The following is a 114,828-nucleotide window of genomic DNA, read 5'->3' as shown; positions in this document are numbered from 1 at the left end:
AGGCGAGGATGGCGCATTGATCCGATTCCATCAGGAAACCGAACCGTTCGGGACGGTTATCGTACGATTTGGCGGAAAATTCGCCAAGAAGGGAGTAAGAACGAGGCACCAAAAACAAGCCGTCTTCTTTGTTGTTGAATTGTACATAAGTTTGTCCGCAAACGGCGGCCAAAAAGAGAGCGCTTCCCATATCGGGTCCTATCCCGCGCAAATAGTCATTTCCAGCTATCAAAAGCCATCCCTCCGCTCCATCGCACCTAAGTACAGCGCACTGATGTATTACCTTATGTACAGGGAGAGCGATAGGTACCTGCGGAGGCGCAAAAAAACTCCCAAAGGCAGCGGCATGTTAAGCTTACATGCGCTTTCTTTGGGAGCGGCTAGGAAGTTCCTTTTCCGTTTGTTGCTCATTGTCATTGCTTGCTTGTTTGGTGCTGCTCATTCTTTTGTTTCTGGAGCCTCGCCGTTTGGAACGGCCTTCAGACTCGTTTGGTTCGAGTATAAATAGCGGACCGCTGCGTTTATTCAAAAGATCGCCCGTCCAGCCTTTTTTCCAGAGCCAAATATAGATGCCGATTGTAATAAGGATGATCCCTGTCATCATGGCGGCAAAGCCCCATGGCAGATCACGGAAAGGCAAGCGGTCGAAGTTGCTGCCCATTAACGTTCCGGCGATCGTAGCCGGCAAAAACAAGACGGTAAAAATCGTCAGCGTCTTCATAATATCATTGCCTCTAAAACTGGAAATGGCATCGTCCATCGAAATAAGCGTATCGATTTCTAAAGCGTAGTGCTTGAGCAGAGTATCGATCCTCTCCAACTTATGGGAAATTCGGACAAAAGCGTCCTTATCGTTCAATTCTTCCCCAAACGCCTCTTTGGCCGCTCCATGCACTTCTCTGACCGGTATAAACAAATGGCTCCAATGGAGCAAGTCGTATCTTCTTTCAAAAATGACATCCAGCAAGCCGGTTGTATTTTGGTTGCGCATCGTTTTCTCCAGCTCTCCGAGCCTTCTTTCAAACCCGTCCAGTCCGGCGTGGAACGTTTCTAAGATGACGCTGATCATAATAAAAAACGCTTCTGGCGCAATGGAGCATTCGTTATATTTCAAGCTGTGAGACCCTGATTGCAGGCGCAGCGGAATCCGCATATCGTCATGCATCGAAACGAGTCGTTTGCGCGACAGCCAAAAATGAAAGGGCTGAACGTCGGATTGCTCCTCCGTTACTTGAAGCATCAGAGTACCGCAAAGGATTGTACCTTCACCCGGAAGATCGTCTACAGATATATGGTTTGTTCTTCGTGCAACGGATTCGTCAATCCAGAGGGCGCATTCTGGAAACTGGTGTTTCAACTCGGCAATTTGCGCTTCCGTCTGTTCTTGCTCCTCCGTTAGCTTCGGCTTCACCAAAGTGTTGCGCTGAACCGTTTCTATTTCGTCATGCCGCGCAGATTCTTTCCTGCTGGGCAAAGGTTTGTCTGCCAGAGGCCTGTAGTGGGCTAATTGGACGACATGCCACTCCCAATCTGCGGGATAACGAAGCATTCGGTGAATCATCGTTTGATTGCCCTCCTCCGCTCGTTCCCATATCTACTCCACATCATATACCGAACGCTGCCGCCCGCACAACCTATCGCTTCTGTTTTAGGGATTTGTGCCAAAACCTCCCATCTTTCGACATCCGTTTTTTAAGGGTCTCCTTTGGGCATACCAATCACAAGGGTTTTTGAATCTGCTCATAAGGAGGGGATGAAATGGCTAAAAAAATTGGTGTGTTCAGCGACCAGCAAAGTGCTATTCGTGCGATAGAGGAGCTGGAGCAAGCGGGGTTTACGCCAGGTGAAATGAAAATATTAGCGAAGGACACGGACCATTCCAGACGAATTGAGGCGGAAACCGATACCCATGTGGACGAAATCCGAGAGCTGGCGGAAACGACCAGACGCTTAAATGACGGGGGACCATCCGGCTATGCCATGATAGCGGGATATGACGCGCCTCCTATTGCCGGCGGATATGGGATGCAAGCTTATGGGGGAGCGCCGTTTGGCGGATCGGCTTATTCGCTTGCAGCTCCATTTTCGGTGTGGAATGACGGGTATGAAGGGGCTTATCAAGCTTTGGGTTTGGATACAAAAGAAACGGAGCTATGTTCCAAAGCAGTGGAGAGCGGATCGATTGTACTCATTGCGGAATCGGATGAAAGCCAATCCGTTTTGGAAAAGGACGGCGGCCCGGATTTATCCAAGCTTGGCGTGGCGGAAGCAGTCTTTCGCAGATGCGGTGCTGCACGAATAGCAAATGGCAGCTGATTAAGCTGAGCAAGAAACAGTCCATCAGACAGAATGGGGAGTACATGTGACGACCAGGAAGAAAAAGTGGGATTTAGCGGCGCTTGCCTCCATTCCCCTCATTATGACACTTGCCAATTCCATGCTTATTCCGATTCTTCCTTTAATGCAAGAAAAGCTGAATATTTCTCCCATTCAGTCCAGCTTGATTATTACGGTTTATGCAGGGATCTCCATCCTGTTTATCCCGATTGCCGGGTTTTGCTCCGATAAATACGGCCGCAAGCTTGTCATCTTGATCGGGCTTTCGATCGCAGCCATCGGCGGCCTAATCTCCGGTCTTGGAGCATGGCTGCTTCAGCATCATCAAGCGTATTATGTCATTTTGGCCGGAAGGTTTGTGCAGGGCATCGGCGCTGCCGGCGCTTTTCCAATCGTATTGCCTCTAGTCGGGGACATGTTCAAAAGCGAGGAAGAGGTCAGCAGCGGACTTGGCATGATTGAAACGTCGAATACGTTCGGGAAAGTGATCAGTCCTATTTTGGGCTCGGCGCTTGCGATGCTTATATGGTTTTTGCCGCTTGCGGTCATCCCTGCTTTCTCGCTTATTTCCATACTAGCAGTCAAGTTTTTAGTGGAGGCACCGAAGCAAAAACAAAGCGACATCGGCATTCGTGAGTTTGTACAGTCCATAAAAACGATATTAGGCAAAAACCGCTGGCTGTACGCTATTTTTATCATCGGCGGAGTATTGATGTTTGTCATGTTTGGCTTTCTTTATTATTTGTCTTCTGTACTTGAGAAACAATACGGGATTGATGGAATATGGAAGGGACTGCTGCTCGCCATTCCGCTATGCGCAATATGTTTGGCGTCCTTTTTGGCCGGAAAGATGGTTGGCGAAAATAAAACGAAAATGAAATGGTTTACCGTTTTTGGCATTGCTCTTTTGACGGCTGCGATGCTGGTTTGCGGGCTTATAAATACAAAAGGGATCGTTTTTTTGATCGCGATCACATTTGCCGGCGGCGTCGGCATCGGAAGCGCACTGCCAAGTCTAGACGCGCTTATTACGGAAGGCGTGGAAAAAAAACAGCGCGGCACGATTACTTCCGTCTACAGCAGCATGCGCTTTATCGGCGTAGCAGGCGGACCGCTTACCGCTTCTGCGCTTCTTAAGCACGAAGGATGGCTGTTTGGACTTTTTGCGGGCATGGCTTTCTGCTGCTCTGTTATTGCGTTGTTTGGCATTAAGCCTGGGAAAAAGAAGGCGGCTTAAATTTAGAGAAGAAGCAAGGCAAGAAGCCGCCTTTTAACCTTGGAGCAACAAGATGACGGCTTAGGCCGGATGGAAGGAAGGTTTTTTATGAAACTGAAAATCGGGTGGAGGGGTCTGCCTTGCTTGGTGTGCGCCTTCGTTTTGTTGACTGGTTTTGGGGCGCCGATCAAACATGATCGTGCTTACTACGAAGCGCGCGAAGAAATTGTTTGGGAAGTGCCGATGGACGAAAAACTGATTGCCCTTACTTTCGACGATGGGCCTAACGCCAAAACTACTCCGCAAATATTGGATTTGCTGAAGGAGTATGAGGCCAAATCAACGTTTTTTGTAGTGGGCAATCGTCTGGAACGCTTTGCAGATATTGTGAAGAGAGAGGCCGATGAAGGGCATGAAGTAGCGAACCATACATACAACCATAAGTTTTTTACGGGAAATGTAAGTAGGGGAGTCATCGCTAACGAAATTGTCCATACGAAAGAAAAGATTATGGCGATCACGGGGAAGGACTGTCCATGGTTCCGTCCGCCGGGGGGCATTTTTAACGACACCGTCGTTGAGTCAGCGCGGCAAAACGGCTATACGATCGTGCTTTGGTCGTGGCATCAGGATACGAAGGATTGGAGAAGTCCAGGGGTGCAGGCTATTGCGAACAAAGTGCTCCGGAACGCAAGAAACGGGGATATCGTGCTGCTGCACGACAATATTCAAGGCTCCACTCAAACCGTGGAGGCATTGCGGATTATTTTGCCGGAGCTCAAAAAAAGAGGCTATCGTATTGTGACGGTATCCGAGTTGATGGAGCATAAAAAAATAAGAGGCATAAAGCCGTTGATTAAAGAGCAAAGCGATCAGGAGTAGTGCGGATGGTTTGGCGGCGTGGTTTGCGGTGGAGTCTGCGGAAATGTGTGATTGAAGAGAAGTAGTGGCGCCAGAAACAACTAGAGGTGCGAATACGGGAGTTTGAAGAGATGTAGTGTTGCCAGAAACAACTAAAGTTGTGGAAACGGGTGTTTGGTGAGAGTTAGTGGTATCAGAAACAACTAAAGTTGCAGGAAAAGCTGCTTGTGAGAAAAAGTCAAAGGCGATGCGGATTACATTTCCCCATCGCCTTTTTGCAATTTAAATAGACAACCATTATAAGTATACTTCCAGCTGAATTAGCCTATATTAGCCCTCACTCCGCCTACCTGCGAGATGCGGTTCATTCCGTTTCAACTTCCCCGGATGCCGATGAACGAGAGCGGGTGCGGGGATTTGTCCCGAATCATATCCCGAATAATATGAGCGCCAATCGTGCTGTATACAGTTCCGTTGCCGCCGTAGCCGAGGCTATAAAAGACACCTGGTGTAAGTGGGTCTTCCCCTATAAATGGGAGGTTGTCCTGCGATTCGCCAAAGGTGGCGTTCCATTCGTATTCTGCCTCGGCGGTCAAATCAGGGAACAAGGCGTGCAGCTTCTCCATGAGCTGCCCGGTTTTGCGAGCAAGCTTCTTTTCGCTGTGGATCGGCTGCTCGATTTCTTCATCCAGTCCGCCCACTACGACACGCCCATCAATGGTGGTACGCAAATAAAGGTACGGTCTCGCCGTCTCCCAGAGCAAAAAGTTTTGGTGCCACTGGCCCAGCGACGGCTGCACTCCGGTTACAAGGGCATAGGAGCGGTTTAAACTCGCCTTCACCAGCTTACCTCGCAGTTCTTCCGGCTCGTATCCAACCGCATATACCACATAGTCGGCATCGATTTGGAATCCGTTGCTTGTCACAAGCCGGTGGGTTCCGTCCGCCCTTTTTTCATGCGCGGTCACGTCTGTGTTTTCGTATGCGCGGAGTCCGGCGCGTATGGCTGCATCCGCCAGCCCGGAAACAAATTGATATGGGTTTACTTCCGCATCGCCATGCGTCACGATGGCGCCGGGCTTGCGGAACGGGAAATGGGCGGCGATATCGTCCGGGCTCCAATACTCCACGTCAAGGCCGCAGGCAAGCAGCGCCTCGAATTCTTTTTTCAGCTTTGGCAAATCCTGTTCCGTAGACGCATAATAAAGGCTGCTCCTTCTGCGAAACCCTACATCTTCCGGCAAGGTTGAAGCCACCAAAGCCAGTTGATCCACCGCTTCCTTGCACCTTCTATAAAAGCGTTCCGCAGCATCGCGGCCGATCTGACCGATCAAGTCGACCAGCATCACGTCGTTGCAAAATTGCAGCAAACCCGTATTGGCGGAAGTGCTGCCGCCTGCAATGTCGCCCCGTTCAATCAGGAGGGTATCAAGACCGGCCGTCACAAAAGTATGGGCGCACATGACTCCCGACATTCCTCCGCCTACAACGGCTATTTTCGCGGCAGTATGCTCTTCCAAAGCGGTAAACGAATTTGCTTTTGCTCTTGTTGTTGGCCAGTAGAGCCGTCCGGTATGCAATTCTTTCATTTGATCCAATCACCCCTAAGAGTAGTATGCCCATTCTTTCAAGTTTTGGATGAGTCTTCGAGTCTTTGCTTCCGGTAGGCGGTCGGAGATTGTCCATGCTGTTTTCGAAATTGCTTTGAAAAATAAAGGGCGTCCTGTATGCCGACCGAAGCGGCAATTTGCTCCACCGTAAGCTCGGGCTTCTCCCGCAAGAGCAGCTTGGCTCTGTCTAATCGAAGCCGCAGCAAAAAGGATACGGGAGAGAGGCCCGTCTTTTTTTTGAATATACGCGATAAATAAGCGCGGTTGTAGCCTAGCGACTCCGCCATCCCCTCAATGGAAACGGGGTGTGTATATTGGGAGGACAGGTAATGCGCCGCTTTTTGGTAAAGCTGCTCATCTTGGCGGTCATCGCGACTCGATTCGCGGCGGCGGTCTTGACTGGCGCTTGCGCCATAAATCGCCATCAATAGTTGCAAATAACCCGACGCTTGCAGGGAGGCAACAGTGTCCCCCTTACGGAGTGCTTGGTAAATGGCTCGATAAAGCGCTGACGCCTTTCGAAAATCTTTTAAAGCCGCCACTTGTTTGTCTATGGGAAGGAAGCCGCCTAACTCGACAAGCCGCAACGCTCCTGTTCCTTTGAAAGCCACCCATCTGTAGCGCCAAGGCTCGGAGCAATCCGACTCGTAGCTGATAAGCTGACCCGGCTGAATGAGGAACGTTTGACCTGCGGCAAGCTCGTATGGGACTCCATCAAGAATAAAGGAGCCTTTTCCAGAAAGCACAAGATGCATGAGGTAAAACTCATACACTTTAGGCCCGAGCCGATGACCGGCGGTGGTTTGGCTTTCTCCGCAAAACAAAACATGACTAGAAGATGACGATTCGACTTGATAGGTCTCGTGATTCGAAGCGACGGTGTACGTTTCCACTTCCATGCGGCAACTCTCTCCTTCCGGGAGGATAGATCGGTCACATTACATTTCCACAACATAATACCATGACGACCTAAGATGAGAAAAGTCACATAAATCCATACGGCGGACATTTTCGGCCATTTCGTTTGCATCCTCAATCCTCTATACTGAAAGTACGATTACTTTAGTGTATATGGACCAACTGCTCTTATATCATTCCTGAAGGAACGTGATCGCAAATGGCAAACATCGATGCATTGAAGAGAACATTTTTGGAATTGTACGGCGGCGATTCGGAAGCGGAAATTGCGGTATTCCATGCGCCCGGCCGGGTCAATTTGATCGGGGAGCATACCGACTATAACGGCGGATATGTTTTTCCTGCCGCTCTCGAATTCGGCACTACCTTGCTCATTCGGGCAAGAGAAGACAGAGGTTTCGGACTTGCATCCACAAACTTTCCGGCTTCCGCTGTCCTTTCTATAGATTCAGTCGCCTATTCGGCCCAGGACGATTGGATGAATTACCCAAAAGGTGTGTTGAACGAGCTTCTTGAGCAAGGAATCGTTCTGGCGAGCGGCTACGACTTGCTATATTGCGGAGAAATCCCCAATGGCGCAGGTTTATCTTCTTCCGCTTCCATCGAGGTCGTAACGGCTTACGCTTTGCTTTCCCTTGAAGGCTTGCCGGTAGATCCCGTCAAAATTGCGCTTTTGTCGCAAAAGGCGGAGAATGAATTCAACGGGGTCAAATGCGGCATTATGGACCAGTTCGCCGTCGCAAACGGGAAGCGGGAGCACGCTATTTTGCTCATGTGCGACACGTTGGAGTATGAACTGGTGCCATTTCAGGCAAAAGGCTACAAGCTCGTTATCGGCAATACGAACAAACGCCGCGGGCTTGTGGATTCCAAATACAATGAGCGCCGGATGGAGTGCGAGCGGGCAGTCGCAGACCTGCGCGCCGCTTATCCGGAGCTGGAGCTGCTCGGCCAATTGAGCCTAGAGAGCTTTAACGCTTCCAAAGCGTTGATTAAAGACGATACGGCAAGACGAAGAGCCCAGCATGTGCTGGAGGAAATCGACAGAGTCATGCAAGCTGTAAAGGCGCTTAAAGGGAATGATTTGCCGAAATTCGGAGAGTTGATGAACGCCTCCCACGATTCGCTCAGACATTTGTATGAAGTGACGGGAGACGAACTGGATGCCATGGTCAATGCCGCGAGAGAAGTAGAGGGCGTGCTTGGCTCCCGCATGACGGGGGCGGGTTTTGGCGGCTGCACCGTTTCTCTTGTCCGCGACGATTGCGTGGAGCCATTTTGCAAGACGGTTGGGGAGCGGTACAAGGAAGCGACGGGCCTCGAAGCCGATTTTTACGTTTGTCATATAGGGAACGGGGTTGAACGGTTGGCTTAAAATGAAATACGGACTTTCTCTAAAAAAAGGAGATGGGACTATTGGCAGTTTTGGTTACGGGAGGCGCGGGATATATCGGATCTCATACGGTAGCGGCGCTTTTGGAAAAAGGGGAAGACATTGTAGTCGTCGATAATTTGCAGCAAGGACACCGAGCTGCTTTGCTGGGCGGCAAGCTATATGCTGGGGATTTGCGGGACGCCGCTTTTATGGATACGGTCTTTCAGGAAAACAGCATCGATGCGGTCGTCCATTTTGCCGCGCATTCGCTTGTGGGCGAAAGTATGAAGGACCCTGGAAAGTATTATCACAACAACGTTTACGGCACCTTATGCCTGCTGCAAAAAATGAAGGAATACAACGTTTTAAAGCTTGTATTCTCTTCAACGGCGGCGACCTACGGCGAGCCTGAGAACATTCCTATCCGGGAAGAGGACCGGACAAGTCCGACCAATACGTATGGCGAGACGAAGCTTGCGATGGAAAAAATGATTCGCTGGTTCGAATCCGCTTGCGGCCTCCGCTCCATATCGCTCCGTTATTTCAATGCGGCAGGCGCGCATGAGAGCGGAAAGATTGGCGAGCATCACGAGCCCGAAACTCATTTGATTCCGATCGTGCTGGAGACTGCGCTTGGAAAACGTGCGCATATTTCTATATTCGGAGACGATTACAATACGCCGGATGGAACCTGCATCCGCGATTACATTCACGTTAGCGATTTGGCGGATGCGCATGTGCTGGCGGTAGAGCGGCTTCGCAGCGGAGCCGGCAGCTCGGTTTACAATTTAGGCAATGGGCAAGGATTTTCCGTCAAGGAAGTGATTGATATTGCCCGTTCCGTAACGGGCAAGGAAATTGCGGCCAAGATGGAGCCGCGCCGGGCGGGAGACCCTGCTGTGCTTGTCGCTTCATCTGCGAAGGCACGCGAGGAGCTGGGCTGGAGTCCGAGCCGCAGCAACCTGGAAGAGATCATCAAGAGCGCCTGGGCATGGCATTCCGGCCACCCGAACGGCTACGACAACTAGAGGCGTTAGGCGCGAGAGGGAGGAGCCGTTACGAATGAAGTCAAACTACCCGGAGGCACCGGCCGCTGCCGAAGCTCTGCTGACCATTGAACGATTGCTACAATTTGCGCTCCAGAGACGGTTATTGCACCGTTTGGACGTATCCGCCGCAAGAAACGGCCTGCTGGATTTGTTTTGTTTCGCACAACCCTTTGCGGGAAGCGTCCCGGATGAACGGCTGGACAGTCCTGTCCCTCTGCTGGAGCTGCTGCTCGACTATGGATATTCAATATCGATTATCGAAAGTCAAACGGTGACGCAGCGCGATTTGCTCGATGCCCGTATAATGGGCTTCCTTATGCCGAGGCCTTCGGAGGTCGCGGCCGCCTTTCAAAAAACGGCGGAGAGAGATGGGATTAAGGCGGCGACAGACGACTTTTACCGGCTCAGCATCGATTGCAATTACATTCGCATGGACCGCATTGCCAAAAACCCTCATTGGCCCCATGCTACGCCATATGGAAGCTTAGAGATCACTGTCAATTTATCCAAGCCGGAGAAAGATCCGAAAGAAATCGCCCGCTTGCGGACGCTGGCGCCATCAAGCTATCCAAGCTGTCTGCTTTGTGCGGACAACGTCGGCTATGCGGGGCGCGAAGACCATCCTGCCAGACAAAATTTAAGAATGATTCCTCTTCGGCTGCAGGACGAGGAGTGGCAATTTCAATATTCGCCTTATGTTTACTACAACGAGCATAGCATCGTATTAAAAGGCGCCCATGAGCCGATGGCACTAACGCATCAAACCTTTGCCAGGCTGCTAGATTTTGTAGATCAGTTTCCGCACTATTTTATTGGGTCCAACGCGGATTTGCCTATTGTAGGCGGCTCCATTCTTAGCCATGATCACTTCCAGGCTGGACGCCATCCGTTTCCGATGGAATCCGCGCCGCTGGATGCGGTGTTTATGGACGAATCAAAACCCGGCATCCGATTTGGCATTGTACGCTGGCCGATGTCGGTACTGCGTCTGAACGGGATGTCAAAAGAGGGCGTGCTGGACGCGGCCTGCCGTATTCTCGATTGCTGGAAGGAATACAGCGATGAGGGAGCGGATGTTTTGGCGTATACGGAACAACCGGCTGGCGAGCGGATTCCGCACAATACCGTGACTCCTATTGCCAGAATGAAGAAGAACGGAGAATACGAGCTGGATTTGGTTCTCCGCAATAATCGAACGAGCGAGCGTCACCCGGATGGCATTTTCCACCCGCATGCGCATCTTCATCACATCAAGAAAGAAAACATCGGCTTAATTGAGGTGATGGGCCTCGCTGTATTGCCTGGCCGGCTGAAAGCGGAGCTGGAGCAGCTCGAGTTATATTTGACCGGGCAATCGTCTGAAGGCGCAGAATCGCTGTGCGACCCCGCTCATCCCTTGCATAAGCATGCGGAATGGGTGAAGAGGCTCTTGGACCGTTATGGCGCTTTAAACACGCTGACGGAAGCGGAGTCCATCTTGCGGGCTGAAACGGGAGAAAAGTTTATGGAAGCCCTAATGGATGCTGGCGTATTCAAACGAAACGGAAGCGGAATGGCCTCATTTGTTTCCTTTTTGAATTCAATTGGTCTGAAATTGGTCTGAAATAGAGAAGGGCGCGGAGCCTTCCCAAATGGTCTTGTGAACATTCGGGAAGGTTCTTTATTGTATTCCGATTAATATTATGGTATTTTTTATATAATAAATATTGTTTTTAGAATTATTATTTTGCTAATTGAAGCAAGAAAGTTATGGAGGGATATTAATGCCGGAGAAAATGCTGCCGCTCGACGAGTTTTTGCAGCTCACCACGGACGAGCAGGTAGAGAAGCTGAAGAGATGGAAGATGGACTACACGCTTAAGGATATTAGAGAAGCTTGGAATTTTAAGCATTCCGCTCAGTACTATATGCTGCTCAAGAAGCTTCGCATCTATGAGCGCGTCGTCAATAAATCGGACAAGTTCTACCCTGTGCAAGAGCATCTGCAGCAGCGCGCCGGTATGCTTGAGGATCGCGGCTGGAGAGGGGCGGGCTCCTATTCGTCCAAGCTTCCTTCCGACGGCTTCGACTATCATTTGAACACGACATTAAGCGGACCGGAGCTGGCCGACAAGCTGGAGCGACTGGCCCATTTCCTTAAGGGAGAGAAGAAGGCGATCTCCATCAAGCTTTCTATCGAAGCGCTTGAGCCTGAAGGCGATACGGCTTCAGAAACGGCTGAATAAATATAGTTTTCCATTGGAGAAAGAACCGAAATCGGCCTATGTCGATTTCGGTTCTTTTTTTGTCGAAAAATGAAAATAAATGGTGGTTTTTGGCAATTAAATGCTTATAATTTTTGAATTTTTAATTTATTTTTTTTGATTTTTTCGAAGTTTTCCTAGCTCGGAAACGAGTGCCTCAACCTCGCTAATGCTGAATTTGTCTTTGGATTCGACTACCTCATATATATCTCTTAAATCTTCGTACTGGTCAATGTCGAAATTAGTCGCTTGCATAGCGGCCCCCGAAGCCATTCTCAGCTTCGTTTTGATCGCCTCGATCATATACTCAACGTTTTCTTGCGTGTGGTTTTGCAAATCCATTCCGGATTCCCCTTTCGTCTGGCTCCTGCTTCCGCCATTGTACCATGCTGGGAAGGGCAAGGCCACAAATTGAAGCGGGGATTGAAATTGGGTACAATAGGCCGTAGAGGGCGAGTGACGGACGGTTTGCGAAAATGTTGATGCGCTCTCTAGCGGACAACCCGGGGAAAGTGGGAGAGAGTTGAATAAGAAACAGGAATGGATGAGCGGGCGTGCGGGAGACGCCGTGACCGGGACGGAGTGGAACGGTCAAGCGGAGCTGTCCGCATTTTTTGCAGTGATTGCACAGAATCAGCCCGATAAGGAGAAAATACTGTTCATCTGTATTGGCAGCGACAGATCGACGGGAGACTCATTTGGCCCAATCGTCGGAACGCTGCTGAAAAGGCAAGGATGGAGCCGGGTAATCGGGACGCTGGAGGAGCCGTGCGACGCGTATAAAGTGGAGGCGGCCGCTCGGGAGGCGGCAAGCTTGGGAACGGAAGAAGGATTAACGGTCGTGGCGATTGACGCTGGCCTCGGCAAACCGCAGCTTGTTGGAGGCTTCGTGGCGAAAGAGGGTCCCTTGCAGCCCGGTGCGGCCACTGGCAGAAGGCTGCCCCCTGTTGGAAATTACAGCATCGCGGGTATTGTAAATATAAACGGCCCCAAAGCGTATTGGATGCTCCAAACGACTTCGCTGCATCATGTCATGCGAATGGCTGACAAAGTAGCGGCAGCTGTAGGGGCGGCATGGCCGCCGCAAGAGGAGAGCTCCAATGGGAATGAGCGGGCGGAATTATTTGAGGAGGCGAAATGAAATGGAAACGAATAAAGAACAAAGCGCACGTTCTTTGGCACAAGAGGAAATTACGCTGAGCAGCGGCGTGAAGCTGGCTTATTACGACTCCAAAGAAGCACATGGTTTGGACACGGCTTTGGTGCTATTGCATGGTTATTGCGGCAGCTCCGCTTATTGGGAAAAGGTAGTGGACGAACTGTCGAGCACAATAAGAATTATTGCACCGGACGCCCGCGGACACGGACTTAGCGCGGCGCCTTCCGACGAAATCTATACGATGGAGAGTTTTGCGGGCGATTTGGAAGGATTGCTGGCTGAAATAGGAATCAAGCAAGCGATTGTGCTCGGCCATTCGCTGGGAGGATATATCGCATTGGCGTTTGCGGATAAGCACCCGGATAAGCTGTCCGCGTTCGGCCTTGTTCATTCCACACCGCTTGCGGACAGCGATACAGCGAAAGAAAATCGGGACAAAGCGGTTGCAGCGCTGGAAACCGGCGGTGTATCCGTCTTTGTAGACGGCCTTATTCCTAAGCTGTTTGCTCCCAGCCGGATCGAAGGAATGAAGCCGGAAGTGGACCGGTGCAAGGAAATCGGGTATGGCACCTCTCTTCATGGAGCTGTCGCAACGGCTAAAGGAATGAAAGCAAGAGCGGACCGCAGCGTCGTCATTCATCAAACGAAGCTCCCCGTTCTGCTGGTGGCCGGGTCTCAAGACGGCGTTATCCCGCCTGGCAGCACCTTTTCGGCAATAGGGGCGGATACAAGAAAGGTCGAGCTTGAAGAAGCCGGACATATGAGCATGATGGAATGTTCCGCACAGCTTGCGGAGGAACTGGCGTCCTTCGTTCGCTCGATTTAAAGCTCAGGTCTGCAGGGAGACTAGGGGAGGCGTCGCGGTTGTTTCAACGGGATTATTTTATGAGACTCGTCAGCCAGATGACGGAAGCGCTGGGGCAAATTATGGGTTTGCGCAAAGAAATGAAACAGCAAGAGGCGCTTTTTGTGATCGACGAGCTTTTGGATAAGCACTTTCGTTTAAGCAGCAAGCTCATTCGCAATTTATCGGACAAAGATTTAATTAAAGTGATGACGACAAACGGATTGGTCGATACGGATCAGCTTGCGGCCATTGCAGTGCTTATGAAGCAAGAGGCTATCTTGCACGGCGAGTTGGGCAGAGAGTCGGAATGGCATGCTCTGTCCGTTCGTTCGCTGCGCTTGTTTATTAGGCTGTCGCTTATGGATGCGGAACCGAACATTGTGGAGCCTCGCTCGCAAATTGCGGAGCTTTTGGAACAGCTGGGCGCATACGAACTGCCTGTGCCGGCCAAAAAGCTGCTGATGGAATGGCATGAAGCGCAAGGAAGATACGATTTAACGGAAAATGTTATGTTTGAGCTGCTGGAAGCGGATGAAATGGACTCTTCCGAGGCGATGAATACATATAACCGACTGCTGGCGCAGAGCGATGAGGAGCTGGCGGCAGGCGGTCTTCCGAGAGATGAGATTCGAGAAGGCATGCATCAGCTCATCGGGCTGAATAAGGAACTAGAGGAGTGACAGGTTCGCAATGGTTGAACAATGGCAGCAGGATATACGTACGTGGATTCGGGAAGGCGAGCTTCATCAGGCCACGCTAAGTCAGCCTCGGACCAAAGGAGGCGAGCTGGCGCCCAAAACGGTTATACGCCCGGTTGCGCTGAAGGACGGGCTGCATTACCAGTTCGAGTCGCATTTTGCAGGCAAGGCGTATCATTTGAATTTGAAAGCCGAGGAAGCGGCCGATCGGCTCTTGGACTTGCTGGCGGACGGCTATCGCCAAGCGCTGGTCAAAACTTCGGATGCCGACGTTCAGCTGCTGCTCGGAAAAAAAGGCAAAGCAACCGTTAGGACGCAAGCGGTCAGCAGCAGGACGAAGGGAACCGTACAGGAACATAATCGGCAGAAGCAAAGAATATTGGAGGAAGGGAAACCGGCGCCTTTCCTTGTAGAGCTTGGCATTATGTCTCCCGAAGGCAAAGTGTATGCAAAAAAGCAGGATAAATATCGTCAAATCAATCGTTTTCTTGAGATGGTGAATGACGTGTTGGATGCTTTGCCAAGGGACCGCGAAATTAAAATTGTCGATTTCGGCTGCGGTAAATCTTATTTGACATTCGCATTGTATCATTTGCTGGCGGTCGAGCTTGGACGAAATATTTCTGTGATCGGACTGGATTTGAAAAAGGATGTCATTGCCTTTTGCTCGGATCTCGCCCAAAAGCTAGAGTTTGACAAGCTAACCTTTTTGGTCGGCGATATCGGGGAATATGAGGCGCTGGATGGAGCGGACATGGTTGTCACTTTGCATGCCTGCGACACGGCGACCGATGCGGCTCTGGCGAAAGCGGTTGGCTGGGGAGCGTCTGTCATTATGTCGGTGCCTTGCTGCCAGCACGAACTGTTCCGGCAAGTCGAGAGCGCGGAGCTTACTCCTATTCTTTCGCAAGGGCTGCTTAAGGAACGGTTTGCCGCTTTGGCTACGGATGCGGCAAGGGGGCATTTGCTTGAGGTAATTGGGTATAAGGTGCAGATGCTGGAATTTGTCGATCCCGAGCATACTCCGAAAAACCTGCTGATTAGGGCTGTAGCTTCTCCGCACAAAGAACTATCCTTATCCAAATGGGAGCAATACGAAACGTTCAGAAACTTTCTTCATCTATCTCCCGCACTGGAGAGAATGATGGCAGGCCGCTTGCCCGAACGGCATTAGACTGTAAAAGTTTCTGGGAAATAGCCAATTGTCGATAGGATTAACATTTGCTACAATGGAAGAAGATGGCTACCAAATGAATGGGTGAACCGTAGTGGAATGGATGATTTGGCTTGATTTTAGTATGTTTTTGGTGCTTATGGGCTTATTTATATACGTGTTTTCTTCCAGCTCCGTAACGGTTCTGCACCGAATCTATCTTTTCTTGCATGTCGTCTTTATGATGTGGCCGCTTTTCCAATTCGCCTCTCAGACGACATCGACGCTGTCCTACAGGCTGTTTTACCTATCCGCTTCTTATGTAGGACTTTCGTTGGTGGGAGTGGGTTGGTTTTCATTTATTTTATATCTTACGGGGCAATACTATGTGATTCGCAAGAGTCGCCTACTTTTTCTATCGATACCGGCACTAGTGTCGGTTATTGTCGTTATATGGAATCCGAAAGGCATGTTTCTGCATATTGATGTAACTCTTTCGGCTTTGAAGCAACTCCAACATGGCCCGCTGTATTGGGTGATGATTGTACAGCTCGTCGCTTATTTGTCTATTTCCGTTATTATTTTGTTATACAAGCTTGGAAGGCGAGACGATTCGGCCAGACAGCGGAAGATGGTGCGGACCGCCCTGAACGGGGTATTTATGCTTTCGTTTTTTGCGGTCGTCGATTTTTTGGTCAACGTCCAGTACATCCATTATATTGATCGTTACATTCCTTTAATTTCGATAGGCATGGCGGTTACGGCCGTTTATATCGTTCATGCAATCAGCCGCAACAAAGTATTTGATATTATTCAAATCGTACAAAAGGATATTATGAATACGATGTCCATGGGTATTATCGTCATGGACGAGAATGACATGATCATTGAAGTCAACAAGGTGATCAAACCTATTCTTCGAATCCGAATTGGCGATTTTTTTAATGCGAAGGCGCTTGCATCCCAATTTAAAGGGGATACGGAGAGGCAATTTCTCGCCTTCTTCGAAGCGCAGCGGCTCCGGCCTATGGAGAGGCTGGAAGTGGAGCTGACGATTGAGCTGCAAATTGTCCGCCACGTCATTGTTCAGTCGGCTCCTATCCTGAATCAGAAAAAAAAGATTGTGGGCAGAGTGCTGACGTTTCAGGATGTTACGGAGCTGCGCATGCTAGTAGAGGAAACCAATACGCAAAACGAACTGCTGCATGAGAGAAACCGCGAGCTGCTCGCCATGCAGGACGAGCTGTATCAGGCGAACAAAAAGCTGGAGCATATGGCCATTACGGACGGGCTTACGGGCTGCTTCAACAGAAGGTATTTGCTTCAGCAGCTTGAAGGAGAAGTTCTGTCCAATCTCAGATACGGCATTCCGTTTTCTATTTTTATATTTGATCTGGATTATTTCAAAAAAATTAACGACCGCTTCGGTCATCTGACCGGAGACGAGGTGCTGTGCAGCACGGTGGATGCGGTGCGGAGCGTGCTCCGTTTGACGGATGTGCTGGCTCGCTTCGGAGGCGAGGAATTCACCGTTTATTTGCCGCATACGGGCCGGGAGCAGGCGGATCGAGTTGCGGAGCAAGTGAAAAGCGCCGTTGAGCAAAATAAAGTGCCTACCGGCATTGGCGATGCCGCGGTCGCGGTTACGATCAGTATGGGCGTCATTTCAATCGAGCCGCATGGCCCGGAAGAGCTGGAAAATCCGAAGGCGTTTCTGCGCGAGCTTATGGCGCAGGCGGACGCCGCTTTGTATGAAGCGAAATACAATGGCCGCAACCAAATTGTGAAACGAAAGCTCGCCTAAAGTTCGGCGGATTACCTGCTGCTTACATGGCAAGAACGGACGGACTCTGATAAAATAGGTATATCTGACCATACGGTGTAAGTTTTGTTTAAAGGCGGGAACAGTCTAATGAGAAAAGTGCAGCTTGGGATGGTCAAGCCCGGAGATCGGGTTGCAAAGCCCATTTTTCAAGAAAACGGAAACGTGCTGCTTGGCGAAGGGGTAGAGCTGAGCGAGCGTTATATTGCCAGGCTTGGAAACTTAGGGATCGACTTTTTGTTTATTGAAGACGGAACAACGACCGATATTATCCCCGAGGACAGCATTCGAGACGAGACCCGAAAAGAAGCGGTCAATACGATTTATAAAACGATGAATTCCTTCCGAGACGAGACAATCACGAAAGGAAGGACGATCGCACCCGATATGGGCCGCAACTTTCGCGCGGTTTTCGGCAGCATTATGCAGGACTTGGCGACTAGACCCAATATGCTGGTCAACCTGACAAGCATCCACTCCATGGACGCTTATTTGTTCCAGCATTCGTTTAACGTAGCGGTATTGTCCGGCATTATGGGCATTGCAAAAGGCTTTAACCGCAACCAACTGGAAGAGCTCGGCATTGGCGCCTTGCTGTTTGATATCGGCATGACGAAGCTGCCGCCCAAGCTGCTTACGCATACCGGGCGGTATTCAAATGATGATTTGGAGCTGCTGCGCACGCACCCTAAGGAAGGGTTCGATATTTTGCGCAAATATCATGATATTTCCATTGTATCTGCCCATTGCGCGCTTCAGCATCACGAACGTTTCAACGGGATGGGCTACCCGCGCGGCCTCAAAAAGGATGAAATCCATATGTACGCCCAAATTGTCGGCTTAGCCGATACTTACGATGCTCTGGTTTCTCCAAGGCCTCATCGCAAGCGTTATACGACAAGCGAAGCCGTCGAATTTCTGTTTGCGGCGGGGGGCACCTTTTTCGATTTGGAATTGATCAAGCTGTTTTGCAGCCATATTTCGGTCTATCCTGTTTCTACGACGCTGCTGCTTAGTACGGGACAGGTTGTTGTCGTCTCGGAAAACAACGAGCTGGCCGTGCATCGCCCTCGCGTTCGCGTCATCAAGGAAGCAGACGGCACCACGCCTAAATCTCCTTACGAGATCGAGCTGAAAAATGAGCTTCATATTACGATTGTAAAAGAATTGTAGCTAGCTCATAGGAAGCAAGCCTCTTCCCTTCCCGTCCGAAGACGAGAAGGGAAGAGGCTTGCTTTTTGAGTGCGGGCGAGTTTGGCTTTGAATATGGATAGGTTTACGGTAAAATGAAATGAAATAAAGCTCACGGAAGACGATGGGGGAGAGGCGACCATTGGATGAATTTGCACGCATTCGTCATTGGACGGCTGGTCGGCAAAGCCTGGACCTGCTTAGGACGCGCGGCGTCGATTACGGCATCGGAGACGATGCGGCTGTGCTCGACATTGCTGCGGCAGCAGACGGTATCTCGGGAGAAAAAAGGCTCCTTGTAGCGATGGATACGATGGTGGAGTCCGTCCACTTTGCCGAGGTTACGATGCGAGACGATGATATTGGATATAAGGCGCTGGCCGCCAATGTTAGCGATATTGCGGCGATGGGTGGGGTGCCACTTGCGGCTTTTGTATCGGTCAGCGTGCCCCAGTCCTACAGTGCGGATCGGATGCGGAAAGTGTATGACGGCCTGTACTCCTGCGCAGAACGGTATAGTATTGCTGTTGCTGGCGGAGATACGACATCGTCGCCGGGACCGCTCGTTATTTCCGTTACGCTGACGGGGACAGTGGAGGCCGGCAAGGAGCTTCTACGTTCAGGGGCCAGACCCGGAGACGCCGTTTTTCTGACGGGGCCGATCGGCTTGTCGGGGGCGGGGCTTCACTTTTTGCAGGCTAAGACTGCGAATTCCGGCGTGGTGGACGATGCAGAAAACGAAGCTTACCGCTCCATGATTGCGGCGCACCGAACTCCGCGCCCTTCGGTTGCGGCGGGAAGGCTGCTGTTGCAATCGGGAGCCTGCACTTCGTTGAACGACGTTAGCGACGGCCTTGCCAGCGAAGCGTGGGAAATTGCGGAAGCGTCTGGACTTAGGCTAGTGTTAAGCGAGGGGCTGTTGCCGAAAAGCGGCAGTTTAAGCGCATACGCATCTATCGCTAGGAAGGACCCTTTGGAATGGATGCTGTATGGCGGAGAAGACTATGTGCTGCTTGGCACCATTGCTTCACAAGCTTTGGAAGTCATTAAGGCTGCTTTTTCTGAACGCGGGCTGCCGTTCTATGTTATCGGGAAAACGGAAGACGGCGAGCCGGACGTACAACTGGAGCGTTTGTCGGAAAACTGGTCAGGCGGCGGCTCGGTCGACAGGAAAGAATTAAACTGGGCCAATGGGGCGACGAACAGAATTTCTTTGCAGAAGCGAGGATACAATCATTTTGGAAAATGAACGGGTGAAGGATATGAAACAACAATCGGGGCTGGCGAATATTCGGATTGAAAGTTTGCGGGATACGGCTAGGCTAGCAGAGAAGTTGGCACGGCTGGCAAAGCCGGGTACGGTCATCGCTTTGGACGGAGACCTCGGCGCCGGCAAAACGGCTTTTTCGCAGTCGTTCGCAGCGGCAATTGGCGTGCAAGGAGTGGTCAACAGCCCTACTTTTACGATAATTAAAGAATATCAAGGGGAGCAGCTTCCCTTTTACCATATGGATGTGTACCGGCTCTCGGCTGATGAAGCCGACGAACTGGGGCTGGACGATTATTTTTACGGTTCGGGCGTTACGGTGGTGGAATGGGCGAGTCTCATTACGGAGCTGCTGCCTCCTCATCGGCTGGAGCTTTATATTGAGCATTTGGGCGGAGAGGCGCGGCTTATTCGAATGAAGGGGCTCGGCGAGCCATACGTTCACTGGTGCGAAGGATGGGACAGAATGGGAGCGACGGAACATGAATAAAAAGAATGACAAAACGATTATCGCCCTCGATACGTCGACTGCGGCAATGGCGGGAGCCGTTATGAAAGGGAGCGAGCTGCTGGCTGAAGTTCAATCGCTTGCGGAACGCAATCATTCCGTACATGTCATTACGCATCTCCAAAGCATGATGCAAGCAGCCGGCATTTCCCGAGATGGACTGGACGCGATTGCGGTAGGCAACGGACCGGGTTCATATACAGGGATGAGAATTGCCGTGACGGCGGCAAAGACGCTTGCTTGGGTATGGAACAAACCTCTGATTGGAGTATCTAGCCTAGAGGCGATCGCATTTGGCGCTTGGAGAGAGCAGGCGGAAGCTCGGGAAGCTTTAGCCCATGGCATTTATTGGGTGCTGCCGATTATGGATGCCCGGAGAGGACAAGTGTATAGTGCAGGTTTTACCGCTGCCGCTGGAGACTCCACCGGTTGGAGCAGACTGCAGGAGGACGGCGTTCGAATGATGGCGGATTGGGTGGACGAGCTGTTGCAGCGCGCCAAAGAGCAGGGTGAGGAGAAGCGTCCTGTTCTGGTGCTGACGGGAGACCTGTCGCTGCATGAAGGATCCGCAGTTAGATTGCAAGAAGAAGCCCGCCTGGCGGGCATTGAAGTGAGACTGTATCCTCATGCGATACAAGGGCGGGCTGTAGCGGAGCTTGGACAACAGCGGCATGCGGCGGGCCTTGTGGAAAATACGCATACCTTTGCTCCGAATTATACGCAGGTGACGGAAGCCGAAGCGAAGCTGAAGGCGAAGCAGGCTGCCGAGAGCGGGAGCCAGGGATGAGCGAAGCTGCTAACGAGATCGTGTTTCGCCCTATGGTCAAAGAGGATATTCCTTATATTATCGCTATCGAGCAAGAAGCGTTTACGAGTCCTTGGTCGGAAGAAGCGTTCCATAATGAGCTGAACAACAATATGTTTGCCCGTTATTATGTCATGGAAGGCAACGGCGAGCTGCTGGGCTACGGCGGGATGTGGATCATTATGGACGAAGCCCATATTACGAATATCGCTATACGTGCCGACGCTAGGGGCAAGGGACTTGGCAATCGGCTGCTTGAGCAGCTTCAGCATAAAGCCCTTCACTTTGGGGCGGCCAAAATGACGCTGGAAGTTCGGGCATCCAACACGATTGCCCAAAGTCTGTACCTGAAATACGGATTTGAGCCATCCGGCATTCGTCCTCGCTATTATTCCGACAATGAAGAGGATGCGCTCATTATGTGGGCTGAATTGAACGTTGGTTCACAGAAGACGGGAGAGAACCGCAATTGAATTTATACGAAAATAATGATCAGGAAAACCGATCTTTTGACGATGCGCTTATCCTCGCAATCGAGACTAGCTGCGATGAAACATCCGCTTCAGTCGTCAGAGGCGGCAAACATATTTTGTCCAACGTCGTGTCGAGCCAGATCGACATTCATGAACGTTTCGGCGGAGTGGTGCCGGAAATTGCTTCGCGCAAACATGTGGAGACGATCACGCTTATTATCGAGCAAGCCGTTCGTGAATCCGGGCACCGTCTGGAAGATTTGACGGCGATTGCGGTTACCGAAGGTCCGGGCCTTGTAGGCGCGCTGCTTGTAGGAATTGTTGCAGCCAAAAGCTTGGCGCTCGCTCTCGATATCCCGCTTATCGGCACGCATCATATCGCGGGCCATATCTATGCCAACGAGCTGGTTCACGAGCTGGAATATCCATGTATGGCGCTTGTTGTATCCGGCGGGCATACGGAGCTTGTGCTGCTGGAGGAGGAGGGCCGATTCCGCGTCATTGGACGGACAAGGGATGATGCGGTGGGAGAAGCGTACGACAAAGTGGCGCGCGCTTTGCATTTGCCTTATCCGGGGGGGCCACATATTGACAAGCTTGCAGCTCAGGCTGAGCAGGCGATCGTTTTGCCAAGGGCGTGGCTCGAAGCAGGAAGCTACGATTTCAGTTTCAGCGGGCTAAAGTCGGCAGTGCTCGCCGTCATCAATCAGACGCGCATGAAGGGACTGGAGCTTGACGAAGCCGCGCTTGCTCGAGGATTTCAAGAGTCTGTCATTGAGGTTTTGGTCGAAAAGGCCATTAGGGCGGTGGACGAATACGGTGCGAAGCAGTTGCTTCTGTGCGGAGGAGTTGCCGCTAACCGGGGCCTGAGGGCGGAGCTTTCCTCTCGCTGCGAGAAGGAGAAGGTTGCGCTGCTTATTCCTCCGTTGTCGCTATGTACAGACAATGCGGCGATGATTGGCGCAGCGGCTCATTTGAAGCTGAAGCGCGCCCAGTTCAGCGAGCTGGACATGAAGGGAGATCCCGGCTTGCAACTGGAGCTTTGGTCTTGCTAGGAAACTGTTTTTGAAAAAATGGGAATCGCAATTGACAGATAATTGCTTAAGGCATATAATAAGCAACAATACTTCAACCTCATATGGAACAAACGCATAGAACAGGAACAGTAGAACCGATCGGGGATCGCCTGAAGCATGGCCGGGAATGAAATTTCCGCCTTGGCAAGGCGCAGAGAGCTGCGGGATGGTGCAACGCAGCCGAAGATGGGAACGAAGCTCGCCTGGGAGCGGAGCGATGGAAGCATGCTGCTTTATAAGCCGTTATTCGGCTGACGAAGCGCTGTTACATGGCTACGGTTAACCTCCGTGAAGAGGTTCATAAGGAACGGCATCCGGAGCCGTACTTATGGTAAAGGTGGGCAAGCCGATTCGTTTGTGCAATGAACGTGAGGCTGTCAACAAGGGTGGTACCGCGCGGGTCATAATAGCCTGTCGTCTCTTGAATATAGAGACGACAGGCTTTTTTTTGTTGATACGAAGTAGCAGTTATGGATATGGCGGGACAAATACAGTGCTGACAAAAGCTGAATAGAATGAAAACGCTGGGAACAGGAGCAAGTAGAGCTTAAGCCGGATTAACGAGGCAGACCCTCAGTCGCAGTTGCGGCTGAAATGGGCGCATGCCATACGTTCAGAGAGCTGCGGGATGGTGCGACGCAGTCGAAGCGGAAGTTCGAAACTCGCCTGGGAGCGGAGCTTCAGGAAAGCCGGATTCATCGATGGACGATGAATGCGGGCGTACGTTGCTACGGTTAGCCGCCGTCATCGGGCCTTAAGCGGATTTCGCTGAACAGCGGGAAAGGGTCCTTTTGCGGCTGCCCCGGCTGGGCGAAATCAAGTAGAGTGGTACCACGGCATAGCGCAAGCTTGTCGTCTCTTCATAGAGACGGCAAGCTTTTTTTATTTTACCTATAACAAATTTTAGGAGGGCATTCGCCATGACAACCGAAATGAAAAAAATTCAAATTTTTGATACAACGCTAAGAGACGGGGAACAATCGCCGGGAGCCTCCATCGCTCCGGAGAAAAAAATTGTAATTGCCCGCCAACTGGCGAAGCTAGGCATCGATGTAATTGAGCCAGGTTTTCCAGTGTCCAGTCCGGGAGAGTTTGCCGCGGTTCAGCAAATATCAAGAGAGCTTCAAGGAGTGGAGATTGCCGGTTTCGCCCGAGCGGTCAAAGCGGATATCGACGCAGCGGTGAAAGCTACACAGGACGCGGCAAAGAGACGTCTGCACCTGTTCATCTCCTCCTCAGACATTCATTTGAATCATCAGCTTCGAAAATCGCGGGACGAAGTGATTCAAATTGCACGTCAGATGGTAGCGTACGGCAAGCAGTTTGTCGATGAAATTGAATTTTCGGCGATGGATTCCACACGTTCAGGACGGGAATTTGTTATTCAATTGGTGGAGGCTGTTATATCCGAAGGGGCAACGATTATTAATTTGCCGGATACGCTTGGGTACGCGATGCCAAATGAAATAACGGACATTTTCCATGCGGTCCGCAAAGAGGCGAGGGGCGGAGATACGGTTCGCTATAGCGCGCACTGCCATAACGATCTTGGAATGGCGGTAGCCAACAGTTTGGCGGCGATCAACGCCGGAGCGACTCAGATTGAAGTTACGGTAAATGGAATTGGGGAGAGGGCGGGCAATTGTTCGCTGGAAGAGCTGGTCATGGCGATTGAAACGAGAAAAGACGCCCTGATGGCGGAGACGAATATTTCGATTAGCGAAATTTATGAAACATCACGGCTGGTCAGCCGGACGATGAATTTTCCAATTGCGTACAATAAGCCGATTGTCGGCCGCAACGCTTTTCAGCACGAATCGGGCATTCATCAAGACGGCCTGCTCAAAAACCGCAACACGTACGAGATTATGGACCCCGAAGCGATGGGCATCTCGCGCAGCATGATTATTTTGGGCAAACATTCGGGCAGCCATGCCATTAAGCATCGGTTGTCTGAATATGGCGTCACGGTGACGGAGGAGGAGCTGCGCCAGGTTTATGACCGCTTTAAAGAGGTAGCCGACCAGCAAAAAATGGTGACCGACGACCAGTTGATCCGAATTGTCGGGGATATGACGAAGACGCAGCCTGACCCGTTTGTTTTGGTTGATCTGCACGTTCATGCCGGAACTCAGCGTTCTAGAAGCGCAACCGTAACGATTAAGGAAAATGAGCATGGGACGGAAAAATCTTATATGGCTATGGGGACAGGACCGATCGAAGCGGTTATTCATGCGATTGGGCAGGCGTTTCCCGTATCGGTTGAGTTCGAGGACCTGGAACTGCACTCGTTGTCAACAGGCGAGGACGCTCACGGCGAAGCTGTTGTAAGTATTATCCACAACGGGAAAAGGTACCGGGGCACTTCTATCCACAAAGACATTGTTTTGGCTGCGGCCGAAGCGTATATTTCCGCGTGCAATCAGGCCATTATGAAAGCCGGAGGCATTCACGAAGAGCCAGAAGCGAAAGATGGCGCCAACTAACTAGAGGCTATGAGTGCTTTATCTAGGCAGGTTGTGCGAGTTGCAGACGATGTTAAGAGGAGTGGGAGGCGGCTCGAATGCGAGCTTGCTTCCTTTTTTTATGCCGCGTATGAAAAGTGGGGAAATGAGCTTGTGCACAATGTTATCCACATATCTACAGAATTGTGTGAATATATTTAATAAATCCGCAATACAAAAGGTTTACAATATTTTAATATCAACTTGCAAACGGGGATAGTTTTTTCATGATTCCGCTGTGGGAAATGTGGATAATGTGGACAAATACTCATGTTCTTTATTGCGAAACGACATTTATGCGGGAAATGCGACTTTCAGTAGGGCCCATTCGTTATATATTTCGACTGAATTAACTAACAATTTATGCACTGTTGTGGATATTGTTGTGTATAACTATGAAATAAGCTTCGGGGCGCAATTTATTTTGCGCTAATTACTAATGAGTTTTTCGGTGAAAACAAAACAGGTATGCGATATCGTATTATCAATATAACGAATACGGAGGCAGACCGAATGGATAAGCAAGCAATTATTCAGATGGACACAGTCAGCAAATACTTCGGAACGAATAATGCGATCAAGCAAGTATCCTTTCAGGTGAAACAAGGCGAGATATTCGGAGTAATCGGAAAAAACGGCGCAGGCAAGACGACCTTGCTGGAACTGCTTTCCGGAAACCAGAGCCCCGATGAGGGCAAGCTGCACATTTTAGGAATCGACATGAAATCAGAAGCGGAAAAGCTGAAAGAACATATTAATATTTTTATGCAGAGCACTTCTCTCGTTGATAAAATGACGGTTAGGGAAGCGCTTGAGATGTTTCAAGGATTTTATGCTAAAAAAAACGATATCAGCGCCATTATTAAGCAATTCGGCCTGGCGCCTTACGAGGAGAAAGTGGTGAGACGCCTGTCGGGAGGTCTTCGGCAGCGCATCACTTTAGCCATTGCGGTTGTGAATGATCCCTCTATCATTTTTCTGGACGAGCCTACAACGGGACTGGACGCCCAAGCGAAAAAAGAGTATTGGGCCATACTCGCTTCGCTCAAGCTGCAAGGAAAAACGATCGTTATTATTTCGCATGACATGACGGAAATCCAATATCACTGCGACCGTGTCGGGGTTATGCGCGAAGGAAAGCTTGTCGCATGCGACAGTCCGACGAAGCTGATCGACGAGCTGCCAAGAGGGGGGCTCACGATGGAAGCAGTATATATGTATTATGCTGTCGGCGAAGCAGGAGGTGTTAAAGTTTAATTCAATGAGACCAAGTGAAAGCGGCTACAATCCGTCCAGCGAGAGAAAAAGTCTAGTGGAGAAAAGGATGGAAATGATCGCATTAATTTTAATGAAAAGAAACGGGGGTGAAAAAAAGAAGAAGGACTTAGGGGATGTATCCGCACGCCATTCATAGTATAATTGGCATATTATTGTATATTGCGGAGGATCATTTGTGCCAGCATACAGGGATCATATAGCTTTGCGGATGCAAGAGGCCATCGAAACGTATTGTACTGCGGAGCCTCTAAAGCGTTATGCGCTTCTTTTTGTTGAGGAGAAGTTAAAGGGGTCCATGTTGTTCGGCGAATTGACAGCAGCTCATTACTATATGTTTGAGGGGCATTCAGCCGATATTGCTCGGGCCGCGGCAGCGGTTGAGCTTTTTGTGCTTGCTTCCGATATTTTGGACGATCTTGAGGATGAGGATGCTCCCTCTATGCCATGGATGGGAGTGCCGGCGCCGCATGCTCTGCATGTGGCAGCTTCTCTAATGACTCTCTCCCAGCAAACCTTGCTGGACTCTGTAGCAGACGTCGCCTTGCGCGGTGAGCTTGCCGTTATGATGAACAAACAAATGCTGCGCTCCGCGAACGGCCAGATGCTGGATCTGATGAACACGATACAGGAGGAGGAGCCATTTCTCGAAATGGTGCGGCAAAAATCTTCTTCATTGCTCGTCTTGGCTTGTATGGCTGGAGTATTGGCGGCCGGGCGGCCTTGGAATGAAGAGGTGGCTATGTATGCGGCTGATCTCGGTATTGCGGCTCAAATTCGGAACGATTGCAGAGATTTGCTCCGCTGGGACGAAAAAAGCGATTTTCTTGGCAAAAAAAAGACGCTGCTCACCCTTTATTTGCTGGAGGGTCCTGAGGAGCAGTCGGGCTGGATGAGGGACTATTACGAAGGACGCAGCCCAAAGGAAGACATTCGGGACAAGCATTCCTTGTTTCTCCAAATATGCGAGCAGTCGGGCGTATTGTTGTATGGTTCGGTTATAAGCCGAATGCACTATGACAAGTTTCAGGACAGATTTTTGGCAATAGAGGCTGATTCCAAGTCGAAAGATAGAGTGATTCAGCTGCTGACAGGCGAATTCGCTTAACGCATGAACCGCGCAAACCACGCAAACGGCATTTCGGTAAATACGAATGATGTTTGCGTTTGCAGGTAGATACTAAATTGATATAGTATAAATGTACTATAAAGGTACGTGAAGACCTATACTTTTAGTAGAGATGCGGAGGAGTTTTAGTATGTTAAAAGAAACGATTCGTCAATTGGCCAGCAGCACGGAAAATATGTCCCTTGCATTGAATGGACAGCTTCAATTTGCAGGCGTATCCGCAGCTGAGCAGAAGGCTCTGCTAAACGAAATGAAAAACAACGAGAGTAAAAAAGGCGGCTACGCATACATTTGGAACTAACGAACTAATGGCTGAAAGGAAGAGGTTGTATGAAATCCGCACTATATAAACGAGTCATAACAACCTTCTTCCTCACAGTTTTAGCTATTGTCCTCATTTATTTGACAATCGTCATTTTGAAAACGCCTTCGATTAGGGCTGTCTTGGCTTATCATCCCGCTGAAGGTTATGTCATCGAGTCGGTTGAGCCGGAAGGACAAGCCAGATTGGTCGGCCTTCAAGAAGGTGACATTATTGTTGCCGTAAACGGGAAGCCGGCGGAACAATTTGATAAAGTGATCAAGTACAACTCGCTGGAGTATGCGGATAACGTCCTCGTCACCCATAAAGACGGGGCCATTGAATATATCAAGTTTTCAAAAGCTTGGTCAGGCGAACACTCGACATTGGAATTGTTGCTGCAGTTAGTTATTCCCGGAATATCGCTTATTATCTTTTTTGCGTTTTCCGTCTTTTTATATGTAAAGAGACGAAACGACCCCGCAGCAATACTGCTTATATTGTTTTTCCTTTCCATAGGAGTATGTTACTACAGTTCATCCGCCTCCATTTTAAGGGATTCAATCGGGCTATCGATTATCTATGTGTTTTTGCCTAACATCCCACTGCTCTTTATGAACTTTATGAATATCTATTTAAAAAGGTTCGAAGCTATTTTAATAAGCCAAAAGGCGCTTTGGTTCTTATATGCTGCAGTGGTAGTGCTTAGTATTTTTAGCCTCCTGTATATTTGGACGGATGTATTTTCTATCGAAGCGTTTACATATATAAAGGGCGCGTATAGCGCAATTGTCATGCTCGGCAATGTCTTATGCACCGTAAAGCTGGTCGGGAAATTTATTCAGCACCGGAACACAAAGCTTAAATCTTTGTTTACGATTACATTAGTGTCCCATTTGGTTGCTTTCACTCCGTTTGCGACATTGAACTTGCTGCCGCAATTGTTTGGAGCGAATCAAATTTTGCCGCCCGCGTTTACCGCTTTATTTTTGTTTATATTGCCGGTCGTTTATTTTTATTTGTCGACGTCCAATCAGTTGTTCGATATCGACTTTATATTGACACGGTTCAAATATTACGTGGCATTATCCTTATTTCCGGCGATGATGGTGGCGACTGCGAGCTCGGTTATTTTGCTTGGCGAGGAAAAGAGCGCTTGGTCCGTTTGGGTAGGCATATTTTTTATTGCCTTTATCGGGATGACTCTGTTTCTTTATGCCAAGGAACAAATCGACCATCGCTTTCGCCCGCGTTTGTTTAAAGCAATGTACAGCTATCAGGACAGTCTCGACCGCTTTTCCCGGAGCATCGCAAGGGTGATGAAGCAAGCGGATTTGGAAGTGGTTTTGAAACAGGAGATCAGCTCTCTGTTGCCTGTTAACCGCATTAAGTTTCTCATTGTCGATCAGTCGGAGCAAGCTGTATTCCCGCTGAGCGACAGCCATGAGGAAAAAGTGACGGGAGACTTTCTGCTCGGCATCGTCAATACGTTCAAGCTGGGCGAATTGATCGATTTGCCGTACGGTCTTGGGCTTATCATCGGCAGACAGCGCTCTCGCTATCATATTTTGTGGATCGGTCTCAAAACGAACCATACAAGGTTCAATTCCGACGAAATTCGCTGGCTCAAAACGATGGCCAATTACTCCAGCATTGTATTTGAAAACCTCTATTTAATTGAGGGGCTGATCGAGGATTTGGAGTCGGAGGTTCGCAAGGAGCAGACCACTTCGCCGTGGGTGCTGCGGATGCTGTTTTGCCTCTCGGAAAATGAACGCAGAAAACTGGCGGCCGACTTGCATGATTCCGCCTTGCAAGATCAGCTGTTATGGTATCGCAAGCTGGAATCCATCATGATGGATCATCCATTGACGGAAACGCTCGGTCAAGAGCTGGAAGATATTAAGGAAGGTTTGCTTGACGTCATTCATCAAATTAGGGAAACATGCAATGAGCTAAGACCCCCTCTGCTTAAGGAAATGGGGGTTGTCGAAGCTGTGGAATCGATTATCGAGCATACGCAAATGCGCGTCAATTTTGAAGTGCAATTTCAAGCTTCCTTTATTCACGAACCTATGGATGAAGAGCAAATTACGGCGATTTACCGGATTGTTCAGGAGCTTCTTCGCAATGCGGACAAACATTCCGGGGCAAAGCTGGTCAAAATGGAGCTGGAGCTGCGCGAAGGGACGATTTATTTCCGCTATCAGGACGATGGCGTCGGTATGGATATGAAACATATGGTGGAATCGTTTGAGCACATGGGCTTATCAGGTATTAAGGAACGTGTTGCAAGTCTTGAAGGGGATATTTCCTTCTATTCGGAACGCAGCAAAGGCCTGGAGGTCATCATTTTGATGCCGATCATTGTGTCGAGCGGACTTTCGGAGAGGGGAATATCACGTGATTCGTATCTTATTAGTTGATGATCATCCTTCCGTAGGAGAAGGAACGAAAACGATGATCGAGCAAGATGATGATATGAAGGTGACGGTTGCTTTGTCTGCGCTTGAAGCGCTTGATAAAGTTCATATGGAACCTTTTGATATTATTTTGTGCGATTTGAATATGCCGGGCATTAGCGGTTTGGAATTGACAAAAAGGTTGATTCAAAACGACCCGGAAAGAAAAGTGGTTATTTATTCAGGCTACGAAATCGGCACACATTTTAATTTGCTGGTGGAATCCGGCGTTTCCGGCTTTATTTCCAAAACGGCGTCCAGAGAGCAGCTTCACAACTCGATTCGGTGTGCGCTGCGCGGGGAAGCGGTCATTCCGATTTCTTTGCTCAAGCAGCTTCGGCGACACGAGGTGTCGATTTCCAGGCCTGAGCTGTCTATCGAAGACGTGTCCATCAACGAAAAGGAAATGACGATTCTTCATGAGGTTGCCGCAGGCGTAAGCAATAAAGAGTTAGCCATTATGCTGCATGTCAGCCAAAGAAACGTAGAATACCAGTTGACTAAAATTTTTGAGAAGCTGAACGTGAGATCCCGGTCGGAGGCGATACGGGAGGCCAAACGTCTGGGTTTAATCAGTATGGAGCAGTATTAGCCATTCGGCGGTTTCGCGTTTGTTTCATCGGAAGGCGAAATTTGGACAACAAATAAGCCTCATAAGCTATTACGGCTTATGAGGCTTACGCTTTCTTACATATATTGTTCCCATTGCTCGTAGGCAGCGGCGAGCGATGCCTTTTTGCCCTCGATTTCAGCCTGAAGCTCCTGTATGCGAATATAATTATTGAATACTTCAGGATCGGCGAGTTGTTCCTCCAGCTCCACAATTTGCTCTTCCAGCGTGGCAATTTCGGCTTCGAGCTGCTCAAGCTTGCGCTGGCGGCTTCTCTCCTCCCGTTTTGCCTGTTTCTCCGCTTCGTAAGAGGTAGGAGCAGCGGCTTCTGGAGCCGTTCCTTTTTTGGAACTGCTTTGTCCTTCTAGCGCTTCCTGCTTGGCCTCCTCGATTTCGCGTTTCTTATCCAACATTTCGTCATAATTTCCCAGGAAATGCTCTACGCCTTGCGGCCCCAATTCGACAATGCGCTCCGCCATTTTATTAAGGAAGTAACGGTCATGGGAAATAAAAAACAAGGTGCCTTCATAATCCAGCAGAGCAGCCTCAAGCACTTCTTTGCTATAAAGATCGAGATGGTTGGTCGGCTCGTCCAGTATAAGCACATTCGCTTGAGCGAGCATCAGCTTAGCTAAGGAGACGCGGGCTTTTTCTCCGCCGCTCAGTGAGGAAATCCGTTTCAGCACATCTTCGCCGCTAAACAAGAAGTTGCCTAAAACGGTGCGAATTCTCGCTTCCTCCATATGTGGATACTCGCTCCATACTTCCTCTAGAATGGTGTTTTGCGCATTCAAGCGGGTATGCTCTTGATCATAGTAGCCGAGCTTGACATGAGTTCCGAACTGAATCGTGCCCGTTGAAGGTTCAAGCTGCCCGACCATCGTTTTTAATAGCGTTGATTTGCCAATGCCGTTAGGGCCGATAAGTGCGACTGTTTCGCCACGGGTCAATTGGAAGCCGACGTTCCGGAACAGGGGAATGTCCTTACCGGGAAATGTGACCGACAGGCCGCTTACGTTCAGCACTTCTTTGCCTGTCATGCGTTCGATTTCAAAAGAAAAGTGAGCTTTTTTCAAATCGCCCATCGGTCTATCCATTTTATCCATCTTTTCCAGTGACTTCCTCCGACTTTGGGCTCTTTTGGTCGTAGAAGCTCGAACGATGTTGCGCTGAATAAATTGCTCCATCTTATGAATTTCTTCCTGCTGTTTTTCAAAATGCTTCATATTAATTTCGTATTCAGCAGCTTTTAATTCCATAAAGCGGCTGTAGTTGCCGGTATAACGCTTCGCGGCATGGCGTTCGATTTCAATTGTAATTCCCGTGAGCGCATCGAGAAAATATCTGTCGTGAGAGACGACAACAATTGCGCCGGGATATCCGCGCAAGTACGATTCGAGCCAAGTGAGCGTTTCGATGTCCAAATAGTTGGTCGGCTCGTCCAGCATTAGCAGATCGGGCGCTTGGAGCAAAATGCGGGCCAACGCAAGCCTCGTTTTTTGACCGCCGCTTAAAGTGGAAATAACGGTGCCAGGATCGAAGCTGCCGAAGCCCATGCCGTGCAAAACGCTGTTGATGCGGGTATTGATTTCGAATCCGCCTTGCTCGCGGAACCAGTCGGACAGCTTGGCGTATTTGTCCAGCGTATCCGCATATTTTTTTTCGTCGGCATGGTAAGCGGGATCGGCAATTTTAATTTCCAAATCGCGAAGCTCCTGTTCCGCATCGATCAAATGAGCGAATACGGCTCTCATTTCCTCTATGATGGAGCGATTCGACTGCAAACCGCTGTTTTGCGCTAGATAGCCAAGCCGAACTTCCTTTGCTTTATGGATTTCGCCGGAATCCGGAGTCAGCTCTCCCGCGATAATTTTGAGCAGCGTCGATTTGCCGGCGCCATTGACCCCGACAAGGCCGATTCGCTCCTTTTCTTGAACTTGCATTGATATATTGGATAAGATGGCGCTAACGCCATAGCTTTTGGACACATTGGATACTTGCAACAGCATGTTGGAACCTCCGCTTCGTAATTACATGCAGCCATTAGAGGCATTATCTATTAGTTTACCACAAACTAGCGCCGGCATTGGCGAAAGTTGTATAACAATGGTACACTACAAGTAAGAATGGACGATGCCAATACATAGCGAATCTGACAAAAAGAGCGATGCGGCGCGTGCAAAACGGAAGATGGGATGAAACACAATGTCGGCTCACCAAGAAGGTCTGGACAAAGCGGCTTTTCGCTCGCAGATGGCGGGCAGGCGGAACGGGATTTGTTCTGAGCTTCGCAAGGAATGGTCGGAGGCGGCCGGCATGCGGCTGACTAAATGGATGCAGAGCAGAGACTATCGTTCCGTCATGGTATACATATCTTTTCGCAGCGAGCTTGATTTGTCCTCTTTTATAGAGTGGTGCTGGGAGCAGGGAATCGAAGTGATCGTTCCGCGCTGTATCCCGGCCGATCGGACAATGGAGCTTTATAGGCTTGCCGATTGGGATGAGCTTGAAGCTGGCTCTTACGGCATTTTGGAGCCTGATCCGAACCGGGCAAAGCGGCTTCAACAAACTGTTTGGCCGGATGTCATTGTTGTGCCAGGACTCGCCTACGATTTGCAGGGGGGCCGGCTAGGCTACGGCGGCGGTTATTACGATCGCTTTGCGGATGCGGCAGTAGAGGCAATCGGCAAGCTTTCGAAGGAGAAACGCAAGAAGCCGATATGGCTAGGCGCTGGTTACGAAGCGCAATTGGTGGAACGTGTTCCGCTGGAAGCCCATGATCTGCAATTGAACGGCATTGTGACGGAAAAAGAGGTTTATGAGCCCGTTCCGTTGCGTTTACAGGGAAGCGGGGGCGACGAATAGAGATGGAACTGACTCATTTTAACGAACAAGGCAGAGCCCGAATGGTGGACATCTCCGATAAAGAAGTAACCAAAAGGGAAGCGGTCGCAGGAACGACAGTTCGAATGTCGAGCGATACTCTGACGAAGATTAAAGAAGGAAAAGTCGGAAAAGGCGATGTGCTTGCCGTTGCGCAAGTAGCTGCTGTAATGGCGGCGAAAAAAACGTCGGACTTTATTCCCATGTGTCATCCGCTGCCTCTAACAGGCGTCAATCTTGTGTTTGGCGACAACGGCGTGGATGAGCTTTACATAGAAGCAACGGTAAAAACAACGGGGAAAACAGGGGTTGAGATGGAGGCGCTCACTGCCGTATCGGCCGCCGCATTGACGGTATACGACATGTGCAAGGCTCTGCAAAAAGATATGATCATCGGCCCAACTCAGCTCATAGCGAAAACGGGCGGAAAAAGCGGAGACTATAAGCGCTGAAGCCCTTTTGATCGAATAAGGGACGGGAGGAATGGAACATGCAGTGGAAAGTTGCGCTACTTACGGCTAGCGACAAGGGCTCCCGCGGGGAACGCGAAGACACGAGCGCTCAGGTCATCAGGGAGCTGGTGGAGGAAGAGCTTGGTGGCCAGATTGTCGATTATCGGATTGTGCCGGACGAGCAAGACGAAATTATGGCGGCCATTATCGAAATGACGGAATATTATCAAGCGGATTTGGTGCTTACGACAGGCGGAACGGGTCTTGCACCGCGCGATATCACGCCTGAAGCAACGCTTAAGGTGATCGACCGTGAAGTGCCCGGCCTTGCGGAAGCGATGCGGATGGGCGCCCTTCAAAAAACGCGCCGCGCCATGTTATCCAGAGGCGTTTGCGGCATTCGCGGAAGCTCGCTGATCGTCAATTTGCCAGGCAGTCCTAAAGGCGTTCATGAAAGCCTGATGGCGATTATGGACCAACTGCCTCACGCCCTCGCCATCTTGTCCGGGCAATTGGGAGAGCATAACGGATGACGGATTCGCTAAGTCAAGACAACGAGAGCTATACTCCGAGCGGAACCACTACCACGTTAAAAGAAGTGCCCGTTCATGAAGCGGTAGGGCTCAGACTAGCCCATGATTTGACGCGTATTGTACCGGGCCAGTTTAAAGGCCGCTTGTTTAAACGGGGTCATTTGATACAGGAAGAAGACATTCCAAGTTTGCTTGATATCGGGAAAGAACATATTTACACGATGGAACTCGGCGATGGCGATTTACATGAGGACGATGCAGCTATCCGGATGGCGACAGCTTTGGCGGGCGATGATTTAAGCTTGAGCGAGCCTCACGAAGGAAAGGTCAGCATTAAATCCCCCATATTGGGTCTTGCGCAGGTGAATCCCGAGCTGGTTGACGCGATTAACGCGTTGGGAGAAATTGCGCTGGCCACCGTCAAAACGAATGCGGTGGTGCAGCCCGGACGTCCGCTTGCCGCAACGAGAGCCATTCCTCTAGTCGTGCCCGAGAGCAAAGTGATAGAAGTTGAGCGGCTGGCGCGCATTTACCGCGAGGCAAATGGAGGTGCCGCTCCGCTTAGCGTACGACCATTCTGCAAGCTTAGAGCGGGTCTGCTCACGACGGGCGGCGAAGTTTTTTCCGGCAGAATAGCAGATAAATTTGGTCCGGCGGTTCGGGAGAAGCTGCAGGCACTTGGCTCTGAGGTGGCGGAGCAGCGCTTTGCCCCGGATGATCGACAAACAATTGTCAAGGAAATACACTATTTGCTTGGACAAGGGTATGATATGATACTGGTAACGGGTGGCATGTCCGTTGATCCCGATGACCGGACTCCCGGAGCGATTAAGGAGGCTGGGGCCGATATTGTCAGTTACGGCACGCCAATGCTGCCTGGCTCTATGCTGCTTATGGGTTACTTGGGAGAGGTTCCGATTATGGGGCTGCCAGGCTGTGTCATGCATGATCCGTATACGTCTTTTGACGTGCTGCTGCCGAGAATTGCGGCGGGTGACCGCATCGTACGCGAAGATATTATAGGGTTGGGCTACGGCGGATTGCTTGGTTGTTAGCTTTTGAAAAGAAGTTGTGACATAATCGAATTGTAAAATTTGCAAATGAAGATATGGAGGCATACCAAATGGGTGGAATTGGAGTAACGGGCATTATATTGCTTGTCCTTATCGCTCTTCTGCTGTTCGGACCGAACAAGCTTCCCGAGCTTGGCCGCGCGTTCGGCAAGACGCTCCGCGAGTTTAAGTCAGGGGCTCGTGAAATTATGGACGATGAAGACCGCAGAGACAAGGACAACCGGATTGAGGTCACCAATCGTTCGGAAATGAAAGAGCAAGAAAACAAGCGGCTTCCGGACTAAGCGGGCCCGCTTTTTTCTTGTTTGAACGGCGATAGAAGGGAGCAGTAGGGATTCATGACGAAGGGAAGCACGGATCGAGTTACTAGAGAAGGCAAAGGCTTGCTCCGCGAAGACGGATTGATGCCGCTGCTGGAGCATCTTGGCGAACTGCGCAAGCGCCTCATCGGAGTGATGATTGTGCTTGCGCTTGGTCTTGTGCTTGGAATTGTCGTTGCGGAGCCGGCGTACAATTATTTGATGAGCCAAGAGCCGGCAAACACGCTCACTTTACATACGTTTTCACTTTGGGACGGCATAGGCATGTATATGAAAATTGCGTTTGTTATCGCGCTGCTCATTACGCTGCCTTTTACGACCTATCAGCTATGGGCTTTTGTAAAGCCAGCGCTTCTGCCGCATGAGCAGCGTTCGACGTTGAAATATGTGCCTTTTGCACTGATTATGTTTTTGATTGGCCTTGCGTTTTCGTATTTTGTCGTGTTTCCGCTTGCATTTGAGTTTACCCGCACGGTAGCGAGCCATTTGCAGCTGGAGGAAACCTATGGGGTCGTTCAATATTTTACCTTTATGTTCAGCATATTGATTCCCATCGCGCTGCTTTTTGAGCTTCCTTTGCTCATTATGTTTCTAACGGCGATTAGGATCGTCAATCCGCTGCGGCTAAAGAAGATGCGGCGTCTCGCCTATTTTATTATGGCCGTCATTGGAATTACCATTACGCCTCCGGATTTTATTTCCGATGTGCTTGTTATTATACCGCTTATCGTGTTGTATGAAATCAGTTTGATGCTGTCGGGATTTGTATACAAAAAGCAGCAAATAGCCGATGCCAAATGGGAATTGGAAACCGAATAAGAGTGACTCCTTCAAAATAGAAGGGGCTTTACGCCTGCCGCTTACAAACGGCAGGTTTTTTGTGTTCTTGACAGCTTCAAGCGGCGGGAGTATATTTTAAACATATGTTTTAAACGTTTGTTTAAAATGATTGTTTAACTAGAAAAGGGAGTGTTGAGGATGAGATCCGCTGTGCAGTCGTTTTTGAAAAGACCGACGACATGGGTAGGCATTACAACGGCATTCATGTTTCAAATCATTTTTTCGGTTATTTGGATGACAGGCTATAATGGAGTGACGGACCGTACCGATCAGTTGCGGATTGCGGTCGTGAACGAGGACAAAGCGATGGGAAGCGCAATTGCCGCAAATCTGCTTCATCATCTGCCGTTTGACATGACGGAATCGGGGACGCTGGAAGCTGCCAAAACGGAGCTGAACAACCGCCATTTGCAAATGGTCGTTCATATACCTGCCGACTTTAGCCAGAAGGCGGCCGATGCAGCGGGGCAAGCACAAATCGTTTACTACATTAATGAATCGAATCCCGCTTTAATCAAAAGCATGATGAGCGTAGCTGCCTCGCAAATTACGGCGGAGGTCAATAAACAAGCTGTCGCTGCGGGCATTCAAAAAACGCTGGCTGTGGCAAGTGTACCGGTAGAGCAGGCGGAGGCCGCTTCCATAGGATTGTCGGAGAGAGTTACATCAAACCTACAAGCTTCAAACGCAGTCGAAGGCATGAACAACCAAATGGTGCCTATGATGATGGTGCTCGCTTCTTATGTCGGAGCTATGATTATGGGGATGAATTTGGAGCAGTCCTCCATTGCTATAGCATCCCAAGTGGGAAAATGGAGAAGATTTTCAGCGAGGGCGATCATTAATACAACTGCTGCCCTGCTTGTTTCTTTGGTCGGCTCGACGCTGCTTGTTAGCCTTGGCGGGCAAGTGGAGCAGGGCTTTTTGACACTGTGGGGCTTTCAATTTCTATTTCTGCTGACGTTTATGTTTGTATCTCAAATGTTCCTTTATTTGTTTGGGATTGCAGGCATGCTCTTTAATATCGTGCTGCTTTCCGCGCAGCTCGTTTCCTCAGGGGCCATCGTACCGCGAGAGCTGCTGTCTAATTTCTATACGGAGCTGAGTGCGCTGCTGCCGGCTACTTATGCGGTGGACGGCAACATGAACATTTTGTTCGGCGGGCCGGAAATCACCTCGGATGCGTTCGCTCTAATGCTCATTGGAGCGACGGCCATTATAGTCAGTGCGGCAGCCGTGCTCGCAAAGGGCCAGCCCCATCAGCAGCCGCAAGTTTCGATAGCCCGGCATAAAGAAAATTAGAACGGCGACAAGCCGTCGGAAAGGAGGCAAGCTGTGACGGAAGAACAAGATGTGAAGCTCAGAATTTTGCTCGCCGCCAAAAAGCTGTTTGCCGCGCAAGGATTCGACGGCACGACCGTACGACAAATTTGCGAGGAGGCGGGAGCGAATGTGGCTCTTGTATCATATCATTTCGGGGGCAAGGAAAGCTTATTTACCGCGTTGCTGGAAGCTTTTTTTCCCAATGGTGAACTGGCTGCTATCGATACCGGTATGCATCCGGTAGAAGGCTTGAGGATGATTATACGGGAGGTTACTTTGTTCCGTATTTCCAATCCGGAGCTGGTCAACATTATTCAGCAGGAGATTATTATGAACAATTCTGCCCGCTTGGAGCATATTCGAAAACATGCTATGCCGCTATGGCAGTTGTTAAGAAAGTGGCTTGCGGAAGGCAGGGAACAAGGTTATTACCGGTTCCGGTCTATGGATACCGCATTTATGTCAATAACGGGTACGCTTCTAACGCCTCGCAATCAGCCGTACTGGATGGTGCTTATGGACGGAGAGGGGATCGACCCGGATACGATGATTCAGGATTTGACCGATTTTATTTTGGGCGGTCTTCAATATACGGGGGAATAGAGTGGCAAAAAGCCGGGAGCGTGCGGACGCGCCCGGTTTTCTTTAGTCAGGCACTTGAAATCAATCGCAAAAAAAAGTATGATAAAAATGGTTGTTAGCACTATACGCTTATGAGTGCTAACGAAATAAGACAATAAGCGACAATTTTAGAAGGAGGCTATTTTCAATGATTAAACCTTTGGGTGAACGCGTATTGATCGAACCAATCGCGAAGGAAGAAACAACTGCGAGCGGCATCGTGCTGCCGGATACGGCTAAGGAAAAGCCACAAGAAGGCAAAGTAGTGGCTGTTGGCAGCGGCGCGCTGAAAGACGGCGTTCGCGTAGCATTGGAAGTAAAAGAAGGCGATCGCGTTCTATTCTCCAAATATGCGGGAACAGAAATCAAATACGAAGGCAAAGAATATTTGATCATGAAAGAAAGCGACATTCACGCGATTTTTGGTTAATTCGCGCACACATATTTAATACCATTAAAATTTTAGGAGGTCATTGATCATGGCTAAAGAAATCAAATTTAGCGAAGACGCTCGCCGCTCGATGCTGCGCGGGGTAGACGCTTTGGCAAATGCGGTGAAAGTTACGCTTGGACCTAAAGGACGCAACGTCGTTCTGGAGAAAAAATTCGGAAGCCCGCTCATTACAAATGACGGTGTATCCATTGCAAAAGAAATCGAGCTGGAAGATGCGTTCGAAAACATGGGCGCTCAGCTTGTTAAAGAAGTAGCAACAAAAACAAACGACGTAGCAGGCGACGGTACAACTACGGCGACTGTACTGGCTCAAGCGATGATCCGCGAAGGTCTGAAAAACGTTACAGCGGGCGCTAACCCAATGGTTATCCGCAAAGGCATCGAGAAGGCGGTTAAAGCTGCAGTTGAAGAACTGAAAGCTATTTCCAAGCCAATCGAAGGCAAACAATCGATCGCTCAAGTAGCTTCCATCTCCTCCGCTGACGAGGAAGTAGGCCAATTGATCGCAGAAGCGATGGAGAAAGTCGGCAATGACGGCGTTATTACGGTTGAGGAGTCCAAAGGCTTCAACACGGAGCTTGAAGTGGTTGAAGGCATGCAGTTCGACCGCGGCTACATCTCTCCGTACATGATTACGGACACAGACAAGATGGAAGCGGTTCTCGACAACCCTTACATTTTGATCACAGACAAAAAGATTTCCAACATTCAAGAGATTTTGCCTGTGCTTGAGAAAGTGGTTCAATCCGGCAAACAGCTTCTGATCATTGCTGAGGACGTTGAAGGCGAAGCTCAAGCGACTTTGGTCGTGAACAAGCTGCGCGGCACGTTCACTTGCGTTGCGGTTAAAGCTCCTGGCTTTGGCGACCGCCGCAAAGCGATGCTGCAAGACATCGCCGCTCTTACAGGCGGTCAAGTCGTAACGGAGGAGCTTGGCCTTGAACTGAAATCCACAACTGTGGATCAGCTTGGTTCCGCTCGTCAAGTGCGCATTACAAAAGAAAACACAATCGTTGTGGACGGCGCAGGCAACTCCGCTGACATCCAAGCGCGTGTTAACCAAATCAAAGCTCAATTGGAAGAAACGACTTCCGATTTCGATAAAGAAAAACTGCAAGAGCGTCTGGCTAAACTGGCTGGCGGCGTAGCGGTTATTAAAGTTGGCGCAGCTACTGAAACGGAACTGAAAGAGCGCAAGCTTCGTATCGAAGACGCTCTGAACTCCACTCGCGCTGCGGTTGAAGAAGGCATCGTATCCGGTGGCGGTACAGCTCTAATCAACGTTTATGCGGCAGTTGCAGCTGTTCAAGCTGACGGCGACGAGCAAACGGGCGTAAACATCGTTCTTCGTTCCTTGGAAGAGCCTATCCGCACAATCGCGGCTAACGCTGGCCAAGAAGGCTCCGTCATCGTTGAGCGTCTGAAAAACGAGCCAGTAGGCGTAGGCTACAACGCAGCTTCCGGCGAGTGGGTAAACATGTTCGAAGCGGGCATCGTTGACCCTGCTAAAGTAACTCGTTCCGCTCTGCAAAACGCAGCTTCCGTAGCGGCTATGTTCTTGACTACTGAAGCGGTTGTTGCTGACAAGCCAGAACCAAACAAGCCGGGTTTGCCTGACATGGGCGGCATGGGCGGTATGGGCGGAATGATGTAATAAGGTTTAAAAAAACCAATAGTATAAAGGGAGACGGGCTCTTTCGAGAGCCCGTTTTCTATTTTAAATCACATGAAATCACGTATTTTCATGGGATTCCAAGTACGATACCGTTTCATTAGAGAAATATATAAACAATTGTTACATAAAAACCAATTTTTACTTTAACCGACTGAAATTATAATCTTTATAATTACCCTATATAAGTTTGCTTGCAAAAAGCCGATCCAGCACATGCTGGATCGGCCTTTTCAGTATTTTCGATATCTTAAATTAACTATCTTTCGAATCCGTTTTCTTTCTTTATGCAATATAGAATTGCTCTCCACTTCTTCCCTAATAAATAACATTTTAGCGATCAATTCTATTAAGGAGGAAATTAGAATTCTTTAATCAAGAGCATTTTTCATTCCAAATTATTCTAATATGACTTAAAATATCCTCAAAGGGAAGGAGGTGTAATGATGAATAGATTTAAAAGATTTATTTTACCAGTGGCTCTTGTTTTTGCTATGACTTCTGCCACACCTGTATCAGCAAATGGGGTATGGGATTATCTTGGCGAAGAGACGGTTTACACGTATGGTAGTGTCTACGATTCCGGCGGTGGTGACTATAAGGTATCGGCTGATAAATGGAATACAAGATGTGTAACCTTTGAACTTTGGGAATATGATCCTTATGATCCAAACGACAAAGTAGGATCGGCCACTCTCTGCGCTGGTCAGAGTGCAGTATTCAATGTTAGAGGATTTGTTGATGGTGGCAATCAAGCTGAACTTTTCATTAAAAAGAAGACTCATACAGATAAAGCTTCGAACTTTATTTATTACGACTGATCACGGACAAGCAGTACTGCTCGGTTATGGTCACATGGAAGTGAAAAAGAGGCAACGCATTCGTTCACTGAACTTTTGCGTTGCCTCTTTCTTATTCTCATCTAATAATAAAACTTATGCATATCCTTCGGAACGTTATTGCGAATAAGCAGATCAGACACTTTTTCGCCGACGAGCAATTGATCGTTAGAAGTAAGAAGCTTGACAGCGAATTTATTCGCTTGTCTTTCTAATTTTCCAGGGTTAAAAAAAGACTGCTCATCTAAAAAAAATCGGCTTAAACCGGGATGAAGACGATCATGCGCAAGCTCGTGAGCGCAAATAAACCGTTTCCACTCATCCGATAGCTCACTATGAATGGCGATATATCTTCTTCTTAATTTTCTATAATAAAAGCCTCGCGTATGCTCCCCCAAATCTTCAAACCAAATGTTAATATCAAGGTTACTTGCAATGGTGAACGGACAGTTCGTTCTATGCTGACGAATTAACTTTTTGATGAGATTATCCATTCCATTCCTCCAAGCTATTTGCCAATTGGTTTCCGTTTGTTCTGCTTTTTCGCGTCCCAGAACATTGCTTCCATAATTTTTTTGATTTTTTCTTTATCATCCCCGCTTATCGGTATGCCATCAAACATAATTTCTCCGTCTTCCTCAAGCATTTTTTTAAAATCCCTTTTATCCTTGCTGCTCGCCCAGTCAGGAGAACTTTTCTCTTCGGAAAAATAACCTGCCGCTTCCATCATTCCTTCGTATGAAACGTTCAACGCATCTGCCAATTTTCTTATGGTGTCGGGTTTAGGCACTCCTCTAGTTCCCGTTTCCACTCTCGAAATTTGGGGGGCACTCACACCGGAAAGTGCAGCAAGCTGATTAATGCTCATTGGTTTGCTTTCACGAACGTTTTTTAAATATGGTCCGAAATTTGGCATGGGATAACACCTTCCTTTTCCTCTTGGTAACGAATATACACTTTTATAACCAAAAGGTAAAGGAAGATTAATCAAACGTGAAAATACGATAAACGATAGAAATGCGATAAAAAAACGATAGAAATCAATGAATTTCATAGCCATGCACGGGGGAAATTGGGGTTTACCTTTTGGAACTAGTTGCTTATATTATTACCATAAGGTAATAAATAATGACTATAAGGCTACTGCTATTTCTAGTTTATCGGATTCAAAATACTACTTTAATAGGGGGAATACAAATATGAATGAACAAGAAGCTATCGAACAATTAAGGGGTTACAAGCAGCTGCAAGCGAGGTTGCAAGTACTCAGCACATATAGTGTAGGTGGAGGCATTACCGTGTCCAGACTTAATCAAGAGGATCATTTGCAAGACCTTCATCGTCAATTGCGAGGGATGTCTAGCCACAACTATTTGACTAAGCATGAGCAACGATTAGAGCAAACGGCACACCAATATTTGGACCATTACCCTGCGGGGGTCAGAAGCCAGCTTAAAGCCATTCCGACTCAAGGAAAAGATGCGAAAGACAATAAATTGTTGTCCGAGCTTCGTTCAAAAGTTCAAAAAGTAGTAGCGGCAAGAGGTTATGATGTACGAAGCGATTTGGACGCCGTATTGGATCGGCTTGCTGAGTTGCAGCAGTTACAAGCAGAACTTCAAGATATTGATCATGTATTAGAAGCGCTTGAGCAGTATAAGCCAGAATTCGCACAATTGTTGCGCTTTCGTTATTTAGATGGGGATACGACAGAATTGGCGGCTAGAAAGCTTGGAGTGGTTAGGCAGACGTATCACCGCTGGGCTCGTAAAGCGATATCGGAATATGTGAGGCTTGCGGGTTAAAATGAAGTTGTTACATATGGGAGACAAACGAGTGACAACGGAGTTACCAAAAGGCCTCATTTGACATGATATTATGGTATTGTCAAACGAAATAGAGATAAGCAAAAGTCGTCCACCATCATGGACGGCTTTTTGTTTATAGGATGAGGGGTGAGCAAATGAGGAACAAAAACAATAAAGATCCAACGAAAATGTAACCACATAAGTTATTCAATAGTTATTAAAGCAGCGAAATTGAGATTCTAATTTATCGTTTGACAATACGATTGCGAGCGGGGGTTGTAGAGTGACAGTTCATGAAATTGTTCAATCTGTTGCGGATCAGCTTAGAGCCCTTTACCCCGAACGACCCATTTATGTTGATGAACTGCCAGCGAATGCGAATAACGTCTACTTTGTACAATGTACAAAACAGTCGCATGTCAAAGGGCTGGATCGTCGGCGCCATCGATCCTACAGCTTTGAAATTGTTTATGTTCAAACCGATAAGAACCAATTGAACTTTTACAATTGGGCTGAAGGAATGTACAGCGCATTTGAATCGTTGAGCATAGGCGACAAGATGATAAACCTAACGAATGCAAATGCAACCAGAGGGGAAGACATGGCATTTCGTTATGTGTTTACTATAAATCAGGTTGAATATGTCGCGCCAAAAGCTAATGATTTGATGGGCAGCCTGCAAGCCTCGGGGGGGATAAAAGCGTGACAGCTATACGAAAACAAACTGAAGGTGCTGGTGAGGCTATGTCATCAGAGCCTTCTTTTTTTAAATGGCAGTTGTTAAATTATTTGCACACAGAATGTAGCCGAGATGTACTCGATAGTTTGCTAGACGAAGATAAGCAATATACATTAACCGAAGCTAAACAACAAGTAACTCATTTTATGAATAGGAAGGTGTAATTTTATGCCGATTACGGGTGGTTCTTTTAACTTGCACAATAAAGTGTTGCCGGGAGCGTACATTAATTTTGTTTCTAAGGGCGGCGCAGTTTCCTCTGGAGCACGAGGGATTGCTACATTGCCTCTATCCCTGAACTGGGGCGCGGAAGATAAGCTGATCAAAATCGATGCGGCGGAGTTTAACAAACAAGCGCTGCCTCTGCTTGGGTATTCCGCTACAGCTCCTGAGCTATTGCTCGTTCGCGAATGTTTGAAACGTGCTGAACAACTGCTCCTATACCGTGTAAATAAAGGTGGGACAGCAGCGTCTAAATCCATTGGCGGCATTGCTGGCGGTGTTATGGTCACTGCGAAACATAGCGGTATTCGCGGCAACGACATTAAAGTGGCGGTGCTTAACAATACGGCTGGCGGGTTCGATGTGTTGACTTATATGGAGCAACAATTAGTTGATACCCAAACGGTAAGTGCAGCCGCCGAGCTAGTCGCGAACGACTTTGTTCAATTTGGAACAGGCACACTATCCGCTTCCGCGGCTATCACTCTTGAAGGAGGCGCAAATGGGACGGCAGATGGTTTGACTTACGCTGCTTACTTAAATGCAGTTGAAGTGGAGAACTTTAATGCTATCGGTTATCCGGGAACAGACCCAGCCATTAAATCGCTGCTCGTATCCTTTACGAAACGACTGCGCGACGATGAAGGCAAGAAGGTCGTATGCGTCCTTCATAATCAACCGGCCGATCACGAAGGCATCATTAATTTGAAAAACGGCGTCGTGCTGGCAGATGGAACTACGATTTCTGGCGACAAGGCGGTAGCCTGGGTTGTTGGCGCATCTGCAGCAGCCGCTATTAATGAAAGTTTGACGAATGTCGCTTACGATGGCGCGGTGGATACGGACATTAAATATACGAGAAGCCAGTATGAAGCGGCGGTTAAAGCCGGCGAATTTGTATTCTATGGCGATTCCGGCCAAGCTAGAGTGCTTTCGGATATGAATAGCTTAGTGACGTTCGGCAATGGCAAGTCGCCGGATTGGACAAGCAATCGTGTCATTCGTGTGATGGACGGCTGGGGCAACGATGTCGCCCGTATTTTCGGAGCTTCCTATACAGGTATTGCAACTAACAATGATACAAGCCGCCAATTGTTCAAAGCGGATCTTGTTTCGCTGGCTATGCAATATGAGAACATTGGAGCGATCAGCAGCTTTGATAGTGAAGACATCACCATTTCTCAAGGTCTGGGCAAACGGGATGTCATTGTGGAATGTGCGCTGACGCCTAACGATAGCATGGAAAAACTGTACATGACTGTACAAGTAGCATAAGGGGGATATAACAAATGACTAGACTACATTCGCAGGATACGATCAGCGGTAAAGAAGGAAGAGCGTTCGTTAAAATTAACGGGAACAATGAGGAGCTATTTTTTGCCAAAACAATCGAAGCAACGGTTGAAAAAGCGAAATCCGAAATCAAATCGATCGGCAAACGGATGACGGGCCACAAAACAACAGGGCTGTCGGGCACGGGAAGCATGACAATCTATTACATGACGCCGCTTTTCCGCTCTATGCTGCAAGACTTTAAAAATAAAGGCAGAGACGTTTACTTTGATATGGTTGTAGAAAATGAAGATGGAGCGAGCGCGGCGGGCAAACAAGTGGTTCATTTGATGGGAGTGAATCTTAACTCCACGATTTTGACAAAGCTTGACGGCGATAGCGACGATCCGCTGGATGAGGAAATCGAGTTTACTTTTGAAGACTTTAACATTTCCACTCCGTTCAAAAAAATTATCGGCTAATAAACAAAGAGGAGCGATTATACGATGGGTAGTTTACAAGATTTTTTGCTAAATAATACGGTGGAGACAGAGGTGCAAACGGAGGTGCATATTAAGCCGTTTCCAGCTCCGTTTGTTATTCGTTCCATCTCCGAGGCGGAGAACAAAGAAATTCGTAAAAGCTGTCAAAAAGTAACGTTCAACAAAAAGACGCATCAAAAAGATGTGGAAACCGATGTGGATCTTTATTCCAACCGTTTGCTCATTGCTTGCTCTGTGGACCCATCCTTCAAAAATGCAGAGCTGCAGGCGAAGTTTGGCGTAGTGGGAGCGGAAGCTTTGATCGATAAGCTGCTAAACCCAGGCCAATATTCGGAGCTTGTGCAACGGGTTCAGGAAATTAACGGCTACAGCACGGATATGAACGAATTAGTGGAAGAAGCAAAAAACTAATTAAGCAGGGCGATGGTGAGGCTAACTATGCTCACTACGCCCTGCACCGTTTGAAAATGAGCCCCGACGATTTAATGGCTAAACCGGTTCATGTCCGCGCATTCATCTATGCGAGCATATCGGAGCAGATTGAAAATGAGAAGAAACAAATGGCGAAGTCGAAAAAAGGAAAGTGAGGGGGGTGGGGATGTGAATATAACAAGTACAATGGCTATGTACGATCGTTTAACGATTAAAATTAATCAAGCTACCCAAAGCATTGAGATTCAACGTGCCGCCTTTCAAAGCTTAAATGTGACCCAGCAATCGACCGCAAGTAATGCGGTAACACAAGCCTCTAAAGTTAAAAAAGCTTGGGAAAAGGTAGAGGAAGTCATTTCAGCAGCGGCAAGTGCAGCTGCGGCCGTAGTCGTTGGCACACAGTTTGTTGATGCTTATACGAATGCTCATGCTAAGTTAGCTTTAATTAAAGATCAATTTCATTCTCTGGAAGAGTTGCAAAAAAAATTATATGATTCCGCACAAGAGCTTGGAATTCCCTATTTAGATGTCGTTAATTCCGTCGCAGATCTTGGATTGCTTGCCAAGGAACAGTTTGCTAACAACGATGAAATGTTAAAGTTCAGCGAGCTGGTCAACAAGTCATTTGGTATTATGGCAGCAACCCCTGAGCAGCAAAAAAAAGGGATGGAAGCGGTTATTCAAGCTATGGCAGCGGGCAGGCCAGATAATATAGGAATAGGAGCTATCATGCAAGATGCACCATTGGTAGCCAGAGCTTTGGAAAATATGTTAGGCAAAAGTTCCGGAGAAATAAAAAAAATGGCTGCTAACGCTGGGATTACCGCAGATATGATCAAAAAAGCGATGTTTGCAGCCGAGAAGGAAATCAGCGATAAATACAAGCAAATGCCGTTAACGTTTGCTCAGCTAGGAAATCAAATTGCAAACTACTTAATAACTACATTTAGCCCGGTTATAGAGTGGATTGCTTCTCTAGCTGGGTGGATCAAAGATAATTGGTCTTCCGTTGCGCCTATCTTTTATGGACTCGCTGCAGCAGTTCTTGTATTTGGAGCAGGGTTAGCTGTTATGAGTGCTGTAACATGGATTGCAACAGGTGCGGCTAAAGCATTTTTTATTACATTATTAAAAAATCCTTTATTTTGGGTTGCATTAGTAATCGGGGTTATTGTTGGCGCTATATACAAGTGGATTCAATCCGTCGGGGGATTAAAGATTGCTTGGGCGCTGGTTACTCATGCTTTAATGACCGCATTTGACTTCGTTATGCTTGGTCTAACTACGGGAATCTTCTGGATAATCAACTTATTCGATAGGTTGCAAATGGGATGGATGACTGTCGTAACCGCTATTCAAAATTTAGCTGGAGATATGAGTGCGGGCACCTTAATGATTTTACAAGGAATGGTTAATGGAGCGATTGATATTATTAACCGTTTTATTGGGGTTCTAAATCAGATTCCAGGAGTTTCAATCAATACGATCGCTCACGTTTCCTTTGGTACCAATGCGCAGCTTCAAAACCAGGCGGAAAAAGCAGCCCGCAACGCAAAATTGGCTAATTTTATAAGCGATAAACAAGCGGATAAGAAAGCACGCGACGCTGCGCTGGCTACGATGAAAAGTGATTTATTAAATGATGCAAATGCGCGAATGAATAAAATTAAACAGCAGCAAGCAGCGGCAGGGGCAAAAAGCCAAGCCGGAGGTACGGCTCTGGGAAGTGCGGCCCCAACAGTTCCAGTTATGGCTGCCAATGTGAATAAAGTAAACGAAGTCGGCCACGTCAATGGCGGAGAAGTGAGCATTGCCGAAGAAGATTTAAAAATGATGAAGGATGTAGCGGAGATGAGGTACGTCCAAAACTTTGTTACGTTGACCCCGACTGCTGTCATGCAAGCCACGATCAATAACGGTGCGGATGAAAAAATGATGCTTGATGCACTGGAGCGTAAGCTTGAAGAAGAGTTTGCAATAGCCGCAGAAGGTGTGTATGCGTAGGGGGTGAAAAAATTGTATCAATTGTATTTGTTACTGGATGCCACCGAGTTAGAGTTTCCCGTACTGCCCGAAAAGCTTGAAGTGAGCGCAGGCGGGCATAATGAAACGAAATCCGTACTGCAACTGGGTGAAATAAATGTATTAAATAAGAAAGGACTCAAAGACATTTCTTTTGAGTCCTTTTTTCCTGTCATGAACCACCCTTACGTAACGGGCGCCAAAGTATTAAAGCCCAAGGAATACGTCAATGCGATACAAAATTACCGGGATACGCTAAAGCCTGCCCGGTTGTTGCTGGTTGGAGCCCATTTGTCCTTTAATATGGCGGTCAGTATTGAAGCTTTTGACTATGAAGAGCGTGCTGGAGAAGTTGGCGATATTTATTACACAATATCCTTTAAGGAATACAAGGACTACTCGGCCAGGCGGCTAAAGCTGAAGGGCGACAATAAAGCCTTTAAAGATTCCGCCGAGCGTCCAGGGAAGCCAACTGTTCCGAAATCGCACACCGTAGTCAGGGGAGATTGCTTATGGGCCATTAGCAAAAAATATTATGGAGCGGGCAATCGATATCCGGAGTTATACGCCAAAAATAAAAAGACCATTGACGATCGCAACAAGGGTAAAAATGTGCCCAAATATACGATTTATCCTAGTCAGGTGTTGACGCTATGATGGAAATCTATTATCAGAACATCAATACAGGGATGGCACATGATATTACGACGCTTGTCACCTCGGCGGAATGGAAAACGGCGCGAGTCGGTTCACCCGCAGCGCTCGAGCTTTCCGTTCTCTATGATTCAGAAGTTGTCATTGATCATGGCGGCATTGTTTCGCTTAAGGTTGGGTCAAACGGGTTGTTTTACGGCTATATTTTTAAACATTCCAACAATGGCGACGGAACAATGAAATGTACAGCCTACGATCAAATCCGGTATCTCAAAAATAAGGATACGTACAGCTTCAAAAACAAGCGAGCGGACGAGATCGTTTCGAAAATCGCAGCCGATTTTAAAATGAAAACAGGAAAGCTCGAAAATACGGAATATGTCATTCCTCTTACGATGGAGGATGGTCAGACGCTGCTGGACATTATTCTAAAAGCGCTGGACAAAACGTTGGTTTACGGCGGGAAGATGTTTTATTTATGGGATGATTTCGGTAAATTGTCCATATCCAATATGACCTCGACTCTGCTTAATTTAATTGTAGGCGACAATAGCTTAATGACGGATTTTGATTATAGCAGCAGTATTGATGGAGAGACAGCGAACAAAATTAAACTCGTCCGAAAAAACGAGGAAACGGGCATGCGGGATGTTTATGTCGTTCAAGACAGCGATAACCAGAAACGATGGGGCATCTTGCAACATTATGAAGAACTGAAGGACGGATTAAACGAAGCCCAGGCCGAGCAGCTTGCTGATAATTTATTGTCTCTTAAGAATAGGCCGGACATAAGTTTGAGTGTAAATGGGGTGTCCAACCTCAATGTCAGAGCCGGCAGAGCTGTGTTTGTTGAGCTTAAAGATGTCGGTGTGAGCGGTTGGTATGTTATCGATGAATGCTCGCACAATTTGGTAGACCAAACAATGAGTCTGAAAATGATGGTGATGTGATGATTAGCGAAAAAATAAAAAAAATTGCCGCACTAGCAAACGGCGCCTCTTCACCTGCAACGATTATGTTCGGAGAGGTCAAAGGGCTCACGCCTCTCCAAATTATGGTCGACAACCGTTTCTTCATTGATGATGATTTCATTATCCGATTGAGGGATGCCGTAGTTGCCGTAGGGGATAAAGTCGTATTAATTCGTAATGCTGGAGGGCAACAATTTCTACTCGTAGGGAGGTTGTAGCGTATGATTCCAGACACTTCTAATGATCGGTTCCAGATAGGCGACACTATGGCCGTTGAGTCTGCCGAGCAGCAACCAACGCGGACGTTCCATATCGACTTTGAACGAGGTAGAATTATCGGTTTTATTGATGAACACGACGCAATGGAACAAGCGATTTATATGATTTTGCGCACGGAACGATTCGACCATCTTATCTATAGCTTCGATTATGGCGTGGAACTGAAACAAGTGATGGGAAGAAACTATGCGGTTATGGAAAGCGAGCTTGAGCGTGTAATGACAGAGGCATTAACTGCGGATGCGCGAATAACTGCGATTGAACATTTTAAAGTAGAACTGATAGATAAGCGGACGGCAGCGGTGAGCTTCACCGCTGTTTCTATTTTCGGAAACATTTTGATCACATCGGAGGTGAATGTATAAGTGGATTTTTCAGCAATGACGTTTGAGAGTATATTGGAGCGTTGTTTGGACAAAGTGCCCGACGATCTGGATAAGAGGGAAGGCTCTGTTATTTATACCGCGCTTGCTCCAGCGGCCGCAGAAATGGCGATCCTTTATTCCGTATTGTCGGGGGAGCTGGATCGGGCTTTTCCGGATACGGCTGCGGGCATCGATTTAACGAATAAAGCAAAAGAGCGCAGCGTTTTCCGGTTTCTAGCTACTGCCGCTATTCGCAAAGGGATATTTACTGCAAGCAATGGGAGTGGCTTTGACGTTCCAATCGGCTCCCGTTTTTCTGGCGGCAGCTTAAATTATGTGGTGACTGAACGAATTGGGCCTGGTGAATACAAGCTGCAAGCGGAGCAGACAGGAGACATGGGGAACAAGTATGCGGGCATTTTATTTCCGATTGATGACTTGAATGGGCTTGCTAGCGCAACGATGGCCGATGTCCTTATTTATGGTGAAGACGAGGAATCGGATGATTCGCTTAGGCAGCGATATTTCGAATCCTTGCAGGCGGAGACGTTTGGCGGCAACGTTTCGGACTATCGGAAAAAGACAGAAAACATTCAAGGCGTTGGCTCCTGCAAAGTATTCCCTGCTTGGGCGGGAGGCGGAACAGTTCAACTGGTTATGACCGATAGCGAAGGGGGCGTGCCCACCCCTACTTTAATTGCTTCCGTACAGCAAGAAATGGACCCAATGGGCTTTAGCGGAAACGGCAAAGGATGGTCTCCTATCGGACATGCGGTTACAGTGGCCGGAGTAACAGGAGTCCAGCTTCAAGTAGCGTTCAAACTAACGTTCGAATCCGGTTATGCGTGGGAAGGGATTAGAACAAACGTTACGGCGGCCATTCAATCCTATTTGTCCGAATTGATTCAGAAATGGGCAGATGCGGACACGATTACCGTTCGGCTCAGTCAGATTGAAGCTAAAGTGCTTGCTGTGCATGGCGTAGTAGATATCGGCGGAACGACGGTTAATGGATTAGCGCAAAATGTAACGTTAACGGCTATGGAAATTCCGTTGCTTGGGACGGTGACCCACAATGCTTAACTATTGGCCGGACTATTTGCATGACATTAGAGAGTTTAGGGCCATTGCAGAAGCGGAACAGCCGGAAATAGACGGTTTAACCGATGGCGTTAACGCTATGTCGCGAAACTTTTCGGTTTTTACGCTAGATGAGGTTGGCATTAAACGGTGGGAGAACATATTAGGGATCGCAGGAAAAGCGGCGGATCATATGGATTCCAGAAGGTTTCGTATCATTTCTCGAATCATCGACCAAATTCCAATTACGAAGCGTACGTTGTTTGCACAACTCGAAACGTTATGCGGCAAAGGCGGATTTACTTTGCAAGTCGATAGCGAGACGTATACCGTGTCCATTAAGCTCGCCTTAACTTCAAAATACGCCTTCGACGATGTCGTTGCGCTCGTAAAGCGATCCCTTCCGGCAAATTTAGTTTACAGGATTAGCATTATGTATAACCAACATGGCAAGTTATCGAACCGAACACATGGTCAGCTTGCGCTGAAAACACACAATGATCTAAAAAATGAGGTGATCTGATGGCTAATACGCCAAATTACGGGCTTAAACAGCCGGGAGTAAATGATTTTTATAATGTTGAAGATTTTAATCACAACTTTGGCGTCGTCGATGCGGAGCTGAAACGCAATGCGGATAAAGTCAACAAAGTGGATGCGGTAGAGCAGACACTGGGCAATATGGTGGCTGTGCCAACTACGGCGAAAGACGTGGCGGGCGCGGTTACGGAACTGCATAATAAAGCGCAAAGCTTGCAGACCGATGTGAATGAACACAAAAATACAGCAAGCATTGTAAGTAATGCAACGTCAGAAGCTGTGGCAGGGCGGTTAATAACGCGAGATGCTAACGGCCGCGCTAAAGTGACGGTTCCGGTGGATGCTAACGACATGGCCCGGCTAGCAGAAATTCAATCTCCGCCTTTTGTTATTACTACAGGCACAGGAACGGATTATTTGGCAACATTTGTACCGGCCTATCCGAATTTGAAAGCAGGCACCAGAATTACGATTAAGATGCACCTCAGCAACACGGGAGCGGCAACAATCAATGTTAATGATTTGGGCAAAAAATCAATCTTAAAATCAACGGGTAGTACATTAGCTTCCGGTAATTTGAAACAAAATTCTGTGTATACCTTGGTTTTTGACGGATCGGTTTTTATCTTACAGGGTGAAGGAGGGTCGGGCACCGCTCAACCTGCAAACGTACTGAGCGGTTTTACATTTAGTAATGATGCTGGGGATCAAACAGGGGCGATGGTTGATCGGGCCGGAGACACGGCAGCGGTATCGAGTGCAGTCAACGGTACAACTTTGCGCTTGAGGGCGTCTGAAGGCTACCGTGACGGTGTAAATGATTTTGTTACGCTAACAGATGCGGATTTTATTGCGGCTAACATACGCAATGATACAAACCTTTTTGGACTTGCTGGAACGCTTATGCCAAAGTATCAGGCGAGCGGGACGGCTACTTCCAGTACTACTACCCAAACTATCGTGACGCCTTCTTCGTCTGTCACAGCAAATCACTTAACCGTAACAGGTTTAAATTTTCAGCCGCAAATAGTGATCGTAAGTTTTGAACAAGCAGTGAATTATAGCTATTTTGCAGTATATGTAGCCGGCTTTTCCTTTCATTCATCCAGTCCGTTGTGTAACCATCTTTGGGGATACAGTACACCTTATCCGATGGCTCTATTTGGTCAAGCTTCAGGAGATTTTGCTCAACCGACGAACGGTTTTAAACTCCCTGTTTACGTCGCAAACTCAAATTTTAGTTGGACAGCAATAGGGTAAGGAGGGACAAATTTCAGAGGACTTTGGACAGTGTACTAGGTATCGTGTTGACCCAAGCATACAACAAGTCCTTTTTTCGTATCCCGATCCTAACGTACAAGGACAACAGCCTAACTTCCAGCAACCACTTACAGTTAAGGCTGCACAACTCGAACAGCAAGTTACTGTCATACAGTTTACCATTAATAACCTTCTATTAGGAGGAAACTCTGCATAGACAGTTTTATTTTGTGGAGAGGGGGTTTCATATCTTCTCTACAATTCATGAGTTATTAAACACCATTAATACGACATTCAGCACTGATAATAATCTATAGTTGAAATTACATCTTAAAGCATTAAGAGTAATGAAGAGCTTTACCATAAAGGTGAGGCTCTTATTGAATGGAGGTGCAACAATTGGAAACAGCGACTAAATCAACAATAGCTGCCCTCGGGGCAGCTATTACTTTTTTATACGGGGGGTGGGATGCATTGATCATTGCACTCGTAGCATTTGTTGCTTTTGATTATATTACGGGTATAGCGGCTGCTGCTGTGCAGGGAAAGCTGTCCAGCGGAGCTGGGCTCAAAGGAATTGCTCGTAAAATGTTTATTTTTGTAGTGGTTGCATTGGGTCATATTGTAGATGTAACCCTCGGCAATGAGAACACACTAATTCGAGACGCCATTATTTATTTCTACTTGGCCAATGAACTGCTGTCTATCCTTGAAAACGGCGGAAAACTGGGCGCGCCTATTCCCCCTGTTATTAAGCAGGCAGTCGAGGTGTTAAAAGGGAGATCAGGAGGCAAATAGAAATGGACAACTACAACGTCAGTCATATTCCTAAAACGACACCGAACAATCGTCGCCCCGCTCATCCCTTAAACGCAACAACGATTACATTACACAACACGGGCAACCCTAAAAGCACAGCTCGCAATGAACGGGATTGGCTAACTAATTCTAGCAACAATCGCACGGCGTCCTATCATATCGTCATAGATGAACATGAAGCAATAGAATGTTTGCCGCTTAACGAAAATGCATGGGCAGCAGGGGACGGCGCGAGCGGACCGGGCAATCGGGCATCCATCCATATTGAATTGTGCGAAAGCGGAAATTATGCCAAAACGTTAGATAACGCTGTAGATTTGGTCGCAAAGCTGCTCCGTGAAAGAAGTTGGGGCGTTGATCGGCTGCGCAGACATTATGACTGGACTCGTAAGCTGTGCCCGAGACTGATGTACGACAGCGGTAGTTGGGCAGGTTGGCAGCTCTTCATAAAGCGAGTAGAGGACAAGCTTAATGACAAGGGAGTCCATATAAAAGTAAATGGCGAACTCATAAAAGCTAGAGGCGAGCTTAGAGATGGCGTGACCTGGCTCCCCTTGCGTGCTGTTGCCGAAGCTTTAGGCACTGAGGTCAGTTGGGAAAGTCATCATAAAACAGTTCATCTAACTCATTTAAATTAACCCCACACTAACATCGTATTCGCAAGCGTTTTGCTTACAAGCGCCTTCAACGCTTGCATTTCCTCTAAAAATCCAATTTCTCTAACATTAAATATTCCTTATTGTCACTATCATAAAAATACTCCCCTCTAAGTAGTTGGTTTAAATGATAAACCTGTCTACTTAGAGAGGAGCTTATTAAAGGTTTCCAGTCTCTTTCCTCATTTATAGGATCGAATCGACTTAATGTTTATTTCTCCACGCGGTACCTTTTAGCCGATCAATTCGGCTTTGCCTAACATGCGATAAAGCAGCACTGCTGCCTCAGCGCGCGTCAATGCTTGCTGCGGCCGCAATTCATCGCCATATCCTTGGATGAGGCCTAATTGGATTGCAGCGGCAATGGAGTCTTTTGCCCAACTGCCAATTTGCGCATGATCGTTGTAAGACGACAAGAGCTTCTGTTCGTCCGTAGGGCTGGACGCTATAACCGCTGGAGCAAACTTCATCGCTCGGACAAGAGCAACAACCGCCTCCTGGCGGGACACATGTTGTTCTGGTGCAAATCTTCCTGCCTGTACGCCGTCCATAATGCCATAGGCATGCACGGCTGCAACCGCACCAGCATACCAGCTTGCTGCGCTCACATCGCGGAAACCGGACGAATCGGCAGTGTTTGCGATAGGCAGACCGAGCGCTCGGGCAAGCAGAGCGGCCAGCTCAGCGCGGGTGATGGTCTCTTCTGGAACGAATCGGCCGTTTTGCAGGCCGTTTACGATCATCCGGCGGTTCATGTCCTGAATTTCTGTAGCGGCCCAATGCCCTTGCAGGTCAGTTAGGTCGGCTGTTTTCATAATCGGGACATAAGTGCTGTTGGTCAAACTATGGATAACCGCGGCAGGACGGCCGTCCACTTGCCTGAAAACAGTCGGCACCGGACGCAGGCCGGTCATTTCATCCCAAATGGCGACAGTTGAGACGCTGCCAACCGCATCTTCCGGCAAATAAATGACGCGTTCGATATATTGGTCAAACCGGTTCACCGTTTTGCTAATACCTTTTTCCGTTATGCTGACGTTAAACTCCAGTGGTTGAGAAGCCAACAGGAAGCTGTCCCGTTTGGCTGCATCCAGCAGACCGGGAAAGTCCTTCTGTTCACGGTGCTGGATAGTGATCCGAGCTTCGGCAGCGCTGGTCAAACTATCAACTGGCAACTGCTTCATCAGCTCCGCCACTGGAAGCCGATACTGGCCGTAAGAAGTCTGCAACAGCACGATAACCGCTTTGTCGGCCAACATGTTGATAGCCTCGCCTGTCAGACGGAGATCAACTCGGTTAGCCGATTTTTTTACAGCGACGGTCAGTACAGTGTCTGTTGTACCTATCAGCGGGTCGACAACCTTGCTAATCGTTTCTTTGTTCAGCAAAACATCGATGCTCGGCACACCGTTCCCATCCGTTGTCAGCTTGCCTAGTCCCGGCAGCTCGCGTCCGTTGATTTGGATGCCAACGGTTGGAGAAGGTTCGTAACCGGAGATGGCAGCCCGGTTTACTTGCAGGGTGTAAGTTTTGCGCACCCCGTTCTGCGCGATGACCGTAATGTTGAAGGTGTTAGCTCCGACGACAAGAGAATAGGCCGCAGTCGGCGATCCAGCAACGACTTGCGTATTGTTCACATAAACGGTGGCATAGGAGTTGGAAGGAGCCAACGTCATAGTTAACCCATGTACGGCATTCTCAACCCCGATCGAATAGTTGTCAGTTCCCGGCTGGAAGGCTAACGAAGCCGCTCCTCCTTGCCCGTTAAGCACCCAACTGTTCAGATTGGCGTCTCCGCTCCGAGGCATAATGTTATCGATTTCTAACTGACGAACGTTGGCATTGCCTGCCGTGTCTGTGACATAGATCGAATAAATGCCATTTTCCTCAATGGTAAATTGGTTGGCGATGGTTTCACCTTGCGTGTCGAAATAACTAGGCGACTGGTTTCCCTCAGCCCATTTGACGATAGCCACACTATTCGAAGCGCCATATACAGTTGCCGTAACCGTGACGGTAACGCTGTCAAAGGTCGGTGTCTCCGGACTAATATGTAGTCCGATATCCGGAGGCTGGTCGTAGGCGAACCTTATGCTCACCGTCTCGTTAAGAAGAGTGCCGCTTGCTTCCTCGGTCGCGGAATAAGTGACATTCTCCGCCGCCGTGTTACTAACGGTGAAGGATGCAACGCCGTTAACATCCGATACGCCGCCATTTACGCCGCTAATGATAGAGTCGCCGCCGCTCGCTGCGAGCAGCACACGTTTGCCTGACAGCGGGTGGCCATAAGCATCCATTAGTTTGACTTGGATCTGCGCGGAACTGCTGCCATCTGCTCGCACGACCAAGCTGCTAGCGGACACGGTGGATTGTACCGCATCAACTGCGCCTGCAACAAACTGTACGCTTACCGTTGCTGAAAGCGGCGTTCCGTCAACACTTGCGCTTACGGAAGCGGTGCCGATTGTCGTTGAGGTCGTCAATGCCGCCGAATAGGTTCCATTATTATTGTTCCTCACTGCACCGATAGTACCAAGCGTGGCGGCGATGTTGACGTTAACACCCCCAGCGGTCACAAGGTTACCTTGGGCGTCTTTTAGCGTCACGGTGACGGTAGTGTGGCTAGTACCGTCTGCAGTGAGCGATGCATGAGCTGCCGTGATCGTGCTCGACGCTGCAGAAGCTGAGCCCGGCACAAATTGCACGTTTGTCGTCGATGTCAGGGGGATTCCTCCGACCTTGGCACTGACCGTTGCTGTACCTGCCGTGACTGAGGAGGTCAGTACCGCCGAATACGTCCCGTTGTTGTTGTCCGTCACAGCGCCTACGTTACCGAGCGTAGAGGCGATCGTTACTGTTGAGCCTCCTGTAGTCAAAGCGTTTCCACTCGCATCTTTTAGCCTGATGATTATGCTGGTTTGACTTGTGCCGTTCGCTGTAAGTGTCCCAACCCCCGTTTGTATGGTGCTGTTTGCGGGTGAAGGAGCGCCGGGTACAAACTGAACAGAAGCCGTTGAGGCGAGACTCGTGCCGTCAACCGTCGCTCTGACTGTAGCAGTGCCTGTCGCTAAGGGAGCTGTCAGTGTAGCTGAGTAGGTACCGTCATTGTTATCGGTTACAGGTCCAATAGTTCCTGCGGTCGCCGCGATAGCAACGGTATGGCCGCCAGTCGTCCAATCGCTGCCCTGCGCGTTTCTGAGCTTCACTCGAATAGTTGTTTGGCTGGTTCCATCAGCGAGGAGACTGGCTTGGTCGACGCTGATTCCGCTTTCATCTATGGACAAGCCCTGATCGGCAACCATGTAGGTTCTGAAGGCAAAGTCATAGCCGGTAGCAGGAGAGGAGCCGCCAGGATAAGGATTTCCGCCAGACATATACCATCCGAATCCAGCCGAACCTCCGAATTCAGTGGAAAGGACCATCCGGTACATGTTGTTTCTTTTAAGATAGACCGACAACCCAGAGAAGTCGGCTGATACCCAGCCATCTCCGAAGGAAGGAACTTGCAACGTAGCGAGAGGCGCGCCCAAATTGCTTTCCTTGTAGAGCTTAAGTATCATGGCTCCGGTTGTACCATAACTGCCGGCTAAATTCAGTTCGAACCTATCAAGAGTTCCGCTAATTGCCGGAGTAAAGGTTTGGTATCTGGAATAGTCAGCATTAACCCAAGAGTTTCCGGTACCTGTAAGCTGCTGCTGATCCGGTACAGCCGGATTAGAGGCGTGCGCAAAGCCTCCGAACATTCCAAACAGCATGAAGAAAATTAATAGAGTAGAAGTCCATTTTTGCTTATGTATGAGTAAAATTTTTTATCCCCCCATTTTTCCTCATTATACCACATCGCTATTGACAATGGTCAGCCCCTACCGCTTCCTGCAGGTATGATTCGCCGCAATGGTTCATACGATATTACAAGCATTGAAGGAGGTGCGCGATGTTGGATGCAAAAGAGGACCTAACCCCGTTCCAGGAGCATAGCTTCTGGCTTGAAATTTTAGAAGACCACGCTCATTTTATGCATGACTTTCTTTCCCCGACAGAGGAGAAATGGGTTCATGCAGCCGGGCAATATATTGAAGCTTTCCGCGGTTTAAGAAACAGACTCTCGCAATTAAATCCTCTACTAAACGTGCAATCGCCGGAAATGAAAGAGATATCTCAAGCGATATACCCCGTTGCGCTAGGCTATTACCGATTCGAAGGAGAGGCGCAGAGGCTTCGCATTTTAAATGAAATAAACCTGAACTTAACCCCCTCCTACTTAAACGGGACGTTAAATGAAAATCAAGAATATTTGCGTCTTCTCCAATATTACATACATGGCAGGCAGCCCGTTCCTCTATCACTCATGGATTTGCTAGATTTGTGGCTGGAGGATCAGCTCGGACACGCTGTACTGCTGCAAAATGTGCTTGATCCTGTAGAGATCGGCTATTCCGAACAAGCGGACTCTTATGCGAAAGCTTTTCAAGCCCATATGCTGAAAAACGATGCCATTAAAGGGTATTTGCGCTTCATAACCCCCGGATTCGCGGTGCAAATGCAGCTTGCGAGGGCGGTGTCGGAAACAACGGCGCAGTTTTATCAAATGGTTCTAAAGATCATAGAGCTGTTCCAAGAATCAAGCATCTTATCCAGAGCGACGCTGCGGTTTTTGGAGCATCATCTTCCCGAAACCTGTTATTTTATCCGCAAGCTTAAACAGTTTGAACCTTCCATCCATAAGCTGGACAACTGCCCTCTCACGAAACCTTCTTTCCCTCTGGAATCATAATATCTCATACTCTTATACACCCATTATTTGATGACCCCATACCGTTTAATGGTCACTTTCGGAACGATGGTAATTTCAGCCTCGGAGAAAGCTTGGCTCCAGTCGTCCTGTACGTTTTTCCAATGCTTATATTGAAAGGCTCTGGCGTATAAACCTAAACCAATCGGATCGGTTTTATTTTTTTGGAGCTTGCGGATAAGGGCGCTCAGTTCCTTGTCCACTTGCTCCTTTACGAGCTGCTCTATTTTTACTCTATCGTTAACTGCGTCTGCATCGTCTGTCAGCTCCGTAATTTGCAGGTCAATGGGCAGGTCAATGTTAAATTGAAACCGGTCATCGGCAAACGCCGTTTTAATTTTGGGACTTGCTTTAATAATATCGGAGCTCATGACCATTTTCTCCCCATCGATAGTGAGGTTTGTGCTGTAAATAGCGGGTGCTTTAAAATCCTTTTGCAAAATGAGCAGCAACGTGCTTTCCGCTTTGTTCAAAAGAGTCGCATATTTCCTGTCGTTTTTCAGGAGAGCAGTGCCTGCGATGCTGATTTCGTTATTATCCAGCTTGATTTCGGAAATATAAGCGTTGATGCCTTTTTCAAAACGGAAATAATGAAACTTCTGCATCGTCGTTTCAACAGTTATATCCGAGTTGTGTCCAGACACAATTAAACTTCTAATAAATTCAGTCAAAATCGGATGGGCGTCTAATTTCGTGGATAACAGCCTGACGATTGAGCAATCGCATGTCGCTATTATTGCGCTGTTGGACACTTTTGCATCACGGTAAGCTACATCAAGCTGCGGGAAAAGATCCATTTTCTTCAACAATTTTTTGCTGACCAAAATAAGTTGAAGCTTGCCGATCATCATATTGCCGTTGCTCTTCGATTGGGTGACCAATCTAGACTTCCGCAAAGAACTGCTTTTGGCGTCCAGCAGCAATTCTTTTGACTTAGCGTCTTCGTTAAAAACTAAAACCATGTTTTGAATCGTTAAATGAGCGGACTCGTCTAAATCGATTCCTGTAATCGTTACAATAGAGCTTTGGTCGAGCTCCATGCGATCCGAGCATCCTGCAAGCAACAGGGTGGGGAGGACAAGAAAAAGAAGTAACAACTGCTTCAAGATCGCCTCCCCCTTTTAAAAGCATTAACCGTACTCATGTACGCCAAAAGAAGAACGGGAAACAGCATCCCTAAAAAGACGGCCGCTTGACTGTACCAGTTGGCTCCCATCGTCAAGTTTTCGAAGGTGGGCTCAATAAAAAATGAAGCGATTATATACAGAGCAACAAGTCCGATTAGCGGTCTTGTATGATCGTTCAGGCCCGTCCAATGTGAGATGCCGACTGACGAGAAGTAGAGGTACGGAATAACCGATTGAGATAAAATAAGCAAATAGAATGCCAGAAATACAATCTCGAACCGTTCAACAAATGGCAAGGCAACGGACTTAAGCAGTTGCAGAGTAGGCCAAAGATAAAAGTGAAGTTCGCCTTCGCTGAAATAAGCGAAAGAAATGAAGACAACGACTAAATAAAGAAACAGGGAAAGCGAGCTGGCAATGACCACCCCGGAAAAGGCTTTCGACTTATCCTTGAGAAACGGATAGAGAAAAAAGACAAGCTCAAAGCCGAGAAAAGACGTTAAGGTGACACGGACAGCTTTCAGAATAGGCATAATTCCTTCTTTAAGAATAGGAAGCAAGTTCAGGAGATGGGCTTCATTAAGTGAAAATAGAAGAAAAGGCGGCATCCATATAGTGGAGATATAAACAAACTCCGCATAGCGCCCCTGTACTTGAAAACGACTTCTGGCAATCATATAGATAGGCAGTAGGAATGCCGCGATTAGAATGATGTGGCTCGTATTGCGCATGATCCATGTTTGAATGATGAAGATGGATGAGAAGAGGATGTAGCCGGCGGTCAATCCGGTATAGCCGATCCATACGAGCGAAATAGACTTGCCCATCCATTTTCCAAATAGATGGGGCAATAAGTCGTAGAGAGTCATATCGGGATTTTTTTTCATAATTTGAATGATTAAAAAACTGGCAGTCAAAGTGACCAGCCAGCCGATAATTAGCGACAACCAACCGTCGGTCCCGGCCAAATCGGCAAGATCCCGCGGCAAAGTCAATATGCCGATTCCGATTTGCGTTTTGTATATATACAATACAAACTGCCTGAAGCTAAGCTGCTGGCTTCGTGGAACGGCCATTGTGTTCACCTCTGTCTGCATTATGGTTGTTCTGAATTGGCGTCATGCGGTTTGGATTTGCGGACTCTCGAATGAAATCCGTGTCTGGGAAACCGAGCAATCATCTGCTTCCAATCCTTTATTCGCACGGGAAACAGCGGACTGCCGTAAGGATATTTTAGAGATTGCAAAGAAATGATGTGCACGGCCAGTATCATAATTCCGATCACAATGCCGACGAGTCCCAATAAGTAGGCCGCAATCATAAAAGGAAATCTCAGCATTCGGATAGCGGCGGCCATGTCTTGGTTGGGCTGGATAAAGGAGGCGATTGCCGTTAAAGCCACCACGATTACCATCACATTGCTGACGATGCCCGCTTCAACCGCCGCTTGTCCAATGACGATACCGCCGACGATGCCGACGGATTGCCCCACTTTAGGCGGAAGTCTTAAGCTTGCCTCGCGCAGCATTTCCAGTAAAAGTTCCATGAACAACGCTTCCAAAATAGGAGGGATAGGCACACGTTCCAGCGACTTGCCAATAGAGAGCACCAAATCGATCGGGATAATTTCATAATGGAACGATACCGTCGCAATATAAATGGAAGGCAAAAAAACGGCAATCAGCAATCCGATAAAGCGCAGCATGCGCTGAAAAGTGACGATCGGCCATCTGAGGTTCACATCGTCAATAGATAGGAAGAAGGACAGGAAGGTCATCGGTCCAATCAAAACGTGAGAGGAATGATCCGTAAGAACGGCAATTTTTCCTTCCATTAGAGCCGAAGCCGTTACATCGGGCCGTTCCGTTACTAGCAGCTGAGGAAACAAGGAGAAGTTTTGATCTTCTAATTGCTCCACTAGCTCTCTGGTATTCATGATCCCCTCTGTATTCACTTTTTGAATCCGATTCGACAGTTCTTCTACTGCTTGCGGATCGGCTTTGGAGGATAAATAGGCGATTGTCGCTTTGGTATGGTTGGAGCCAATGATGAAATTTTTCATCGATAACTGAATATCCGGGAAATAATGCCGGATTAATGCGATGTTGGTATCGGCTGAATCGGTAAACCCGGTGCGTGAGCCAAGCAAAGATAACTCATTTTGCGGCTCCTTCACTTCCTCGGATGGCCATGACGCCGTTTTCAGCAAGTAAGCCCTGACCTCGCCGTCTACAAACAAAACGCTGCTCCCTTTTAAAATTGCTGTTTGAACGTCCTGCCACTTTGAAGTTTGCTTAATTAAGCTGGATAGGATAATAGAGTTCACTTGCCCTTTGTCCGACGCTTCAAAAATGAGAGGCTTAAGCACGCGGTCGAACAGTTTTTTTTCGTCAACAATGCCGTATAAGTAAGCGACAAAGGCATTTTGGCCGTCGCATTTGAATTGAAACGATTTGATGGTGAAATCAGGGGCATCAGTGAATTGCTCTTTTAATCTGTTTAAGTTGATATCGATGTCGGATTGGATTGTTAGCTCTTGAGACTCCATGCCGTGCCCTCCCGCAATTCGACTTTGAGCTTTTAATTTGTGCAAATTGAGGGATTTTATTCCTGTTTTCCATAGTTCCCAATCGTTCATCCGAGCCCATGTTACTTGACAACATTTCTGCAATTTCCTATACTGTCTGTAATCTAATATGGAAATACGATGAACGAGCGAAGTAGCGGGTTGTCACTGTTTCAAGAAAGCTGGGGGTTGATGCAACCCAGCACAAACAATGCCGCGAATTACACTCTGGAGTATCTTGGGTAACGCCAAGCGGAGTAGCATCCGATACCGTTGCTGAAAGCGGCATGAACGGCATTTCGCCAGCTCATGCAATTTGGGTGGTACCACGGTTATTCAATCGTCCCTGTGTCTTCATAAGACAAGGGGCGATTTTTTTGTTGGGATCGAAGCTTAGAACAGCGAGCCATAAGCAGCGAGGTAATCTCTCGTTTTGACTACAAAAAGGAGATGAAAAGCAATGACTTTAAACACGAACATTATCGACGAATTGGAATGGCGCGACGCCATTAATCAGCAGACCGATGCGGAAGGACTGCGCGAGCTGACGGCTGAAAAGCAAGTTTCCCTGTACTGCGGCGTCGACCCGACGGGCGACAGCATGCATATCGGACATTTGATTCCTTTTATGATGCTGAGAAGGTTTCAACTGGCTGGGCATCGTCCCGTTATTTTGATCGGGGGAGCTACCGGAACGATTGGCGATCCGAGCGGACGCCAAAGCGAGCGCTCGCTTCAGACGATGGAGCAGGTGCAGGCCAACGTCGACGCGCTGACGGCGCAACTGAAAAAGCTGTTTGATACGGATGATGTGGATGGCGCCAGCAAGCTGCGGATGGTTAACAACTATGATTGGACGCACAAAATCAACGTCATCGATTTTCTACGCGACTTCGGCAAAAACTTCAGCATTAATACGATGCTGGCGAAGGACGTCGTGTCCAGCCGTTTGGACAGCGGCATTTCGTACACAGAGTTTTCGTACCAAATTTTACAGTCGCTTGATTTCCTTCATCTGTACCGGGAAGAGGACGTTCAGCTGCAAATCGGCGGCTCCGACCAATGGGGCAACATTACAAGCGGTCTCGATCTTATTCGGAAAAAGGAAGGCTCCGAGGCCAAAGCATTCGGCCTTACGATTCCGCTTATGCTAAAGGCGGACGGCACCAAGTTCGGCAAAACAGCGGGCGGCGCCGTATGGCTCGATCCGAACAAAACGACTCCGTTTGAATTTTACCAGTTCTGGGCGAACACAGATGACCGCGACGTCGTGAAGTACTTGAAGTTCTTCACTTTCCTGGATCAAGCGACAATCGAAGCATTGGCCGAGAAAGTACAGTCGGAGCCGCATAAGCGCGAAGCGCAAAAAGCTTTGGCCGAAGAAATGACGAAGTTCGTTCATGGCGAAGAGCTGCTGGAGCAGGCGAAAAAAATTACGGCGGCGTTGTTCAGCGGCGACATTAAATCGTTGACGGCGGATGAAATCGAACAAGGCTTCAAAGAAATGCCTACTTTCCATGCGGCCAAAGAGTCTAAAAACATCGTCGACTGGCTGGTCGATCTCGGAATCGAGCCTTCCAAGCGGCAAGCTCGTGAAGATATCGCAAACGGCGCTATCTCTATGAACGGCGAACGTGTTCAGGACATGCAATTTGAGGTGACGCCGGAGCATTCGTTCGAAGGCCGCTTCATCATTATCCGCAAAGGCAAAAAAAATTACAGCCTCGTCAGGCTGACTTAATAGCGGGTAAGCGATTTTGTCGCTTAGCAAAAAAAGGTCTTCCGGGAGAGCCGCGCGCTCTTTCGGAAGACCTTTTTTATACCGTTAGTGCTAGCGTCTAATCGTCACATGGGTGCCAATCGGAACTAGCGATTGCAACTCCAGAACGTCAGGATTGTACATGCGAATACAACCGTGAGAAACCTCGTGGCCGATGGAAGAAGGGTCGTTGGTGCCGTGAATGCCGTACGACGGCCTGGACAGCCCCATCCAAAAAACGCCGAACGGGCCTCCCGGATTGAGTTGTTTGTTCACGATGGTATACTCCCCAGTCGGAGTCTGGGTTAACATTTTCCCAATCCCGACGGGATAAGCCTTGACGACAATATTATTGTCCAACAAGTACAATTGACGATCCGACAGGTCGACAATGATGCGGTAATGGGGCATAGCTTTCCTCCTTTCCTCATTTTATGAGAGGTCGCGGATGAAGGCGTGGGCAAGCAACTTTGTCGGAGGGATGATCGCTTTGTGGCGACCTTCTGAATTCGCCAATTTTTGCATGACAAGCCCGGCAAATTGGGCTATGATAGTCAAGATAATTGAATAGACGGAACAGGTCCATAGATGGAGCTTCATTAAGAACGACATCAATTGGTTAAAAGGGAAGCGAGTGCAAATCTCGCGTGGTCCCGCCGCTGTAATAGAGGAGCCGTTGCAAGATGCCACTGGGTAACCGGGAAGGCTGCAATGACGATGATTCTTGAGCCAGAATACCTGCCTGCCTCCGTACACCGCAAATTCTACGATGGATAGGAGGGTGTTTTCAGGTGCAGGCGATCATGCTATGCGCTTTTTAAACTTCTCAACTCTACCGGGTTGGGAAGTTTTTTTATTTTAATAGAGAGGATTGAAATAGAAATGATAGCTGCAAGACAAAAAATGATAGCATGGCTTCTTATATTCAGCGTATTTTTATCCCTGTTCGCGGGGGCTGGCGTCTCTGTTCATGCAGAGGCAGGAGCAACACAAACGACAGGGTATGTCACAATAGCTGTAGAAAAGTTTACTTTGGGGCAGGGCTATATTTTGGAGCCGGTTAAAGTTCCTCTTTACGAGGGAGAAAACGGTGCGGCTTTGCTCACCCGTGTGCTTGGGGAAGGCAATTATTTGAATAAAGGAACCGTCCAGGACGGCTTTTATTTATCCCATGTGCGGGACAGAGAGACAGGCGCTTTAAATATCCCGTCGTACATCCTGAATGCCGTGATCGCAGCGGGGGGAACGATTGGTTCCAAAAGAGACCCGGTATATCTCGGCGAATTTGATTATTATCCGATGTCCGGCTGGATGTTCATCGTCAACAATGAGTTTTCGCCAGTCGGGTTTTCGCAATATATTCCTCGCGATGGAGACGTTATCCGCAACCAATTTACCGTATACGGATATGGCGAGGATTTGGGATCGCAATGGGGAGTTCCGCTTATTACTCCCGCCAACAAAGATGCTTTGACAAAGGCAGTTGCCGAAATTAACAGCAGCCCTGACAAACAGGCCATGCTCGCGAAAAAGGCGCTTAAGACGGCATATGCCGACGCTTACGCCAAGCTGCAAAACATGGAAAGCACTCAGCAAGAGGTGGACGCGGCGCTGGCCGCTTTGAACGCGGCCATTGAACTGGGCAAGCAGCCGGATAAGGTAAAGCCGGTTATTCAGTTGACGGGACTTGGCTCTTACCAGGTTACCTCATCGAATGAGGTTCAATTTCAAATATCGGTAACGGACAACGTTTACGATTCCGTACCGACGGAAGTGACTTTGAACGGAAGTCCGCTTAGCGGACAGAACGGTCAATATACGGTAACCCTCCCGGGAACGGACAATCAGATTACGGTCAGTGCGGTAGATGGGGAAGGCAACAGGGCCGTCAAATCGGCGTTTGTTCTTCGTTACGCCCCAACATACGCCGAACAATTGAACAAAAACTTGGCTCATATTTTGAGAACGGTCCCTAATCCCGTTTATGGAACCGGCAGCGGCGACTGGTCGGTGCTGAACTTGGCGCGTGCGGGATTTACCGTGCCGTATGGCTACTATAATACGTATTACAGCAATGTCGAAAGAACGGTCATCGACAATATGCTCAGATATGGAGGCAAGCTGCATAGCTCTAATAGTACGGAACATTCTAGAGTTATTTTGGGCTTGTCTTCCACCGGCAAAGATATTACCGCGGTAGGCGGTTATGATCTGCGGGCGGCGCTGGCGGACTATACTTATGTGAAAAACCAGGGCATCAATGGCCCGGTTTTTGCCCTGCTCGCCTTTGACAGTCGCGCCTATGACATTCCTGCGGCTCCAGAGGGGAAAGAGCAAACGACAAGAGAAAAGCTCGTTCAAAACATTTTGGACCGTGAAATTAAAAAAGGAACGGCGGACGCGGGCGGTTGGGCGTTTTTCGGCAGCAGGCCGGACCCTGATATGACAGGGATGGCTATGCAAAGCCTAGCTCCTTATTATGGTTCCAATCCCGATGTAAAAGCGGCCGTTGACCGCGCGCTGCTAAAGCTGTCCCTTATGCAAAATGCGGACGGAAGCTTCTCCAGCGGAGGATCGCCAACGAGCGAAAGCGCGGCGCAAGTCATTGTAGCTTTGACAAGCGTCGGGATCGATCCTAAAAACGATTCGCGTTTTATTAAAAACGGGAAATCGGTTCTAGACTCGCTGCTTTCTTACGCTTTGCCGGGCGGAGGTTTCCTTCATGCTTACCCAACTTCCGGTTCTGCGGGAGCAGCAAACGGCATGGCGACGGATCAAGGCACTTACGCTCTTGTGGCGTACGACAGATTTGTAAAAGGGAAAAACTCGCTCTACAACATGACCGATGTGCCGGCGAAGCTGCCTGAAGAGCCTAAGCCATATCCGCTGCCGGCGGGCAATGAAGCAGCCGTTGTGATCCCTAACGATTATATAGACTATCTGGTACCGATCACGGCTGGGGACAGCGGCAAAACGATCACGATCGACATCCCGAGCGATAAATTTTCCACAACTTATCTTCAATTGCCGCAAGGAGCTCCATTGCCGCAAATCGAAGCGCAAAAGGGCGGAATTCGCGCGATCGTACCGAAAGATACTCAGGTAACCTCTGGCGATACGGCCAAGCTGGAATGGCTGAGCGGGGAAGACCACGAGCAATCCGGTTGGAGAGACGGGATCGCGCCTCTTCTACCTTCAGGCCAAAAGCTCGACTCCGTTGATGCTGTTTTTTCGATGGGCGGAGGAGGAAGAGTTGAGTTTTCCGATTATGTGACGCTTATTTTTACGGGCAAAAGCGGAAAGCAAGCAGCCTATATCGAAAATGGCACAGCACACCTCATTGCTAAATTTGCAAGCGATTCGACCGGCAGAGCAAGCGGGAAGCCGGAATATGCGTATGACAACGGCAGCGATTTAGTCGTAAAAACTAAACACTTTACCGATTTTGCCGCCTATTCGGCAAGTGCTATTCCAACGCCGGGCGGAGGCGGTCCAACCGATCCTCAGCAATATGTCTATTTGTCGGTAGATAAGCACACAATCAACAAAGGTTTTACTTTGTCGGAGACGAAAGTTGAGCTTAAATCCGGAGATACCGCTTGGACTTTGCTGCAGCGGGTGCTTGGCGATAAAGGGATAACCATCCGGTACAAATTTAACAGCCAATATGACAGCGTATATGTGGAGTCCATTGCTGGCGATGGAGAGTTCGACCACGGCATTGGCAGCGGCTGGATGTACAACGTAAATGGCACTTATCCTAATTTTGGGGCCAGCAAATATACGTTACAGCATGGAGATAAGATGCAATGGCGTTATACAACAAACTACGGCAAAGACCTTGGCGTCCATTGGGAACCGGGAGAGGTGCCGGGCGAATCCGGAAATGAAAATGGAAACGGTCAAAATCCTGGGGAATCAGGCGGAGAAAAACCAGAAAATCCAGGAGGAGAGAAGCCTCTCGATTGGAAGCTTAAGTTCACTGACGCAGGCCAGGTTTCTCCTTGGGCGCTAAGTGCGATTGGAAAAGCGGTAACGGAAGGTTCCTTGCAAGGAAGCGATGGCAAGCTTAAGCCGAAGGGCGAGGTGACAAGAGCCGAATTTGCCAAAATGCTCGTGGAGATTCTAGGGTTGACCTTCAATAAGGATGTAACGACCCAATATGCCGATGTTCGTTCGTCGGACTGGTTTTATCCTTACGTTCAAGCTGTCCATCAAACGGGCGCAATGAGCGGTCATAACGGTCTATTCGACCCTAAAGCGCCAATTACACGCGAACAAATGGCCGTGACCGTATCCAGAGCGTTAGATTTGCAGCGAACCGGCAAAGGGACGGCTCTGCTAGATCTTAAAGAAGCTGCAGTATGGGCTCAAAACGATATACAAGCGGTTGTAGAAGCGGGAATTATGCAAGGCTCAGGCGGGCAGTTCCAGCCGAAAGGAAAAGTAACGAGAGAGATGGCCGTTGTTGTAGCCGTCAGAGCTGATGAATACAAGGATAAGAAAGCAGAGGAAACGCAGGAGCAAAACCTGATTGGCGTAAAGAAGGAAGCGATTGATGCCAGCGAGTTTTTGCTTCAGGCCGTTAAGACTCCCGCAGTAAGCAGCATTGGCGGAGACTGGACCGTGCTCGCTTTGGCCCGCGGAGGATATGAGGTGCCGGAAGCTTATTACGCCGGTTATTATGCCGAAGTGGAGCGGACGCTGAAGGAAAAGGACGGCAAACTGCATAACGTCAAGTTTACGGAATACAGCCGTGTCATATTGGCTTTGAGCGCGCTGGGCAAAGACATCACTAACGTAGCCGGTTATGATTTAAGGAAGCCGCTGGCTGATTTTAACGCAGTTGTGAAACAAGGCATTAACGGGCCAATCTTTGCTCTGATCGCTCTTGATAGCAACGAATATGATATCCCAGACGTTCCAAATGTGCAGGAGCGGACGACGAGAGACCGTTTGGTCGATTATATTTTGGGACGCGAAATTGAAGGCGGCGGATGGGCGCTAGATGCCAAAAGCACAGAGCCGGACGTCGATTTGACCGCAATGGCGGTTCAAGGGCTTACTCCTTATTATTCTTCGAATGCACGGGTAAAAGCGGCAGTTGACCGCGCTGTAGCTTGGCTGTCGAAAGCGCAGCTCGCTGACGGCGGGTATTCCAGCTGGAATTCTGCCAACGCCGAAAGCTCCGCGCAAGTGGTAGTCGCTTTGTCCGGCCTTGGCATCGATTCTGCAAGTGACAAACGTTTTGTCAAAAACGGCCGTTCCGTGCTGGCGGCTTTGCTTGACTTTGCGGCCCCGGGCGGCGGGTTTTACCACATTAAGCCCGGAAGCGGCGCGGGCAATGGAGGAGCAAAGCCGGGTGAAGTGGACCTTATGGCTACGGACCAAGCTTTGTATGGGCTGGCGGCGTACATCCGGTATGCCAATGGAAATAACCGACTATACGATATGAGAGACGCTTTTAAAGCGAAGCCGGCTCCAGTGGCGAAGCAAGCGGCATAAATTTTAATTCGACTTGAACCGGGCAAGGGCGGCGATCGCTCTTGCTCTGGCTGTTTAAGGTGGTGCAACGATATGAATAGAAAAAAAGCGGCATTTGCGGCCTTGGCCATTGTCCTCATTCTTGCCGCAGCCTTTTTCTGGGGGGATGGCAGCGGTTCTTCAGGCCCTCCTTCGAGGGGAGCCGGTTCCGACTCGCTTGCGGCAATCGATAAGGGCGGCGGTACGGAGCCGCATACTGACGCTACAACGAAAGCGGGCTTATCATCGGATAGTGGGACAGAGAATACGGGTCCAGCGGAAGACGGATCATCATCGGATGGCGGGGGAGATAATGCAGGCTCAACGGAAGCCGGGGTAGAGGCTTCAGCCAAAGCTGGGGCTGAAGAACGGCCTTCAGCAAGTGGCGGAGAAACGAGCGCTGCCCCTTCTCCCGTTCATGAGGAGTCTTCCAAAGGAGCGCCTGCCACTCCTGGACCAAGCGGTTCCGATGCGATAAACGGAAATGATGACAAGAGTCATACAGGAGGGGGCGCGAAGGCAACAGGGACTCCCGGTGCAGTAGGGGGAAAACTTCCGTCCGCCACGCCTAAGTCGAGCCAAGGGGGAGCGAAGCCTAAGCCGTCGCCGTCCGCAAAGCCGACGAAGGATCCTTATTTGACCGACCCCGTTCCATCTGGGAAGCCAAAGCCGGTTGAGTGGCAAGATACCGAAGTCGACAAAAGCAAAAAGCTTACCGTAACGCTGTCGGTAACGGCTGCGACCATTTTGGACAACTTGGACGAGTTCGATAAAAACAAGCTGGAAGTGCTGCCGGATGACGGGATTATTTTTAAGGCACAGACGGTTGAGTTTTTTGAAGGAGAATCCGTTTTCGACGTCCTGCTAAGAGCAATGAAAAAAAACAAAATTCATATGGAATTTGAAATGACGCCGATTTATAACAGCAATTATATAGAAGGAATTAATAACATCTACGAGTTCGACTGCGGCGAGCTGAGCGGGTGGATGTACAAAGTGAACGGCTGGTTCCCGAACTATGGCAGCAGCCGATATGCGCTCAAGGATGGGGACGTCGTCGAATGGGTATACACCTGTGACTTAGGCCGGGATATTGGCGGAGACGCGGCAGCGGCGGGAAAGGAATAAGATGAGGGACCACTTTTCGGGCTTTCATCCCGCCGTTCAGTTTTTTTATTTTGCCATCGTGCTCTTGTTTGCCATGGTGTTTATGCATCCCATTTTGCAGGCGATCTCTCTTGCAGGCGCAGCCGCTTATTCTATTTTGCTAAGAGGCCGCAAAGCCATTGCGTTTCAACTGCTGTACATGGTTCCCTTCTTTTTAATTGCGGCGGTAATTAATCCTGCTTTTAATCATGCGGGAGTAACGATTTTGTTTTATTTGGACAATGGCAATCCCATTACGTTGGAGTCGATCCTATACGGCTTAGCCACCTCTTGCATGCTTGTAACCGTCATTTTGTGGTTTTCCTGTTACAACGCGGTGATGACTTCCGATAAATTCATTTATTTATTTGGCAAAATCATACCTTCGCTTTCTTTAATTTTTTCGATGGCGCTTCGATTTGTCCCCAGGTACAAGGCTCAACTAAAAGCGATTTCTCAGGCGCAGAAATGTGTAGGCCGAGACGTTTCGCAAGGTAGCCTCCTTGCTCGGGCCCGTAACGGACTGACCATTTTGTCAATCATGACGACGTGGGCGCTTGAAAATGCTATCGAAACGGCAGATTCCATGAAAGCAAGAGGGTACGGACTGCCGGGCCGGACCAGCTTCTCGCTGTATCGGCTCGACGGCCGCGATCGGATAACCCTCACGATTATGGCGGCGCTTTTGTTAATTGTGGCGACAGGCGCGATAAGAGGAGAGACGGCAATGCGCTATTTTCCCTCCATTCAAGCAGCCGAGGGGACGATGTTTGGTGCGGCTTTGTATGCGGTGTATGGGATGTTATGTTTTTGGCCGATCATTATCCATGTGCTGGAGGAAATCAAATGGAGATTTACACAATCGAAAATTTAAACTTCGCTTTTCCCCCCAGCGGCGAGTCGGAGCATGAAAGGAAAGCTTTGTCGGATATTTGTTTGACGATCCATAGCGGTGAGTTCGTAGCGCTTTGCGGTAGATCGGGAAGTGGAAAAAGCACGCTGCTCCGGCAGCTTAAGCCGATTCTGTCTCCCCACGGCAGCCGGAGCGGAACGGTTTCATTTAAAGGAGCTCCATTAGAAGCGCTGGATGATCGGGCGCAAGCGTCGGAGATCGGTTTTGTATTTCAAAATCCGGAAAACGGCATTGTAACGGACAAGGTGTGGCATGAGCTGGCGTTCGGGCTAGAGAGTCTTGGCATGGATAGCCGGACGATTCGGCTGCGGGTGGCGGAGATGGCTAGTTTTTTCGGCATTCAAAACTGGTTTCGCAGGGATGTGGCGGAGCTGTCGGGCGGGCAGAAGCAGCTTCTTTGCTTGGCTTCCATTATGGCTATGCATCCAGAAGTGCTGCTGCTGGACGAGCCGACCTCGCAGCTTGACCCTATCGCAGCCGCCGATTTTTTGGAGACGGTCAAAAAAATTAACCGGGAGTTCGGCACAACGGTCATTATGACGGAGCATCGGCTGGAGGATGTGCTGCCGGGTGCCGACCGAGTCGTTGTTTTGGAAGCCGGAACGATCCTTGCCGACGGCTGCCCGCGCCAAGTCGGAGAGAAGTTGCGTACGGAGGGCCATCCTCTTTTTCAATCGATGCCGACTCCGATGAGGGTTCATGCGGAAGTGCAGGGGGGCGCTTCGGCCCCGTTGACCGTAAAGGAAGGGCGGCAATGGCTGGATCGCTATCTAATCGGGCGGAACAATTCGCCAAAACAGTCAGATGAAGCGGAGCAAGGTCAAGGAAGAACTGAACAAGATCAGGGGATAGCCGAACAAGATCAGCGTAGAGTCGAACAAGACCAGAAACGGCGTTTCGTCCTATCACCGCAAAGTGAAAAACGAAATCTGGCACAGTCGCAAAGTCAAAAGCGTCGTCCCGCCCTGACATTGCGCGAGGTTTGGTTCAAGTACGACAAGCACGGGCCGGATATCGTAAAAGATTTGACGTTGGATATAGATGAAGGACAGCTTCATTGTATTCTGGGAGGGAATGGAACGGGCAAAACGACCATGTTGTCTCTCATCAGTGGAATGAACAGGCCATACCGGGGAAAAGTGCTGCTTGGCGGCAAAAACCCGGCGACTATGGGCGCCAAGGAGCTTTTTCATCGGAACCTTGGCGTCCTTCCGCAAAATCCTCAGTCGTTATTCGTGAAAAAGACAGTTCAACAAGATTTGCTTGAAATAGTGGCGGAAGCTCCGTTGTCTCGGGAAGAAAAGGCGGAGAAAGTGAAGGCGATCGCCGCATTCGCCGAACTTGAGGAGCTGCTTTTGTCCCATCCGTACGATTTGAGCGGAGGGGAGCAGCAGCGGGCTGCCTTGGCTAAGGTGCTTTTGCTGGAGCCGAAAGTGCTGCTGCTCGATGAACCGACCAAAGGACTAGACTACTTTTTTAAAGAAAAGCTGGCACAGCTTTTGAAAGAGCTTGCTTCAAAGGGAACCGCTATCGTCATGGTTTCTCATGATATCGAGTTTTGCGCGAAACACGGAGATGTATGCTCGTTGTTTTTTGACGGCGCCGTCCTAGCTACAGGTCCTGCGAAATCATTTTTTGCGGGCAACAGCTTCTATACGACAGCGGCCAACCGAATGGTCCGCCATGTTTGGGATTCGGCCGTGACGGCAGAGGATGTGATGGAACGATGTCGGTTATAGAGAAGGTAACGAAAGCGAGGCCCGCAAGCCGAAGAGCTTTTTTGGCGGCCTTTCTCATTTTTATCGCCATTCCGGCGACTATATTATTCGGCATTACGGTGCTCGACGATCGGAAATATTACTTTATTAGCCTGCTTATTATTTTGTATACGCTCCTCCCATTTGCGATTGTGTTTGAAAAGAGAAAGCCGAAAGCCCGGGAGTTGATCGTCATTGCGGTTATGTCCGCCATTGCGGTCGCTGGACGAGGAGCCTTTTTTATGCTGCCCCAGTTCAAGCCGGTGGTCGCCATTGTGATCATTGCGGGCGTCAGCCTAGGTGCGGAAGCCGGGTTTTTGGTAGGCGCGATGGCGGGATTTGTATCCAATTTCTTTTTCGGGCAGGGCCCGTGGACTCCATGGCAAATGTTTTGTTTTGGTTTAATCGGGTATATTGCCGGGCTGCTCGTCTCCAAAGGGCTTCTTGTCAAAACAAAGCTGGCTTTGTGCGCATTTGGAGGATTGGCTACTTTCGTTATATACGGGGGAATTATCAATATAAGCTCGCTGACGATGTTTTCCTCTTCTTTTTCCTGGCCGGCGCTTATCGCCGTTTACGCTTCAGGGTTTTGGTTCGATTTGGTACATGCGGCTGCAACCGTTATCTTTCTTTTTTTCCTGTCCAAACCGATGCTTGAGAAGCTGGAGAGGATCAAAATCAAATATGGACTGCTCGAATGAAGCTTTGCGCAGCTTGTCCTTGGTACGCTTGAAGGAAAGGCCCATTCCAACCGGAATGGGCCTTTCGAATGGTTGACTAAGAGAGAGTGGATCATGTCTGAATGCATGGAGGGTACATTTCAGACTTTAACTACCATTTGCCGCCGTAGCCGCCTCCGAAGCCGAAACCGCAGAAGCTACAAGCGATGATCACCAACAGGATGAAAAGAACAAGGATCGCTCCAACGTTATCTCTTCCATAAGCACCACCAACGCAACCGGACATTGTTACATGCACCTCCTTACGTCTTGAGTACACTGTAGGTTATGCGCCTCTGGTTACATATGACTGGGTATTTGCCTCCCAAGACAATAAACTTCGGCTAATGCCTAGAAAAGCGGACAAGTGCGCAAAAAGTCGGGCGTTGTCGCGGTGACCGTCAACAAAAGTGCGGGCATTAGGCAAAAATGTGCAAACGCACAATTTTCCGAAACGCCTATACAACTTGGGGGGAAATACATAGGATACTGTACATTAACAAAAAGGAGATGACAAAATGAGCTACGCAGCAAACGTTTCTGGCGGCGCAAACGCGCACTACCCTGTAGCCGGTGCAGGATATGGCGGTTACAACTCTGTAGGAGCCATCCTGGTACTTTTCATCCTGTTGGTTATCATCGCTCGCACTCTCTGCTGGTTCTAATTTAACAGCAAGAGAAGCAGGATCAATCATCTCACTTTACAATGCGCCAGATGAATGACCCATAGCAAAAATCCCCAAGCGAACTTCGCTTGGGGATTTTTTGTTCTCGCCTTTGCTAAGTCGACTACTCGCGAACTTCAGCAATAAGCTCGATCTCAACTGGAGTGTGGAAAGGCAAGTCGCTTGTTCCGATTGCGGAACGGGCGTGGCGGCCGCTTTCGCCGAATACGTCGATCAGCAGCTGGGAAGCGCCGTTAATGACATACGGTTGGTCGCCAAAGCCTGGTGCGCTGTTAACGAAAGCAAGAATTTTAACGACTTTTACTACGCGGTCCAAATCGCCAAGATGCTGCTTCATAGCGGCAAGAAGGTTGATTACGACTTGGCGAGCCGCCTCTTGGCCTTGCTCGATCGTCAGATCAGAGCCAACTTTGCCTTCATACATAAGAACGCCGTCGATGCGGCAGTCGAAGCCGGATGTATAAATCAGGTTGCCGGTTTGATTAACCGTTTTGTAAAGAAATTTTGGCTCCGCCAATTCAGGCAATGTAATTCCAAGCTCAGCAAGGCGTTGTTCGATTTTAGACATGAGTAAGTTCTCCTTTAAATTGGTTTTGTAATGGCGAAGCTGCCTTCTAATGATGGGAGCAGCAATGCTGCGCCCGGATGAGGGAGCCTTCGCGTTTATGCGTATGGACGCCATTCTGCATGGTCAGTTGGCCTCCAACAACAACATGAGTAATGCCGGTTGGGAATTGGCGCGGATCGGCAAAGGTAGCCGTATCCTGGATCGTATTCATATCGAACACCGTAATGTCGGCCAAATAGCCCGGAACGAGCAGGCCGCGCTTACCAAGCTTAAAGCGCTGCACAGGGAAAGAAGTGAGCTTGCGAACGGCTTGCTCCAGCGACAACGTTTTGTCCTCGCGCACATATTTCGCGAAGACGCGAGGGAATGTGCCGTAGGTGCGTGGATGCGGCTTGCCGATTTCGCAGTTTAGACTGTCGGATGCAATCAATGATTTTTCGTATCCGATCACCTGCTTGACGTCGTCATCGGACATATGGAAGTAGACGATCGCAATTTGACCGCTTTCCTCCAAAAGCAAATCCATCATACAATCGACGGGATGCTGTCCGCGCATTTCGGCAATTTCAGCAATATGCTTGCCTTCAAGCGGCTTGTTCGCTTCCGTCTGAACGGCGGAGACGATGACGCTGTTCCAGCCTGTGGAGCAAACGAGATTGTCCCAATCCTTTTGTTCATGGCTGAGCTCCTCTTTAATTTTTGCTCTAAGGCTTGGATTGCGGAACGCTTCGAGCGTTGCCTCAATTCCGCCTTCCAGCACCCAAGGAGGAAGGACTGTTGTGAGCGTCGTCGATCCGGCATTGTACGGATAGACGTCGACCGTGACGTCCATTCCGCGGGCTCTAGCCGCCTCAACCAGTTCGAGCGCATCGAGCACTTTGCCCCAGTTGGCTTTGCCCGCTGCTTTCAAATGGCTGATATGGAGCGAAATGCCCGTTCTTTCGGCGATCCAGATCACTTCCGCAACCGATGGGAGCAGATTGTTGCCTTCGCCACGAATGTGAGTGGAGAGCAAGCCGTTATATTTCGGAAGAACGCTGCACAGCTCGGCCAATTCTTCGCGGGATGTATAGCTGCCCGGGGCGTAAAGCAAGCCGATGGAAAGACCGATGGCGCCGGCTTTCAGGCCCTCCTCCAGCAGTTCTTTCATCTTAACGATTTCGGCCGGTGAAGCCGGACGGTTCTCAAAGCCCATGACCGCTATACGAAGAGCGCCGTGGGCAACATAGGTAGCGATATGCTCAGAAATAAGCGAGTTTGCAACATGGTCCATATATTGGCCAACCGTTTCCCAAGGCCATTCCCAGCTTGTGCTGCCGATAACGGGCTGAATATACGTTTTCAGCGCATCCGCCTTGCTGCGGACATAAGGAGCCGGCGCAAGGCCGCAGTTGCCGACAACTTCCGTCGTGACGCCTTGCTGCAGCTTAATGTCGCTGCCGGGATTGTCCAAAATCATAAGGTCGGAGTGGCAATGGCCGTCGATGAAGCCCGGCGAGATGATTTTGTGACCTACGTCAATCACGTTATGCGCTTCCTGGTCAATGCGGCCTACCGATACGATAACGCCGTCCTTGACGCCTACGTCGCCGCGAAACCACGGATTTCCGGTACCGTCGACGATGTTCCCGTTTTTCAATACTAAATCCAGCATGTTGCTCTTCTCCCCCTTAGGTGGCCTATTCCAGCAAACCGCGAGCGGCAACCGGCACTTTAACCAGGTCGCTGTCCGTCTGCTGCAAATAGACGAAGTTATGCATGTTGACTGTGCTGCAAATGTGGTTAGGCACGATGGCGATTACATCGCCAACGCGGTAGTCCCGGTCAGGACTAATCTTAATGACGCCATGCTCTTCGTTCATTCGTTCAAAAACAGCTTCGGAATCTCCGACAATATGGCCGAAGCCCTTCAAATGAAGAGGAGCCTTGTCCGGCTGAACGTCAGTGGCGAATGTTTTGCTTCCGCCGTCGATAACGATCCTATCGGGTGCAGGACGGCTGACGACGGTAGCCCATACTGCGCCGGCGCAATCGTCAATGGAGCATAGCCCGAATTCGGACTGCATCCGGTCTTGGTAAATATAAGTGCCTGGGCGAACTTCGGTAATGCCGCTAATTTCCGCCGCATAAACCGCTGTCGGAGAAGATCCGACGCTAACGTCGCGAATGTCGACTCCAGCGTCTCGAATGGTCTCGGCAACCGCCGCCATAAAGCGGCCTTCTTCGTGGCCTGCGGCGCGAAGATCGAGAGTCGGTCCGCCTTCAAACATTGCGCCGCGATAGGTGAAGATGCCGGTTAAAGCAACGCCTTCCAGAGAAGAAATCTCTTTAGCCAGCTCTGCTGCCGCTTCGTGGGGTACGCCGGTACGGTTAAGGCCCGATTCAATTTCCAGCCGGACTTCGAATTCGACGCTATTGCGGACAGCGGCTTCCGAAATGCGACGCGCTCCTTCCAGGCTGTCGGCTCCGATGATAAGGCGGATACCCGACTTCACGAGCCGGGCAGCTCTGTCCAGCTTGGATGGCACTACGATCGGGTAGGCGATAAAGATGTCCTTGATCCCGCCCTCGGCCATCACTTCCGCTTCGGCAAGCTTGGCGACGGTAATGCCCTCCGCGCCTGCCTTAAGCTGTTTATGCGACATTTCCGGAAGCTTGTGCGTCTTCGCATGCGGGCGAAGCGATACGCCGGTGCGGGCGATGGCTGAAGCCATTTTTACAATATTGGTATCCACTGTATCCAGCTGAATGACAACGCAAGGCGTTGCGACTTCGGTATTTACAAGGCTAACATTTCGGCTCATTGTTTGGCGGCTCCCTTCGGGTCGTCCCATGATTTTGCTTCTTCTAAATAGTTATATAGCGTAAATTTGGAAATGCCCAAATGTCCGCAAATTTTTTCTCCCGACTTTTTGATTAGAAAAGCACCCTTTTGGTCGAGGAGCTGAATCAGGCGAATTTTATCCTCTTTGCTCATGAGCGCCGGCGGTCTGCCGATGGTCTCCTGAGCTTCCAGCAGCAGCGTATCCATCAGATCGTTTACGTTGCTGACGAATGATTCGCGTATCGGCTGAAGCCCTGTTCCCGTGAGCGACTGGAGCGTTTTTTCCGTCATCATCAGGTCGGTAATATCGAAATTGATGCATACCGCCCCAATAATTTGCCCCGCTTTATTTTTGACGTACATGGAGGTGGAGCGGAGGATGCGTCCATCCGCGGTTTGGGTGACGTAATTGTGGCGGTTGTCGCCCTCGGATGTTCCTCTCATAATTTCGAGACCTAAATTCGTCCCGGGATCTCCTATTTTGCGTCCCGTCACATGGCCGTTTTCGATGGCTACAATCGTACTGTCATAAGGCTTGGACCAGTCATGAATGACGACCTCGCAATTGTCTCCGAATTGTGCGGCAATCCCTTTGGCCAGCTCGGTAAAAAATAAAAATTCTTGAGAAATCGTTTCCAATGTACGCCCCCATTCCATACCCTCAACCGTTTATAGTCCAAATGGTACACCTGTAAGACGCAAAAATCAAACAAAAAATTTGTTATGCTAAAAAAAAGTATGATAGGATTTGGGCTAGATAGCAATAGGCTTAAACGGCTATATTAAAAGGATAGGATGACTTCTAAGAGGAGAGATGAAAATGCGATGGATCGGCGGGTCGCTCAAGCGAAAGTTGTCTACGCTGCTGCTGCTTTCCGTGCTCATACCGCTGCTTGCGCTTGGCTTGTTCGCCTACAATATGGCGGCTACTACAACCGAGGCGAAAGCGAAGCAGACCGGTACAAGCATTTTGAAGCAGATGAGCACTAATTTAGAGTTTATCGTAAGCGATGTGGAAAATATGTCGTTGTTTCTCATTGGGCAAAAGGATGTGCAGCTGTTTTTGAGCAGTACGGACGGAGATCCCGTCAGACAAACAAAAATGATCGAATTTTTGTCCAATTTGGTTTATTCCAAGCATTATATATCCGATATTACTATTTATCCGCTTAATGGATATCCTCCCGTTTCCAACGCGACTATTTTTGATACGGGATTGAAGGGAGAGAACGATGGGGAGATATTCAATTACCAGTCGGCGAAAAAGTTTTGGACGGAAAGATACAAAACAAATACGGCCTCCGGCCCGAAAAACGTTATCTCTCTTATCCGGCCGATCCGCAGTCTGAACAGCTTCAAGCAGCTAGGTACGTTGGTCATCAGCCTGGATGAAAAGGCGGTTTCGCATATTTTGAACCAAGCGGGCATTCCAGGGAGCGGCGGCCAAGTGATGCTGAGCAATGCGAATGGAACGATCCTGTCCAGTACGGACGCTAATTTGGCAGGCGGCCAAATGGGGGATCTGCTGCCGGGCATCGAGCTGAAAGGGAGCTCCGGCTGGCTGAACGACGGAAGTGGCGACGATAAAGTTACGATTCTGTACGATACGGTTCAGGGCGTGGACTGGACGCTGACGGAGGTGATGCCGTTTGCCGATTTCCGCAACGAAAACAGCTATGTTCTCCAGCTTACGGCCATTGTCATTATCGTTTCCGTTCTGCTTGTTTCTGTCCTTGTGCTCTACTTTGTTCAGCGGGTAACGAAACCGCTTGTCATGCTGACGCAATTTTTGCGAAACTCGAATCCGGAAGAGGCGCTGCAGACATACCCGGTAGAGTCGATGGACGAGGTCGGCCAGCTTGTACGAAGCTACAATAAGCTAAGCGACCGAATTACGCAGCTTACGGAGCAGGTCAAGCATGAGGAATCCAGCAAAAAAGAAGCCGATATGCAGGCGCTGCAAGCGCAAATCAATCCTCACTTTTTGTACAATACGCTGTCGTCCATTCACTGGATGGCGCTCATGAACCGGGATGAAAAGATTGCCGATATGGTGGGCAGCCTTAGCGATTTCCTTCGGTTCAGCTTGAACAAGGGCGAGGAGTTTTGCTCGGTGGAGCAAGAGGTAGCGCATGCGAAGCATTACGCCAATATCCAGTCGATTCGTTTTCCCGGCAAATTTGAGCTGCATCTAGATATGGAGCCGGGCCTTGGACAAGAGAGGATGCTGAAGCTGCTTCTCCAGCCGTTAATTGAAAACGCCCTGATCCACGGCATTCAAAAGAAGCCGGATGCCGGAGAGATTCGGGTCATCGTCAAGCTGGAAGAGGGCTGCATGCAGTTTGCGGTTGAAGATACGGGTGTCGGGATGGACGAGCATAAGCTGGCCGATATAAGGAGAGAGCTGCAGGCGCCGGACGATCGGAAGAAGGAGCGCGAGAGGCTTGAGCGGGGAAGCTACGGACTGCGAAATGTGCATAAAAGATTGCAGCTGCATTATGGAGCAGAGGCGGGACTGCGCATCGAAAGCGCCATTCGTTTCGGGACGAGAGTTTCATTCTCGATCCCGCTTCCGCTTCTCTCGGATGAAGGAGCGGATATGGAATGAAGCTGTTGATCGTCGATGACGAAGTGATCATTCGAACCGGGCTTAGCACTGTTATTCCATGGGGGGAAAACGGCTACGAAGTGCTGGCGCCGGCAGCCTCCGCCGAGGAAGCTATCGCAAGACTTGCGTCTGAGAGGCCGGACATTATTTTGACCGATATTCAAATGACGGGGCTGACGGGCCTCGATTTGGCCAGAGAAGCGAAGCGGCTGCTGCCGGATGCGGAAGTGATCATTTTGACGGGCTATGATCAGTTCGAATATGCCCGCAAAGCGATAATAGAAGGGGTAGGCGATTATTTGCTCAAAACGAGCAGGCCCGATGAGATTATGAATGCGGTAGGCGGTGCCCGTCAGCGAATCGTCATGCGCGGGGATGCCGCTGCCGGACGAGGCGGCTCGCGCGAGAAGGTGCTGGAGAAGCTTCTATCGGGAGAAGAGCCGGATTATGCCACCATCAGGGAGGGCACCCGCTGGCTGCCGAAGTTGAAGCTGCAAGAGCCTTCGCAGTATTTGGCATGCGTGATCGGCGCCGAAGGCTGGGGGGAAGGCTCTGCGGGCAGCGAGCTGCTATTGTTTGCCGTTCATAACGTCATTAGCGAGCTGATGGACGGGGAAGCGACGCTGCAGGGCGATTATATTTTACTTATTGTAAGGCAGGAAGAAGGAAGGCCGTCAATCGCGGATTTGGAGCTGGAGCTAGAGAGAATCGAGTTGAAGCTGAAATGCAAGCTGCAAGCTTCCGCTGGAGAGCCGGCGGAGGAGCTAAAGTATTTGAGCCGCTCCGTTGCCATGGCGACCGATACTTTTTTATATCGCGGCTTGCTGCCGAATAACCGGTTCATCCGGCCGCAAGAGATTTGCGGGCGCAAAGGAGGCAGAAGCGCCTCGTCTCCTGAGGAGCGGAGACGCCTATCGGAGCTTCTGGCAGAGCGCGATGAGAAGCGGCTTGGCCGCTGGGTTACGGAGCTGTTTGACGCAGAAATCGGCAATGAACAAGCGACGCCGGAATCGCTCTCTTCCTATTTAAACGATTTGTTGCGTTTCGCTCGCGAGCGTGCGGAGCAAATGCTGGGGGAAAGCGGTGCGGACGGCAGCTTGCCGGGCGCGGACGAAATTTCTGTAAAGGATGCGACGGTGAAGGGCGGGGAGCTGCTTTTGACGGCTCTCTTGGAGCTTGCCGCCGTTGTCCAGGATGCGTCGACGGGCCAAAAAATGCCGCATATGAACCGGGCGCTTGCTTATATCGACGAGCATCTGGATGAGGAATTGACGCTTCAGCAAGCGGCACAGAGGGTGCAGCTCACTCCGCATCATTTCAGCGAGGTGTTTCAGCGGGAAACGGGACTGCCTTATAAGGAGTATGTCGCCAAAACGAGGCTTGAACGGGCTAAGGAGCTGCTGGAGGAGACGGACGCGGCTGTGAGCGAGATCGCCGATCGGACGGGGTACGGCAGTCTCGACGACTTCAACCAGCTGTTTGTAGCGGCATTCGGAATGACACCGTGGGATTATCGCAGAAAAAAGCAGGAAGGATGACGGTTTGAGGGCATGGCGTACTTTACTTAAGCCTGTCCCATTTCATAAAGAGACATAGCGAGGGGGAAAGCGTAATGAAGCTAAAACTGTCTGCTATGATCATACTATCCCTTTTGACGGCCGTATCGGCAGTCTTCGTCTTCAACCGGGAGGACGTTCCCGCTGCGGGACCTATGGCTAAAATCGAGCTGTCGCTATGGCATAACTTTACGGGGGAAGACCTGAGGGCGCAAACGATGCGTTCCATTATAAAAGAATTCCAGGACGCCAATCCGGACATTGCGCTCCATATTGAAGCGATTCCGCCCGACGGCTACCGTACGCGCTTAAAAACGGTGGCCGCGGCCGACGAAATGCCGGATGTGTTCGTCATGTGGAGCGGCGCGATGACAGAGGAGTTTTCGTCCGCTTCGCTCGTTCAGCCCATCAATGGGCTGGTGGAGGCCAATCCGGAGTGGAGGGACGGCTTCCTGTCGGGCTCGCTGGAAGCCTTCACGGAAGATGGAAATATTTACGGGGCCCCGATGGGGCTTTCTCCTACTTCCATTTTGTATTACAACAAAGGCATTTTTAATAAGTACGGTTTGAAAGTTCCCGAAACATGGGATGGGCTGCTGGCTGTTATCGAAAGGCTGAAGCGGGAAGGCGTGACGCCAATCGCACTCGGCAATAAGGCGGCCTGGCTTGCGCAGTCCAGCATATTCAGCTCCCTTGCAGATCGTGTAACGGGAACGGACTGGTTGCTGAAAGCGGTGAAGCAGGAGGGAGCAGGCTTCACTGATCCGCCCTTTGTTGAGGCTTTGACGTATATGGCGCAGCTCGGAGAAGTTGGCGCTTTTCAAGAGGGCTACAACAATATCGACAATACGCAAATGGAGCTTATGTTTGCGAAGGGCGAAGCGGCGATGATGATAGACGGCGGCTGGGCGCTCAGCAATTTAGCCGCCAATGCGACGATAGAGCAGATGCGGGAGATGGGGGCGGCCGTACTTCCTTCAATCCCCGGCGGCAAAGGCGATCCCCGCACTCTGTCGGGGGCGGTAGGCTCAGGGATGGCGCTTGGCAAAGATGCAACCGGGAAAAAGCGGGAAGCGGCGCTAAGGCTCATTTATGCCATGTCCGGCCCAGAAGCCCAGCGGCGTACACTCGAGAGCAACCAACTGGTCAGTTACAAAATCGAGCTGGACAAAGGGAAAGCAACTCCGATTTTTTCGGAAGTGTATAATTTGGTCAACAGCGTCAAGCTGACTCCGATTTACGATAGCATGCTGACGTCGGAGGGGACGGAGGCGCTTAATAATGGGCTGCAAGAGCTGCTTGCCGGAGGAGATCCGAAAGAAGTTGCGAAAAGCGTTCAAGCCGCCCATGCCAAAGCGCTGGCGGAGCAGCACTGAGGCGCTGGAAACGAATAAGTTGAGATGCTGAAAACGAACAAATGGTAGAGACGGGAGCATTATAAATCATGAACAACGAAACGGAGCGATTAACGCCAGTCTATTTGCTTTCTGGCTTCCTCGGCAGCGGCAAAACGACGCTGCTTGCTCGGCTGCTGGAGCATTATAAACATCAAGGCTTGAAGCCTGCTGTCGTCATGAATGAACTGGGAGAGGTGAACCTCGACGGGGAACTGGTCGATGCCGCGATTCCGATGGCGGAAATGCTGGGCGGATGCATTTGCTGCTCCATTCGCAGCGATCTTGGAGTCGAGCTTGGCGCATTAATCGAGCAGCATCGTCCGGATGTCATCTTTATCGAGTCGACGGGGGCAGCGAATCCGATGGAGACGCTGGACGGCATAACGGATGCGGCGATGTACAAAACCGTCGAATTGCGCGCTGTCCTAACGGTAGTTGACGGGCCGGAGCTTCTGCAAAGAAGCAGAAACGGCAAAGGCCGGACGTTCAAGCTGATGAAGGAGCAAATCCGGTGCGGCTCGCATCTATTGCTCAATAAGGCGGACAAGCTTGCGCCGGATGAGCTGGTAGAAGCGCAGCAGCTGCTGCGCGAGCTTAATGCCTATGCGCCCATTATGCCGACCGTGCGTTGCGAGGTGCAGGACTGGAGTTGGCTAAGTTCGGCCGCTAATGCGCCTATAGGCGCTATCTCCCCTCTTAACGGTGTCGCGGAAGGAGAGACGGAGCAGGAAGAGCATCATCATTCCCATGAACATGTCATGGTAGTGACGCATTATTTCCGCAGCAGCGTTTCAAGCGGGCTGTTTGAAGAGCTGCTAACCCGTCTGCCGGATACCATCTATCGGGCGAAAGGGATCGTTTCATTTTCGGATACGGCAAGCGGAAGTCGATTCCTGTTTCAATACGCGTATAAAGAGTCGGATTTTATTCGGATTGAGCCGCAGGGGAAAGTGAACGACGTCGCGGTATTTATAGGCGAGCATTTTTCAAAGGATTGGCTGAAAAACGAGCTGGCTAAGCTAGAGGCATAAATTCGTATTTGTCCAATTATGTCGGTTCATGTCTATTCGTCGAGCAGGATGGCAACGATGATGAATAGACACCCGAGCGGGCTGTCTTTTAATGGTTATGGACAGAAAGGACGGGACGAATAGAATGAGCCTTCGATTAAAGATTGGGGTGGCTGTTGCTGTTGCTTTTGCCGCGATTGCCATTGTTCAGGCGCCCCCTGCAGACGCACAAGCCATAGCGGAGAAAGCTGCAGGCGCCTCCATGGAACCGGGTGAGCAGCGCGTCGAGAGAAAGCATTTCCACCACCATGGAGAAATGACCAAAGAGCAATTTGAAGCTTACCGTTTGAAGCGGCTTCAGGAGCTGGCTGCATACTTCGGCATCGAGACGGAAGGCAAGTCGGCCGAGCAGTTGAAAAAAGAAGTTTCTGTCGCCAAGGAAGCGAACAAAGAGAAGTGGGAAGCGTTTAAGGCGGAGCATCAGGCGCAGCGTCTGGAGCATTTGCGGAAAGTGGCCGAAAGGCATGGGATTGAGACGAAGGGGAAATCCGAAGAGCAGCTTCATCAAGAGCTGAGACAGTTGCATATCAGCAAACGAGACCATGCTGAGGAACCTCATCGATCGGAGAAGAAACCGCAGCAGAAACCAGAGAAGAAGCCAGAGCAAAAACCAGAGCAGAAGCCGGAGCAAAAACCAGAGCAAAAGCCGGAGCAAAAGCCAGAGCAAAAGCCAGAGCAAAAACCAGAGCAAAAGCCAGAGCAGAAGCCGGAGCAAAAGCCAGAGCAGAAGCCAGAGAAAAAGCAGAAGTAGAATCAGTTCGATGAAATAGAAGCGCACGCGTTCCTTTAGGGGGAAGCTGCGCTTTTTTCTTTATTTTAAGAAGCCGGGTAGGTTTTATCGAAAAAGGGCTTGCACCTGACGTAACGTCAAGTGATATGCTCTGTTCAAGGGAGGGGAGATGGATGGAGAGAGGACATAAAGAGAAGACATACCCCATTGGAGAGTTTGCCAAACTGACCGGAGTGACCGAGAGAACGCTGCGATTTTATGATCGTAAGGAGCTGCTGAGGCCAACGGGACGAAACGCTCAAGGACATCGCTTTTACAATGAGAGCGATTTAGTAAAGCTCCAACGTATATTGACGCTCAAATATTTGGATTACTCGCTGGAGGACATTGCCGGCCATTTTCAAAAAAAGGACGTCGATTTTCAGCAATCGTTAACGGCGCAGTATGCTCTGCTTAAGCAAAAACAGAAGCAGTTGGAACGGGTTCTTAATACAATAGAACGGTTGCAGGAGAGCTTGGCAGGCAATGGTCAGGTAGAAAGAGATTTGCTGCTAATGCTTATTCACAGTATTCAAAACGAGGAGAGCCAAAAGCAATATTTTGCCGAGCATATGTCCGAAGCCGTCGTCCAGATCATGTTTATGGAGGGGGTGCCGGAAGAAGCCAAACGAGAATACGAGCGGAAAATGACCGGCATTCTCATTGAAATAGTAAGCTTTTGCAAAGCGGGAAGAAGTCCGTCCGATCCAGAGGTGCTGGAGGTAGGCCACCGGATGTTGGAATTAATGAAGGAAACGCTGGGTCCGGGGTTAAGCCAGCTTAACGAGGAACAATTGCAGCAGCTCGAAATGGAGATTGAGAAGCACAGCGAATCGTTTGATCCTTCTCTCATTCGGACGGGACTCGGCTATGAGGAGGAAAACTTTTTGCTGGAACTCGCAAATCATTTAGAGAAAATAAGTTTGAGAATTGGGGGACAACCGAGTGGCGATTAAACCGTTTATTTCATTGATAGGAAAACATAGACCAGCCAAGTGGATCATTGCTGCCGCCATTATTTTGGGACTTGTCGAAACCGTTTTTCAATTGCTTATTCCGCTGTTGACCAAAAATGTGGTGGAGCAGCTGTCCACCTCGGGGCTCGAGACGGCTACCATCGTTCTGTTAGGCTCGGTCTTTGTATTGCAGACAGCGATGTCGGGCTTCTCCGTCTATTCCATGTCCTATGTGGGGCACTACATTATCGGCGGCATTCGGAGGGAGTTATGGGAGCGTGTTCTGAAGCTGCCGGTGCCGTTTTACGACCGCAACGCGTCTGGGGAGACGATGAGCCGTGTCACAAACGATACAAATGTTATTAAAGATTTTATTATTAGCCACGTCATCTCGTTTTTGGGCGGCATCGTATCCATTATTGGCGGTGTGGTCATCCTGCTTTATATCGACTGGAAAATGACGCTGCTTATGTTTATCGCCGTTCCAGCCGCTATGTTAGTGCTGTGGCCGCTTGGAAACAAAATGTTTAAAGTGTCCAAGTCGATGCAGGACGAAACGGCGCTGTTTCAAGGGGATCTCGGCAGAGTATTGTCGGAGATCAGACTTGTGAAAGCGTCATTGGCAGAGCGTATCGAGAACCGCCAAGGGGAGAAGCGCATTACTAGCCTGTTCGGCTTCGGTCTACAGGAAGCTAAAATTATGTCGATCGTTACGCCGCTTATGATGAGCATTATGCTGCTTATTTTGGTGCTGCTCATCGGTTACGGCGGCGTAAGAGTCGCTCAAGGCACGCTGACGAATGGAGATTTAGTAGCTATCATTTTGTACATGTTCCAAATCGTCATGCCGTTTACGCAGATGGCTTCCTTTTTTACACAGTTTCAAAAAGCGATGGGCGCATCCCAGCGAATCATCGAGCTGCTTGAGGAGCCAGTCGAGAAGGATGGTACGGAAGCGGCCCCTTCGGCAGAACGGAGCGGCAAACAAGTGTTGAGCTTTGAAAATGTCCATTTTTCCTACTCGTCGGACCGGACCATTTTGCAGGGACTTTCATTCCAGGCCGTTCCGGGAGGCATGACGGCGATTGTCGGGCCGAGCGGTACGGGGAAAACGACGGTGTTTTCACTAATTGAACGTTTTTACAACCCGACAAAGGGAAATATCTGTTATGACGGCAAGCCTATTTCGGACCTTGGACTGGAGGGGTGGAGACGCAAAATGGCGTACGTTTCCCAAGACAGTCCGATGATGGCAGGCAGCATCCGCCATAATTTAACGTATGGCCTTGAACAGGACGTCCCTGAGCGAGAGATGGAAGAGGCGCTAAGCCAAGCCAACTTGACCGATTTTATATCGTCTTTGCCGGAAGGGCTTGATACCGAGGTCGGCGAGCGGGGCGTCAAGCTGTCGGGCGGACAGCGGCAACGGCTTGCCATTGCGAGGGCGCTGCTCCGCAACCCGGATATTTTATTGCTGGATGAGGCGACAGCCCATCTCGACAGCGATTCGGAGAAGCTTGTGCAAGAGGCTCTTCATACGTTGATGAAATCAAGAACAACGCTCGTTATCGCACACCGGCTGTCGACGATCAGCAATGCAGACAAAATTGTCGTGCTGGAAAAAGGCGAAGTAACCGGACAAGGCACGCATGCCGAGCTGCTTCAAACGCACGAGCTGTACGCCAAGCTGGTGCAGCAGCAATTTATTGAAAACGAAGCGGTGTAAAGGGGCAGTCAAACGTGATATTTTCGAGTTTACAGGAGCTCGTCACCACTCCCTAGCCGATAAAAAAGCTGATTCCAAGCTTTGACTTATGAACGGTAGTCCTATATAAAGACGTGTCTAATAAAAAGGCGCTATGCAGTAAAGAGATGGCTTCTGAATTCATCAGGAGTCATCTTTTTTAATCTCTATTAGTTCGATGATTCAGGAGCATTACGCCATTGCGGCACAGAGAAGTCATTGCCTTTGAGTCATTGCCTTTGTTCATTGTTCTTCGTTATTGTTATGGTCATCTATAAGGTTTAATAGTGGATGAGTGAGGGGAGGGGGTACTATATTTTATGGTACTTATCTCAAGTCATTGTTTACGCTATGCTCGATATGTAACCATTTTTTTGAGTTGAGCTGAAGGAGTTGATATCTACTGAAAGGAGGTAAAAAGATATTTTTATTACAACTCCATATTCATTTTATTAAAATTTCTACGCGCGACCATCTTAAGGAAGCTTTGGACAGAGACAAATATAATGAAAATGATAACAAATAACGGTTCCATGAGAGCCTGCAAGATCAGTATTTCCTCATCCAAGGGCAAGAGGCTATCCCTCAGGGCATTTAAAACCTTGCAGGACAGCCTCTCCTCGGATGAAGTTGATTCCAAACAAACCGCCGAATCCGGGAAGTCATTTTTTATTTTTTGAAAAAGCCCTTAAACACTTCGGCTATTTTGTCTTGCTGATCGGAAATGGAAAACAGTACATATTTTCCTTGTCGGATGATTTGAAAATTTTTGGCGAGCTCGTACTGATTCGGCAAATAGTGCTCAAAGTTTTTTTGGACCGTTTCGGCGCGGAATTCGAACGCTTCTTTTATTTTATCGTAATCCTTCTCGGATTTCAGTTTTACGATGGAATATTCGCTGACGGAAATCATAATCATCGCCTGTTTGAATACGCCCTCTTCCAGAAGCTTGTTAGGGTCAATGCCGTTGTAGGCATCCGGAACCATTGCATAATCGACGTCGCTGAGCTGCCCCATCTCAATTTCGCTCGACAGCTTGGCCACAATATCGCTGATGGCTACGCTTTTTTCAGGCGCAGGCGACGGCTTGCCAGTTGGTTTTGCAGACGGTTTTGCAGATGGCTTTGGGTCCGGCTTGGCAGTCGGCTTCGGGTCCACAGGCTTTTTGGTCGGCTGCGGAGCGGGTTTTTTCGTAGGTTTAACGCTTGGCTTGTCGCTGGGCGCTTGGCTTGGCTGTTGTTCAGGACTCGCGGACGGTTTTGGTGCTGGCTTTGACGTGTGACTAGGCTCCGACGGAGCTGGGGAGCTTTGTTCCTCCGGCTTGGCCGAAGGCGATGCGGTAGCGGTAGGCTTCTCCTTCGCCTCTTCGCTTGGCAGAGCACTTGGTGTCACTTTGGCACTCTCTGTCGGCGATGGGGAAGCAATCGCGCTTGGCTTTGCGTTAACGTTGCCCGCGGAATCGTTTGCTCCGCTGCAAGCGGTCACCACAAAAGTGACGGCTAACGCAAATGCTGCAAATTTGAGATGATTTTTTGATTTACTAGCCATGATGTTCTCCTTTTGTCCATGCTGTTAATGGTATAGTAGACATTGGACTAGACGGACAGTTCTTTGCAAAGGTTGCAAATTAGCAGCAAGGGGGAACAGAAATGGCTTCTTGGTTCCGTACGGGAATAATGGTTGCGGTTGTTCTAATACTGACTCGGTTTTTACCGTTTTCCGCCTTTTTCCGCAATGTCAATACACTTGTTCATGAGCTGGCACATGCCATTGCGGCACTCGTGCTTCAAGGAAAAGTGATGGAAATTCGACTTTATGCGGACCAGAGCGGTGTTACGCTGACCAGCTTTCAGGAAGGCTGGATGCTCATACCGATTGCGTTTGCGGGGTATGCAGGAGCCTCTCTTTTTTCAGTGTTTTTATTTTGGCTGCACAGCAAAAACTGGTGGAAGCAGGGACTTGTTATAGTTACGGCGATAACTGTCCTTTCGCTTTTGTTATTTATTCGCAACGGCTATGGGATAGCTTGGGGCGCGGGGTTTGCGGCGTTAACCGCCATAGTGGCTTTTTTATCGCCGGACTGGCTGAAAAGGGGCTATTTTTTGCTTATCTCATTTATTTGCTTGGTCGAATCAGTTGTTTCAGCGGCTGTGGTGCTGTATTTGGCGCTTGTTGAACCCGGATCGGCGGGCGATGCCGCCAGCCTTTCGCAGGCTGCGCTGCTCCCTGCGTTTGTATGGGGATTGTTGTTTGTGCTCATTTCGTTTTGGTGCGCCCGTTTGGCAATCGGCCAATTTTTTGACGTTGGCAGACGACAGAAGGAGTGGCTTCAGAATAAATAATTTTGCTGAACACTCCTATTTATTAAAAAACCATTTAGGAGGGGAAATGATTATGAAAAGATTTAGAAAGGCTTTTGTCGTCATGCTTAGTACGATTTTAATATTTAGTTTTGTAATGACTTCGAATGCAAGTCAAAGCACAGGCAGCAGTTCAGGGCAAGCAAGTAACGGGGAAACGGGAATACAGCTCACGCAAGAGAAGGAAAGTATATTAAATGAGCTAACACGCTCAGATACATCTGAAGGCCTCACTTCTTCCACGCATGTTGCTAGTGAACAAATTAGCCTCAATTCACCTGCAGTCCATTCATTGAAAAAAGTATCAGGTTCAACTCAAAAAGCAGCCCCTTCAGCCGCAACATCAAACTCCTTAACAACTGCATCAGTAACTTCCACTACTTATTCAGGCACAATTGCTACAGCTGGAACCGCACAATTTGTATATCCCATTTATTTGCAGCCTGGAGAACTGCTGCAAGCTCAATTAACAGGACCTGCTTCCGCATCGCTTGATTATGACCTATATCTGTATGAATTTAATATGAGTACAGGCAATCTCAATCCGACGGAATTAGACTACTCCATTTATGGAACATACTATAACAGCTATCCGACAGGCTCCTCGACACTTACAGAAAATGTTGGCACACGCAACGCCATCACCACACCAAAGGCCTATGCGCTCAAAATTTATGCAAAAACGGGCTCCAGCAGCACCCTCCCTTACTATTTAACTGTCGATGTTGCAGCTAGCTATGATGCATTCGAACCGGATGAAAATGCTTTTAAAGCTTATACATTCGCCTTTGCCGCCGGTGGTTCTACCCTTAATACACGCTCCATTCATTCTGGCATAGATAATGATTGGTATAAGATTACCGTTCCGGCAAGCCGCAATTATGATAAATTAACTATTCAACTGGACGGCACCTCGACAGGGTATGGATATAAAGCAGAGGTTTACGGTGTGCAAACGGGCAATAAGCTGGTTCTTCTTCCCCATACGAACAACAATGTCGCCTTAAATACAGGAACGTACTATGTTAAGGTGTCAACAACAAACCAATTTTCGAGCAGCCATTTATATTCCCTTACGATCAGACCGGTTTTAAGAGCAGGCAACATTACGATTACCGGCTTTGACTCTTCAGCCAATGGGCCAAATGACTATCCAAACTATGCACATGCAGGCGCTCATTACCGCGTTGACCAATACAGCAACTTCACTGTAAAAGGAGTAGTTAGAACGACAGACAACTTCCCTGTTGTCAATGAGCTTGTTCATATGACATGGCTTAATCCTAACTGGAATTCAAGCAGCGGAAATCGTATTCGTTCTGCTTCTGGCTACACCGACCAAAACGGCAATTTCAGCATAACGGTTACGCTGCCAGCGTCTACGGGCAGCATCGCAGAACCGATGCCGATCTATTTCATGCATTATTTTGACTATACGGATGTTTTAGTTCAAGTATCGGGAACTTCGGTGCTAGACACAGATAATGTGTATCACTTTGCTTACAGCCTCTATAACGGAGGATCTTAAATCTATTCAACTGTTCGAGTATTCCGAGCAACAGCTTTGGCCATCTGAAGCGCTAAGTTTCTTTTTGTTCTAAAAAGGAAGAAGGGGCTGCCCCTAGGCTATTTATGCCTTTAGGGACAGCCCCTTTACATGCTACAGCTGTAGGCCGCCTATACAGAAATGGATCTATCTATACGGCTTGCAAGCCGGCCTGGTTGAGCAAATTCCACGGTTTGTTGTAATGCGGCTGGAAGAAGAAATCAACGAAGCTTAGCTCATCCATCGTCATTCCGTTTTGGATGCAAACCGACAGCGTATTGATCGACTGGGTCAAATCGACTTTCGACAGCACTTGAGCGCCAACAATTCTTCCGTTGTCTCCCTCATAAACGACTTTTAAAGTGACGGGCTCATAAGTCGGCATAAACTCGGGGCGGTAGTTGTCTACTATTGTGACTTTTTTCACATTCATGCCCGCAGCAATCGCGGCTGTTTCTGTCATGCCCGTCGAAGCGATGTTGTAGTCGTAAATTTTAATGCCCGATGTGCCTTGGGTGCCCAAATATTTAATGGTCGGCTCCATGAGATTGCGGGCGACGAGCGTCCCCATCCGTACGGCGTTAGTCGCTAGAGGAATATAGGCATGGCCTCCGGTAGGGTTGTAGCGGACGGCACAGCTATCGCCTGCGGCGAACACGTCTTGTTTGCTGGTGCGCATATATTCATCGACGATAATGGCACCGTTCTGGAGCATGTCGACTTGCCCTTTCAGCAGTTCGGTATTCGGCCGGAAGCCGATGCATAGGACGACCATATCCGCTTCGTATGTGCCGCCGTCTGTGACTACGGCGGTCACTCGGCCGTGTTCGTCGCCTGTGAACGAAGTGACCGTTTGATTCAAGGCCAGCTCTACATCTCTTTTTGTAAACTCGGCTTCCGTTAAATCGGTAAATTCCTGATCCAAATATTTATAAAGAATCCGGTCCATGTTGTCGATCAGCGTGACTTCTTTGCCCAACATCTCAAAGGCTTCCACCAGTTCAATGCCGATATATCCCGCGCCGATCACGGCGATTTTTTTGGCTTGTTTCGCTTTTTCGATAATCGTTTGCGCATGGTTGTAGTTTTTGCAAAGCAGTACATTTTCAAGCCGGATGCCTTCCATGTCGGGAATAATAGGCCACGATCCGGTGGTGACCACAAGCTTGTCGTACGTATGAATTATTTCTTCGCCGGTGACGAGGTTTTTGGCGGTTAACGTTTTGGCATCCGTATCGACGGCAAGCACATCATGCTTCATTAGCGTTGTAATGCCAAGCTCGGCCATCTTTTCTGGCGACGAGTAGAACAGGCCATCCGCATTTTTTACAATGCCGCCTACATGAAGCGCGATGCCGCACGATAGGAAGGAGATATTGTCATTCCGTTCAAACACGGTAATTTGGGCGTCGGGATAAAGTTTGGCCATTCCAGTAATCGCGGCTGTGCCGGCATGTGTGCATCCAATAACTGCAATCTTTGTTGTCATTCCAATCTCCTCCTTATTTTAAAACGGGGATAGATTTCCGGCTGAGCGGAGGGACTATCACTATTACGTGATTATTTTCACAACTACCTATAATGTGAAAACATTCACAATACCTTTCTGCTACTATCATATGCGATTCTATCCAAAAAGACAATGGCTATTTTGTGACAAAAATCACAAAGTCTTTTAAAAGCTTGCACAGCAAGCCAAGGGAGCGGCTAACCGGCAGCGATCATCCAAATTTGACGGGCAATCAACAGAGTGCTGATTCCAATGAACAGCGGCTTAATATATTTCGCTCCTTGGCGAATCGCTACACGCGAGCCCACCAGAGAACCGAGAACCATTGCTGCTCCCATGATGAGGCCAATGCCATACGATACGAACCCAAGTGTGATAAAGGCTGCAAGCGCAAACAGATTGCTGGTGAAGTTGAGCAATTTGGCGTTGCCCGCGGCATTCACGAAGTCCAGTCCAAGAAGCAGAAAAGCAAAAATAAAAAAGGACCCCGTTCCCGGTCCAAAAAAACCGTCGTATGTGCCAAGAAGCAAGGCGGCTGCGGCCATTAACGACCAGCTTTTTTTCGTCATCGGACGGGGAGAGCCGATTTTCCCCCAGTCGCGTTTGAACAGTGTATAGGCGGTCACGAGCGCAAGCATAATGACAACGAGCGGACGCAGCCAGCCGGACGGCACCGTTTGAAGCAGCAGCGTCCCAGCAAGTCCGCCGATTGCGGCAAGCGGAACAAGCTTTCCCGTTACTTTCAGGTTGATATGGCCGGAACGCAAAAACGCAAGGGTGCTCGTCAGCGAAGACAAGGTGCCGGCCAGTTTGTTGGTGCCAAGAGCGAGGTGAGGCGGCAAACCCGCCGCGAGCAACGCAGGTAGGGCGATTAAACCGCCCCCGCCGACGACGGAGTCGACAAAGGCGGCCAGAAAGCCTGCCGCAACAATCCAAACCACGATTTCCCAAGTAATCTCAATGTCCAAAAACATGTTTCGTCATCCCTATCCGCATCATCATTATTTGCGCTTCATCATACCGCATTTGAGTGGATGGCACCAGCAGCTTTTGAGATCGATGCTCCCATTTGCTGCTTTTCTTTGACATAGAGTTAAGCCAGCTTTCCTAAGAGTGTAATTTATTGAGTTATAATGATGTCGAAGACTTATCGAAGCGATTGAAGGAACAGTGGCGTATGGCCATTTTTGGAAAAGGTTAACGCGATTGGAATGGAGGTAGAGATGGTGGAGCCAAGCAAGGAGTTGAGGCCCCTTTTTGGGGATCAGGTCGTACTCGTGACTGGCGCGGGCGCGGGAATTGGCCGGGTCATTGCTCAGGAGTACGCGCGTTGCGGCGCGCATGTGGCGATTGCAGATCGTAATGCTGAGAAGTTGAGCGAAACAGAGAGGCTGCTGCGTGAAGAAGGATTCGAAGCTTTCTCCATTTTAGCGGATATTAGCAAGCCGGAGGCTCCGGCGGAAATGATGGGGAAGATCGGTTCGGAATATGGTCGGCTTCATATTTTGATTAACAATGCAGGGTATGGGGTATGGAAATCGCCGTATGATTTGGCGCTGGAAGAGTGGGACGGCATCCTCAACACCAACCTGAGAGGAACGTTTCTTTGCTCGAGGGAAGCGGCTAAATGGATGAGAAAAAGCGGTGACGGCGGGGCGATCGTTAATCTTTCATCCACGCGCGCGCTTATGTCGGAGGCGAATTCGGAAGCTTATGCGGCGTCAAAAGGCGGCATCCTGGCGCTCACGCATGCGATGGCGGTTTCGCTCGGTCCCGACCGTATTACGGTCAATGCCATCTGTCCGGGCTGGATCGAAACGGGCGATTACGGCAGGCTCCGTCCCGAGGATCATGCGCAGCATCCCGCTGGACGGGTGGGGACGCCCGAAGATATTGCGCGTGCTTGCTTGTATTTAACCGATCCTCGCAACAACTTTATAACGGGAACCAACATCACGATTGATGGGGGAATGACGCGGAAAATGATTTACGAAGATTAAATCTATATGCAGGCATGGAGAAAAGGATTTCCTACTTGGAACCCCTGACGGCTGTTGAGAAAGTATCGACGGCCTTCTTTATGTTCAAATTATTCCATTCGACACCACGTTAATATTATATAAATTGGCATTTCACCTACCATTCAGAACGCAAACGTTGAAGAAGGATGAATACCATGCTGATGGGAAACTATATCATTCTCTTTATTATTGTCGGTATTGTTTTATCTTTTCTATTTTTTATAAATTTTTTATATAACTTCACTTATTTACATTTACAGTAAATTAAAATATACTTTAATCCACAGATTGTATCATACACACGTTCCTTATCTTATATGTAAGAAAGGAGGTGTACGGATGAAAAAATCAGTATCTTTAATTGTTATCATGCTAGCAGTTGTTCTAAGTTTTACAACAACTGCGTTTGCCGCGTTCAGCTATAATAGCGGGAATATTACTCTTTCAGGCGGAACGATCAAGCTTGGTCAAGGAGTTATATCCAACTCCGGCACAACATATGACACTTTAACCGTCAAGCTTTATCGCGGAACGACACTAGTAAGTATCAAAACAATTACTTACGCTCCAGGACAATGGACTTACCCTGGATATGCAGGCGCTCCTGAGATTATTCTGGCAACAGGCCAACCGGCCGGTCAATACAGATATGAACTATCCGCTTCAGGAAACTGGCATGTTCTAGCTGGAATCCATAATTAATTCATCTTACACTCGCTAACAAGATAATTAGAGCAAGCAAAGCCCTGTCAATAATGACAGGGCTGCAGGCTGTCGAGAGTTTCTCGACGACCTAAAGGGGTTCCAAATTGGAACCCCTTATTTATATAAAGGCTAGTTGCCGGTTTGCTTTTGTAACAATCGGTTCAACTGCTCCTCTACCAAAGCGCTGCGCTGCTCTTGTTTCTGCTCGTGGCTGCTTGGAACGCGGCTTCCATAGCTGTCATGACGGGATCGGAACAGCTCGCGCTGCGCTTCCCACTCCATTACTTTATGCTCGATTCTTTCAAATTCCCTCGAAGCGGAACTTACGCCGTGCAGCGAATGAGCTTCAGGTGAATTCGCTTGCGCGGATGTGCGCCGAACTCTAGTGACGAGCTCTTCCCGCTTCGCTTGCAGCCTCGTTTTTTCTTCCTTCAACGCTTCCACTCTCAGCTCCAGATCGAGAGCGGCCTGTTTCGCAATTCCGCTCAATTTTGCGGTTTCTTCCGCTTGCTCTTCATAAAGCAGCTTGGCTTCAATTGCCGTACGCGCTTCCGCCTCGCGGCCTTCGACAGCGGCTTGCTCCGCTTTTCCCTCGTAATAGTTCGCTTGGCCGACGAGCTCATCATATTTGGTAGTCAGCATGCGCTCCTGCACTTTTTGGCTGGCAAGGCCGCGTTCCGTTTTGGCTATTTCCTCGTCCAAATCCCTTAAATAGTGGTTCAGCATCATAACCGGATTTTCCATTTTGTCCAGCATTTCATTGGCCGCAGCCTTCGTCATATTTACTACACGTTGCAAAATTCCCATCTTACATCTCTCCCTTTATCCATTTTTAATTTATCTCTATTTTTAAGTTTGATCTTAGTAGTGGCGGTAGCTGCCTGCAAAAGGTATTTCTTCAATCGGCGATTTCGGAATAAAGATAGCAGCCAGGATGTACGCCAGTAGAACTCCTCCAAAGCTGAATAACGCGGTAATGACAACAAGCACTCTGACTATTGTGGAATCGATGCCGAAAAATTCGGCTAGTCCTCCGCAAACACCTGTAAGCTTGTTGTCCCTTTGAGACTTAAACAATTTTTTCATCTTTCCTCATCCTTTCGTGTGGCTCATCTATGTCTTAATTGTATAAGAGCGGCAGCGATGCCGAAACGGTCCCCGGTCTAAAAGGGGAGCTGGCCTTTGGGCGGGGAGGAACTGAGACGGACGACGGGGAGAAGGGGAGTCTTAGGTAGAGATATATAAGAGATTAAAGGGAGATTCAACATGGAAGATGAAAAAGGCCGTTTTCAAGGGGAATGGACCTCGAGAACGACCTTTTTCTTTATTTCGTTTTATTGTAAGCCATAAGCAGTTTGGAAAAGGACTTCTCCAGACTGGAGATACGGGTTGACGCGTAGTCGTTTCCATTGCGCTCGTTAAAGAGAAAGGACAGCTTTTCGATTTCATTGTCTAGCCAAGGCAAAGTGACGATGTCCGATTCCGGCAGCTTTTTTCTGCGTTTTTTTTGGCTCCATTGCCGGAGGAAAAAGCGGACCGCAATCAAATAGTTCATCTTGTCCCAATGAATTTTGCTGTCGAGCCCAAGCCTTATGGTACGTTCGTATAGCTTTACTGCCTTATCAATATCCGTAACCGCATAAAACTGCAAAAGGATGCTGTACTCGTCCAAATATTGAGGACCCCTCAAAGATTGAATCGCTTTGCCCGCCGTTTTTACCGCATCCCCATATTCCCCTAGCTTCAGCAGAGGATAAATCATGATGCTGTACGTATTTTGCGGGATTGACTGACAGCTCATACCCCCGTCCAAAATCGGTTTGATGGCGGTCATCCCTCTTTTGTTTTGATTCATTTCAAAATAGTAATGTCCAAACGCATTCTGCTCACAGGCTCTGCAATCGGATAGGCTGTCTCTAGGCGCCGATCTCCATTGTTTATAGTAGACAGCGGCTTCCTTCGACTTGCCTTGATGAAGCAGATAGCTGACTTGCAGCTTATAGTAGGATCTTAAGGAGTAATGGTACAGCAAGCACTTCCCTTTAAAGTCTTCAAGCAGCTGCTCCAGTTTCTCTAAATCGATTTGGGGAATGCACAAGGCTCTGCTAATGACCCATTTATAATACCAGAGGATATCGAAGCTGGAATGCTTGGAGGGATCCTTTTCGAATTTGGCCAGACACCAAGCAAATGGAATGAACATGCGCTCCGGACAGCCGCATACCGATGTATATCTCAAGTAATGCATTCGGGCATCAAAAGCGTCTTCGACCGTCAAATAATGATCGGCAATCAAGATCGACTCTTCCAGAAGAGCTAGTTTCTGCTTCCCATCCGGCATGTCCCAGGTTTCCCTGCGCAGGCTGTCGTATCTTTCTTTCATGATTCCGCCGCTCCAATCGATTCGTTCAACCCTTTGTTCATAAAATAAAGCAAAGATTCATTCAATAATCTCAATTCCTCAGAGTTCATCGTATGATTGCCCATGAGCAAAGCTTGCGTATAAAGAAGCTCGATACAGCATTTCTGGACTTCCCGGTTGTTGGTCGACGCGGCCTTGCGGACGATGGGATTATTGTAGTTAAAGCATAGCTTGGCAAACGGCTCATCGTAAAGCTCGCTTCGAATCGTATGAACAAGTTCGGCAAAAAAAGGCGAGGCTTCTTTTTCGGCGTTGTCTGCAAGCTTGAAAAAATTGACCTCATTGCTTGTGTTGTAAAGGACGGGAATATCGGCAGGCTCAAACAATCGAATTAATGATCGGCATTGAAACCTGTTCAATATTTCATCGGACAGATGAAGAAATGGCTCCGTCTCCTTGCGTTCTGCCGGACTCAGCGTCATGAAGCGGTTAGAGAAGTCCAGCACGTCAAGCACGCCCACTTGCACATCCGATTCAACTGTCGGCAGCTGTACAATCAATTCCAAGTCATGCGTATAGCCGCCATTTACAACCATAATGTCCTGCGACTGGGCTACTCTTGCGACTTGCCTGAACTCGTCGAGCGTTGAAGTGACATAGATGGAACTGCTTGCGGCCAAAATGGAGCCTGCATCCATCTTGCCAAGCGACGTCTCAAAGCTGAGATGCCGGATAAACAATTCATACAAGGCTGCATCTTCGACGGCCATCGCTTTGATCGAGGCGTAATGGACGAGCACGATCCGTTTAAATAGCTCATGGTCCTCAGTCGCTAACGAAACAAGATGCTGTTTAATGCAGTGGCCAAGCTCTTCCCGAACGTTGTAAAACAAATCGTTTTCTTGAAAAGATTCACGCGATGCGGTAGGCCGCAGGCTGTCTGTATTTAAAACGGCATTTACGAAAAACGCCCATGGCGGCAAAATATTAGGCAGCTTATCGGATAGCAGCATGTTTTTTAAATAAACGTGATGTCTCTTCTCATCCTGCAAGCTGACCGAATAGGGGAGGATATAAGCGATCCCCTGAACGCCCCCTAGGGCGGAACGAAGCGGAATGATATCCATCGCCGCGTTTGACGTTTCTTTTCTTATATACTCGAAGGCTGATCCCTTGTCCGTTTGCCAAGGCGGAAGCGAATTGTTGATTCGTTCCTCGTAGCCGTCTTCGATCAGATAGATAGGGGTGGGGAGAAATTTGCCGTATTTTTCGAGCAGGTTGTACATGCGGTAATATTCGAAATAATCCTCGAATTCTTGCTTTGCTTTTAAATAGACGGTTGTCCCGACGGAAACTTCTGTATCCAGTTTTCTCATTTGATAAGTGCCGTCCGGACGCCCGCGCCATTCCAAAGAGTCTCCCTCCAGCGCGGAGCGGGTAATAAGCACGATTTCATCGCTAACGACAAAGCAGGACAGCAGTCCAACGCCGAACTTGCCAATAAAGTCGTCCGAGGAGTCGAGATCGCCCCTTTTTGTCGAGCTGCCGATCCGCGCCAGAAACTGCTCGATTTGCGTTTCCGTCAAGCCGCAACCGTTATCATGGAATGATAGATTGCCGGAGGAATAAATATCGACCTTTACAACGCCTTCAATCGTATGGCCGAGACGTTTGCGAGCGGTTATCGCATCCACGCAGTTTTGCAGCAATTCGCGGACAAATACGGCTGGATCCGAATAAAGGTGATTGGACAATAATTCGATAATGCCCTGCAAGTTTACCTGAAAGTTGTGATTAGCCATAGTGTACCCCGTTTAAGTAAAGTTTTTTGTAGGCGACCATTTATCATTGGTTTAGCAAACCGTTAAAAAAGACTATAAATGGGTGCATGTTCTATTTCTGTATGTTCACAATTGTAATTTATATTTTTGTTCAATTCTAGAGGCTTGTTGGCAAAAAGAGAGACCGGTTCTCGTTTGTCTCCGGCTCAAGCTTGTCAAACTAGTCCGCATAAATGTCCAAGTCCCCTCATAGAAATGGTATCAGCCAGTAAAAAACTATGGGTGCAGAGGGGATGATTTCATGCGTCGCATGACATGGACCGCGGCAATTATTTTGTGTTTAACCTTTATATTGTCCGCTTGCGGTACAAAGGACGCCGAGTCCGTGGTAAAGGAGCTAGACAAGGTAGCGAACAGTCTTGAAAGCTACCAAGGAAGCGGGAAGATGACTCTTCATACCGGCCAGCAGCCGCTTGAGTATCAAGTGGAGGTAGCTTATCAAAAGCCATCTTATTACCGCATCAAATTAACAAACGAAGAAAAGGACATTACACAGATCGTGCTGCGAAACGACGAAGGAGTATTCGTCTTGACTCCAAAGCTGAACAAGGTATTCCGGTTCCAAAGCGACTGGCCGCAAAACCAAGGACAGGTATACCTTTATCAAACGCTGATTCAAAGCATTATTGTAGACGGCTCCAGACAGTTCGCTGTAAACGACGACGCCTATGTCTTCGATGTCATGGCGAATTACAATAACGGTTCGTTAGCCCGCCAAAAAATTTGGCTGAACAAATCCGATCTTAGCCCGGTGCAGGTGGAAGTAAGCGATACAAACGCATCGGTTTTGGTGGACGTGAAATTCGATACGTTTAAGTTCGATCAAAAATTCGACAAAAGCGTATTCGAAACACAAGCCAATATGGCAGCTGCTCCTCCGACAGAAGGAGAAAACGGCGGCGAAGGCGACAAGCCGACTGTAGCGACTCCTGAGCAAGAAACGGATGAGGCGGCGGCGCCGGACGATGAAGCTGCCGAAGGCGGCGAGGACGAAGAAGCGAGCAATCCGGACGATGACGCAGCCTCTGGCGCCGAAGGCGAGAAGGAAGCCGATTTTGCCGCAATGGGCCCATCCTATACTCCTGATGGAGTTGCGGAAAAAGACAGCGTAGATATTGTTTACGGCGGCAATCCCGGACTCATTACAAGGTACACCGGCACATATAACTATACGTTGATCCAAACGCAGCCGCGGGATCAGGCGGCATCGCTTGTGCCGGGATTAATTGTAGATTTGGGCTTTACAATGGGCGAGCTGACCTCAAGCGAAGAGGATGAGCTTCAGACGCTCACCTGGACGTACAACGGCAATCAGTTCCGACTGTCCAGCTCCGATCTTCCCGAATCGGAATTGATCAAGGTGGCCCAGTCGGTACAAGGAGAAGTAGGAAAGTAACAGGCGAAAAAAAGCGTCTGCCTATTATTTCCTAGACTTGCAGGCCGATTTTCAAGGCTCATTTCATTGACAGTCCCAGCAGCAGCGTTTAACATTATTTTATTAATGTTTGTTGCTCGGACTGTCACGGTTTTGCAATGAGGAGAAGGTGAACGTCTTGAATTCGTTTTATCGCCCGACTTGGGCAGAGATATCGCTTGATGCGCTGCGTCATAATTTAAAGGCTGTAAGAGATGCGCTTCCTGCGGGCAGCTTGCTGATGGCATCGGTGAAAGCGAACGCATACGGTCACGGTGCAATAGAAATTGCGGGGGCGGCTGAGCGCTTCGGCGTGGATTATATGGGCGTCGCTTTTTTGGATGAGGCGCTCCAACTGCGCAGAGCCGGCATTCAGTCGCCTATTCTTGTGCTCGGCTTCGTGCCGGAGGAAGGGCTTGAGCTCGCAAGGGAGAATGGCATCACCATCAGCTTGTTCCGCGAGGACATCCGTCTGGCGGCGGAACGGTTGAGGGTGGAAGACGGCCGTAGACTTAAGGTTCACATTAAAATCGATTCCGGAATGGGGCGGCTTGGTCTGCTCGGAGCCGAATCGGCTTTGCCGTTTATTGAGCGTGCGCTGGGTACGCCTCAGCTTGAGGTGGAAGGTTTGTTTACCCACTACGCCAAAGCGGATGAAGCGGATAAAGCATATACAAAGCTGCAATACGACAGATTTATGGAAATTGCGGATGCCGTCAAAGCGAACGGCTGGAGCATTCCGATCGTTCATGCGGCCAATAGCGCCGGCGGGATGGATACGCCGCAATGGGCGGGCGATATGGTTCGGCTGGGCATAGGCATGTACGGAATTTATCCGTCTTGTGAAGTGAATCAGCAACGTATTGCCTTAAAGCCGGTGTTGTCGCTGAAAACAAAAATCGTTTGGGTGAAGAAGGCGCCGGCCGGCTGGGGAGTCAGCTACGGTACACGCTATTTCACAGAAAAAGAAGAGCTCATCGGTACGCTGCCGATCGGCTATGCCGACGGATATAGCCGGATGCTGACGGGCAAGGCGCATGTTTTGGTGCGGGGCGTCAAGACGCCGATCCGGGGAACGATTTGTATGGATCAATGTATGGTGGCGCTTGATTCCATTCCGCTAACGGATGGGGCAGAGCCTGTTGCGGCGGGTGAAGAAGCCGTTTTGATCGGTACGCAAGGAAACGTTTCCATCACAGCGGGAGAAATAGCGGACCAGCTAGGTACGATCAGCTATGAGGTCATATGTATGCTCGCGTCCCGCGTTCCTCGCATGTACATGGAAGACGGACGCGCCATCAAAACGAGCAACGGATTGGCTTGAAGGGCAATGGAAAATATTCCAGTGCACAATTTTTTATTTTAGACAGGAAATGCGGCGGAAAGGTCGAATGTATGTGAGTCGGCTTTGCGCAATTGTGTTGCGGGAAGCATATAGCATAATTGATATACGGTCATCATAGATATGGTGAAGTATAGTTCCGGCATTATTTTGTCATAATGTGTAATGAGGTTTTGGAAAAGTTTTGGGGGTGCGAGTTCGGTGGCCAATGTGCATAATACGAAAAGGATCATGATTAGCTTGCCCGATCAGCTGCTTGAGGAGGTCGACGGTATCGTCGCCAAAGAAAACTCCAATCGCAGCGAGTTTATTCGGCAAGCCATGAAGCTGTATTTGGTGGAACGGAAAAAACGCCAGATTCGCGAATCCATGCAGCGCGGATATATGGAAATGGCTAAAATCAACCTGAATATGGCCTCGGAAGCGTTTCAAGCGGAGGAAGAAGCAGGTCATACTTTAGGCCGTCTCGTTAGCGGGGTGTAAAGCTTGATCGTAAAACGCGGAGATGTGTTTTTTGCCGATTTGTCCCCTGTCGTCGGCTCGGAGCAAGGCGGAGTCCGTCCCGTTCTCGTCATACAGAACGATATCGGAAACCGATTCAGCCCTACGGTAATTGTTGCCGCCATTACCGCCCAAATTCAGAAAGCGAAGCTGCCAACCCATGTGGAGATGGATGCCGCTACGCATGGTTTCGATCGCGATTCCGTCGTACTGCTTGAGCAGATTCGGACGATCGACAAGCAGCGCTTGACGGATAAAATTACGCATCTGGACGATGAAACGATGCGAAAAGTGGACGATGCCTTGCTTATTAGCGTAGGCTTAATTGACTTTTAACAAAAGTAAGTTCCATGAGAAATTTCAAAAATAAGGATAGACAATATGTGGTCGTATTTGCTATTATAGGCTCAATTCATTGATGATCTGAATAGAAGAGCACCATATTGCGAGGAACGCAATCAGCTTGCCGGTAGGCAGCTGAATGCGTTCCTTTTTTTGTTGCTCGGGGAGGGTGAGAGGTTGAGAAATAAGCGTAACGTTTGGCTCAGCATGACTGCGGCGGTGTTGTCTGCATCGCTCGTATACGGGCTTTATGCGCTGCAAAGGCAGCAGCATGAGAGGAGGGAGATGATTGAGGTTGTCATTCCAAAACGGTTTATCGCTGCAGGTGAGCGGCTCGGGGCAAGCGACCTTGAACTGACCAGGCTGCCGCTGGATGCGTTCAGGGATGAAATGGTGACGTCGATTGGCAAGGCGGCAGGAAAGGAGGCGGCTATACCGCTCGGGAAGGGAGAGGCGCTGCTCGATTGGAAGTTCAACGATTATTATTTGCTGCCAAGAAGCGGGGAGTCGACCTTTCAAATTCCGAAGGACTACATTCGCTCCATTTCGAACGGCATTAGAGCGGGGGATCGGGTGCTGCTGTATGTTTCAGGCGCAGAAGGGGATTCCAGACGTGTCTTTTCCGCCCCTGTAGTTGTCGCCTCGGTCAAAAGCTCCGCCAACGTGGAAGTGGACAGCTTAGAGCAATCGCATCTGTTGTCGCTTGCAGATGACAATAGAGACGGGATGTATGTCGCGAAGAGGGACGCGAATGCGATGATTGAGTACTTAAATTTGAATTTGACGGAAGCTCAGTGGCTGGAAATGGATGAGTTGTGCAAAGGGGGAGACAACAAGCTTGTTGTGGCTTACAGCTCCGATCCGTTTGAAGGGCACGATGTGAGCGCTCAAGGAAGTGGCGCAAAGTGAAGGGAGGAAGCGCGCCGCTTGCCGCTTTTGTAGGGACAACGCCGAACATTGGGACGACGACGGCAGCTTACGCCGCCGCGCTCCGGATTGCGGAGCATAGCAAGGCACAGGTGGGCTTTTTATGCCTCCATTTAAAAAGCGCCAAGCTTCACCGTTTTATCGGCGTGGATGAGCCGGCTATCTCGCTTGATGGGCTTCAACCGGAGCTGAGATCGGCGGCTTTATCGGCAGAGATGCTGAGAAGTGCTTGCTATACCGTCCCCCAGCAGCCGAATTTGCGAGTGCTGTTCGGGAATTTGAACCGCGAGGGGGCGGAGTTTGTCGGCCCGGAGGAAATCGGCCATTTGTTGGACGTGGCTGCGGCAGCCTTTTCGTTTGTTGTAGTGGATGTCGGCGCTTATTGGGATAACGCCGCGACGGTATGTAGCTTGCAGCGGGCGGATTCACGCATTTTATTGACAACGGCTGCATTATCGCATTTTCAGGAGGATGGGCATCGATGGATTAGCGGCGTTTCACCTTTATTTAACATTCTGCCTAGTCAATATGATTGTATAGTCATTCAAAACCAATGGGGACGGGGAGGGTACAGCGTGAGAGAAATTTGCAAGGAGCTTGGCGTGAAGCCACTGGGGGAATTTCATTTGAAAGAAACGATGTTTAACGCGCTCGATAAAGGGAATTACAGCCACTGGCTGAAACATGATCCCGACGGCAAGGAGGCGATGAAAAAAACGGCCATGAGGTTAATGGAGCGCCATGGAGCGGTGCCCTCGTTCCCGGCTATTTCTAAACAGCCCTGGTACCGAAAACTGATGACTCACCGAAACGGGGTGAGCTCGTCATGAAGGATAACCGATCACGATTTTCTCCTTCGGCATTCGCCTCCCGCTTGAAGGTGGAGGAGGGGCCTTATGCAAGGGAGGAGGGAATTAAGCTGATGCTGAAGGAGTCGTACTCCGGCGAGGAGGATTTTGAAAAGCTGACCGAAGACATTCGTTCTTACATAAGCGCTCCAAGAGGATTGAACGAAGAAGAACGGAGGCAGTACAGCGAGGCGTTGAATCGAGCCGTATTGGGATTTCCGCAGGAGCGCGGGCAGCTGCTAGCGGTTATTGAGGACCGGCTTATTAGACTACGTATCCAGCATGCAAAGGGACGAGAGCCTTACGAGAGTTTGGCGGAAGCATTATTTGCGGAAGTGATCGGTTTAAATGTGCTGGAGCTTGTTCTGGCCCAAAGGCAAGGACTAGAGGAGATTCAGGTTGTTGGCGAGCGGATTTATGAGGTTCGAGGCGGTGTGCCTGCTTTATCCTCTTACCGTTTTGACAGTATGCGCGAAGTGGAACGAATTCAGCAAAATTTGGTCCTCTACAACAATGATCGGATTAATCCTAGAAAACGATGGGCGGAAGTGACGCTTCAGGACGGTTCTCGGGTGACGATGACGGGATTTGGCTTTACATCATGTCCCACGCTTACGATTCGCTTTTATACGACAGGGCGTCTTGGGCTTGATGCTTTAATGGGTATTCCTTATCGCTCTCTTAGCGGCCGAATGGCGGATATGCTGCGGGCAGCTTTGCAAGCGAGATACAACCTAGTCATTATTGGGCCAACCAACTCCGGGAAAACCAATTTAATGAAAGCTTTGATCGCCGAGCTTCCGGATGAAGAGCGGATCGTCACGATTGAAGGCAGATTCGAAATGATGCTGGGGAGAGACTTCCCAGCGAAAAATATAGTGGAATATGAAACCTCGGAAGAGGATGAAGCTCACTGCTCCTCTCAGGCGTTCAAGCTGGCACTGAGGCAGTCGCCGCAGCGCATTATTCATGCGGAGATTAGAGATGACGACGCCAATATTTATGTGCGGGCTTGTACGCGCGGGCATGCGGGCAGCATGACGACAGTGCATGCCAATCGGTTGGAAGATGTGCCGGAAGCGATTGCCGACATGTGTATGCTGGATGGGCGCGGAATGAACCCGGAGCGGCTTACAAAACGAATTGCGGAGTATGTCACGGAGCTTGGAGTTGAGCTGCGGATTTGGAACGGCAGACGAATCGTGAGCCGAATCGGAGAGCTGAAATGGCAGGAGGGAGAAACTAGTGTACAGGATTGGGCGCTGTTCGACGAGGAAAGGGATGAGTGGAACTATCCGAAAGCCCCTTCCAAACGGGTAATCGCTTGGATGAACGGGAGAGGAGCGGTCAATGGATAATAGTCTGGTATTTACGGCCGGCGGTGTGCTGTTGTTTATTTTATTGTACGGTTTGATGTATGGGATTCTACTCTTTTTGAACGGGCGAAATCAATTGAAAAGCCGTTTAACTTATAAATCTGGAATTGGCATTAGGGAGTCGCTGATTCGCTTTAAATGGATAGCTCTGCTGCGCGAACATGTGGGACAACTGCTAGAGACGTTAAGGATGAGAACGAGTCCGGATTTTTTTTTGTTGCTGTCACTCTTGTTAGGGTTGTCGGGCTTATTTGTGGGAGGACTGTTTTTTCAAACGACAAAAGGGGCGTTCGTATTTGGACTTGTCATTGGACTGGCTCCTTATGTTTGGCTGCGAGGGCTGCTCGTCCATCGCAGAATGGGCGCCCAAATGGATTTTCTTCCGGCTGTCGAGCTGTTTTATCAATGTTATCTTGTAACGGGAGAGGGTCAGGTTCGAATTGCTTTGCAAGGAACGGTGGAGGAAAAGAGGCTGCTGGGTCCGATGCAGTCGGTATTTGAGCAGTTGTATCGCAATTTATGCGTGCGCGGCGACGATGACGCCAGCTTGAAAATTATGGCCTCATCTCTCGGGCATATATGGGCTGATTATTTTGCCGGGATTATGAAGGTGGCGTTGACGGAAGGGGTATCTATCACAGAGAGCTTAAGAGAGCTGCTCAGTGATATGAGAAAGTCGCGAAGGGCCAATGAGAGGGAACGCCATCGGCTGCTAGAAATACGGGTGGCCAATTTCACGCCGGTTTTGTTTCTTGCGTTGTTTATTGGCATTAATCTTCGATATAACCGAACCAATTCCTTCTATTATTATGTGCATGATTCTGAGGGACGGGACATGCTTCTGAACGCGCTGCTGCTTATATTTGGTTCTTTTCTTATGGGGCTGTGGCTGTCCCGCAAAAAAATGTAAAGGAGCTTAGGGCAATGGCGGAGCCGTTAACAGCAGTAGTGTTTTGGGGGAGCGTAGTTGGGCAGCTTCTGTTCGCCGGAATTGCGGTTTACATATTGCTTAAGCTTATACCGAGAAGGAGCAGCCGCTCGAAAAGGCTTGCTTTTCTAAAATGGAGGACGGTTCCCGTTTCCGATAGATGGTTGAAGCTGGCAGGCGTTTCTAGAGAAAGCGCTGTTTATCAGGAGAGGGAATGGCTGCTTGCAGGGAGCGGCCTGACAGCCGATCCGGGATGGTATATGGTGGCGCGCAGAATGGCGTTGGCGGCTTGTCTGACACTGTCCACGCTCGTTATCGGCATATGGCATCAATCATTGACCGATATGAAAGCGGGTTTGCTAGCGGTAATTCCTTTACTCGCCGCTGGCGGGTTAATGATTGATAAGTGGTGGCTGGGCGCCCTTCGCAAGCTAAGAGCCATTCAGTTGACGAAAGAAATTTACGTAGTCAGCAGCCAGTTGTTGTATTTGTCGGATTCGGCTCTCCATATCCATACAAAGTTGATGCGCTGCGTACCTTATACAAGGGTCATGAGGGGAGATATAGAGCGGCTGCTGGCGGAATGGTATTACGATCCTGCGATTGCCCTTCGTCAGTTCAAACTTAGATTGGGCACCGATGACGGAATGAGCTTTGCAGAGACGATAGATGCTCTTCGGCAGCACGAAAGCGGTCAATATTACGAGTTGCTGCGCGCCAGAATTGCAGATTATAAGGAAAAGCTGGAGTTGGCAAAAGAAAGCCGCAAAGAATCAACTTCTTACATCCTGTTTATGATTGCGGGCGTTCCCATCCTCTACACGTTTCAAGTGTTTATTTTCCCGTGGGTTAGAGAGGGGCAGGAGCTGTTTCAATCGCTAGGCTGAGTGACATAGATTTTCAGAATGATAGAGATTTCGGTAATGATAGAGATTTCCGTAATGATAGAGATTTTCGGAGTGATACAGACTTTCTTTTTTGCGGGTAGCCATAAAGTGAATATTTTTGTTAATAGGAGGCGGGTGAGGGAATGCGCAATATTTTAGTGACGGTCATGATGCTGGTTGTTGTGGTGTTGCTGTTTAATGGGATTATTGCCAAGGATAAAACGGGAACGGTAAGCCAAATTCAATCGCAAGGCGACTCTGCCAATTCGAAAATCAGCGAAATGCTGCCTTAATCGGTGAGATGGCGATGAAGTTGATTTGGAACGGAAGGCTTGGAACGATTAGATTGGGGGGATGCCGTCTGCGCGCAATATTCATGTCTTTGCTGCTGCTCATTACCGCCGTTCTCATCTATACATCCGCTGCCGAAGGGGAAACGGGATTGAAAGCAGGACTGAACCGGGCCGGCGGAAATATGGCCGATTACATTGAAGGGATGAGTCCTTGAAGCAGCTGCTATTGTTTGTTTTATTTGCCGCTATGCTGTGCTGGATAATGTTTTCCCCTATTTACAAGCATGTAGCTATTATGCGGCAGGCTGTTTTGCAGCAAGAGGTTGATTATTTGCTGGAGGTTGGCTCCAGCGGCACTTACGGATTTATTAGCCGTGACATGGAGCTCGAATCGATTGAACGATTAAGGAAGTTTGGGCTAAGCGGCGAAAAGCTGCTTTATGAATACGGAACAACAAGCGGGGTCAGCGCTACAGATGCAGGGCTTCCGGTGCCGCGGGGAACCGGTATTTCTCTTATGATCAGTTACCCTTATGAAAACTTGTTTTTCATAGATTCTTTAATTGGAGTTCAGCCGATAGCGCCAGAACAAAAAATGAAGGCGTTCGGGATGAAAATGAGCGAATATGTCCCATAAATGCCGACAGGAGGCGTAGTGGTTGTATAAGCTTCTGCTAATCGCAGCAATGATGACCGTATGGCTGTTTGCACATCTGATCCAAGTGGAAGAAGAGATCGCCATGAAGACGCTGTATCAAGGGAAACGAGCAGTCAACCGGGCGGCTCATGCGGCGGCTCAGCAATTGGACAAAGTTTCTTTAGGTGACGGAGTGGTCAAGCTGGATTCAATTGCGGCGGCGGAAGCGGCCAAGCTGTATTTGCAGCGCAATTTATGGGTGGACGAAAACGGAGTGCCGCTGGAGGACACTTTTCTGCGCGATCCCGTGGAAATATTGGTGTTTGAGGTGGTGAATGCCGATCAGAAGTTTCCGTATCGTTACGTGAACGATCGGTATTCATTTGAAGCCGTCCTTGAAAGGCCGGGCGTTGTTTTGATTGTAAAAGTCGTTTTCCCGCGAGCCTTTCATGTCATGAGACCATTGGAATGGGAACTGAAAGGAGTGGCGGAGCTAGTCGTAGGGTAAACGCAATAAGGGAACATTTGGAAGGAAGCCATCGTCTATTTTGAAAGAAGACTTCTGTAAAGGAGAGACGACATTGAGACGACTGATCATTCTATTCGTATCCTTAACTTTTATGACAGCTCTGCTATTGGGCTGCCAGCGCACAGAGGGGGATGATTTAAGCTCTGAAGCTAATTTATCAGCCTATTTAGAAAAAACTTCTTTAGTAGACGGAACTATTAAGAGCATTCGGGTTTCAAAACTAAATGACAAACATGCAATTGCAGTAGAAGAAAAGGAAAAACTTGAAGCTTTTCAACGCCTCCTTTCAAGCGCAACCAAATCAGAAGGAATTGTGAATATGGATATGGAAGGCCGCGATTACGATGTGGAAATCGATTATGAAAATAATAATTATATGAGTCTGTACATTTGGATAGGCGATAAAGGACAAAAAAGTACAGTGATGAGAGTAGACGATACTCATACCGTTTATATTGTTTCGGAAGAGGGAACTGGAAGTTGGATTGAGTTTATGGAAGCCATAAATATGAAGTTATAAGCTTACAGCCGTTAAAATATAGGGGGGAGAGCATAGGGAATTTATGCACGGGTTGACTGTCCTTTGGAAAATTGGTGTAATAGGAGGGGGTTATAAATAGAAGGAGTGGACGAAATGAATCGGGAATTATCAAAAAGGCTTCATCGCGATTACTTAAAGGTATACCGAATATCGGAGCTCATTGCCAATGGCATTTTCCTTCTCGTTATAGTCGCGTATTTGATTTTGGCGCTGTGGCAGGATTGGACGCTTCTCCCGGCTTGGATTAGCGGCGGTGTGTGGGTTGCTTCATTAATCTTGTTTACATGGATTGTGCCTAACATCAAATACAAGAGATTTCGGTACGAGCTGTTTGAAGAAGAGCTGGAAATTGAATCAGGCATTATTTTTATTAGCAACGTTTTAATTCCAATGGTACGTGTGCAGCATGTTGAGCTCGGGAGCGGGCCGCTTATGCGGAAGTTTGGACTTGCCAGCGTATCGGTCGTCACGGCTGCTACTACTCATCAGATCGTAGGGCTTAAGCGTGAAGAGGCGGAATCTCTTAAGCGTCGCATTGGCGAATTGGCAAGGGTGGATGAAATTGATGAATGAAAGACGAATGCTTCATCCAGCCTACATTTTATTCGGCGTATTGTCCGTCGTTCGAGCTTTTCTGCCAGTCATTATTATCTTTTTGCTTAAAGGGGTAAGCTGGAGCGAAATTGAATGGTATTGGTTTGCCGGAATAGGCGCAGGGTTCCTCCTGCTTCTTCTTATTTGTTATATGCACTGGAAGCGGTTCGGATTTTGGCTAGAAGAGGACCGTCTCGTCATACGTTCGGGCGTATTTTTCCGTCAGGAAAAAACAATCTATTATTCGCGCATTCATTCGGTTAACGTGGAACAGCCGTTTATTCAGCGTTTGCTTGGCGTCGTCCAGTTGAAAATCGAAACGCCAGGCGGCGGCAAACAAAAGGCGGAAGGCGTTATGGAGACGCTGTCTATGGCAGAAGCAAACCGGATCAAAGAGCAGCTTAGATTGTTTTCGAAATTGGGAGCGAACAAAGCGACTGTTCTTGAGGAAGGTTACACAACTCCAAATTCCTTGCCTGATGAGAGTGAAGCTACAGCTCAAGCCCTCTCGGGCGATGGAAACGGGAATGACAGCTCCTCTGACAATAGCGGCAACGTTGCTGCTAACAGCTCCAGTGCTTATGTTCTTGAGGAGCAGGAGCCAGAAACAATCGTTTCGATTGATGCGGGGAAGTTGTTTAAAGCAGCGGCTACTTCGCTAAACTTCGGTTTGGCGGCTGCTTTTATTGCCGGTTTGTATTCGTTTGCGGACGACTTTATCAACTTGCTGCTGCCGGATCATTTTTTTGAAAATGTAGTTCAGGATTCTACGGAGCTGATGCCGGATACGCTGCTTATTGTTATTGCGGCCGTTATGTTTATCGCGTTAGTATGGATACTTTCTATTGTATTATATATTTTGAAATATAGCGGTTTTACCATTCGCAGGGATGGGCAACAACTGTCGCTTTCTTATGGATTGCTTGAGAAAAAGAGCATTTTGTTCGACCCGAAAAAAGTCCAGTCGGTTATTGTAAACGAGAGCTGGCTCCGTCAGCCGTTTGGCTATGCGGAAGTCAAATTACAAATTGTCTCCTCCGATAAGCTGGAGCAGTTGATGCTGCATCCGTTTATCCGAGTGTCCGAAATCCAAAGCTTGCTTGACGAGCTTAAGCTTGGAATATCGTTGAACAACGAAGAGGAATGGGCTAAATCGCCAAAGAAGGCGCTTCTTTACTACATTCGAACACCATTGATTGTGGCGCTTTCGGGATGTGCGGCGCTGATTTACTTTTTTGGCGCGAGCGGGGCATGGTCGCTTCTTATCATCCCTTTTATTATGTGGTGGAGAATCGGCAGTCATCATTCGGCTGGATTGCTTCT

The 114,828-nt window shown here is 49.0% G+C and carries 113 protein-coding genes, 1 riboswitch and 1 other annotated feature (2 of these 115 running past the window's edge); of the genes, 88 read left to right on the top strand and 25 right to left on the bottom strand.

The features are described 5' to 3' along the window. Positions 1–232, bottom strand: the beginning of a protein-coding gene (locus ACFQZE_RS12865) for a lipase family protein (protein ID WP_379357473.1). It extends 584 nt beyond the left edge of the window; 232 of the gene's 816 nt are visible here — the first part of the coding sequence; it begins with the start codon at positions 230–232; the stop codon falls past the left edge of the window. 123 nt (positions 233–355) lie between these two features. Then, on the bottom strand, positions 356–1,561 hold the full coding sequence (locus tag ACFQZE_RS12860; RefSeq protein ID WP_379357471.1) for a CorA family divalent cation transporter: 1,206 nt from the start codon (positions 1,559–1,561) through the stop codon (positions 356–358). 197 nt (positions 1,562–1,758) lie between these two features. Between ACFQZE_RS12860 and ACFQZE_RS12855 the strand changes: the two genes are divergently transcribed. The 3 genes from ACFQZE_RS12855 (at position 1,759) to ACFQZE_RS12845 (ending at position 4,435) form a co-directional block, all read left to right on the top strand. Beyond that, entirely contained in the window at positions 1,759–2,316 is a 558-nt protein-coding gene (locus tag ACFQZE_RS12855) for a general stress protein (protein WP_379357469.1), read from the top strand. A gap of 46 nt (positions 2,317–2,362) precedes the next feature. Further along, on the top strand, positions 2,363–3,574 hold the full coding sequence (locus tag ACFQZE_RS12850; RefSeq protein WP_379357467.1) for an MFS transporter: 1,212 nt from the start codon (positions 2,363–2,365) through the stop codon (positions 3,572–3,574). An 87-nt stretch (positions 3,575–3,661) separates the two neighbouring features. Next, positions 3,662–4,435, top strand: a complete 774-nt coding sequence (locus ACFQZE_RS12845) for a polysaccharide deacetylase family protein (RefSeq protein WP_379357465.1) — start codon at positions 3,662–3,664, stop codon at positions 4,433–4,435. A gap of 353 nt (positions 4,436–4,788) precedes the next feature. Here ACFQZE_RS12845 and ACFQZE_RS12840 read toward each other — a convergent pair whose 3' ends face one another. Next, positions 4,789–6,003, bottom strand: coding sequence for an NAD(P)/FAD-dependent oxidoreductase (locus tag ACFQZE_RS12840; RefSeq protein ID WP_379357463.1), 1,215 nt, complete (start codon positions 6,001–6,003; stop codon positions 4,789–4,791). 38 nt (positions 6,004–6,041) lie between these two features. Continuing rightward, positions 6,042–6,923, bottom strand: coding sequence for a helix-turn-helix domain-containing protein (locus tag ACFQZE_RS12835; protein ID WP_379357461.1), 882 nt, complete (start codon positions 6,921–6,923; stop codon positions 6,042–6,044). Between the two features lie 218 nt (positions 6,924–7,141). Between ACFQZE_RS12835 and ACFQZE_RS12830 the strand changes: the two genes are divergently transcribed. The 4 genes from ACFQZE_RS12830 to ACFQZE_RS12815 all read left to right on the top strand — a co-directional run bounded on the left by ACFQZE_RS12830 (position 7,142) and on the right by ACFQZE_RS12815 (position 11,591). Beyond that, positions 7,142–8,317: a galactokinase gene (locus ACFQZE_RS12830; protein WP_379357459.1), complete on the top strand. Its 1,176-nt coding sequence runs from the start codon at positions 7,142–7,144 to the stop codon at positions 8,315–8,317. Between the two features lie 41 nt (positions 8,318–8,358). Further along, on the top strand, positions 8,359–9,345 hold the full coding sequence (gene galE / locus ACFQZE_RS12825; protein ID WP_379357457.1) for a UDP-glucose 4-epimerase GalE: 987 nt from the start codon (positions 8,359–8,361) through the stop codon (positions 9,343–9,345). 34 nt (positions 9,346–9,379) lie between these two features. Beyond that, complete coding sequence (locus tag ACFQZE_RS12820) at positions 9,380–10,969, top strand: UDP-glucose--hexose-1-phosphate uridylyltransferase (RefSeq protein ID WP_379357455.1); 1,590 nt, start codon at positions 9,380–9,382, stop codon at positions 10,967–10,969. A gap of 160 nt (positions 10,970–11,129) precedes the next feature. Next, complete coding sequence (locus ACFQZE_RS12815; RefSeq protein WP_379357453.1) at positions 11,130–11,591, top strand: hypothetical protein; 462 nt, start codon at positions 11,130–11,132, stop codon at positions 11,589–11,591. Positions 11,592–11,717: 126 nt separating this feature from the next. Here the strand turns inward: ACFQZE_RS12815 and ACFQZE_RS12810 are convergent, their stop codons facing one another. Then, positions 11,718–11,951: a DUF1128 domain-containing protein gene (locus ACFQZE_RS12810; RefSeq protein WP_379357451.1), complete on the bottom strand. Its 234-nt coding sequence runs from the start codon at positions 11,949–11,951 to the stop codon at positions 11,718–11,720. 181 nt (positions 11,952–12,132) lie between these two features. Between ACFQZE_RS12810 and yyaC the strand changes: the two genes are divergently transcribed. From yyaC to ACFQZE_RS12715, 19 genes are all read left to right on the top strand, one after another. Then, complete coding sequence (gene yyaC, locus ACFQZE_RS12805; RefSeq protein ID WP_379357449.1) at positions 12,133–12,750, top strand: spore protease YyaC; 618 nt, start codon at positions 12,133–12,135, stop codon at positions 12,748–12,750. Between the two features lies 1 nt (position 12,751). Next, positions 12,752–13,594, top strand: a complete 843-nt coding sequence (locus tag ACFQZE_RS12800) for an alpha/beta fold hydrolase (protein ID WP_379357447.1) — start codon at positions 12,752–12,754, stop codon at positions 13,592–13,594. A 38-nt stretch (positions 13,595–13,632) separates the two neighbouring features. Further along, positions 13,633–14,295, top strand: coding sequence for a DUF6483 family protein (locus ACFQZE_RS12795; protein WP_379357445.1), 663 nt, complete (start codon positions 13,633–13,635; stop codon positions 14,293–14,295). A gap of 10 nt (positions 14,296–14,305) precedes the next feature. Next, the gene (locus ACFQZE_RS12790; protein ID WP_379357443.1) at positions 14,306–15,487 is read left to right on the top strand and encodes a class I SAM-dependent methyltransferase; all 1,182 of its coding nucleotides are present in this window, start codon (positions 14,306–14,308) and stop codon (positions 15,485–15,487) included. A 103-nt stretch (positions 15,488–15,590) separates the two neighbouring features. Then, on the top strand, positions 15,591–17,270 hold the full coding sequence (locus ACFQZE_RS12785; protein ID WP_379358213.1) for a histidine kinase N-terminal 7TM domain-containing diguanylate cyclase: 1,680 nt from the start codon (positions 15,591–15,593) through the stop codon (positions 17,268–17,270). A 108-nt stretch (positions 17,271–17,378) separates the two neighbouring features. Continuing rightward, the gene (locus tag ACFQZE_RS12780) at positions 17,379–18,461 is read left to right on the top strand and encodes an HD-GYP domain-containing protein (protein WP_379357441.1); all 1,083 of its coding nucleotides are present in this window, start codon (positions 17,379–17,381) and stop codon (positions 18,459–18,461) included. A 160-nt stretch (positions 18,462–18,621) separates the two neighbouring features. After that, entirely contained in the window at positions 18,622–19,728 is a 1,107-nt protein-coding gene (gene thiL, locus ACFQZE_RS12775) for a thiamine-phosphate kinase (protein WP_379357439.1), read from the top strand. A 13-nt stretch (positions 19,729–19,741) separates the two neighbouring features. Beyond that, positions 19,742–20,236, top strand: coding sequence for a tRNA (adenosine(37)-N6)-threonylcarbamoyltransferase complex ATPase subunit type 1 TsaE (gene tsaE, locus ACFQZE_RS12770; protein ID WP_379358210.1), 495 nt, complete (start codon positions 19,742–19,744; stop codon positions 20,234–20,236). After that, positions 20,229–21,041 (top strand): tRNA (adenosine(37)-N6)-threonylcarbamoyltransferase complex dimerization subunit type 1 TsaB, encoded by an 813-nt coding sequence (gene tsaB / locus ACFQZE_RS12765; RefSeq protein WP_379357437.1) that lies wholly within the window; start codon positions 20,229–20,231, stop codon positions 21,039–21,041. Before tsaE ends, tsaB begins: the two co-directional genes overlap by 8 nt. Then, positions 21,038–21,532, top strand: coding sequence for a ribosomal protein S18-alanine N-acetyltransferase (rimI, locus tag ACFQZE_RS12760; protein WP_379357435.1), 495 nt, complete (start codon positions 21,038–21,040; stop codon positions 21,530–21,532). Before tsaB ends, rimI begins: the two co-directional genes overlap by 4 nt. Then, entirely contained in the window at positions 21,529–22,587 is a 1,059-nt protein-coding gene (gene tsaD, locus ACFQZE_RS12755; protein WP_379357433.1) for a tRNA (adenosine(37)-N6)-threonylcarbamoyltransferase complex transferase subunit TsaD, read from the top strand. Before rimI ends, tsaD begins: the two co-directional genes overlap by 4 nt. 138 nt (positions 22,588–22,725) lie before the next feature. Then, the gene (locus tag ACFQZE_RS12750; protein ID WP_379357431.1) at positions 22,726–22,863 is read left to right on the top strand and encodes a hypothetical protein; all 138 of its coding nucleotides are present in this window, start codon (positions 22,726–22,728) and stop codon (positions 22,861–22,863) included. Between the two features lie 339 nt (positions 22,864–23,202). Continuing rightward, positions 23,203–23,346, top strand: a complete 144-nt coding sequence (locus ACFQZE_RS12745; RefSeq protein ID WP_379357429.1) for a hypothetical protein — start codon at positions 23,203–23,205, stop codon at positions 23,344–23,346. 194 nt (positions 23,347–23,540) lie between these two features. Continuing rightward, positions 23,541–25,094: a 2-isopropylmalate synthase gene (locus tag ACFQZE_RS12740; RefSeq protein WP_379358208.1), complete on the top strand. Its 1,554-nt coding sequence runs from the start codon at positions 23,541–23,543 to the stop codon at positions 25,092–25,094. A 531-nt stretch (positions 25,095–25,625) separates the two neighbouring features. Further along, entirely contained in the window at positions 25,626–26,369 is a 744-nt protein-coding gene (locus tag ACFQZE_RS12735) for an ABC transporter ATP-binding protein (protein WP_379357427.1), read from the top strand. 196 nt (positions 26,370–26,565) lie between these two features. Then, positions 26,566–27,495, top strand: coding sequence for a polyprenyl synthetase family protein (locus tag ACFQZE_RS12730; RefSeq protein ID WP_379357425.1), 930 nt, complete (start codon positions 26,566–26,568; stop codon positions 27,493–27,495). Positions 27,496–27,646: 151 nt separating this feature from the next. Then, positions 27,647–27,817 (top strand): hypothetical protein, encoded by a 171-nt coding sequence (locus ACFQZE_RS12725; protein WP_379357423.1) that lies wholly within the window; start codon positions 27,647–27,649, stop codon positions 27,815–27,817. 29 nt (positions 27,818–27,846) lie between these two features. Continuing rightward, positions 27,847–30,243 (top strand): ATP-binding protein, encoded by a 2,397-nt coding sequence (locus tag ACFQZE_RS12720; RefSeq protein WP_379357421.1) that lies wholly within the window; start codon positions 27,847–27,849, stop codon positions 30,241–30,243. Then, positions 30,221–30,871: a response regulator transcription factor gene (locus ACFQZE_RS12715; RefSeq protein ID WP_379357419.1), complete on the top strand. Its 651-nt coding sequence runs from the start codon at positions 30,221–30,223 to the stop codon at positions 30,869–30,871. The genes ACFQZE_RS12720 and ACFQZE_RS12715 overlap by 23 nt, the downstream gene beginning before the upstream one ends. Before the next feature lie 95 nt (positions 30,872–30,966). On the opposite strand, the gene ACFQZE_RS12710 is transcribed toward ACFQZE_RS12715, so the two are convergent. Continuing rightward, entirely contained in the window at positions 30,967–32,898 is a 1,932-nt protein-coding gene (locus ACFQZE_RS12710) for an ABC-F family ATP-binding cassette domain-containing protein (RefSeq protein WP_379357417.1), read from the bottom strand. Positions 32,899–33,094: 196 nt separating this feature from the next. Here ACFQZE_RS12710 and ACFQZE_RS12705 point away from each other — a divergent pair, with 196 nt between their 5' ends. The 11 genes from ACFQZE_RS12705 (at position 33,095) to ACFQZE_RS12655 (ending at position 41,881) form a co-directional block, all read left to right on the top strand. After that, positions 33,095–33,754: a 5-formyltetrahydrofolate cyclo-ligase gene (locus tag ACFQZE_RS12705; protein ID WP_379357415.1), complete on the top strand. Its 660-nt coding sequence runs from the start codon at positions 33,095–33,097 to the stop codon at positions 33,752–33,754. Between the two features lie 2 nt (positions 33,755–33,756). Further along, entirely contained in the window at positions 33,757–34,224 is a 468-nt protein-coding gene (moaC, locus tag ACFQZE_RS12700; protein ID WP_379357413.1) for a cyclic pyranopterin monophosphate synthase MoaC, read from the top strand. Positions 34,225–34,262: 38 nt separating this feature from the next. Then, complete coding sequence (locus ACFQZE_RS12695; RefSeq protein ID WP_379357410.1) at positions 34,263–34,757, top strand: MogA/MoaB family molybdenum cofactor biosynthesis protein; 495 nt, start codon at positions 34,263–34,265, stop codon at positions 34,755–34,757. Beyond that, positions 34,754–35,812 carry a molybdopterin-binding protein gene (locus ACFQZE_RS12690; RefSeq protein ID WP_379357408.1) on the top strand — a complete coding sequence of 353 codons (1,059 nt, stop codon included), beginning with the start codon at positions 34,754–34,756 and terminating at the stop codon, positions 35,810–35,812. The genes ACFQZE_RS12695 and ACFQZE_RS12690 overlap by 4 nt, the downstream gene beginning before the upstream one ends. A gap of 68 nt (positions 35,813–35,880) precedes the next feature. Continuing rightward, on the top strand, positions 35,881–36,114 hold the full coding sequence (locus ACFQZE_RS12685) for a twin-arginine translocase TatA/TatE family subunit (RefSeq protein WP_379357406.1): 234 nt from the start codon (positions 35,881–35,883) through the stop codon (positions 36,112–36,114). Positions 36,115–36,168: 54 nt separating this feature from the next. Beyond that, positions 36,169–36,969: a twin-arginine translocase subunit TatC gene (gene tatC, locus ACFQZE_RS12680; RefSeq protein ID WP_379357404.1), complete on the top strand. Its 801-nt coding sequence runs from the start codon at positions 36,169–36,171 to the stop codon at positions 36,967–36,969. Between the two features lie 159 nt (positions 36,970–37,128). Then, positions 37,129–38,292, top strand: coding sequence for a YhgE/Pip domain-containing protein (locus ACFQZE_RS12675; RefSeq protein WP_379357402.1), 1,164 nt, complete (start codon positions 37,129–37,131; stop codon positions 38,290–38,292). A 33-nt stretch (positions 38,293–38,325) separates the two neighbouring features. Beyond that, a complete protein-coding gene (locus ACFQZE_RS12670; protein WP_379357400.1) occupies positions 38,326–38,916 on the top strand; it encodes a TetR family transcriptional regulator in 591 nt (196 codons plus the stop codon). A 166-nt stretch (positions 38,917–39,082) separates the two neighbouring features. Then, positions 39,083–39,364: a co-chaperone GroES gene (groES, locus tag ACFQZE_RS12665; RefSeq protein ID WP_379357398.1), complete on the top strand. Its 282-nt coding sequence runs from the start codon at positions 39,083–39,085 to the stop codon at positions 39,362–39,364. 49 nt (positions 39,365–39,413) lie between these two features. Continuing rightward, positions 39,414–41,042, top strand: a complete 1,629-nt coding sequence (groL, locus tag ACFQZE_RS12660) for a chaperonin GroEL (protein ID WP_379357396.1) — start codon at positions 39,414–39,416, stop codon at positions 41,040–41,042. 461 nt (positions 41,043–41,503) lie between these two features. Next, positions 41,504–41,881: a hypothetical protein gene (locus ACFQZE_RS12655; RefSeq protein WP_379357394.1), complete on the top strand. Its 378-nt coding sequence runs from the start codon at positions 41,504–41,506 to the stop codon at positions 41,879–41,881. A gap of 101 nt (positions 41,882–41,982) precedes the next feature. Here the strand turns inward: ACFQZE_RS12655 and ACFQZE_RS12650 are convergent, their stop codons facing one another. Continuing rightward, the gene (locus ACFQZE_RS12650) at positions 41,983–42,393 is read right to left on the bottom strand and encodes an ImmA/IrrE family metallo-endopeptidase (RefSeq protein ID WP_379357392.1); all 411 of its coding nucleotides are present in this window, start codon (positions 42,391–42,393) and stop codon (positions 41,983–41,985) included. A 14-nt stretch (positions 42,394–42,407) separates the two neighbouring features. After that, complete coding sequence (locus ACFQZE_RS12645; protein WP_379357390.1) at positions 42,408–42,815, bottom strand: helix-turn-helix domain-containing protein; 408 nt, start codon at positions 42,813–42,815, stop codon at positions 42,408–42,410. Between the two features lie 283 nt (positions 42,816–43,098). Here ACFQZE_RS12645 and ACFQZE_RS12640 point away from each other — a divergent pair, with 283 nt between their 5' ends. The 16 genes from ACFQZE_RS12640 to ACFQZE_RS12565 all read left to right on the top strand — a co-directional run bounded on the left by ACFQZE_RS12640 (position 43,099) and on the right by ACFQZE_RS12565 (position 55,503). Beyond that, complete coding sequence (locus ACFQZE_RS12640) at positions 43,099–43,704, top strand: ECF-type sigma factor (RefSeq protein WP_379357388.1); 606 nt, start codon at positions 43,099–43,101, stop codon at positions 43,702–43,704. A 286-nt stretch (positions 43,705–43,990) separates the two neighbouring features. Beyond that, positions 43,991–44,413 carry a phage tail terminator family protein gene (locus tag ACFQZE_RS12635; RefSeq protein WP_379357386.1) on the top strand — a complete coding sequence of 141 codons (423 nt, stop codon included), beginning with the start codon at positions 43,991–43,993 and terminating at the stop codon, positions 44,411–44,413. Then, complete coding sequence (locus ACFQZE_RS12630; RefSeq protein ID WP_379357384.1) at positions 44,410–44,610, top strand: hypothetical protein; 201 nt, start codon at positions 44,410–44,412, stop codon at positions 44,608–44,610. The genes ACFQZE_RS12635 and ACFQZE_RS12630 overlap by 4 nt, the downstream gene beginning before the upstream one ends. A gap of 4 nt (positions 44,611–44,614) precedes the next feature. After that, positions 44,615–45,943: a phage tail sheath family protein gene (locus tag ACFQZE_RS12625; RefSeq protein WP_379357382.1), complete on the top strand. Its 1,329-nt coding sequence runs from the start codon at positions 44,615–44,617 to the stop codon at positions 45,941–45,943. A gap of 14 nt (positions 45,944–45,957) precedes the next feature. Continuing rightward, the gene (locus ACFQZE_RS12620; RefSeq protein WP_379357380.1) at positions 45,958–46,422 is read left to right on the top strand and encodes a phage tail tube protein; all 465 of its coding nucleotides are present in this window, start codon (positions 45,958–45,960) and stop codon (positions 46,420–46,422) included. A gap of 24 nt (positions 46,423–46,446) precedes the next feature. Beyond that, complete coding sequence (locus ACFQZE_RS12615) at positions 46,447–46,854, top strand: phage tail assembly chaperone (protein ID WP_379357378.1); 408 nt, start codon at positions 46,447–46,449, stop codon at positions 46,852–46,854. 135 nt (positions 46,855–46,989) lie between these two features. After that, positions 46,990–48,879: a tape measure protein gene (locus tag ACFQZE_RS12610; protein ID WP_379357376.1), complete on the top strand. Its 1,890-nt coding sequence runs from the start codon at positions 46,990–46,992 to the stop codon at positions 48,877–48,879. Positions 48,880–48,891: 12 nt separating this feature from the next. Next, on the top strand, positions 48,892–49,554 hold the full coding sequence (locus ACFQZE_RS12605) for a LysM peptidoglycan-binding domain-containing protein (RefSeq protein ID WP_379357374.1): 663 nt from the start codon (positions 48,892–48,894) through the stop codon (positions 49,552–49,554). Continuing rightward, positions 49,551–50,501 carry an XkdQ/YqbQ family protein gene (locus tag ACFQZE_RS12600; protein ID WP_379357372.1) on the top strand — a complete coding sequence of 317 codons (951 nt, stop codon included), beginning with the start codon at positions 49,551–49,553 and terminating at the stop codon, positions 50,499–50,501. Before ACFQZE_RS12605 ends, ACFQZE_RS12600 begins: the two co-directional genes overlap by 4 nt. After that, complete coding sequence (locus ACFQZE_RS12595) at positions 50,501–50,740, top strand: DUF2577 family protein (protein ID WP_379357370.1); 240 nt, start codon at positions 50,501–50,503, stop codon at positions 50,738–50,740. Before ACFQZE_RS12600 ends, ACFQZE_RS12595 begins: the two co-directional genes overlap by 1 nt. Positions 50,741–50,743: 3 nt before the next feature. Then, on the top strand, positions 50,744–51,166 hold the full coding sequence (locus ACFQZE_RS12590; protein ID WP_379357368.1) for a DUF2634 domain-containing protein: 423 nt from the start codon (positions 50,744–50,746) through the stop codon (positions 51,164–51,166). Then, positions 51,167–52,249, top strand: a complete 1,083-nt coding sequence (locus ACFQZE_RS12585) for a baseplate J/gp47 family protein (protein WP_379357366.1) — start codon at positions 51,167–51,169, stop codon at positions 52,247–52,249. Continuing rightward, complete coding sequence (locus tag ACFQZE_RS12580) at positions 52,242–52,769, top strand: putative phage tail protein (protein WP_379357364.1); 528 nt, start codon at positions 52,242–52,244, stop codon at positions 52,767–52,769. The genes ACFQZE_RS12585 and ACFQZE_RS12580 overlap by 8 nt, the downstream gene beginning before the upstream one ends. Next, complete coding sequence (locus tag ACFQZE_RS12575; protein WP_379357362.1) at positions 52,769–54,046, top strand: hypothetical protein; 1,278 nt, start codon at positions 52,769–52,771, stop codon at positions 54,044–54,046. The genes ACFQZE_RS12580 and ACFQZE_RS12575 overlap by 1 nt, the downstream gene beginning before the upstream one ends. Positions 54,047–54,430: 384 nt before the next feature. Continuing rightward, on the top strand, positions 54,431–54,844 hold the full coding sequence (locus ACFQZE_RS12570; RefSeq protein WP_379357360.1) for a phage holin family protein: 414 nt from the start codon (positions 54,431–54,433) through the stop codon (positions 54,842–54,844). 2 nt (positions 54,845–54,846) lie between these two features. Then, entirely contained in the window at positions 54,847–55,503 is a 657-nt protein-coding gene (locus tag ACFQZE_RS12565; RefSeq protein ID WP_379357358.1) for an N-acetylmuramoyl-L-alanine amidase, read from the top strand. Positions 55,504–55,754: 251 nt separating this feature from the next. Here ACFQZE_RS12565 and ACFQZE_RS12560 read toward each other — a convergent pair whose 3' ends face one another. Beyond that, positions 55,755–59,264, bottom strand: coding sequence for an invasin domain 3-containing protein (locus tag ACFQZE_RS12560; RefSeq protein WP_379357356.1), 3,510 nt, complete (start codon positions 59,262–59,264; stop codon positions 55,755–55,757). 191 nt (positions 59,265–59,455) lie between these two features. Between ACFQZE_RS12560 and ACFQZE_RS12555 the strand changes: the two genes are divergently transcribed. Further along, entirely contained in the window at positions 59,456–60,295 is an 840-nt protein-coding gene (locus tag ACFQZE_RS12555) for a DUF2935 domain-containing protein (RefSeq protein ID WP_379357354.1), read from the top strand. Between the two features lie 23 nt (positions 60,296–60,318). On the opposite strand, the gene ACFQZE_RS12550 is transcribed toward ACFQZE_RS12555, so the two are convergent. From ACFQZE_RS12550 to ACFQZE_RS12540, 3 genes are read right to left on the bottom strand one after another with little or no spacing between them, the layout of a single operon-like run. Next, a complete protein-coding gene (locus ACFQZE_RS12550) occupies positions 60,319–61,419 on the bottom strand; it encodes a Ger(x)C family spore germination protein (RefSeq protein ID WP_379357352.1) in 1,101 nt (366 codons plus the stop codon). Next, positions 61,416–62,516, bottom strand: a complete 1,101-nt coding sequence (locus ACFQZE_RS12545) for a GerAB/ArcD/ProY family transporter (RefSeq protein WP_379357350.1) — start codon at positions 62,514–62,516, stop codon at positions 61,416–61,418. The genes ACFQZE_RS12550 and ACFQZE_RS12545 overlap by 4 nt, the downstream gene beginning before the upstream one ends. Before the next feature lie 20 nt (positions 62,517–62,536). After that, positions 62,537–63,988 (bottom strand): spore germination protein, encoded by a 1,452-nt coding sequence (locus tag ACFQZE_RS12540; protein ID WP_379357348.1) that lies wholly within the window; start codon positions 63,986–63,988, stop codon positions 62,537–62,539. A gap of 150 nt (positions 63,989–64,138) precedes the next feature. After that, positions 64,139–64,357, top strand: a binding site (T-box leader). 109 nt (positions 64,358–64,466) lie between these two features. Here ACFQZE_RS12540 and tyrS point away from each other — a divergent pair. Next, a complete protein-coding gene (gene tyrS, locus ACFQZE_RS12535; RefSeq protein ID WP_379357346.1) occupies positions 64,467–65,747 on the top strand; it encodes a tyrosine--tRNA ligase in 1,281 nt (426 codons plus the stop codon). A 90-nt stretch (positions 65,748–65,837) separates the two neighbouring features. On the opposite strand, the gene ACFQZE_RS12530 is transcribed toward tyrS, so the two are convergent. After that, positions 65,838–66,176, bottom strand: coding sequence for a L,D-transpeptidase (locus tag ACFQZE_RS12530; RefSeq protein ID WP_379357344.1), 339 nt, complete (start codon positions 66,174–66,176; stop codon positions 65,838–65,840). Positions 66,177–66,327: 151 nt separating this feature from the next. After that, a riboswitch (cobalamin riboswitch) is annotated at positions 66,328–66,525 on the top strand. Positions 66,526–66,647: 122 nt separating this feature from the next. Here ACFQZE_RS12530 and ACFQZE_RS12525 point away from each other — a divergent pair. The 5 genes from ACFQZE_RS12525 to ACFQZE_RS12505 all read left to right on the top strand — a co-directional run bounded on the left by ACFQZE_RS12525 (position 66,648) and on the right by ACFQZE_RS12505 (position 75,805). Beyond that, complete coding sequence (locus ACFQZE_RS12525; protein ID WP_379357342.1) at positions 66,648–71,270, top strand: S-layer homology domain-containing protein; 4,623 nt, start codon at positions 66,648–66,650, stop codon at positions 71,268–71,270. A 72-nt stretch (positions 71,271–71,342) separates the two neighbouring features. Continuing rightward, on the top strand, positions 71,343–72,416 hold the full coding sequence (locus ACFQZE_RS12520) for a DUF4430 domain-containing protein (RefSeq protein ID WP_379357340.1): 1,074 nt from the start codon (positions 71,343–71,345) through the stop codon (positions 72,414–72,416). Position 72,417: 1 nt separating this feature from the next. Further along, positions 72,418–73,308, top strand: coding sequence for an energy-coupling factor transporter transmembrane component T (locus ACFQZE_RS12515; protein WP_379357338.1), 891 nt, complete (start codon positions 72,418–72,420; stop codon positions 73,306–73,308). Then, a complete protein-coding gene (locus tag ACFQZE_RS12510) occupies positions 73,281–75,086 on the top strand; it encodes an ABC transporter ATP-binding protein (protein ID WP_379357336.1) in 1,806 nt (601 codons plus the stop codon). Before ACFQZE_RS12515 ends, ACFQZE_RS12510 begins: the two co-directional genes overlap by 28 nt. Then, positions 75,074–75,805, top strand: coding sequence for an ECF transporter S component (locus tag ACFQZE_RS12505; protein ID WP_379357334.1), 732 nt, complete (start codon positions 75,074–75,076; stop codon positions 75,803–75,805). The genes ACFQZE_RS12510 and ACFQZE_RS12505 overlap by 13 nt, the downstream gene beginning before the upstream one ends. 130 nt (positions 75,806–75,935) lie before the next feature. Here ACFQZE_RS12505 and ACFQZE_RS12500 read toward each other — a convergent pair whose 3' ends face one another. Then, positions 75,936–76,070: a YjcZ family sporulation protein gene (locus ACFQZE_RS12500; RefSeq protein ID WP_379357332.1), complete on the bottom strand. Its 135-nt coding sequence runs from the start codon at positions 76,068–76,070 to the stop codon at positions 75,936–75,938. A 271-nt stretch (positions 76,071–76,341) separates the two neighbouring features. Between ACFQZE_RS12500 and ACFQZE_RS12495 the strand changes: the two genes are divergently transcribed. Then, positions 76,342–76,488 carry a hypothetical protein gene (locus ACFQZE_RS12495; protein WP_379357330.1) on the top strand — a complete coding sequence of 49 codons (147 nt, stop codon included), beginning with the start codon at positions 76,342–76,344 and terminating at the stop codon, positions 76,486–76,488. 124 nt (positions 76,489–76,612) lie between these two features. On the opposite strand, the gene ACFQZE_RS12490 is transcribed toward ACFQZE_RS12495, so the two are convergent. The 4 genes from ACFQZE_RS12490 to ACFQZE_RS12475 are packed head-to-tail and all read right to left on the bottom strand — an operon-like array spanning position 76,613 to position 80,540. Next, the gene (locus ACFQZE_RS12490) at positions 76,613–77,077 is read right to left on the bottom strand and encodes a RidA family protein (protein ID WP_379357328.1); all 465 of its coding nucleotides are present in this window, start codon (positions 77,075–77,077) and stop codon (positions 76,613–76,615) included. Positions 77,078–77,123: 46 nt separating this feature from the next. Beyond that, on the bottom strand, positions 77,124–78,731 hold the full coding sequence (locus ACFQZE_RS12485; RefSeq protein ID WP_379357326.1) for an N-acyl-D-amino-acid deacylase family protein: 1,608 nt from the start codon (positions 78,729–78,731) through the stop codon (positions 77,124–77,126). Between the two features lie 25 nt (positions 78,732–78,756). Beyond that, positions 78,757–79,881: an alanine racemase gene (locus tag ACFQZE_RS12480; RefSeq protein WP_379357324.1), complete on the bottom strand. Its 1,125-nt coding sequence runs from the start codon at positions 79,879–79,881 to the stop codon at positions 78,757–78,759. After that, positions 79,878–80,540 (bottom strand): helix-turn-helix transcriptional regulator, encoded by a 663-nt coding sequence (locus ACFQZE_RS12475; protein WP_379357322.1) that lies wholly within the window; start codon positions 80,538–80,540, stop codon positions 79,878–79,880. Before ACFQZE_RS12475 ends, ACFQZE_RS12480 begins: the two co-directional genes overlap by 4 nt. Before the next feature lie 181 nt (positions 80,541–80,721). Here ACFQZE_RS12475 and ACFQZE_RS12470 point away from each other — a divergent pair, with 181 nt between their 5' ends. The 7 genes from ACFQZE_RS12470 to ACFQZE_RS12440 all read left to right on the top strand — a co-directional run bounded on the left by ACFQZE_RS12470 (position 80,722) and on the right by ACFQZE_RS12440 (position 89,983). Beyond that, a complete protein-coding gene (locus tag ACFQZE_RS12470) occupies positions 80,722–82,509 on the top strand; it encodes a cache domain-containing sensor histidine kinase (protein ID WP_379357320.1) in 1,788 nt (595 codons plus the stop codon). Further along, positions 82,506–84,047, top strand: coding sequence for a response regulator (locus ACFQZE_RS12465; RefSeq protein WP_379357318.1), 1,542 nt, complete (start codon positions 82,506–82,508; stop codon positions 84,045–84,047). Before ACFQZE_RS12470 ends, ACFQZE_RS12465 begins: the two co-directional genes overlap by 4 nt. Before the next feature lie 74 nt (positions 84,048–84,121). Beyond that, the gene (locus tag ACFQZE_RS12460) at positions 84,122–85,441 is read left to right on the top strand and encodes an extracellular solute-binding protein (RefSeq protein WP_379357316.1); all 1,320 of its coding nucleotides are present in this window, start codon (positions 84,122–84,124) and stop codon (positions 85,439–85,441) included. A gap of 68 nt (positions 85,442–85,509) precedes the next feature. After that, positions 85,510–86,493, top strand: coding sequence for a CobW family GTP-binding protein (locus ACFQZE_RS12455; protein WP_379357314.1), 984 nt, complete (start codon positions 85,510–85,512; stop codon positions 86,491–86,493). A 124-nt stretch (positions 86,494–86,617) separates the two neighbouring features. After that, positions 86,618–87,283 carry a hypothetical protein gene (locus tag ACFQZE_RS12450; protein ID WP_379357312.1) on the top strand — a complete coding sequence of 222 codons (666 nt, stop codon included), beginning with the start codon at positions 86,618–86,620 and terminating at the stop codon, positions 87,281–87,283. Between the two features lie 152 nt (positions 87,284–87,435). Further along, complete coding sequence (locus ACFQZE_RS12445; protein ID WP_379357310.1) at positions 87,436–88,257, top strand: MerR family transcriptional regulator; 822 nt, start codon at positions 87,436–87,438, stop codon at positions 88,255–88,257. Further along, the gene (locus ACFQZE_RS12440; protein ID WP_379357308.1) at positions 88,247–89,983 is read left to right on the top strand and encodes an ABC transporter ATP-binding protein; all 1,737 of its coding nucleotides are present in this window, start codon (positions 88,247–88,249) and stop codon (positions 89,981–89,983) included. Before ACFQZE_RS12445 ends, ACFQZE_RS12440 begins: the two co-directional genes overlap by 11 nt. 687 nt (positions 89,984–90,670) lie before the next feature. On the opposite strand, the gene ACFQZE_RS12435 is transcribed toward ACFQZE_RS12440, so the two are convergent. Next, positions 90,671–91,549 (bottom strand): DUF4358 domain-containing protein, encoded by an 879-nt coding sequence (locus ACFQZE_RS12435; RefSeq protein ID WP_379357306.1) that lies wholly within the window; start codon positions 91,547–91,549, stop codon positions 90,671–90,673. Between the two features lie 101 nt (positions 91,550–91,650). Here ACFQZE_RS12435 and ACFQZE_RS12430 point away from each other — a divergent pair, with 101 nt between their 5' ends. Both ACFQZE_RS12430 and ACFQZE_RS12425 read left to right on the top strand, forming a co-directional pair. Then, the gene (locus ACFQZE_RS12430; RefSeq protein ID WP_379357304.1) at positions 91,651–92,343 is read left to right on the top strand and encodes a M50 family metallopeptidase; all 693 of its coding nucleotides are present in this window, start codon (positions 91,651–91,653) and stop codon (positions 92,341–92,343) included. A gap of 52 nt (positions 92,344–92,395) precedes the next feature. Further along, positions 92,396–93,889: a hypothetical protein gene (locus ACFQZE_RS12425; protein WP_379357301.1), complete on the top strand. Its 1,494-nt coding sequence runs from the start codon at positions 92,396–92,398 to the stop codon at positions 93,887–93,889. A 169-nt stretch (positions 93,890–94,058) separates the two neighbouring features. Here the strand turns inward: ACFQZE_RS12425 and ACFQZE_RS12420 are convergent, their stop codons facing one another. Then, on the bottom strand, positions 94,059–95,396 hold the full coding sequence (locus ACFQZE_RS12420) for an FAD-dependent oxidoreductase (protein ID WP_379357299.1): 1,338 nt from the start codon (positions 95,394–95,396) through the stop codon (positions 94,059–94,061). Between the two features lie 218 nt (positions 95,397–95,614). Beyond that, positions 95,615–96,391: a sulfite exporter TauE/SafE family protein gene (locus tag ACFQZE_RS12415; protein ID WP_379357297.1), complete on the bottom strand. Its 777-nt coding sequence runs from the start codon at positions 96,389–96,391 to the stop codon at positions 95,615–95,617. A gap of 249 nt (positions 96,392–96,640) precedes the next feature. Between ACFQZE_RS12415 and ACFQZE_RS12410 the strand changes: the two genes are divergently transcribed. Together ACFQZE_RS12410 and ACFQZE_RS12405 are read left to right on the top strand one after the other, a co-directional pair. Continuing rightward, positions 96,641–97,417, top strand: a complete 777-nt coding sequence (locus tag ACFQZE_RS12410) for an SDR family NAD(P)-dependent oxidoreductase (protein ID WP_379358206.1) — start codon at positions 96,641–96,643, stop codon at positions 97,415–97,417. 360 nt (positions 97,418–97,777) lie between these two features. Then, positions 97,778–98,140: a hypothetical protein gene (locus ACFQZE_RS12405; protein WP_379357295.1), complete on the top strand. Its 363-nt coding sequence runs from the start codon at positions 97,778–97,780 to the stop codon at positions 98,138–98,140. 132 nt (positions 98,141–98,272) lie between these two features. Here the strand turns inward: ACFQZE_RS12405 and ACFQZE_RS12400 are convergent, their stop codons facing one another. The 4 genes from ACFQZE_RS12400 to ACFQZE_RS12385 form a co-directional block, all read right to left on the bottom strand. Continuing rightward, entirely contained in the window at positions 98,273–98,950 is a 678-nt protein-coding gene (locus ACFQZE_RS12400) for a PspA/IM30 family protein (protein WP_379357293.1), read from the bottom strand. Between the two features lie 54 nt (positions 98,951–99,004). Further along, on the bottom strand, positions 99,005–99,229 hold the full coding sequence (locus tag ACFQZE_RS12395) for a PspC domain-containing protein (RefSeq protein ID WP_379357291.1): 225 nt from the start codon (positions 99,227–99,229) through the stop codon (positions 99,005–99,007). 238 nt (positions 99,230–99,467) lie between these two features. After that, complete coding sequence (locus ACFQZE_RS12390; RefSeq protein WP_379357289.1) at positions 99,468–100,526, bottom strand: hypothetical protein; 1,059 nt, start codon at positions 100,524–100,526, stop codon at positions 99,468–99,470. Further along, a complete protein-coding gene (locus tag ACFQZE_RS12385; RefSeq protein ID WP_379357287.1) occupies positions 100,523–102,307 on the bottom strand; it encodes an HSP90 family protein in 1,785 nt (594 codons plus the stop codon). The genes ACFQZE_RS12390 and ACFQZE_RS12385 overlap by 4 nt, the downstream gene beginning before the upstream one ends. 280 nt (positions 102,308–102,587) lie before the next feature. Between ACFQZE_RS12385 and ACFQZE_RS12380 the strand changes: the two genes are divergently transcribed. From ACFQZE_RS12380 to ACFQZE_RS12305, 16 genes are all read left to right on the top strand, one after another. Further along, on the top strand, positions 102,588–103,742 hold the full coding sequence (locus ACFQZE_RS12380) for a LolA family protein (protein ID WP_379357285.1): 1,155 nt from the start codon (positions 102,588–102,590) through the stop codon (positions 103,740–103,742). A gap of 148 nt (positions 103,743–103,890) precedes the next feature. Next, a complete protein-coding gene (gene alr / locus ACFQZE_RS12375) occupies positions 103,891–105,084 on the top strand; it encodes an alanine racemase (RefSeq protein ID WP_379357283.1) in 1,194 nt (397 codons plus the stop codon). Between the two features lie 219 nt (positions 105,085–105,303). Beyond that, positions 105,304–105,585 (top strand): CopG family ribbon-helix-helix protein, encoded by a 282-nt coding sequence (locus ACFQZE_RS12370; protein WP_379357281.1) that lies wholly within the window; start codon positions 105,304–105,306, stop codon positions 105,583–105,585. A gap of 3 nt (positions 105,586–105,588) precedes the next feature. Continuing rightward, the gene (locus ACFQZE_RS12365; protein WP_087569551.1) at positions 105,589–105,939 is read left to right on the top strand and encodes a type II toxin-antitoxin system PemK/MazF family toxin; all 351 of its coding nucleotides are present in this window, start codon (positions 105,589–105,591) and stop codon (positions 105,937–105,939) included. Positions 105,940–106,122: 183 nt separating this feature from the next. Further along, positions 106,123–106,854: an SAF domain-containing protein gene (locus ACFQZE_RS12360; RefSeq protein ID WP_379357278.1), complete on the top strand. Its 732-nt coding sequence runs from the start codon at positions 106,123–106,125 to the stop codon at positions 106,852–106,854. Beyond that, a complete protein-coding gene (locus tag ACFQZE_RS12355; RefSeq protein WP_379357276.1) occupies positions 106,851–107,702 on the top strand; it encodes a CpaE/TadZ family protein in 852 nt (283 codons plus the stop codon). The genes ACFQZE_RS12360 and ACFQZE_RS12355 overlap by 4 nt, the downstream gene beginning before the upstream one ends. Further along, positions 107,699–109,078, top strand: coding sequence for an ATPase, T2SS/T4P/T4SS family (locus tag ACFQZE_RS12350; RefSeq protein ID WP_379357274.1), 1,380 nt, complete (start codon positions 107,699–107,701; stop codon positions 109,076–109,078). The genes ACFQZE_RS12355 and ACFQZE_RS12350 overlap by 4 nt, the downstream gene beginning before the upstream one ends. Continuing rightward, positions 109,071–110,006 (top strand): type II secretion system F family protein, encoded by a 936-nt coding sequence (locus tag ACFQZE_RS12345; protein WP_379357272.1) that lies wholly within the window; start codon positions 109,071–109,073, stop codon positions 110,004–110,006. The genes ACFQZE_RS12350 and ACFQZE_RS12345 overlap by 8 nt, the downstream gene beginning before the upstream one ends. Before the next feature lie 14 nt (positions 110,007–110,020). Next, positions 110,021–110,911: a hypothetical protein gene (locus tag ACFQZE_RS12340; protein WP_379357270.1), complete on the top strand. Its 891-nt coding sequence runs from the start codon at positions 110,021–110,023 to the stop codon at positions 110,909–110,911. Positions 110,912–111,054: 143 nt separating this feature from the next. Then, positions 111,055–111,204: a hypothetical protein gene (locus ACFQZE_RS12335; RefSeq protein WP_379357268.1), complete on the top strand. Its 150-nt coding sequence runs from the start codon at positions 111,055–111,057 to the stop codon at positions 111,202–111,204. Positions 111,205–111,218: 14 nt separating this feature from the next. Beyond that, on the top strand, positions 111,219–111,419 hold the full coding sequence (locus tag ACFQZE_RS12330) for a hypothetical protein (RefSeq protein WP_379357266.1): 201 nt from the start codon (positions 111,219–111,221) through the stop codon (positions 111,417–111,419). Further along, the gene (locus tag ACFQZE_RS12325; RefSeq protein WP_379357264.1) at positions 111,416–111,841 is read left to right on the top strand and encodes a hypothetical protein; all 426 of its coding nucleotides are present in this window, start codon (positions 111,416–111,418) and stop codon (positions 111,839–111,841) included. Before ACFQZE_RS12330 ends, ACFQZE_RS12325 begins: the two co-directional genes overlap by 4 nt. A 22-nt stretch (positions 111,842–111,863) precedes the next feature. Beyond that, positions 111,864–112,349, top strand: coding sequence for a hypothetical protein (locus ACFQZE_RS12320; RefSeq protein ID WP_379357262.1), 486 nt, complete (start codon positions 111,864–111,866; stop codon positions 112,347–112,349). A gap of 73 nt (positions 112,350–112,422) precedes the next feature. After that, entirely contained in the window at positions 112,423–112,890 is a 468-nt protein-coding gene (locus ACFQZE_RS12315) for a YhfM domain-containing protein (protein WP_379357260.1), read from the top strand. Positions 112,891–113,004: 114 nt separating this feature from the next. Beyond that, positions 113,005–113,484, top strand: coding sequence for a PH domain-containing protein (locus tag ACFQZE_RS12310; protein ID WP_379357258.1), 480 nt, complete (start codon positions 113,005–113,007; stop codon positions 113,482–113,484). Continuing rightward, positions 113,477–114,828 carry the 5' portion of a PH domain-containing protein gene (locus ACFQZE_RS12305; RefSeq protein WP_379357256.1) on the top strand. 235 nt of this gene lie beyond the right edge of the window, so the window shows 1,352 of its 1,587 coding nt (coding positions 1–1,352); its start codon is at positions 113,477–113,479; its stop codon lies off the right edge, out of view. The genes ACFQZE_RS12310 and ACFQZE_RS12305 overlap by 8 nt, the downstream gene beginning before the upstream one ends.

The sequence above is a fragment of the Paenibacillus sp. GCM10027627 genome (assembly GCF_042675505.1).
GTDB lineage: Bacteria > Bacillota > Bacilli > Paenibacillales > Paenibacillaceae > Pristimantibacillus.
Note: the sequence above shows the minus strand (reverse complement) of the source record. Positions and strands in the feature narration are given on the sequence as shown.

What these genes read in the sequence shown, in the direction of transcription:
- ACFQZE_RS12860 (WP_379357471.1), bottom strand. Translation starts at nt 1,561, where the DNA reads ATGATTCACCGAATGCTTCGTTATCCCGCAGATTGGGAGTGGCATGTC.
- ACFQZE_RS12855 (WP_379357469.1), top strand. Translation starts at nt 1,759, where the DNA reads ATGGCTAAAAAAATTGGTGTGTTCAGCGACCAGCAAAGTGCTATTCGT.
- ACFQZE_RS12845 (WP_379357465.1), top strand. Translation starts at nt 3,662, where the DNA reads ATGAAACTGAAAATCGGGTGGAGGGGTCTGCCTTGCTTGGTGTGCGCC.
- ACFQZE_RS12840 (WP_379357463.1), bottom strand. Translation starts at nt 6,003, where the DNA reads ATGAAAGAATTGCATACCGGACGGCTCTACTGGCCAACAACAAGAGCA.
- ACFQZE_RS12835 (WP_379357461.1), bottom strand. Translation starts at nt 6,923, where the DNA reads ATGGAAGTGGAAACGTACACCGTCGCTTCGAATCACGAGACCTATCAA.
- ACFQZE_RS12830 (WP_379357459.1), top strand. Translation starts at nt 7,142, where the DNA reads ATGGCAAACATCGATGCATTGAAGAGAACATTTTTGGAATTGTACGGC.
- ACFQZE_RS12820 (WP_379357455.1), top strand. Translation starts at nt 9,380, where the DNA reads ATGAAGTCAAACTACCCGGAGGCACCGGCCGCTGCCGAAGCTCTGCTG.
- ACFQZE_RS12815 (WP_379357453.1), top strand. Translation starts at nt 11,130, where the DNA reads ATGCCGGAGAAAATGCTGCCGCTCGACGAGTTTTTGCAGCTCACCACG.
- ACFQZE_RS12810 (WP_379357451.1), bottom strand. Translation starts at nt 11,951, where the DNA reads ATGGATTTGCAAAACCACACGCAAGAAAACGTTGAGTATATGATCGAG.
- ACFQZE_RS12800 (WP_379357447.1), top strand. Translation starts at nt 12,752, where the DNA reads ATGGAAACGAATAAAGAACAAAGCGCACGTTCTTTGGCACAAGAGGAA.
- ACFQZE_RS12790 (WP_379357443.1), top strand. Translation starts at nt 14,306, where the DNA reads ATGGTTGAACAATGGCAGCAGGATATACGTACGTGGATTCGGGAAGGC.
- ACFQZE_RS12785 (WP_379358213.1), top strand. Translation starts at nt 15,591, where the DNA reads ATGATTTGGCTTGATTTTAGTATGTTTTTGGTGCTTATGGGCTTATTT.
- ACFQZE_RS12780 (WP_379357441.1), top strand. Translation starts at nt 17,379, where the DNA reads ATGAGAAAAGTGCAGCTTGGGATGGTCAAGCCCGGAGATCGGGTTGCA.
- tsaE (WP_379358210.1), top strand. Translation starts at nt 19,742, where the DNA reads ATGAAACAACAATCGGGGCTGGCGAATATTCGGATTGAAAGTTTGCGG.
- tsaB (WP_379357437.1), top strand. Translation starts at nt 20,229, where the DNA reads ATGAATAAAAAGAATGACAAAACGATTATCGCCCTCGATACGTCGACT.
- rimI (WP_379357435.1), top strand. Translation starts at nt 21,038, where the DNA reads ATGAGCGAAGCTGCTAACGAGATCGTGTTTCGCCCTATGGTCAAAGAG.
- ACFQZE_RS12750 (WP_379357431.1), top strand. Translation starts at nt 22,726, where the DNA reads ATGGCCGGGAATGAAATTTCCGCCTTGGCAAGGCGCAGAGAGCTGCGG.
- ACFQZE_RS12745 (WP_379357429.1), top strand. Translation starts at nt 23,203, where the DNA reads ATGGGCGCATGCCATACGTTCAGAGAGCTGCGGGATGGTGCGACGCAG.
- ACFQZE_RS12740 (WP_379358208.1), top strand. Translation starts at nt 23,541, where the DNA reads ATGAAAAAAATTCAAATTTTTGATACAACGCTAAGAGACGGGGAACAA.
- ACFQZE_RS12735 (WP_379357427.1), top strand. Translation starts at nt 25,626, where the DNA reads ATGGATAAGCAAGCAATTATTCAGATGGACACAGTCAGCAAATACTTC.
- ACFQZE_RS12725 (WP_379357423.1), top strand. Translation starts at nt 27,647, where the DNA reads ATGTTAAAAGAAACGATTCGTCAATTGGCCAGCAGCACGGAAAATATG.
- ACFQZE_RS12720 (WP_379357421.1), top strand. Translation starts at nt 27,847, where the DNA reads ATGAAATCCGCACTATATAAACGAGTCATAACAACCTTCTTCCTCACA.
- ACFQZE_RS12710 (WP_379357417.1), bottom strand. Translation starts at nt 32,898, where the DNA reads ATGCTGTTGCAAGTATCCAATGTGTCCAAAAGCTATGGCGTTAGCGCC.
- ACFQZE_RS12705 (WP_379357415.1), top strand. Translation starts at nt 33,095, where the DNA reads ATGTCGGCTCACCAAGAAGGTCTGGACAAAGCGGCTTTTCGCTCGCAG.
- moaC (WP_379357413.1), top strand. Translation starts at nt 33,757, where the DNA reads ATGGAACTGACTCATTTTAACGAACAAGGCAGAGCCCGAATGGTGGAC.
- ACFQZE_RS12695 (WP_379357410.1), top strand. Translation starts at nt 34,263, where the DNA reads ATGCAGTGGAAAGTTGCGCTACTTACGGCTAGCGACAAGGGCTCCCGC.
- ACFQZE_RS12690 (WP_379357408.1), top strand. Translation starts at nt 34,754, where the DNA reads ATGACGGATTCGCTAAGTCAAGACAACGAGAGCTATACTCCGAGCGGA.
- ACFQZE_RS12685 (WP_379357406.1), top strand. Translation starts at nt 35,881, where the DNA reads ATGGGTGGAATTGGAGTAACGGGCATTATATTGCTTGTCCTTATCGCT.
- tatC (WP_379357404.1), top strand. Translation starts at nt 36,169, where the DNA reads ATGACGAAGGGAAGCACGGATCGAGTTACTAGAGAAGGCAAAGGCTTG.
- ACFQZE_RS12675 (WP_379357402.1), top strand. Translation starts at nt 37,129, where the DNA reads ATGAGATCCGCTGTGCAGTCGTTTTTGAAAAGACCGACGACATGGGTA.
- groES (WP_379357398.1), top strand. Translation starts at nt 39,083, where the DNA reads ATGATTAAACCTTTGGGTGAACGCGTATTGATCGAACCAATCGCGAAG.
- groL (WP_379357396.1), top strand. Translation starts at nt 39,414, where the DNA reads ATGGCTAAAGAAATCAAATTTAGCGAAGACGCTCGCCGCTCGATGCTG.
- ACFQZE_RS12655 (WP_379357394.1), top strand. Translation starts at nt 41,504, where the DNA reads ATGATGAATAGATTTAAAAGATTTATTTTACCAGTGGCTCTTGTTTTT.
- ACFQZE_RS12650 (WP_379357392.1), bottom strand. Translation starts at nt 42,393, where the DNA reads ATGGATAATCTCATCAAAAAGTTAATTCGTCAGCATAGAACGAACTGT.
- ACFQZE_RS12645 (WP_379357390.1), bottom strand. Translation starts at nt 42,815, where the DNA reads ATGCCAAATTTCGGACCATATTTAAAAAACGTTCGTGAAAGCAAACCA.
- ACFQZE_RS12640 (WP_379357388.1), top strand. Translation starts at nt 43,099, where the DNA reads ATGAATGAACAAGAAGCTATCGAACAATTAAGGGGTTACAAGCAGCTG.
- ACFQZE_RS12625 (WP_379357382.1), top strand. Translation starts at nt 44,615, where the DNA reads ATGCCGATTACGGGTGGTTCTTTTAACTTGCACAATAAAGTGTTGCCG.
- ACFQZE_RS12620 (WP_379357380.1), top strand. Translation starts at nt 45,958, where the DNA reads ATGACTAGACTACATTCGCAGGATACGATCAGCGGTAAAGAAGGAAGA.
- ACFQZE_RS12615 (WP_379357378.1), top strand. Translation starts at nt 46,447, where the DNA reads ATGGGTAGTTTACAAGATTTTTTGCTAAATAATACGGTGGAGACAGAG.
- ACFQZE_RS12610 (WP_379357376.1), top strand. Translation starts at nt 46,990, where the DNA reads ATGAGAAGAAACAAATGGCGAAGTCGAAAAAAGGAAAGTGAGGGGGGT.
- ACFQZE_RS12600 (WP_379357372.1), top strand. Translation starts at nt 49,551, where the DNA reads ATGATGGAAATCTATTATCAGAACATCAATACAGGGATGGCACATGAT.
- ACFQZE_RS12595 (WP_379357370.1), top strand. Translation starts at nt 50,501, where the DNA reads ATGATTAGCGAAAAAATAAAAAAAATTGCCGCACTAGCAAACGGCGCC.
- ACFQZE_RS12590 (WP_379357368.1), top strand. Translation starts at nt 50,744, where the DNA reads ATGATTCCAGACACTTCTAATGATCGGTTCCAGATAGGCGACACTATG.
- ACFQZE_RS12580 (WP_379357364.1), top strand. Translation starts at nt 52,242, where the DNA reads ATGCTTAACTATTGGCCGGACTATTTGCATGACATTAGAGAGTTTAGG.
- ACFQZE_RS12575 (WP_379357362.1), top strand. Translation starts at nt 52,769, where the DNA reads ATGGCTAATACGCCAAATTACGGGCTTAAACAGCCGGGAGTAAATGAT.
- ACFQZE_RS12570 (WP_379357360.1), top strand. Translation starts at nt 54,431, where the DNA reads ATGGAGGTGCAACAATTGGAAACAGCGACTAAATCAACAATAGCTGCC.
- ACFQZE_RS12565 (WP_379357358.1), top strand. Translation starts at nt 54,847, where the DNA reads ATGGACAACTACAACGTCAGTCATATTCCTAAAACGACACCGAACAAT.
- ACFQZE_RS12560 (WP_379357356.1), bottom strand. Translation starts at nt 59,264, where the DNA reads ATGTTCGGAGGCTTTGCGCACGCCTCTAATCCGGCTGTACCGGATCAG.
- ACFQZE_RS12555 (WP_379357354.1), top strand. Translation starts at nt 59,456, where the DNA reads ATGTTGGATGCAAAAGAGGACCTAACCCCGTTCCAGGAGCATAGCTTC.
- ACFQZE_RS12545 (WP_379357350.1), bottom strand. Translation starts at nt 62,516, where the DNA reads ATGGCCGTTCCACGAAGCCAGCAGCTTAGCTTCAGGCAGTTTGTATTG.
- ACFQZE_RS12540 (WP_379357348.1), bottom strand. Translation starts at nt 63,988, where the DNA reads ATGGAGTCTCAAGAGCTAACAATCCAATCCGACATCGATATCAACTTA.
- tyrS (WP_379357346.1), top strand. Translation starts at nt 64,467, where the DNA reads ATGACTTTAAACACGAACATTATCGACGAATTGGAATGGCGCGACGCC.
- ACFQZE_RS12530 (WP_379357344.1), bottom strand. Translation starts at nt 66,176, where the DNA reads ATGCCCCATTACCGCATCATTGTCGACCTGTCGGATCGTCAATTGTAC.
- ACFQZE_RS12525 (WP_379357342.1), top strand. Translation starts at nt 66,648, where the DNA reads ATGATAGCTGCAAGACAAAAAATGATAGCATGGCTTCTTATATTCAGC.
- ACFQZE_RS12520 (WP_379357340.1), top strand. Translation starts at nt 71,343, where the DNA reads ATGAATAGAAAAAAAGCGGCATTTGCGGCCTTGGCCATTGTCCTCATT.
- ACFQZE_RS12515 (WP_379357338.1), top strand. Translation starts at nt 72,418, where the DNA reads ATGAGGGACCACTTTTCGGGCTTTCATCCCGCCGTTCAGTTTTTTTAT.
- ACFQZE_RS12510 (WP_379357336.1), top strand. Translation starts at nt 73,281, where the DNA reads ATGGAGATTTACACAATCGAAAATTTAAACTTCGCTTTTCCCCCCAGC.
- ACFQZE_RS12505 (WP_379357334.1), top strand. Translation starts at nt 75,074, where the DNA reads ATGTCGGTTATAGAGAAGGTAACGAAAGCGAGGCCCGCAAGCCGAAGA.
- ACFQZE_RS12500 (WP_379357332.1), bottom strand. Translation starts at nt 76,070, where the DNA reads ATGTCCGGTTGCGTTGGTGGTGCTTATGGAAGAGATAACGTTGGAGCG.
- ACFQZE_RS12495 (WP_379357330.1), top strand. Translation starts at nt 76,342, where the DNA reads ATGAGCTACGCAGCAAACGTTTCTGGCGGCGCAAACGCGCACTACCCT.
- ACFQZE_RS12490 (WP_379357328.1), bottom strand. Translation starts at nt 77,077, where the DNA reads ATGTCTAAAATCGAACAACGCCTTGCTGAGCTTGGAATTACATTGCCT.
- ACFQZE_RS12485 (WP_379357326.1), bottom strand. Translation starts at nt 78,731, where the DNA reads ATGCTGGATTTAGTATTGAAAAACGGGAACATCGTCGACGGTACCGGA.
- ACFQZE_RS12480 (WP_379357324.1), bottom strand. Translation starts at nt 79,881, where the DNA reads ATGAGCCGAAATGTTAGCCTTGTAAATACCGAAGTCGCAACGCCTTGC.
- ACFQZE_RS12470 (WP_379357320.1), top strand. Translation starts at nt 80,722, where the DNA reads ATGCGATGGATCGGCGGGTCGCTCAAGCGAAAGTTGTCTACGCTGCTG.
- ACFQZE_RS12465 (WP_379357318.1), top strand. Translation starts at nt 82,506, where the DNA reads ATGAAGCTGTTGATCGTCGATGACGAAGTGATCATTCGAACCGGGCTT.
- ACFQZE_RS12460 (WP_379357316.1), top strand. Translation starts at nt 84,122, where the DNA reads ATGAAGCTAAAACTGTCTGCTATGATCATACTATCCCTTTTGACGGCC.
- ACFQZE_RS12455 (WP_379357314.1), top strand. Translation starts at nt 85,510, where the DNA reads ATGAACAACGAAACGGAGCGATTAACGCCAGTCTATTTGCTTTCTGGC.
- ACFQZE_RS12450 (WP_379357312.1), top strand. Translation starts at nt 86,618, where the DNA reads ATGAGCCTTCGATTAAAGATTGGGGTGGCTGTTGCTGTTGCTTTTGCC.
- ACFQZE_RS12445 (WP_379357310.1), top strand. Translation starts at nt 87,436, where the DNA reads ATGGAGAGAGGACATAAAGAGAAGACATACCCCATTGGAGAGTTTGCC.
- ACFQZE_RS12435 (WP_379357306.1), bottom strand. Translation starts at nt 91,549, where the DNA reads ATGGCTAGTAAATCAAAAAATCATCTCAAATTTGCAGCATTTGCGTTA.
- ACFQZE_RS12430 (WP_379357304.1), top strand. Translation starts at nt 91,651, where the DNA reads ATGGCTTCTTGGTTCCGTACGGGAATAATGGTTGCGGTTGTTCTAATA.
- ACFQZE_RS12425 (WP_379357301.1), top strand. Translation starts at nt 92,396, where the DNA reads ATGAAAAGATTTAGAAAGGCTTTTGTCGTCATGCTTAGTACGATTTTA.
- ACFQZE_RS12420 (WP_379357299.1), bottom strand. Translation starts at nt 95,396, where the DNA reads ATGACAACAAAGATTGCAGTTATTGGATGCACACATGCCGGCACAGCC.
- ACFQZE_RS12415 (WP_379357297.1), bottom strand. Translation starts at nt 96,391, where the DNA reads ATGTTTTTGGACATTGAGATTACTTGGGAAATCGTGGTTTGGATTGTT.
- ACFQZE_RS12410 (WP_379358206.1), top strand. Translation starts at nt 96,641, where the DNA reads ATGGTGGAGCCAAGCAAGGAGTTGAGGCCCCTTTTTGGGGATCAGGTC.
- ACFQZE_RS12405 (WP_379357295.1), top strand. Translation starts at nt 97,778, where the DNA reads ATGAAAAAATCAGTATCTTTAATTGTTATCATGCTAGCAGTTGTTCTA.
- ACFQZE_RS12400 (WP_379357293.1), bottom strand. Translation starts at nt 98,950, where the DNA reads ATGGGAATTTTGCAACGTGTAGTAAATATGACGAAGGCTGCGGCCAAT.
- ACFQZE_RS12395 (WP_379357291.1), bottom strand. Translation starts at nt 99,229, where the DNA reads ATGAAAAAATTGTTTAAGTCTCAAAGGGACAACAAGCTTACAGGTGTT.
- ACFQZE_RS12390 (WP_379357289.1), bottom strand. Translation starts at nt 100,526, where the DNA reads ATGAAAGAAAGATACGACAGCCTGCGCAGGGAAACCTGGGACATGCCG.
- ACFQZE_RS12385 (WP_379357287.1), bottom strand. Translation starts at nt 102,307, where the DNA reads ATGGCTAATCACAACTTTCAGGTAAACTTGCAGGGCATTATCGAATTA.
- ACFQZE_RS12380 (WP_379357285.1), top strand. Translation starts at nt 102,588, where the DNA reads ATGCGTCGCATGACATGGACCGCGGCAATTATTTTGTGTTTAACCTTT.
- ACFQZE_RS12350 (WP_379357274.1), top strand. Translation starts at nt 107,699, where the DNA reads ATGAAGGATAACCGATCACGATTTTCTCCTTCGGCATTCGCCTCCCGC.
- ACFQZE_RS12345 (WP_379357272.1), top strand. Translation starts at nt 109,071, where the DNA reads ATGGATAATAGTCTGGTATTTACGGCCGGCGGTGTGCTGTTGTTTATT.
- ACFQZE_RS12340 (WP_379357270.1), top strand. Translation starts at nt 110,021, where the DNA reads ATGGCGGAGCCGTTAACAGCAGTAGTGTTTTGGGGGAGCGTAGTTGGG.
- ACFQZE_RS12335 (WP_379357268.1), top strand. Translation starts at nt 111,055, where the DNA reads ATGCGCAATATTTTAGTGACGGTCATGATGCTGGTTGTTGTGGTGTTG.
- ACFQZE_RS12330 (WP_379357266.1), top strand. Translation starts at nt 111,219, where the DNA reads ATGAAGTTGATTTGGAACGGAAGGCTTGGAACGATTAGATTGGGGGGA.
- ACFQZE_RS12310 (WP_379357258.1), top strand. Translation starts at nt 113,005, where the DNA reads ATGAATCGGGAATTATCAAAAAGGCTTCATCGCGATTACTTAAAGGTA.